The sequence below is a fragment of the Enterococcus devriesei genome, from assembly GCF_001885905.1.
Lineage (GTDB): Bacteria > Bacillota > Bacilli > Lactobacillales > Enterococcaceae > Enterococcus_A > Enterococcus_A devriesei.
The window spans coordinates 1-84,147 of record NZ_JXKM01000012.1; the positions used below are offsets into that span (position 1 = coordinate 1).

Here is an 84,147-nt window from a genome sequence, read left to right on the forward strand (position 1 = left end):
AAGAACTATGGCTGTGTACGGATGACCAACGAACTGAAAAAATATGAATTTCACGTAAATAAAAAGAAAGTTCAACATCTCATCAAAAAATTACAACAGATACTACTGAATTTAAGTATTTCGAAATAGACACCTAGGGTCTCGTTCGGCAGAAAAGGCCTTACTTAGACCCCTTTATGGACTTATTCAACAGTGAAATTCTCTCTTACAGAGTCTCTGAAGAACCTATTCCTATAGCTGTAATGAATGGATTGAAAAATGCCATCTGGCTAACGAGTGATTGGGCTTTTCAAATGAAAGTATATGGTCAAACATTGAAGCAACATAAGATTTTTCAAAGCATGTCTCGAAAGGGAATTTATTTAGATAATTCGCCTATGGAAAACTTTTTTAGCCTTCTAAAACAAGAAATCTATCGTAGCTAGAATGAACTTGAGACGGTAATTAATCAGTATATCCACTATTACAATAACGAATGGCTGAAAAAAATTGAACTGGCGAAGCTCCGTTCAATTTGGAAAGGTATATCAAACAGTGCTTAATGCTTATTTTATTGCATGAAAAAAGAAGTGGATTTCTCCACTCCATAAAAGTCTAACTTTTGAGGATCGCTACATGAATCGATTTCCCCCAGCCTTTTTCTTATTTTTAAATCATCACAGTAATCGCCGCAGCAGCTAAGATCAGTACTAAGCCGATAATCGTAATGGTCATTTCTTTTTTAGTTTTCTTTTGTCCTAAGAACCAGATACCCGTCAAGGTCGCTAGTACCACCGAGGTTTGCGATAAAATGAAGCCGGTCGCTAAGCCATTCATATCTGGTTGAGCAGAGATCAAATAGGTCAACGCCGCAAAGGCGAAGAAGAAGCCGGAAAATATATGTTTATATGAAACCACTTCAGTAAAGGCCGATTTTTCTTTATCTTTGAAGCCTAGAAATACCGAGTAAACGACAGCGACTAGTAGCATTCCAATCGCTTGTGGTAAGAAAGCCTGCATCCCGTTGATCGAAGTCGCTTGGGGAGCAGCTGAATAAGCCCAGTAACCAATTTCACCGACAGCTAACAATAGGACGGCCTTTTTCAAAATACTCGCTTTTTCCTGCGTCTTTTCCTCTGTCCAGACCGTCATCCACGCGCCTAAAATGATTAAGATCAACGCGAAGCCACCTAATAATTTAGCGCTCATTCCTGGCCAATTCCCTAGCGCGAACACGCCCCAAAGCGATGCGCCTAACAGTTGAAAAGCGGTAGTGATCGGCATCGCCCGTGATGAGCCGATCAAGGTAAACGATTGGAACGTAATGATCTGTGCCGTCGCCCAACCAACACCAGAGAGAATGGAGAAGACTAGATCCATGCCACCTGGCAGACCCATACCATTGATCATGGCAAAAATTAATGCGAAGATCAAGGTACCGATGGTGGAGCCTAGAATTTGATTGACTGGTCGCCCACCGATTTTTGAAGCGATGGTAGGATAGAGACCCCAACCAAGTAACGGTCCTAGACCGATCAAAATTGCTGTTGCATTCATGTTACTTCCTCCTTTTTAGCCTGCTTAAAAAACAACGCCGCTTTCCAATAGAATATTTGCGTAAGGCGTCATTTCTCCAGTTCGAATAAAAGCATGACTATCTTTTAGATTAGCTTTCATTTCGCTATGAGGAATAAACGTCACGGGTGTTTCTGGCAAACGGTCTTGGATTTTTTTCAACATAGCTGGATTCTCTGTTTTGATTTCTTCCGCTAAATAAATTCGTTGAACTTCTAATTCTTCCAAAACATTATTTAAAACATCCATAAAACTTGGAATACCATTATCGACGGCAAGATCGATTTTTTCTGTCGTCTTAGGAACTGGCATGCCAGCATCTCCAATACTTAATTGATCAAAGTGACCCATTTGGGCAATCACCCGTGAGATATCTGAGTTGATGACTTTCGTTTTTTTCATAGTAAAAAATCCTTTCTCTACACTAATTCGTTTTTATAAGGGATCGATGGTTGGGCACCAAAGCGTTGAACGGTTAAGGAAGATGCTTGATTTCCAAATTTAATAGCCTCAGCTAAGTTGCTGAAATCGTTTTTCAATACACTGCTCAAGGCACCAATAAAGGTATCGCCTGCAGCTGTCGTATCAACTGCGTGCACTTTGAAGGCCGGTACGATTCCGCTGTGACCTGCTACGTCATAAAAGGCTCCTTTACTGCCGATCGTGATAATTACGGCTTCGATTCCTAATTGATGCAGCTGATCTGCTGCCTCCTTTAGACTGGCTTCATCGGTTACTTTGATTCCCGTTAAAATTTCAGTTTCTGTTTCATTGGGAACGATCATATCGGTCACTTCCAATAATTCAGTCGGTACTTTTTCTAAGGCTGGAGCTGGGTTTAAAATCGTTTTTACATTAGCTTTACGGGCAATTTTGAAGGCTTTGATCGTACTTTCTAAGGTGCTTTCAAATTGCGCGATCACAAAATCACTGGCTTCGATCAGCTCTTTATATTCTTCTACATGCTCAGGGGTAAAGGTATTGTTCGCACCTGAATGAATCGTAATGCTGTTTTCCCCTTGATCATCAACAATGATATAGGCTTGGCCGGTCGCTTGCTTTTCTAACGTTTCTACACCAGCTAATCCGATACCTTCTTCTTTCAAAAGCTCTAGCATCATTTCACCTGCTTCATCGTTGCCAACTGCGCCGATGAAATTTGTTTTCGCTTCCGCCCGTTTCGCTGCTACGGCTTGATTGGCACCTTTTCCGCCACCTGCTGAAAAAATTTCTTTCGTATGCATCGTCTCTCCAGGCTTGGGCATTTGTTTCACTCGGATCGTCCGATCAAGGTTGATACTGCCAATTACTGTAATCGTATTCATTTTGTTCACTCCGTTTCGTAGTCTTAAAGTTCACTCAATTTACAAAAGATTAAAACGTTTTAATAAAACGTTTTAATTCGACACCAAAAATATAGCACAGCTTGAAAGCTATTTCAAGCGTGCTGCTGAAAAACGTTTTACTAGTTGAACCGAAAGCATTCTTTCTTCCCAGTCTTTTTCAGGTTCTTGGATTCTTTTTAACAATAATTCTGCGGTGGTCTGACCTAACTCATAGATTGGCTGAGCAATCGTCGTTAACTGTGGTGTGACGTATTCACACATGTCGATATTGTCGTAGCCGATCACGCTATAATCTTGCGGAATTTTCTTGCCCGCTTCTGCTAAACCTAAATAAAGCCCAAATGCCAGTTCATCATTAATAGCAAAAATCCCAGTTATATCTGTCTCAATAATTTTTTTAGCAGCTTGACGCCCGCCTTGCTTTGATAACTCACTGTGAATCAACGTTATCTCAGGAAAAATTTCACGAAACCCAATCAATCGAGTCGCAATGTTTTCAGTGGCACCTTCAGGTAAGACCACAGCAACTTTTTGATGTCCCAGCTCTTGTAAGTACTCGCCTGCGAGTCTCCCACCAGTATAATCATCTGTCAGAACCGCATCACTGAAGCCTTCTGCTTTTTTTTGGTCCAATACGATAAAAGGTAGATTTTTTGCTCGCAACGTTTCGTTAATGGCTTGATTCGAGATCGCCGAACTAGCAATAATATAACCATCTACGCCCCGACGACTCAACTCTTCTAAATAATCAATCTCTTTTTTTGAGTCCAGATCTGCATTACATAACAAAGTCACAAAATTTTCCCGATACAATACACCTTCAATCCCGCGAATCAATCGACTAAAAAACGGGTTCGTAATATCTGGGACTAGCACACCGATGGTCTTACTTTTTTTCATGATCATACGGCGCGCAAAATAATCCGGCTCATAATTCAATGCCTGCTTCGCGGCTAAAACTTTTTCTACCGTTTTAGGACTGAATTTGCTGTCATTTCCATTTAGAATCTGGGAAACCGTTGCGATTGAGACTCCCGATTGTTTCGCAACATCTTTAATCGTAATTTTTTTATTTGTCATTTAATTCTCTCCTGCTTTAAACTCTGCTACATTTTCTCACGAAAGAGTTTTCCTGTAAATACACTCGCTGTGAACTTGCCATTCCGAGATTATTTTTCTATACTGCTTATGATACGTTTATAGGAGTGAAGGAATGAATAAAAAAACAAAAATTATCTTAGGAATCATCTTACTATTAGTTATCGCCTTAATTGCTGCCGGAAATTATTTTTACTCTTACGCCGTCGTTCCAACAGAAAAGGATTTTTTATCTGACAGCTCGGAGAAAAAATCAGCCGAATTGGTCGCAGCCGAAGACTGGTTCAACGATAAAAATAACCGCAGTGAATGGCAGCTGCAGTCAAAAGACGGACTGAAATTATCCGCTTATTATTTACCTGCACAAAAAGATCAGCACAAAACCGCTATCATCGCTCACGGCTATATGGGGCAAGCTAGTGATATGCCGCAATACGCTAAAATTTATCATGACCTCGGCTATAATGTCCTGATGCCCGATGCTCGTGGTCATGGTAAGAGCGAAGGCGATTATATCGGCTTTGGCTGGCCCGAAAGAAAAGACTATCTTCAATGGATCGATCGCATCGTTAAGGGTGACAGCCAGTCAGAAATCGTCCTTCACGGAGTCAGCATGGGGGCAGCGACAGTCATGATGACTAGCGGCGAAAAGCTGCCAGAAAATGTCAAAGCCTTCGTCGAGGATTGCGGCTATAGCTCTGCTAAAGATGAACTGAGCTATCAGCTAAAGGATATGTTCAACTTGCCAGCCTTTCCATTGATTCCCGTAACCAGTCTAATTACAAAAATCCGTGCAGGCTACTTCTTTGGTGAAGCCAATGCCGTCAAGCAGCTCCACAATAATACGAAACCGATGCTCTTCATTCATGGAGACAAGGATGCCTTTGTGCCCTTTTCAATGCTGGATACAGTCTACGAAGCGAACAAAGGACCCAAAGAAAAATATGTCGTTCACGGCGCGAAACATGCCGAAGCCTTGAGTACTGATCCGGCTATGTATCAGGAAAAAGTCACTGAATTTTTGGAGACGTATGTGAAATAAAAACAGCGCAACGAGGATTTTCTCGTTGCGCTGTTTTTATTTCAATACCTCCAAGAAGTGAGCTTTTTAGTATGCAATGCCTCTTTTTGTTGAGTACTCAATGACTTGAGATTTTGATTTGATTCTCTTAACTACGGTTTTTCCAAATACTGATTAATCGTCCTTTGTAAAAGCTGCGGCGACCGTTCGATCGCATCAACGGTATCTCCTGCGATATGGGATGTGATTACGACGTTATCCAATGAAAGCAGCGGATCATCTGGATCGATTGGCTCCTGCCACATGACATCGATCCCCGCACCGGCAATTTTTCCAGTCTGGAGTACCTCAATAAAATCCTTTTGATTCAAGATTTCTGGTCGCGCCGTATTGATTAGATACGCACTTGGCTTCATTAGCTTTAATAAAGAAGCATCTATTAAATTTTCTGTCTCAGGAACGACTCGCAGATGCAAAGAGACGACATCAGAATTTTGGAAAAGTTCTTCCAGACTGCATAAATTTACTAGGCAGCCTTCCGCAGTTAGATCAGCTTGTTTAGCAAATGGGTCGAAAGCACTAACGGACATTCCTAAGGCGTTTAATCTTTTTGCCACGATTTTTCCGATATGACCCAAGCCGACCAGGCCTACCTTCATATTAGAGAAGGAGGATTTGTAGCTGTCATTCGCAAAACTCTGTGGCCACTTGCCTTGCTTGACTTGAATAGCCGCCGCCGCAATATTTCGAACCGTCGCATACATTAAACCAATCGTAAAATCAGCGACTGGTTCCGCGTTACGAATAACATTGATGATGGGAATATGCTTTTTTTCTCGAATCGCTGCTAGATCAAGATGTTCCAATCCGCCGCGACAAGTGCCGATCATTTTCAAACGCTCCGCTTTGGCAATCGTTGTTGCTGAGATTGGAGCCAAATGGACTAGCAAATACTCCACTTGTGGTAGCACCTCTAGTACGCCTGCTGGCAAATCGAAGCCTGACGGACCATTCCGCTCTAGTTTTTTAATGATTTCTCTAAATTCAGATCGGGACAACTCAGGGCACCAATCAAACTGATAAATATCAATCGGCGGGTCAATCGCTAACTTTGCAGCTGCTTTTGCTAAGTTTTCTGCTGAGACAAAAGGATCGCCGATCACTAATACCTTACTCATGACCTACCTCCCGCGGCGCTAGAATCCCTTCTCTAGGTGTAACCTGAAAGGCATCCGCTAGCTCCCACAACTGCTGATCGGTAATGCTTTGCCGAATTGCTTGCCTAGTAGAACAGATTTGCAAGTAAATCGCCGCCGCTTTTTCTGCGGTCTCCACTAGCCCAAAAGCATCGTCTATCGTTTGACCAGCGCCCATGATCCCATGATGCGCCCAGATAACGATCCGGGTATCTTTCATTTTTTCGGCCGATTTTTTTCCTAGCTGCTGGGTTCCCGCTACCATCCAAGGCAGCACTGCTACACCGTCAGGAAAGACTACCAAACATTCCGTGATCATTTGCCACAAGGTTTTAGTAAATTTTTTATCCTCCAATTCATGGATGAAGGTCATCGCCGAAATCGCGGTTGCGTGGGTGTGGAGAATCACGCGATGCTGAGGATCTTGTGCTAAACGAACCCTGTGACATTCCAAATGAGAAGCTAGTTCACTAGTAGGTAAATCGCCGCCCTCTAATCCCCACAACAGCTCATAATATTGACCATCTTCAGTGACCCGAATCAGCGCCAAATTAGCCGCCGGATTTCTATGCAGATGCTTAAAGTATTTTCCCGAACCGGTGACTAAAAAGATTTCTCCTGCCAGCGATTCGATCGTAAAATTTAAAGCCTCTTTTCGCTTTACGTGGGTTACGTCTAAGTACTGCTTTACTTCTTCTGACGGTAGCCGATAACTAATATTGCCGCCGTTACGTTCAGCCCAACCATAGGACCACAACTGACTAGCCGCCTCGCATATTTCTGTTATAAAAGGAGCCTGAGTGATATCATGCAATGCCATTTTATCTCTCCTTCATTCAGCTATTAAAGGAGGACCGTGAGCAAACGAGCAGCAATCATAAATGCGATGCCCAGCACGCCATGAATCATGAATGTTTTAGTTTTTACTACATCACCGTCAGCCCCGATAACCAATTTTTTGGCACCATCAAAAAAGACTTTGATAAAAAAAGCCAATCCAATCAAAATAAACAAATCGCTGATCATACGAATCCTCCTTTTTGAATTCTGTTTTAATTTAATACCTGCCAGAGCTGGAAAACGAATATAATCCCAGCCCCGCTTTACGGATAAACGGTAGTCTAGAAGTAGCTGCTTCGGAAATAAACCGAAATTTCTTGAAGCTGAACACTTCTGTCCCAACCTCAGCTCGCTTCACTTATTTTTGCCCATAATAGGCATTTGCACCGTGTTTTCGTAAATAATGCTTGTCCAGCACTCGTTGTGGCAGTTCTTCCGCGAAGCTATTTAATTGGCGAGTCAACAAGTTCATCTTGCAGACTTCCTCTAAAACTACAGCATTCATGACGGCACTATGGGCATCTTTTCCCCAAGTAAAGGGACCATGACCATGAAGCAGCACACCGGGTACCTCTAACGGCTTCAATTCTCTTTCCCGGAAAGTTTCAACAATCACGCTACCGGTCTCGTGCTCATAACCTTCGTCGATCTCGTATTGGGATAAAAAACGCGCACAGGGGACTGACCCGTAAAAGGTATCCGCATGAGTCGTTCCCATCGCTGGAACGTCTAGGCCTGATTGAGCCCAAGCCGCCGCCCACGTAGAATGGGTATGGACGATTCCGCCGATTTCTGGGAAAGCTTTGTATAAAACTGCATGGGTCGGTGTATCTGATGAGGGATTCATTTTCCCTTCGATCACTTTGTTGTCTAAATCAACCACTACCATATCAGCCGCTGTCATTTCTTCGTAGCTGACACCACTGGGCTTGATGACAAAATATTGGGTTTCAGGATCATAAGCACTGACATTGCCCCAAGTATATTTGATTAATCCATGTTTTGGTAAAGCGAGATTCGCTTGGAAAACTTCCTCTTTTAGTTGTTCTAACATAATTTCGGCTCCTTACTCGGGATTGACAGCTACGACAATTTTGTTGTAGGCAACTTCCCGCTTAAACATTTTAGGCAACACATCACTGAGCTCGGCTAATGAAATCTCATTACTCACCATCTCTTTGAATTTAATCCGGCTTTTAGACATTTCCTCTAGCGTCGCTTCCCAAGCACGGCCGGGATACGGCGCTGTGTAAGAATTCCATGAACCGGTGATGGTTAACTCCGCTCGCATAATTCGTTCCGCCTCTTGTTCAGATAAAGGTAAATCTTGGTGAGAAATCCCCACCAATACGACGGTCCCGTGTTTTCGAGTGATTAATAGCGCTTGTTTTTGAGTAAATTTACTGCCGGCCGTTTCGATCACTACATGGACACCAAGACCCGTTTCTTCCTTGATGGCTGCTTCCAAGTCTTGTGTTTGACTATTGATCGTTACATCCGCTCCTAGTTTTTGGGCCAAGGCCAATTTTTCATCAAAAATATCAACGGCGATCACTTTTTTCGCTCCAAATATTTTAGCGATCTGGATGGCGAACTGTCCGATTGGTCCACAGCCGAGAACGGCTACCGTATCGCCTACTTTCATGTTTGAACGCTGCAAGGCATGCCAACTGATCGTCGCTGGTTCTACCCCAGCCGCAGACAATAGATCTAAATCTTCAGGCATCACTACACAATGCTCTTCCGGAACTTTAACGTATTCCGCGAAGGCGCCGTTGCTGCCGGTACCAATTATGTTATAATTATCACTAAGCCCGTATGATCCTTCTTTTGTATATTCGGAATTAGGATCGGGGATCAATGGTGCGACTGCGATCTTGTCTCCGACTTGAACTTTAGTAATCTGTGATCCTACCCGATCAACGGTTCCACTAAATTCATGTCCTAAAATGAGCGGATACATTCTTGCACCATTTTCTAGGTTTGCGCGGGGCACATCTGAGCCACAGATCCCCGCGTAAGCTACTTTGACTAATACTTCATTTGCCTCAATTTCGGGAATATCCACTTCTTGCACTTCCAACACGCCAGGTTTTACTAACACACTTGCTTTCATCTTTTTTGTCATCGTTCCATCTCCATTTTATTAAGCTACCTTTGTCTTGGCTTCTGGTACTTCACCATTATTCTTAGCTGCTGAGCGTTCGATGTAGTCGTAAAAGGCTTCTTTATTTTTGCGGAACAAGAAGTAAACTACAAAGTAAGCAAGGATCGTCAAACCGATCCATAATGGATTTTGACTTAAAAAGGCCAAGAAAATCAGACCAAAGATTGGTTTTCCTAAAATATTGAAACTGGTGACCATCAACGCACCCGCTGGTAAGGTTACACCGACTGTTTGAGCAATTTCCGTAAACATTGGCGCCGTATAAGAGCACATATACAATCCTAAGCTGAACCAAATCACACCATTGATCAACGTCTTGGCGATATTACCGTTGGATAAGCAGACTAACGCTTGAACCATGTAAGGAATCGCTAGCAAATCCACTACCGGTAACGTTTGGTTGCCTGGCAAGATCATTGCGATAAAGACCATAATCGGAATCAATAAGATCCCCGAAATCAAGGTTGCTGGCTCACCATAACCAGTAGCATCATTCACGCCCAGATACCATTCCCGGCCTTCGTTATTGCCCCTTACATTTTTACTAGCCGCCTGTGAAATCGGATTGAAGGCTTGTGAGAAGATCCCCGCTACTTTCGGGAAGATCGCCATCACAGCGCTGGTTGCGATTGCTACTTCAGTAATTTGTCCCCAAGCAGATAATTCAGTCACATTGCTAAGATTTCCTAGAATTCCTAAAAACAACCCTAAGAACAAGCCCAGTGAAATCGGTTCGCCCAAGAAGCCTAATTTTTTCTGCAATCCCTGTGGGTTCAACCGAACTTTATGCAGACCAAGCATGTTCCAAATCGGGTCCATCAACATCGCAAAAATTCCGGGCTCGATATTGTGCATCGCAATAATCGTACAATTGGGATAATGATAATAACTGGACCATCTTCTAGCTAACATTTCAGATAACAACAAACTGTACATATTTAGCAAGCACATCAAGCCAACTGCTAAAATCATATTTCTAGTTGCCAGATACACCATTGACCCCCACACCATATAGGAATAATTGTTCCACAAGTCCGATGGTTGGAAAACATTGGTCCATTTCACTAAGAACAGTACTGTTTGTAATACCAAGGCGATCACTAGATAAATCATTCCGGCTTCGGTCGAGTAGGCCACTAAAGCTGTCGCCTGCCACCCTACATCGAAGGCTGGTAAATTAATTCCCGTTTGATCGACCATTTGCTGAACGACTTTAGAAATAATCGGGGTGTATGAGTTCAAGATCAATGTGAAGCCCATCAGCCCCACCCCTGCGTACAAGCCGGACAAGAAAGCTTTTTGCGTCTTAACCTTTAACACTTTTGCCACAACAAAAATCATTACCGGAACAAAGACTGCCGATCCAAACGTATCAAACACGCTTTTTAAGGTTTCTAACATCTCATTACTCCTTTTTCGTTTTAATGTCTTTATTTTTGAAAAATCGATTGAACCCTCTTCAACTTAGTAAATGCCTATTTTTCCAATGCCATTAGTACGCCATCTACTTCTTCCAAAAATTCATCTTCGCCGAAACCAGTCAAAAAGCCGATTGCATTCACAACTGGGATGCCATAATCACCGTCAGGTAAAGGGCTCGTATAGGTGATAAAATCAAACTTGCCGGTTTTCGCTAATGATAGTGCCTCATTAGGGTTTGCTTCTGTCGTCGCTACTGCATAGCCCTTCTCCTCCAACGTTTCTCTTAATTTCTCCGCCACCATGGATGACGTCACGGTTCCTGACCCACAAACTGATAAAACATGATAATTTCTCATTTCCATTTCCTCCTTTTAGACACTTTCTAATTCCATTTTTGCAACAATCTCGTACATCTCAGTAGCTGACTTCGCCTTCTCCAATCTCTTTAACGTCTCGACATCTTGAAATAAGCCCATTAATTTACTCAACATTTTCACTTGCCCATCTGGGTCTTCAACCGCCATCAAGATAACCAATGAAACAGGAACCACTTCCGTCGGGTCAATCATGGAATGAACAGCAATCGGTTCTTTTAAGGTGGCGATCGCTAAGACCGACTGATGAACATGAATGCGATCCGTATGGGGAATCGCGATTCCATAATCACCCATTTTTAATCCCGTGGGAAAGCCTTTTTCCCTTTCCAGTACCGCTGAAACATAGGTCTCTTTAACATAGCCCAGTTCCTCCATGCGGGTTCCTAGAAAAGTAATCATTTCTTGGTAATCTTGTGGTTTTAACTTGCTAAAAAGCAACTCGCGTTTGATCACTCTATCCCTCCTACTCTATCTCTTTATTGCTTCTTGCTAATCAAAAGATAGCACGGAACCGCTTTCTTTTAAATTTCTTTTGAACTCATTTTTTACTGAACCGATTCCGGAACACTTGGATGACTTGCTGAAAACATTGATTACACAAGCTTTTTAACTCCTGTTTTCTATGCAAAAAAAGAGCTGGGACATTAATATAGTCCCAACTCTTTTTACGGATAAACAGTGGTCCAGAAGTAGCTTCTTCGGAAATAAGCCGAACACTTCTGGCCCAACCGCCTAATGGATTCTATTTTTTCTTGCTCTCCTCAATGATTGCTAAAATAGCTTGCTTGTTTTTCGCTTGATCCAATCGTTCAATTATTTTAGGATCGCTGGCGATTTTCAGCAACTGCATCATTGGTTGGATATGCTGCTTGCGATCAGTCGCGGAAATAACCACCACATAGTAATATCGCTGGTTTTGACTGACAAAGCCTTGAGTAATCTTCGCAAAGCACATACCTAAACTCCGAGCGCCATGCTCTGGAACAGTGTGAGGGATGACGATTCGATTTCCTAATAAAATACTTGGCGTTACTTCAGGAAATTGCGCTTCAAGCTGGGCCAAATAGCCTGGTTCAACGATCCCTCGCTCAATTAGATTTTCTGTCGTTAGCCGCAATACCTGGGGCCAATCCAACGCCTCGTCTAAAATCAAGATACTCTCTGCGTTTACGACATCGGCTAAGTTCAATTTCATTTCATTAGTCAATACCTCTTGATCCTGAATCTGAAAAATTGAGTTGTAGGAGATCATCAATTCTTTACGAATCTTTTCTTCAATCTCTGTATCCATTGGTAAATGCTTTTTAACAATCGCCAAAATATGATCTGGCTGCAATTTATAGCTGTCGATTTTGTAAATCAACTGAATGACTTCATTTACAATCAACGTCTTATTCATACTGGAAAGATCATTCCCTACTACGATTACGGGAAGCTGGGTCTCTAAAGGATTCGTCGAAAAAATCAGTTGGACATCTAGTTCTCGTTCCTTTTCATAAAACTCTCTAATCGAAAAAGAGCTGACAAAATGAATCATCGGAAACCAATTATCTAGGGTGTTTTCCAATAATTTCGAGCTGATGATGCCATTGGGACAAACGACCGCCGCCTTGACCACCGTATTATCCAAATTAATGGGCTTCTCCTTTTGCATGTAGGCTCCGATAAACATCGTAATTAAATAAATCTCGTCATTCGGAATCCGTTCTTCAAAAAATTCTTCCAAGGGAGCAATGGATGATTTTACGATAAAGAACAGCGGGTCCAGTTGATGCTTCACCATATCCGTTATCGTATAATCCGAAGTCAAACCATAACGGATCCGATAATAGGCCGGAGTCAAATGCAGTGCTAGATTCTCAATCAACTGTGTCTTATCGTTTAATTGGATGATTGTATTCTTTTCTAAAACCGTAATAAAAGCTTCAATCTGCTTCCGTAAAGCATCTGTATTAAGAGAGAAAGTATTACTTAAGTCAGTGATCTTTAGAGAAAGCATATACAAACATAAGTAAAGATGCTCCGTATACGATTTAGGCAGTTTCTTTTGACCTGCCAGTACTTTAACGATCGCAGCATATTCGTTGGTATCCATGATTTCCTTAGCTAAAAGTCCAAAACGCTGCTCAATGTAATGTCGGTTTTGAACTCGCCGATTCAGTAAGACCAAAAAATAAGGAGCTGTTTGGATACGATTATCTGTGTATTGTACATGTAGCTCAGCCTCGACTTGTTGTAAGACATCCCGCTGATGATTCACCTCTACTGAAGCAACCGATAAGTACTTTTCAAAAATTACCCGATTATAGATAGACTCCATCACCTGATCCGTCACTCCTAAGATCAGTCCACGAATAATTTCTTCATTTCCACGGAAATAATAGCCTTCCTTTCGAGAATAATCAATCGTCAGTTTGTATTTTCTTAATTGCTGCTTCAACTTTTTGATGTCAGAAATAATCGTATTCTTACTCACTTCCAAACTCTCTGAAAAATGGTAAAGAGAAAGATAGTCCGCTGAAAAAATCAATAGTAAAATAACTAGTAAGCGATGCTCCTCATCCAAATAACTAGTCTCATCTGCCTTCAGCTGACTTTCATTATTCATGATTCCGGAAAAGGCATCCACAACCTTCGTATCGACAATAAAGCTGCCATTCCGTGATCGAATAATTGGCGGGTATTGATTCCCACGGAGGTATTCATTGATTTTCTTCACTGCATAATCCAATTGATTCCGGGTCAAAGCATACTTTTCTAAGAGTTCCTTTGAAGATATCTTTACTGTTGAGGCCACCGCTTGTAAAATTTGTACACTGCGATTATCTAACTCCATTGGCTATCCTCCTATCCAATTTTTCTTTTAGTCTAGCTTGAATGTTAAGAATAGTAAACGGTTTCTTTTTCGCGCAGATACTTAAAATAACGATGTTTCGTTATTTTTAACGATTTACGGAACGGTCCCATAATACCTTATTTCTCGATAAATTTTTTGAATGATTACTGTTTTCCAATTACGAAACACTAGCTGCTTGCTAAAAATGTGTAGCAGTAACAATGCCCATTCTGCCAAGGAAAAATACTCTCGGAAATAGTAAAAATAGCGTTTCATACTGCTTGTGGGTGCATCTATATAAAGTGTACGAATCAATTCGCGGCACGGGGTCTTAAGCGCTTCTTTCCCTAATTGGTCACGAATCTGCAATACACGAACCAGCTTGATCACGCAGTTTTTATTTTTGCTGACTTGGTAATACAACGTAATTCTTTTTTCCAACGTTTGGGGCTTTAAGCTAAATAACTGCTTCGCTGTAAATGGATGTTCCTGCATAGTCGTCACCGCCTTTTTTCTCTTCATTAGTATTAACGAAAGTTTTCAGGCAAATGCGTACCTTTTTTATTTTTTTAAACGTTCAAAAATAATTTTTGATTTATTTAGTCGATACTTGTACCGAAAAAAAATTGCAACAAAAAAGGAACTGGGACATTCATTTGTCTCAGTTCCTATTCACGTATAAACAGTGGAACAGAAGTAGCTTCTTCGGAAATAAGTTGAACACTTCTGTCCCAATCTCTTTCCTTACTTTTAAAATTCTCCCGGATTCGACTCAATCATGACTTTGATCTCGTTGCCTTCCATCACTTTATCAAAGGCTGTCCGCCATTCTTCCAACGGGTATTTTTTCGTAATCATCTCATCGATATTAATCGCACCTTTAGCCAATAAATGAATCGCGATCGGCCAATCATAAGGATTTTGTGAGCGGCTGCCAATGTATTGGATCTCACGTTGAATGATCGACTCCGTATCAAGATCCACCATTTTGTTGGCAAAAAGCCCGACTTGTACGAATTGACCTTGCTTCCGAATCAACGGCAGGCTAGCGTTAACTGCCGGCACGGCACCCGAAGCATCATAAACTTTATCGACGCCGTAGCCATCGGTCACTTCGTTGACCACCGCTGCTAAATCTTCCTTCATTGTATCCACAATGATATCCGCACCGAGTTTCTTTGCCAATTCCAAACGATGGGCATCTTTTGTTATCCCAGTCATAATAACGAAGGCACCGATTTCCTTAGCGATCTGCAGTAAAAACAAGCCGATTGGTCCAGGCCCCATGATAATGATCGTATCCCGTAATTCCAAGTGACTCTTCTGATACATCGCATGAACACAACAAGCCAAGGGTTCACTCATAGCCGCACCTTCAAAACTTAAATGATCCGGTAAAAGATGGATACTTTCTTCGCGAGCTAAGACATAATTTGCCATACTACCATTTTGCTGCGTACCAATTCCTTTACGATGAGGACATAAATTGTATTGTTTTTCTTTACAGTAATCACATTCGCCACAGACATAGAACGTTGTTTCGCTAGTTACTCGATCGCCTACTTTGACTTTTGTGACCTTTTCTCCGACTTCAACGACTTCACCAGAAAATTCATGACCTAAGACAACCGGTGTCGTTGGATTTTTATATTCACCTTTAAAGGTATGGATGTCTGACCCACAGATACCGGTATACGCAACTTTGATTAGTACTTTGTCGTCTGCTGCCTCTGGTACTGGTAAGTCGATAAATTCCATTTGGTCATAACCGGGCGCTTGTTTCGAGACGCCCTTCATCATTTTACTCATTTCAATAAGCCCCCTACATTACTTGTGCAACTAATTCTGAGAATTTCAAGAAGATCCATTTTAAGAAGTTTCCGCCGGTATCTAAGTTGGTGATTTCAGCAGCGCCTTCTGGGAATTTGACGATTCCTTGAGCCATTTCCGTAATAACTGGCGCAAAGTTCGTTGCCATCAATAACGCTGCTGCCATAACGACGGTCAATGAAATAACTGAGTGTAAAATATTTCCCTTACGACTTGGCACCACCAACGCTGCGAAGAATGGAATTGTTGCTAAGTCACCAAAAGGTAAGACACGGTTTCCTGGTAAAATGACCGCTAAGAATAAAGTGATCGGTACCATCAACAGACCTGTAGATAAGGCCGCCGGGGAACCTGTTGCTAAAGCGGCATCCATTCCTAGATAGATTTCGCGATCGCCGTAACGACTTTGTAGCAGTTTTTGCGCGCCTTCTTGGATCGGAATCAAACCTTCCATCAAGATTTTAACCATCCGTGGCATTAAGAACATCACACCACCCATGTTCATTCCGATTTGCAGAATGCCAATCAGATCGTAGCCCCCTAATAAACCTAAGAACATCCCGATAATAATCCCCATGATCATCGGTTCGCCGAAAATACCAAAGCGTTTTTGAATCGTTTCTGGTTTTACATCTAATTTATTGATACCAGGGATTTTATCTACTAACCAACCAACTGGTAATGCTAAAATGGCGTATCCTTGCGCTGACCCAGTCGTGATACTGATCCCTTCTAAACCATAATATTCTTGGACTTTTGGTGCGGTTTTGTCAGCGATGATTTGGATGATGATCGTAAACAAGATCCCGCACAGGATGCCAAAGAAAAAACTTTTTGTTACAATATAACCAGTTGCTGCCACAGAACTAACATGCCAGTAGTTCCAGATATCGATATTTAATGTTTTGGTCCGGTTCAACGCCAACATAATTAAATTCACGATTAAAATCACTGGAATCATCACAGCCGCGATTGGTTGCGCCCAAGTCCCGGCTGAGACTGCTGGCCAGCCAGCATCAATGATCGTTAGATTCAAACCGAATCGCTCAACCATCGCCTGCGCAGCGGGACCAACATTGGTGGTCAAGACGGTAATGACCAAGTTGATCCCGATCATTCCAATCCCTACTGTAATCCCCGAAATAATTGCTTTTTTGACTGACACTCTAAAAATGAGTCCAACGATAAAAATAATGATCGGCAACATCACACTGGGTCCGGCACCTAAAATACTCTGTACCACATCCATTAAACCATCCATACATTTTTCCTCCTATGCTATAAATTAATTTTTTTGAACCTGTTTTTAAGCCGCAATTTCCCACGTTAAACGTGAGAAATTACTCGTTTATTGAATAGCCTTTGCGGCTTCAATAATTTGTGCTTCCACTTTATCCGCACCGATTCCTGTCAAAAACGCCATCGCCTTGATTGCTGGAATCTTATACTCAGTCGGCAACATCGTCGTTGAGATCAACATGTCTGCTTCATCTTGTTTAGAGGCTGCTTCGGAAATTTTGATCTGCATAATTTCCACTGGCATTTGATTTCTAGCAAATAGATCCTCGACTTTTTTCATTACCACCGTTGATGTTGCAATTCCTGCTCCACAAGCTACTAATACGCGAATTTTTTTCATGATAAATATCTCCTTTTTCTTTTTTGTTATTTAGTTAACTGCGAAAAGTTGGACTGAAATCCTTTTTCTCTTTAGTGTATTTTTCTTTCAGTTAAAAAAGTGGTTCAACTATAACTGGTTTTTTTCGATGATCGTGATTAATTCAGTTTCTGTTGTTGCCAATAATAGCTCTGCTAAAACGGCTTCATTTTGTAAAAGTCCCATCAAAGATTGCAACATTTCCAGTTGCGCATGGGGTTGATTTAGTCCTAAGACAAAGATGATCTGTGCTTTGACTTGTTGATTATTGTCCTCCATGCTGTAAAAACTCACTGGGTCTTGCAAGGTAATCACCGCAACGAATTCTTCTAAGATGCACTCGGCATCTGTATGTGGAATCGCCGCACCAAAATTCACTAACTGAATTCCGGTTGGAAAAGTCGCTTCTCGTTTTCTAATTCGTTCTAAAAAGTCTTCCCGCACCCAACCAAGATCTGAAGCTTTGGCAGCAATCTGCTCAAATAGCTCATCTCGGGAAGAAAAATTTTCCTGTGTGAAAACCAATGGTGCCTTCACATACGAACTTAGTGTCGTTTCTCCCATCATTTCGCCCTCCAATAGTCATCGTTGAATTTCTTCAACGCTTTACGAATGTCTTCCTTTGTTTTTGCCTCTTCCATAGCTACCAACTGTTCTTCTCCTGCCAGGCTCATCATTTCAAAAATCAAATCTAAATGCTCCTCCTTGTCATTCGAAGCTAGCAAGATTACCGTATGAATTTTTCCGCCATCTTCAGTTGGTATGCCTTTTTTTACAATCCCTAAACTGATTCCCACACCGATTGCCCCCGCTTCTGATACCGTATGAGGCAAGGCGATTTTATTTCTTAAAACCGTATACGGCGGCAACGACGGCATTTCTTTTTTCAGTGCTTGAATATAATCTTCTGTAATGATTTGCTGGCGCTCCAGCGGTATAGCCAACGCATCTAAGACGTCGTTCCAGCTGATCGCCTCTTCAAAGATTTGGATCGTTTCTCCTTTTAACAAGTCAATCAAATGTGGCCGCTTCTTTTCTAAGATCTTCGACTCTTTCGGTGCGAATAAATCCAATAGCTCTTCGTAAAAACTTGCTTCGTCGATAATCTCAGCATGTTTCTTTACCACCGCTAAAATCTTTTCTGGCGTCACAATCTCGGATTGGACAATTGCTGTAGAACGTAAGACCCGTTCTCTTAGTTGGCGCTTTTCTTGTTCAGATAAAAAGTTACTAACTACAAAGACTTTTTTCTCTGTCTTTAGCGGTACTGCCGAAAAAATAAATTCCGTTTCATGCTCTGTACGATAAAATTCCCGTGCTGACATGGTTGCGACAAAATCAATTTCCGGCAATAGATTTTTCAACGTATTCTCCAACAAGACCGCGATTGAGATACCATTCGGACACACGATAATCGCTCGTTTACGATTTTCTGGATGAATGATCTCACTGCTTTCTACGATATGACTGCCGATAAACAAGGAAATAAAAAATAATTCGGTATCCGGAATCGGTTGCTCAAAAAATCGTTCCAACGGACCACTGGCTTCTTTCACTAGATAAAAGAGTGAAAAAAGATTGGCATCCTTGTTCTCCTGATAAAACTTCGTTTGCAGATTCAAATGATACTTGATTCGATAGTAGGCCGGCCGCATGTGGACCAGCAGACGATCTAACAGTTTTTCTTTGTCTTCCAAACTCACACCGGCGATTTTTTCAAAATTAGCGATGACGCCTTCCAGTGCTTCCTTCATTTTATTGATCTCTTTAACGGAAAGAATATCGCCTCGCGACAAGTTCGTCGTCAGCAGCAGCATTGTCAGGTAGACTCGCTCATTTTCACTTAAGCCATCGACATCCCAAATCACGCGATCCGCTGCTAAATATTCCTTCGTATCGGTCAGTTCGCGATAATTGATCTTAAAGCTGTAAGAAATCAACTTCCCTCGCTGTGCCCGCCGAATCATCAAAATAATCAATAATGGCAACGTCTTTAAGCGTTCATCCGTAAACTGAACTTCCAGTTCTTCCTCAACCAGTTCTACCCGTTTGTTAAAGGTCTGAATCTGCTGGGCATCTATGTTGGCAAACTGAATAATCAACTGGATTCCATTATAGGTCGTCGCTAAATTGTTCAATAAGTCCGACAGTAAATTGCGTTTGTTCCACTCATCACCATGAATGAAATAGCCTTTCTGACGGGTGTATTTCAAATCCAGCTCATAGCCCTGAATCGCTTGCGTCACTTCCTTTAAATCTCGTAGAACCGTATTACGGCTGACTTTCAATTCATCAATGAAATGATTCAAAGATAAATAATCCTCTTTACTCAGTAACATCAGCTGGATCAAAGCTGCGCGTTCTTTACTTGAAAAGACATAATCCTCTGTCGCCTCTCCTAACGCCTCATCACCACCCTTATAGATTGAAAGAATTTCATTAGCAATTAGAAAATGACCATTTTTCGTACGCTTAATCTCACTCAGCTTCTCATCCAACAACGAATCATTGATTTTCTTCAAGGCGTAATTCAATTGGCCTCGCGTCAAATCAAATTTTTTACATAACATCTTGCTAGTAATCTGGGGGTTGTTGATCAGCTCAACAAAAATTTGATTGGTTCGTTCTTCTAAATTCATTGTCATCCCTCTTTACATCCTCAATTTAAACTAAAAACGCTTACATTGATAGCTTCTTTGTTCCCAAATAATTCAGTGTTTTTTATGCAACTTGATACTGATTAATACAATTTTTCACAAAAAAAAAGAAGCAAGCTTCAAAAACACTTGAATACCAGTAAAAACCAAACATTGCATTCTGGTTTTTCACTACTTATTATGCAACTTGGTACTGTAATTCTTCACTCATTTTAACAGGAGTCCCATTATTTGTCTGTTCTTTATGTAAGTAAGACTTTACTGTTTTTTTTAGTAATCTTGGCTATTACATAAAAAAAGAGCACGAAAGAACCAATAAATCGTTCTTTCGTCCCCTTAGTTTTACATTCTTTAAAATGGATACTGACCTTTTCCTGATTTCGTCGTCACCCATTGAACCCGAGTAAATTCTTCTAAGACCCACTGCCCATTGAAGCGTCCGATCCCAGAATTTTTTTCTCCACCAAAAGGTGCGTTGGGTTGATCATCCACGGTCAAGCCGTTGATATGACACATCCCTGCCTCGATCCGATTAGCCACGGTTCTTCCTTTGTCTAAATCCTTCGTGAACAATGCACTAGATAAGCCGTATTCTGTATCATTAGCAGCTTTGATCGCAGCCTCCGTATCTTTGACTTTCAAAATTGGCAGAACTGGACCAAAAATTTCTTCGTGGAAAATTTCTAACGCCGCATCTTCTGATACTAATACAAAAGGTTCCACTAATTGCTCATTGATCTTTCCTTCGACTAAAAATTTAGCACCAGCTTGCTGTGCTGTTTGAATGATTTTTTGAATCTGATCTGTTTGCTTTTGATTAATAATTGGTCCAACGATTGTACTTTCCTCTGCAGGATTTCCCGTGACTAACGCCTTGACTCGCGCTACTACTTTTTGAACAAATTCATCAAAGACTGCATCAACCACAATTGCTCGATTGGCAGCCATGCAAATTTGGCCTGAATGCATGAATTTACTTACGACTAATGCATGAGCGGCCTCTTCAAGATCTGCGTCTTCCAATACAATAAACGGCGAGTTCCCGCCTAATTCCAAAGCAACCTGTTTGATTCTTTCACCACTCATGGCCTGACTGACAATGTTTTTACCGACTGGCGTTGAACCCGTGAAGGAAATAAAACCAGGAATCGGATGACCGACGAAATAGTCCCCGATTTCACTACCGCTGCCGACAGTTACATTGACCAAACCTTTCGGAACACCGGCTTCTTCAAAAATTCTAGCTGGCAGCAGTCCACCAGTTACCGGGCTGTCACTAGCTGGCTTGATCACCACACCATTTCCCGCAGCTAGCGCAGGCGCTAAGGAACGCATCGTCAAGTGAAAGGGAAAATTCCATGGACTAATGATCCCGATTACCCCAACGGGACGATGGGTCACAAAACTTTCCTCTCCTGGCGTATTGGTAGGTAAAAGCTGGCCTTCTAATCGCATCGGAAAGCTGGCAGCTTCCTCGGTGATCCCTTTTGCTAAACTGACCTCCAGCCCGGACTTAATCTTCGTGGCGCCACCTTCTTTGATCAGCCACTCAATGATTTCAGCCTGCTGCTCCTCGATTAGTGCCGCCGCTTTTTCCATGACCGTGCTACGCTCTTGCGGTGTTTTAGCCATCCATTCTTTTTGTGCTTTTTGAGCCGCTTGATAGGCTGCATCAACATCTTCCGAGCTCGCACCTTGGATCTTCAGAATCGTTTCTTGTGTATAGGGATTCTGATCTTCATTTACATGCTCTGAGTCATTTCCTCGCTGCCAAACTCCGCCAATAAACTGATTTTCGAATCGTTTTTCCATATTCTCCACCTCTCTATCCTTCCATCATAGAATGCGCTTTCAACAAAAGGCAAAAAATAGGCTCAAAAAAGGAGACACCCTCGCGTCTCCTCTTGTTTCTTAATGAAAATCCTAATGTTAACTAAGTCTTACACTGCTGATAGTTTTCTTTCATAGCACTCCACTTAAAAGCTAAGATAAAATCTGATTGAAAGGATCAAACGTTTCAAAGAAGGCTATCATTTATTGAATGCCAATCCTCGTTCCAATTTGGATTGTTGGCATTGTCTTTTCTTCTACATAGAGTGTCCCTGGCAGTTCTGCTAATGTCGAACCATCAAAGCGCAACGTAATATGCCCTAAATCATCAAGGTTTTTCTTAACGACATCTCCCACCGCCATAATCTCAAAAACTTGATCGTCAAAGAAAAAATTCATCCCTGGAAGGATTTCCCCAGTCGACGGAATCAAGTCGATATTGTAACAGTAATCTGCTAATGTATCCGGCGCTTCATCTCCAAAGAAAATCAACATTCCTTCTGCCTGAAACATCTCCGCTTCGGGTCCAATTTTAGTCACTTGTGTCTCATAAATCATTTTCATCTCTCCCAACGACTGCATTTCTTTCTATTTTAACTATACATCCCGAAACTTGCCAACCATGCTACAATCACGCGTGGAACACCATTCAAGAACCGTGAATACAATACAGACGGAACGCCAACCTCTACGGTTTCAGCTTCCGCTTCCTCTAGTCCTAATCCAACCGGGATAAAGTCCGCCGCATTTTGAGTATTGATAGCAAACAATGCCGGCAAGGCAAGTTGCGGAGGAATGTTTCCTTTACCGATTTCCACACCGATTAAGGTCCCTAAGATTTGACTGATAACCGCGCCAGGCCCCAACAATGGCGACAAGAATGGCAAGGAACAGATAAAGCCGATGATCACTAAACCAACAATATTACCAGCAAGAGGTTTCATCATGTTGGCGAAAACTGTTCCGATTCCAGAGCCTTGGATGATCCCAATCAGTAAGGATACAAAGGCCATAAATGGAATCACGGTATTGATCATGGTTTGGACACCTTCACGAGCTGACTGATTGAAGGTCGCTACAACTTTCCCTGCGCCCATACCGATCTTAGCGATAAAACTTTGCTGTTCGGCACGTTGCTCGGTAATTTTTTTATCTGTAGAATATTTGTACTTCTTTTCTTCCGTCGGTGCAGCCGTTGCACTGAAAGTAGTTTCATTCTCATCTGCTAAGGTGATTTGGTCCGCGCCAACAGCCGAAACATAGATTTCTTCGGTAATATATTGCGCCAAAGGACCACTTTTTCCGGTGGGAACAATATTAATTGTCGGAATATTTTTTTTCGGATAGATACCGCAACGTAATGTACCGCCACAATCAATGATCGCTAAAGCGATTTCATTATCAGGGATAGAGGTTTTGAAGCCATTGACCGGCTCCATACCTGTCAATTCAGCGATCTTATCAACGATTGCCGGCTTTTCTCCACCACCCGTCACATAAATAAATTTATGTTTTTCCTCGGTCGGTGTGATGATTAACGGTCCACCGAATCCACCATTCCCTTTTACAACTTTGATACTTTTATAGGTCATTTTTTCGCCCTCCAAATTTTCGAATTAGTCTACCATTTTGACTGTTTTGCTCAATTCTACCCCTTGCTGCTTGCAGACAAATGCGGTGGTAAAATCGGTGATCCAACCGCCAATAAAGTTCATCACTAATCCCACTAACATGTAACGAATTGCCAGCTCCATCGAGTTCAACCCCAATGCGGTAATTCCTTGAGCAATCCCCATCCAAACAAACAACTCCCCTGGATTGATATGAGGAAATACACCGTTACTTGTATGACAAAACTGAGCCAAAGAAGCATAATAGCTTGGTTTGTAGTATTCAGGAATAAAGCGGCCCATCGTAAATGACATCGGATTTCCTAACATGAAAGCTGAAATGAACGGCAAAACCAAATAACGAGTCAATGGATTTTTTGAAGACGCCTTCGCAACCTTCGTCACTCGATCTTCACCCAAGAAGGCAATTAACGTATTCATCGCCACCATTAAAAGTAATACGACAGGAACGATCCCCGTCATCCAGCTGATAAATGTTTCTGCACCTGTTTGGAAAAGCCCCATAAAGCCTTCCGCAAATTTAATAAGAAATTCCATTTTTAAACACTTCCTTTAGAAAATTTTGTTTGAATCGATTGTTTAAGCATTGAGAGGTGAAGCCCAACATTCATCACTGGCGATACAGGCTTCGTATCTTGATAATTGCCTTTTTCCACTTCTAAATAGATTTTTTTCGCATTCAAAGCAGCCTGTCTTGTCAATCTGTTCTCCTTCTCAAACACCGGATGCTGTTCATTTAACTCACGGATATTCAAACCGACAAATTGTTTTTTCGGCTTAAAACGAGCTAGGATCGTAATCCCCTGCATCATTTCCGCTTCATCGATTAGACCCATTTGATTAACTGAAAACATCAAAATTGTTCCTGACGTCAGCTTTCCAGGTCGACGGCCAATCGCCACCTTGCCTTTTTTTCGTAAGCGAGCATAGACCATACTGAAATTTTTAATTTGTTTTAATCCTAAACATGTTTGGATAATATAAGCGGCAATTGCAATGATTCCTAAAAATAGAATGTTCACCTTTAAACCTCTCCTTCCATCAACAATCGTGTATAGTCTTCTTTTGAAGCAATAACCTTTACTTGTTCTCTTAAACGAGGGTTTGAGGAAATAGTAAAAATCGTATCATAAAAACTTAATAATTCGTCTTCCGTTTCCAATGTTAATTCAGCAGGTATAGCCACTAAAAAGACTAGCTCAATCTCTTCGATGGAGGTCTGTTGCTGGTAGGAGCCGATTGTGGCGATGATTTGATCACTTTGCGTATTGATGCCATGAGGAAAAGCGATGCCGTTTTCAATCACGGCCGATTCCTCTTGAGCTTTTCTCAAAATATAATTTTTGAATGCATCATTGGCTAAGGACTTTTGTTGTAATTGCATCAACATTTGAGACAGATTCTCCTCATAAGACTTTTCCGCATCTAGTCGTTCAAAGGTAAGGTGGATCGTATCAAAAGATGCGGCTTTAGAGGCTATTATTCGCTTCCACTCACTCAACAGCCAATGATCATTGAACAGATCCGTCAGCTTGATAAGGGTCGTCGGTACCTCCGTCTCTTTTAAAGGGATCGTAGTAAAAATTGCAAAATACCGATCCAAGTCCTTCGTTCGGTATTCATCCTCTGAGTAGTGGGCTATTTGGACATTTGGCCCCAATACATTGGCAAGCTGTCGTTTAATCATTAAAGCAGTTCCTTTTCCGGTGTTGCAAACGACCGCAATTTCTTTTGTCGAATCACTTTTTTCGACCTTTAGTGCCAATTCAAAATAAATTGCCAAATAAGAAACCTCAGTAGCAGGTTTTGGTTTTCCTAAGAAATCTGCCAGCGCCTGGATACCAATATCCGCTAACTCATATGAAAAAGCATGTTTGTTTTTAAAATCCGAACCAAAAATATCATAAGTCTTCACATGAAACAGAATTCGATTAATCAGGAACATAAAATGCGCATGTAAATTATTAAATAATTCCGATTCATCGACTGTGATAATTACGGCTTCGTGGATCTTTCGCATCATCAGCTTAAACATTTTCTGAACGACTTCATGGTCACCTTTGTTTTCTGCCACCATATTGTTATTGAAAATATTTAAAGGAAAACAAAGGAAATCAAATTCCGCTTGACTAAGGGTCACACTGTAGTCTTCCTCTAAGGCAATTCGCAGCTCCTCTAATAGCGGATCCTCCGAAAAATAGTTGACATAAAAAGGAATTCGTTCAAGCAACAACGCTCCTTGACGTATCCGGTCCAATGTTAGAACAATCACTTTCTTTAGCAAGCCGGCAGTTCTAAAATCCAATTTTTTCGCTAAGCAAATTTTTTGAATCAGGGCAAGACTACTTTCAAATAACGGTTGATTCTCTAAATAGTCGTAGGCATGATAAAGGTATACAAGCCTTAGATTTTCCTCTTTTCCATGAATGATCAATCCCTTATTCGGCGTGCCAATCAACGCAATCTCAAAAGCTGCCAATACATGCTTTAAATTTCTTAGATCCTTGTTCACTGTAGAACGGCTGACATCCAACAGTTCAGAGAGATCATCGATCATGATATGCTCCGTCTGATTAATAAAGCAGTTGATGAGAACCGCCATCCGTTTAGAACTAGAATTAAAGTCCATCTGTTGCTTCAAACTTCCATCCATCACTTCATCAAACTGTGTGGGATCAATCACTTTTAATTGATAAAAACCTCCTATATCAACAATTTTCAATACATGTTCCAGTTGTTCATTCAATAATTGAATCGTCTTTTTCACCGTTTGGGTGCTAGTGTCGGTGACTTGTTTCAAGTCTTCTAAACTTAGGCGATCATGCGTAATAAAATGTTGCAATACTTGGTACCAACGATTGACTAATGCCATCTTATTACCACCCGCTTTCAATTAACCTCTTGTTTTACCACCTGCAACATTTGTCGTTACTCCTGTTATATAGCTTGCACGATCAGATAAATAATAGCATACCAAATCAGCGACTTCCTTTAGCTTTCCGCTCCTTCCCAATGGAATCGTAGTTGTTTTACTGTAGTTTTTACGTAATTCATCAATCGTAATGTTTCGAGTATACGCTAGGGCTGTTTCATATTCGATCGTCCGTAGACCTGTCTCTTCCATGATTCCAGGTGCGATACCTACAACACGAACCCCATGTTTGCCTAGCTCCTTCGCCCAAGAGCGTGTATAGCTATTCACTGCTGCCTTGGTCGCTGCGTATGGGCTTTGCCCTTCCGAACCCTCGACACCACTTTCAGAAGACATATTGATAATTACTCCGCGTTTGTTTTTCACCATTATTCTAGCAACCGCTTGGGTCATTAGAAAGAGTCCTTTTTGATTAATTTCAAAAATTTTGTCAAAAACCCCATCCGATAATTCAAACTTTCCATGTGGCATTTGCTCATCCACTAATAATCTTGGAACATTGATTCCCGCATTGTTAACTAAACCATCAACTGTTCCGAATAATTCATTGACCGCCGCAACATTTGCCTCTACCTGTTTTCGTGAAGAAATATCTGTTTGGAAAAAATATAGATTTTCATGGGTTCTCTCGCCGTCTTTGATATCAAAATTAGCGACTTGCGCACCTACCGCTAATAATTCGTCCACAATACTGGCACCTATTCCAGATGATCCCCCAGTAACAATTACTTTTTTGTCTTCTATACCTAACCAATCTGTCATATCTGTTTTCCTCCTCATTGATACAAGATGAGTATAAAGCGCTTTTTAAAAATAATTAATAGCATCTTTTTTTTAACTTCAAAAAAAAAAAATACACTAATTTCTAAATTTAAAAAACTACCCAAAAGCAAATGAATGCCTCAGGGTAGTCTGATAAGTTATTTTTTTAATCCAACCTTTTAACCGGACTCAGCTCCATTCGATATGGCGGATTGACTGTTGCATCCTCTAGCTGAAGACCCTCAGCCGAGCGTTTGACTGTAAGAGTATAGTCATTCATCACATTTGCTCTGAAATTTCCATTGATGTGGTATTTGACTGTCGTATCATCAATAACTTGATAGTTGGCAAAGTTTTCTGTATCCCAACGCTGCTCTTTTGAGCCACGAAACATAGTGGTTCTAATTTTTGAATCTGGTTTAAAGGTAAAAATGTAAGACTCATTATTCCAAGAATAACTCAACAATAAAGTGGCTAAATCCTGCTGAGGATCAAACTTGACCGGATTTTCTTCCATATAGGTGTGATTTAAGTAATCGTCTTTAGTCGATTCTGCTTGATCCTCTGCAATTATTTTGCGAACCTCCGCCGGATCATTGGAAGTCACGGTGATTACGTCTGGCTCTTTTACTCCGGAACAGCCTGTCAAAAAAAACATTCCCAGTCCGATCAATAGTCTTCGTTTCATTGTTTCTCCCCGTTCGTTTATTCCTTAATCATAACAAAGAAGTGACTCCTCAAAATGAAAATAAAATAAAAAAATCCTAGATTTTCTAGGATTTACTCTGCTGCTAGTTTAATTTCATAAGGTTCTATTTTAAAAAGCTGAACTAAAATCTGATTGACTTGGTCAAACAATTCTTCGTCATCTTCAAATCGCTGCTTTGTTTGAATTCGCTGAGTCTCCGCTTGATAAATCATTTGATCCCCTAAATATTGCGGTTTGACCACAGCGGTTCCTTTTTGCAAAACAAGCTCTTCTTCCCCGATCCCAACTGGAATAGCGGTCTCTCGCCAACCATTTTTCTGAGCCAATACTTGAACAAGCGAGGGAACATCAAAATGATCTAACATCGCAGACCGACGATCTTCGAAATGAATTGTCAAAGACTCCGTATTTTGCAATCCGCAGGCATTACAGCCCCCTTCAATTAAAAAGGCTTTACTCGTAATCGCTGCTTTAGGCATCTATTTCACGCACCTTCTGATAAATTTCGTTTAATTTTGGCTGATCCAAATCAACAAATGACGTTACAACAACATCCGCAAAAGCTAAATCTTGTTTAGGAAACGCTGGATTGGCGAAGCCCACACAGACCATTCCCGCATTGCGCACCGCGCCTGTACCGTTTTTTGTATCTTCGATTCCCAGACAGTTTTTAGGATCAACCCCGATTCGCTCCGCCGCTGCTAAATAAACATCAGGAGCTGGTTTTGAGTGTTTGACCTCCTCGGTACTGACCACTTCTGAAAAATAATCCGCTAAACCGATTTCTAGCAAATTCTCCTTAATCTCCGCTAATGAAGACGAAGAAGCTACTGCTAGCTTTAAGCCAGACTCATGCAGTCTTTTGACAAAACTTTGGACATGAGGAATCACCCGAACGCCATCACGCTCAATCATTGCCCTACGCCGAGCGGTCATTTCAGCCACATATTCTGGTACCGACAACGGCAAATCGAACGCCTGCTTCATTTGCGCCCACATATATTCGCTAGTAGTGCCCATAAATTGAAAATGGTAGCTCTCCTCTACTGGATGCCCCGCTTCAGCTAAAATCGCTGATTTACTTTGGAAATAAGTGTACTCTGAATCAACTAACACGCCGTCCATATCAAAAATGATTGCTTCTAACATAAATACCCTCCATCAAAAACCTTTGCTTAAACTCTATCACACAATTAAACGTTAATGTAGCTTTTTTAGTGGCAGGTCTAAAGGAAAACATAACGGACAGCAAATTCAGTTAAAGCCTAAAGAAAAACTCGCAGCCGACTCCGTTTAAAAAGAAGAATCAATTTTTGAGAAAATTGATTCCCATCTTCGTCGGCATACCATCATGCTAAACAGCCCTACTCTTAATAGTAAAATCATCAATTTTAGTTCTCAAACTACAAGTCCTGCAAAAAGCATAACTGACACTAATTCACTCCAGGGAGTCAATTTTTTCAAAACAAAAAATTGATTCCATTCTCATTTCGCATACGATTTTTCTAACCTGCTGGTCATCACTCGTTAAAAGTAGATAAATTACTTTCAGAATTTATCTTTCGTTTTCGATGACATACCATTTTTCTAATTATGCTAAAGCATAATTAGAAAAACTGGCAAAGCAGGAAGAAAAACTCGCAAAAAAAGTCTGCAACTTGTGCAGACTACAGGATTTTTTCGATAGCTTTTTCTGGGATGAACCACATTAATAGGATCAGTACATTCACGATCAAGACCATGATCGGCGCGATCAATTTTCCTAAAATTAACGCTAAGAGGGCTAATCCAATCGATAAATACGATTTAGGATAATGCTTGAACAACTGGCCGATCTTTGAATCTTCACCATTCGCTCGTACCAGCGCCCGCACTAATAAATAATAGGCGATATCCGTTCCCAAAGTAATCATTCCATACAACGCTTGAGGTGCCCAATCAAATGGATAATCCCCGACCCAAGCGGTCACATAAGGAAACAACGTCATCATTAAAATCAAAAAATTATTCGCCCACAGTACCCAACCATCGACCTTTCGCACCAACTGAAAAAGATGATGATGATTGTTCCAATAAATCGCCAGACTAACAAAACTAATCAAATAAACGATGAATTTATGCTCCATATTCAAGAAAGCGGACCAATTAGGTGAATTCGGTTCATGTAATTCTAACACTAGCAGCGTCATAATAATTGCAATGACTGCATCGGTAAAAGCTTCAATTCGTGATTTTGGCATTTTTTCTAACCCCTAACTCGCTGCATTTATTACTAACAAAAAATAAGTTTTTCGTTATCGTTTCTATTAAACAAAAAATCGACCAAAATATCAAGAATAACGCCATCATATCCAGCTAGTTATCAGCTAGCTCTCATTAATTGAAAGAATACAACCAGCAAAAGTTTAGCCATAAATACGTCTTAAGTTGGACGAAAGTCAAAATTTTTTTTGCTACACTAGGTTTATGATAAAACAAATGGAAAGAAGGAATTAAAAATGATGAAAGAATATCCTATGGTTGTGCGTATTTTAGCTGTTATCGGCTTTTTCCTAGTTGCTAGTTTGATTTTGAGTATTGTTGTTCCAGTTATTTCCAGCTTGATCGGTTTATTCTTTAGAATCGCGATTCCGTTGGCGATCGCGTATTTCCTAGTCAACTGGTTGACCAAACGTCGGGATCGCAGAACCTACTAATAAAATTTGATCCAAAAAAAGAGGACTTTTCCAGCAACGAAAAGCCCTCTTTTTATTTTTTCACTACCCTAGTGCCACGTCTAAAATCATCATAATAATAAAACCCAACATCGCGCCAAAAACGCCAAAATGATGCTTGCTGTCTGTCGTCGCCTGAGCCTCTGGAATTAATTCTTCCACGACGACATAGATCATCGCTCCTGCAGCAAACGACAGTGCATAAGGCAAGATCGGCTGAACACTTGTAACCAGCAAAGCTCCGATAACGGCCGCAATAGGCTCAACGATTCCCGATGCTTGACCATACACGAAGGATTTTGTCCGACTCAATCCCTCTTGTCTTAGGGGGATCGAAACGGCCGCACCTTCTGGAAAGTTTTGGATACCGATTCCCAGTGAGACAGAGATTGCTGCTAAGACTGCAACAGTGGGATTGGCAGCTTCACTAGCTGCACCGAAAGCGACCCCTACCGCTAACCCTTCAGGTATATTATGTAGTGTGATGGAAAAGACTAATAAAATTGTCCGTTTTAAATGACTGGGTAAGCCTTCCCGTTCTTTATTTGGGCCAAAGTGCATATGGGGAATCAGCTTGTCGGCGATATAAAGAAACACGCCGCCTAAGCCAAAACCGATACTGACAACTAGCCACGGAATCGAACCATTTTCTTCCGCCGCAGCGATCGCTGGATCTAATAAGGACCAAAAACTGGCGGCGATCATGACCCCCGAAGCAAAGCCTAACATGAGATTCAATACATTGCGATTGATATTTTTGAAGAAGAAAACCATTGCCGCACCTAAGGCAGTCATCCCCCAAGTAAATATTGTTCCAACTAAAGCTTGCTGCCAGGCAGCCAGGCTTAGTAGCCATTCCGTCATAGAAACCTCCCATAAAATTTTTATTTATGTAACTGACTTCGTAAAAGTAACGCAGATCCAAAGAATTGTGTCAGTAGTTATCGCTAATTTTAATATTTGTCATAATAATATCATGTTTTAGGCATGCCCGTATACTTTCAAAAGACACTTTCTTTGCCGGTTTTTTTTAGACGCGGTATACTTTCAAGGTAGGAAGCTTACAAAAAGAAAGTGAGTGAAGAAGATGTCAAAAATTAATGCAGGCGTTGCAATGGTGAATGTTTTTGAAGCTTGGGGAATCGATCATATTTATGGAATTCCCGGTGGCTCATTCAATTCAACAATGGATGCGCTATATCACGAACGCGAATCCGTAAAATATATTCAAGTACGCCACGAAGAAGCCGGTGCTTTAGCCGCAGCAGCAGATGCAAAACTAACTGGTAAAGTCGGTGCCGTCTTCGGTTCTGCTGGTCCTGGTGCCAGTCACTTAATCAACGGACTTTATGACGCGCAAATGGACAACGTTCCTGTTTTGGCGTTATTAGGTCAAGTTGCTACAACTGCCATGAACTACAACTCTTTCCAAGAATTAAACGAAAATCCAATGTTCGCGGATGTCAGTGTCTACAATCGGACCGTTATGACTCCCGAAAGTCTGCCTCATGTCATTGATGAAGCTATTAAAGCGGCGTATCAACAAAAAGGTGTTGCAGTCGTAACGATTCCCGTTGACCTCGGTTTTGAAGAGATTGAAGAAGTCGAGATCGCAACCGCGAAAAATCATAAAACCGGCGTTATTATGCCTGATGAAGAAGATCTTAAAGCCGCGCTTCCTTTAATTGAAGCAGCGAAAAAACCGGTGCTTTACGTTGGTCAAGGTGTCCGTGGTGGTTTTGATGCGGTGAAAGCGTTCGCTGAGCATTTCTCAATGCCCGTTGCAGCAGCCGTACTTGCCAAAGGGATCATTCCTGATCTCTATGAAAATTTCTTAGGATTTGCCGCCCGTGTCGCAACCAAGCCAGCCAATGAAGCGTTAGCTGACGCGGATTTGATTGTCTTTGTCGGCAGTGACTTCCCATTTGGTCGTTACTTCTTTAATCCGGAAGCAAAATTCATTCAAGTTGATATCGATGCGACAAAATTTGGTCGTCGCCACAATGTTGACCAATCTGTTTTAGGTGACGGAGCGACTGCATTACGTCGTTGGGTGGAACTTGGTGAAGCACGTCCAGCAGATGCTTGGTTGAAAGCCAACCAAGAAAACATTCGCAACTGGCACGCTTGGCGCAAGAGCTTCTATAACGATGACTCTACTCCGTTAAGAGCAGAACCAGTCTTTAAAGAAATCAATCGCATCGCCGAAAAAGATGCTGTCTACGTTAGTGATGTCGGTAATGTAACGGTCAATTCAATCCGTCATTTAGAAATGAATGGCGAACAACAATTTACCACTTCAGGTTGGTTCGCAACCATGGGTAATGGCGTACCAGGCGGGATTGCTGCGCAATTGACTTATCCAGACAAACAAGTCTTTACCTTCAGTGGTGACGGTGGCTTTGCTATGCAAATGCAAGATATCATCACCCAAGTAAAATACAATTTACCAATCATCAACGTGGTCTTTTCTAACAATGCTTTTGGTTTCATCGAAGCGGAACAAGAAGATACCGAACAACAAAAATTCGGCGTTTTCCTAGAAGGTGCGGACTTCGGTAAAGTTGGTGAAGCCCTGGGAGCTGATGGGTTTACCATCACTGAATACAGCCAACTTGAACCTGCGTTTACCGCAGCGAAGGAAAGCAAACGTCCAGTCGTGATCGATATCAAGATCAAAGACGAACGGCCTTTACCAGTCGAAGCGTTGGAATTAGAGCCTGAAAAATTCTCAGCCGAACAAATCAAGGCCTTCAAAGAAAAATATCAAGTCCACGATATGCCAACCTTGCGTGAACTCTTGAAATAATCAAAGAGCGTGACAAGCTACGCTGATTCATAAGAAAGGCTTTCGCGAAGCCGGACATGGCTAGACCTGCTGTAAATCGTTTTATTCCTGTGAAAAATTTATACTTTCTTTCAAGAGTTAAAAAAAAGTTGTGCCAATGGCACAACTTTTTTTACATTCTTCTGATAGTCATTTTGGTTTCTTTTTCCAACTGTTCCGTCAGCTCGTCAGCTGTTAACTCACGATTCACCAATGCTTGCAGCACCATCGGCAAATTCGCCCCTGTTACTAACGCTTGCCGATCATCGTTCATCACACAATAACTGGCATAGCGAAAAGGCGTTCCACCAAAAATGTCCACGAGCCAAACAAGCTCGTCTGTCTTCGTCAATACATCATTGGCCAAATCCGTTATTTTTTCTTGGAGTCCGGTAGCCCCCGGCTCGATATTTATTGTTTCGACACAGCTTTGCTCACCCAAAATGGCTTCCGCCGTCTTTAACAGACTATCCGCTAAATGGTCGTGGGTCGCGATAATTATCCCGATCATACTGACACATCCCTTCGAGACTTAAGTTTAGCTTATTTTAAATCGCAAGTAAATTCTTAACGGTTGACTTGAAACTTCAGATGTTCCCCGATATAATGCAAAGAGGCCTTGGGCCAATACTGATAAAGCGAGGAAATTCATTGATTACAGTAAGTGACGTTAGTTTACAATTCCCTGATCGTAAATTATTTGATGACGTAAATATTAAATTCACTCCCGGCAATTGTTACGGGTTGATCGGTGCTAACGGCGCCGGTAAATCGACCTTCCTTAAAATTTTAGCAGGTGATATCCAGCCTTCCACCGGTTCTATTACCTTAGGACCAAATGAGCGGATGGCTGTTTTAAAACAAAATCATTTTGACTTTGAAGAATATACCGTACTTGAAACGGTTATTATGGGGCACGAACGCTTGTACCAAGTGATGCAGGAAAAAGACGCTGTCTATATGAAGGAAGATTTTTCTGATGAAGACGGCATTCGCGCAGCTGAATTAGAAGGCGAATTCGCCGAACTAGATGGCTGGGAAGCGGAACCGGAAGCAGCCGTTTTACTGCAAGGATTAAACATCCCTGAAGATCTGCATCAACAAAAAATGAGTGAATTGACGGCCGGACAAAAAATCAAAGTGCTTTTAGCGCAATCACTTTTCGGCAAGCCTGATGTCCTATTACTAGACGAACCAACTAATGGATTAGACATCCAATCAATCAATTGGCTAGAAGAATTCTTAATCAATTTTGATAATACCGTCATCGTCGTTTCCCATGACCGCCACTTCTTAAACAAAGTGTGTACCCACATGGCTGACCTAGACTTCGGTAAAATCAAATTGTACGTTGGTAACTATGACTTTTGGTTAGAATCAAGCCAGTTAGCAACCAAATTACAATCACAACAAAACGCGAAAAAAGAAGAGCAAATCAAAGAACTGCAAGACTTTATCGCGCGTTTTAGTGCCAACGCGTCCAAATCCAAACAAGCGACTTCAAGAAAGAAAATGTTGGATAAAATCACCCTTGATGACATCCAGCCTTCTTCTCGCCGTTATCCCTTCGTTCAATTTAAACCGGAACGAGAAATCGGTAATGATTTACTGCAAGTTGACAATGTCAGCGTAACGATCGATGGCAAAAAAATCTTAGACAATATCTCCTTCACCTTGAACCGTGACGATAAAGTCGCCTTCGTTGCTGAAAATGACTTGATCACCACAACCTTGTTTAAAGTTATTATGGGCGATTTACAGCCAGACAGCGGTAGTATTCGTTGGGGCGTCACCACCACTCAAGCCTATTTGCCAAAAGATACGACGAAAGAATTTGACAGCTCCATGCCGATTCTTGATTGGCTGCGTCAATATGCTAGCAAAGAAGAAGACGACAACACCTTCTTGCGTAGCTTCTTAGGACGGATGCTATTCTCAGGTGACGAAGTCATGAAACCCGTCAATGTCTTATCTGGTGGCGAAAAAGTTCGTTGTATGCTATCGAAATTGATGCTGTCTAAATCAAACGTCTTAGTGCTGGATGATCCAACCAATCACTTAGACTTAGAATCGATCTCCGCATTAAATGATGGCTTGATCGCTTATAAAGGTTCGCTTTTATTTGCCTCTCATGACCATCAATTCATTCAAACCATCGCCAATCGCATCATCGCCGTTTCAGAAAATGGCGTGGTAGATCGTGCAGAAACAACTTATGATGAATTCTTGGAGAATCCAGAAGTTCAAAAACAAATGAAGCAATTAGCGTAAAGCAAAAACCCTTGCGAAAAATTTTTCGCAAGGGTTTTTAGTATTGCAACACTCAATAAAGAGTGGGGGAAGCGATTAAATAAATTGTACAAGCTGCATCAAGATTGGCACAACGACCACGAATAGAATCGTACTTGTCGTTACCAAGTTCGTTGCGTACTTAACATCACCATGAGCTTCGTTGGCTAAGATTGGTAAGACGGCCAACATTGGTGTTGCTGATTGAACAATTAAGGTTTGTTTCAATAAAGGAGCCAAGTCTGCGCCGAAGGTTTTACTACCGATTGTAATCAAGGCAATCAAAACAGCAGGTGCTAAGACGAACCGACCCAATAAAGCAACGACCGTATCGCGATCGAAACGAATACTCTTCAATCCGGCATCATGTAAGACGATCCCAATGTAAAGCAAGGACAGCGGCGTAACGATACTACCAACATAGCCTAAAGTCGCATTAATAAATCCTGGGACAGGAATCCCGATCAATAAGAAGAGGATCGCAACGATGAATCCTAATAATGGTGGTGGCAATAATTTTTTCCAGTTTAACTTCGCTTTATTTTCGCCTTTCACTTTCGTTGGGTCATCATTTGAGATCAAGAAGACCCCAAAAGCCCAAGTTGAAACGGTGTTAGTCACATAATAAACCAAGAAATAAGGCAGTGATTTTTCACCGAATAAGGCGATATTCAAAGGCAAACCGATGAAGATCGTATTGGCGTTCACGACTGCATTCATGAAAATCCCGCGACGTCCTGGTTGGATCTTCAAAATTTTGACTAAAGCATATGCCAAAATATAAGAAATAATCACCGCTCCAACCGGGTAGATCAAACTACCCGAAAGTTGGAACAAGCTTTCCTTCGTTAAATTCTTTAAAACTGAGACAAAGATGGAAGCTGGCAAAGCGACACGTGTAATTAATGACGAAATACTTTTACCAAAACTTTCATCAAACCAACCTTGACCTTTTAAGATGTAGCCTAAAGCAATCATAATGATGATACTTAGGACACTTTGGATCGATTGAAAGAAAATCATCTTTTTTTCCCCCTATTTATTCAATTATTCAGCATCAAGCACTTGGTATTCTGGATACCATTTCATCTCTTCTACCGCTTGCTTGATGTCTTTGATTTCTTCTTTATTTAATTTTTGATCCACAACGCTTTTTGCTACGACTTCAGCGATTGTTTGAGAGAATTCGGTTAGTTTTGATACAGGTGGCAAGACAGCGGCTCCTGGTTTGCTTGTATCAACGATTCCGCCTAGCGCATGACTGGCTTGTGACAAGGTTTCGCCTGTTACACGAGTAGCCGTTGAAGCAATGATCCCTAAACCTAGGCCTGGATACATCAAGGCATTATTGGCTTGACCAATTTGATAAGTCACACCTTTGTATTCTACGTCAGCCGCTGGAATCCCCGTTCCGATCAACGCTTTGCCGTCTGTCCATTTGATTAGGTCTTCCGCTGTTGCTTCAGCCAATTTTGTTGGGTTAGACAATGGGAAAATAATTGGACGTTCTGTATTTGCCGCTAACTCTTTCACAATTTCTTCAGTAAAGGCGCCTGGTTGAGTGGAAGTCCCAATAATGATCGTTGGGTGGATCGCTTTGACTGCGGCAGCTAGATTCGTTAATTCATCTGCATTTGAAAACTCACTGCGTTGACGGACAAAATCTTTTTGGCCAGGTGTCAATTCTTCTGTGTCTTCAAACAAGACCCCTTGTTTGTCCACCATGTAGAAATGTTTCCGCGCTTCTGCTTCTGATAAGCCTTGACGTTTCATTTCATCCAATAATTGATTAGCGATTCCGACACCGGCTGTTCCGGCACCAAAGGTCATGACTGTTTGTTTCGTCAAATCTTCTTGGGAAATATTCAATGCGCCTAGAACACCGGCTAAAACAACGATCCCAGTCCCTTGAATATCATCATTAAACGTTGTGATTCTATCTTGGTATTTTTCTAAAATATTTGCAGCATTTGAACGGCCGAAGTCTTCCCAGTGTAGTAACACTTCAGGAAATAAATCTTCTACTGCTTCGACGAATTGATCAATCATGGCATAATATTTGTCTCCGTAGACACGCTCATGTTGATTACCTAGATACAATGGATCATTCAATAATTCTTGATTGTTTGTTCCTGCGTCGATAGATACCGGTAATACTTGGGCGGGATTGATTCCGGCAGCAGCCGTGTAAACCATCAATTTACCGATGGCGATATCGACACCGTTCACGCCCCAATCGCCGATGCCTAAAATTCCTTCCGCATCAGTTACAACGATTAAGCGAATATCACGACCTGCGGCTGCATTTTTCAAGCTGTCTTTGATACTTTCAGGATCATCAACAGAAAGAAAAGCCGCATCTTGTGGTTCAACGAATAATTCATTGTATTGTTCGATTGAATCAGCCACTGTTGGATCATAAACGATCGGCATAAATTCAACGACGTGTTGGCCCATTAATTTGTAAAACAGTGTACGGTTGGTGTTAAAGATTTCCATCAAGAAGAGACGTTTTTCTAAATCCGTCGTCTTACTTAAATATTGACCGTAGGTTTGGACGGCTTGTTGTTCGAGTGTTTGAACTTTTGCTGGTAACATGCCGGTTAACCCGTATTGTTCCCGTTCTTCTTTCGTGAACGCAGTACCTTTATTTAAAAATGGATTGTTTAAAATTTCGATTCCTCTCATTTTGTCTTCCTCCTTATTGATTACACTTAGGAGAATACGCGCCTTTGCCGACTATAGTCAAAACAAATGATTGTAATAAATTTTATTTATATGATAATCTGATTTCACAAAAGGAGATTATTATGAATTTTAAAGACTTAGAATACTTCCAACGCTTAGTTCGCGAGAAAAATTTTACGAAAGTCGCGAAAGCCTTTCAAGTAAGTCAGCCCACGATTACCTACGCCGTGAAACGGCTGGAAGATGAGCTGGGAACTGAACTCGTTTATCGTGACCAATCTCATAAACAATTGATTATTACTCAATCTGGTTTAGTTCTTTCTCGCCATATTTCAAATATCTTGAAAGAATTGACGATCGCCGTTACCGAAATTGATCGCTTGAAGGAAGAAACCTTGGATTTTGGTCTGCCACCGATCATTGGTAATTTCTATTTTCCAAAATTGTCCTCCTACCTTTTTAAAAATAATTTGATGAGCCACATCCATTTAGTCGATGGCGGTTCACGTGATCTCTACGGTCTTTTACGCCGCGGTAAGATCGATTTGGCCCTTTTAGGCTCTACTCAGCCAATTCGTGATGATGAATTAACCAGTGAACTGCTAGTCGAGAAGAAATTTATGATTGTGGTCAGCCCGCAGCACCCTTTGGCAGCCCGCAAAGAAGTCGCCTTTGCTGAACTTAAAGATGAACCCTTTGTGTTGCTGAATGAACACTATGTCCACCCTACCGCCTTTAAAAAAATGGCCCAGCAGGCACATTTTGAACCACAAATTATTTATCAAAATAGTAATTTAAATATTTTAAAAGGCATGATCAGGGAACAAATCGGAATTGGCTTTTTAGCGGAGCTGGCAATCTCGCCTGAGGATAAGTTAGTGACGATCCCTATCACCGATAGCCCACAGCCTACTTTTATGATCTCACTGGTTCAACGAGAACAAATTTTAGATTCTACTATTCGTGCACAATTAATTGAATTGATCCGTGAATTCAGCACAAACGACATCAATAAAAAAAACGAAGAAATCCGCTAAATGGGATTTCTTCGTTTTTTTATTATTAGTTGCGTTTTTCACCACGAGTAAAGACGGCAATACAACCAAGTCCAGTGTGACTAGAAATCGTGGTCCCTAACGGAAAGATCCGAACCTCTTTTGGTTGGATACTCTCTTCTAGATGACGTTTAACCTCTTCTGCCCCAACTTGGTCGGCACTAGTCGTAATAAAAATCGTTTGGTTCGCTGGATCCGTCGTTGCTTCACTGATTTTATCAGCGACTAATTGCAACGCCTTTTTGCGGCCTCGGATTTTTTCGACATTTTGCAGCTTGCCTTCCACATCAACGGTGATGATCGGCTTAATATTCATTAAACCACCAATCGCAGCGCTGGTTTTAGAAATACGCCCGCCTCGTTGTAAATGATGCAAATCATCCACAGTCACCCAATGATGATACGTCAATTTATTCTCTTCCAGCCATTCATACAACTCTTGCAGCGACATGCCTGCTTGTTGTTTTTGAGCCGCTTCATAGACCATTAGTCCTTCGCCGCCGCTGGCTGCCAAAGAATCCACTACCAAGACTTCCGCCTCAGGTAAATCCTCTTTCAATATTTCGACTGCCTGCATCGCGCTTTGGTAAGAGCCGCTTAAACCAGACGAGAAGCAAATATATAAAACAGGAATATTCTTCTCCGCGTAGCTACGGAAAAATTCAACATAGCGCCCTACATTGACTTGTGAAGTCGTCGGCATCGCGCCATCTTTGATCTTTTGATAGAACTCGTCAATCTTAAAATTACGACCTAAATCATCGGCCATCTCTGTCCCATTAACTTCCACATACATCGAAATAAAATCAACCTTGATTTCTTCTAATAATGTATATGGCAGGTCACAACATGAATCCGTCAGAATCTGATACATTTTTAAAATCCTCCAAATACCCGCTTATAATAGTAAATCTATTTTACTAGATATTCGGTTGCTTGTCTCACAATATGTTAGATTTGTGCCCAGACACTCTCAAGAATATTCGTTTGTGTCCGATCTGGCCCTACTGAGAAGGTTGAGATCCGAACACCAACCAGTTCAGAAACCCGACGCACATAGTTCCGAGCGTTTTCCGGCAAGTCCGCTAACGTACGACAACCAGTGATATCTTCACTCCAGCCAGGTAATTCTTCATAAACTGGTTTGCAGCGATTCAATTCCTTCAAGCTCGCTGGGTAATGATAGATCAATTCACCATCTAATTCATAAGCGGTACAAATTTTAACAGTTTCAAGTCCGCTTAAGACATCAATCGAATTCAACGATAGGTTCGTGATCCCTGAAACGCGTTTAGAGTGACGCATCACGACCGTATCAAACCAGCCAACCCGACGTGGACGCCCAGTCGTCGTTCCATATTCACGACCAACTTCACGAATTTGATTTCCAACTTCGTCATTTAATTCTGTTGGGAACGGTCCATCACCGACTCGTGAGGTATAGGCTTTACATACGCCTACCACTTTATTGATCTTCGCTGGTCCAACGCCGCTACCGATCGTTACTCCACCGGCTACCGGGTTAGAAGATGTCACGAAAGGATACGTTCCTTGATCGATATCCAGCATAACTCCCTGCGCCCCTTCAAAAAGGACACGTTTGCCTTGGTCCAGTGCATCATTCAAGATGACGGAAGTATCCGTCACATATTGCTTGATCTGTTGACCGTAGTCATAATATTCTTCAAAGATATCATCGAAGTTCATCGCTTCATCATCAAACATCTTGACGAATTGACGATTCTTTTCCTCTAAGTTGATCTTCAAACGCTCTTCAAAAATTTCTCTGTCTAGCAAGTCCGCGATCCGAATACCGACGCGGGCCGCTTTATCCATATAAGCCGGTCCGATCCCTTTGATGGTCGTACCGATCTTGTTCTCGCCTTTGGCATCTTCTTGTAATTGATCCAATTTAATATGATAAGGCAAAATAACATGGGCACGGTCAGAAATGCGTAAATTATCTGTTTTGATCCCGCGTTCATGTAAATAAGCTAATTCTGTCACTAATGATTTTGGATTGACGACTACACCGTTTCCAATGACACTGGTTTTATCCGCATAGAAAATCCCAGACGGAATCAAGTGTAATTTATATGTTTCATTGTCAAATTTGATTGTATGACCTGCATTGTCTCCACCTTGGTAACGAGCAATGACTTCCGCATTCTCACTTAAAAAATCCGTGATCTTTCCTTTTCCTTCATCGCCCCACTGCGTCCCTACAACTACTACAGATGACATCTGAACACCTCATTTTATTTTATTTAATCCTGAACCATTGTAACAAGAATAGCGCAATCTTTCAATGAAAATTCGAATATTAGAATTGAATGATTCTAAAAAACGGCTAAATCACGAACATTATTTTTAAAAGCAAGAAAAATTCCCGCTAACTCAAGACAAGAGAAAGCCTACACGAGCTCGCTCAGCTTTTTGCCAGTTTTTCTGCTCGCTTTATTGAGATTAGAAAAAAGGTAGGCGTAACGACAATCAGAATCATTTTTTGTTTTTGGAAAAATGATTCCCTAATTAGGAGTCAGCTGAGCAATCAGGCTAACCCCTTATACTCCTGTAAAGATAAAAAAACTCCGCCAGTTTTTACTAGCGGAGAATGCTTTTCATTTATAACAAAAGACTAACATTAAAATTCTGCTCTTGGTGACAGTGACGAGAATTTATTGTATTCCTTAATAAAGAGTAATTCTACCGTTCCTCGTGCACCGCTCCGGTTTTTCTCAATGATCACTTCGATGACATTCCGATTAGCAACTGAATCTTCCTCTTCTTCACCTTCCCGCTCGTAATAATCATCACGATATAAAAAGGCTACGATGTCAGCATCTTGTTCAATTGACCCTGATTCCCGGATGTCACTTAGAACCGGACGTTTGTCCTGACGTTGCTCTACGCCACGAGAAAGCTGTGACAATGCAATGATCGGTACTTTTAATTCTTTTGCTAATTTTTTTAACTGTCGTGAAATCTCCGAAACCTCTTGTTGTCGATTTTCGCGACCAGTTCCTTCAATTAGTTGCAGATAGTCGATCAGGATCAATCCTAGATTGCCCTTTTCTTTCGCTAGTTTATGACATTTTGCCCGAATCTCAGAAATCTTGATCCCCGGTGTGTCATCAATAAAAATATTGGCTCGCGACAAGCTCCCCATCGCAACGATCAAGTTTTGCCATTCTTCTTCTGAAAGTTGACCGGTTCGCAAATGACTCGCCTCAATCGATCCTTCCGCGCAAAGCATCCGGTTAACAAGGGATTCCGCTCCCATTTCCAAACTGAAGATCGCCACGGATTTATCGGTTTTAGTCCCAACATTTTGCGCAATATTTAACGCAAACGCCGTCTTACCTACGGCTGGACGAGCTGCTAGGATGATCAATTCTTCCGATTGCAGTCCTGCGGTCATTTTATCAAGTGCCGCATAACCGGTCGGCAACCCGGTGATTTCCTCATCGTTGCGGGCTAATTGATCGATATTTTCGATCGCCGTATTCAAGACCTCACTGATGGTCAAAAAACCGCTCTTATTGCGTCTTTCGGAGACTTCCATAATATTACGCTCAGCAGTGTCTAAGATCGTCTGAACGTCGTCTCCTTGCTCGAAACCTTCTGTTACGATGTTGGTAGCTGTTTGAATCAGATTTCGTAACAGTGACTTCTCTTCCACGATCTTCGCGTAGTAACCGACATTAGCCGCGGTGGGAACACTTAAAGCCAATTCGGATAGGTAACTTAATCCGCCGGCATCTTCTAATTGATTCTGTTGTTCCAATAATTCTTTGACCGTGATCACATCAATGGCTTCATTGCGGTCATTTAACTGAATCATTCCGCGAAAAATCAGCTGATGGCCGCGGCGATAAAAATCTTCTGGAACTATGTACTCCATGGCCGTAATCAAAGCATCAGTCTCCAAAAAAATAGAGCCTAAAGTCGCTTGTTCGGCTTCAATGCTTTGGGGTGGCACACGATCTTGTAACATTTCGCTCATGTTTGTTTACGCTCCTCTACGTCCATCTATTTTACAGAATCTAACGCCTAAATACAACAAAGAGTATGAGGGATTCTCTGAAATTCAGGAATACTCATACTCTTTAGTATTTACTCAGCTAATGGATTATTCTTCCACCACGTGGACCTTAATGATTCCTTCAACTTCTGGATGAAGTTTGACAGGGACTTTCGTATAGCCTAACGTGCGGATTGGATTTTCCAATTCGATTTTGCGTTTATCTAGTTTCAAATCAAATTGTTTCTTCAAGCCTTCAGCAATTTGTTTTGACGGGATCGAACCGAATAAACGGCCGTCTTCGCCACCTTTGGCTTTGATTTCAACGACGGTTGTTTCTTTTGCTAAAAAGTCAGCTAGCTCTTTGGCTTCGGCTAAGACTTCAGCTGCTTTTTTATCTTGAGCTTTCTTCTGTCCACTTAACTCAGAAATACTGCTTTTATTTGCTTCCTTCGCCAAGTTATTTTTCAATAAATAATTTTGTGCATAGCCTGTTGGGACTTCTTTGATATCGCCCTTTTTCCCTTTACCTTTAACGTCTTGCAAAAAAATTACTTTCATTCTTCTGTCCCCTCCGTTAATTGCTTATTAATAGCCTCTAGCAGTTGCTCTTTTGCCTGAGCGATCGTACTATCGGATAACTGTGTCGCCGCATTGGTAAAATGACCGCCGCCGCCTAACATTTCCATCACTACTTGGACATTAATCGTCCCAGAGCTCCGTGCACTGATAGCGATGACTCCATCCGTTCGCTTAATGATAACAAACGCTGCGTTGATGTCCGCCATCGATAAAAGGGTATCCGCCGTTTTCGCTGCGGTGACACTGTCATATTCTTGGCTATCTGTACCTGTAGCGACCACGATATCGTCTCTTACATATTCACTTTCACCCACTAGCTTACTAATTTCTAAATAGGATTGAATATCGGTACTCAATAAATATTGTACTAAAGAAGCATCCGCTCCACAAGTCTTTAAATAACTAGCGACATCAAATGTTCGAGCAGTCGTTCGGACGGCGAAATTCTTCGTATCGACGGTGATCCCAGCAAGTAGCAAAGTGGCCTCCATCTTACTCATCCGCTGTCCTTCATTACTTTCAAACTGAATCAGTTCCGTCACTAGTTCAGAAGCTGAAGAAGCCGATGATTCAATATAGGTCAGCAAAGAATTTCCAGGAAACTCTTCTCCTCTACGATGATGATCAATAATCACGATATTCTCAAACTGTTCATACAAATCTTGGTCAATCGATAAAGACGGTCGATGATAGTCCACCATTACTAACAGATCACCTGGTTTTCGCGATCTTTTAGCAGCATCCGGAGCGATCAATAGTTCTTCTAGTTCACCATTTCCATGAATCTCTTCTAAACAGCGTTCCACATCCGGAATGGTTTCCTCTTCGTTAATCACGATACGTACTTTTTTATCATGGTAACGAGCGAGACAAGCCACCCCAAACGCTGAACCAATCGCGTCCATATCCGGAAAACGATGTCCCATCACAAAAACATTGCCCGTTTGATTAAATACGTTTTTCAAGGCCGTTGACATCGCTCGTGAGCGTACTCTTGTCCGTTTTGCGGCACTGGCTGAATTGCCTCCATAAAAGACTGGCTTTTGGTCTTCCGCAGCATTTTTTACCACCACTTGATCGCCGCCGCGAACCAAAGCGATATCTAAATTATTCTGAGCCTCGTCACCGATTACTTCCAGCGACTCTGTTCCATAGCTGATTCCCATGCTGACAGTAATCAACATATCTTGCTTTTCGGCAGACACTCGAATATGTTCCAATAAATCAAAATTATTTTCGATCATTTTTTCTAAATCATCATACCGTGCAAAAATGAAAAAGCGCTCGGCATTTACGCGTTTGTAGAAAATTCGATAGGAATCCATCCAATCAGAAATGATCGTTGTAATAAATGAATTCAAATTTGAAATTTCTTTATCATCTCGACGATCAATCACATCATCATAATTATCGACTGACAGGATTCCAACAACCGCTTGTTGCTGCTTCTCTTTGTTTTCTAGTGCATATTCCTTCGTAATATCAATTAAATAGACGACCCGTTTTTCCTTATCTAACTCAAAATGATAGAGAATATCATCTATTTTATAAATACTTTTACCTTTTTCCGCTCGCTGCAATAATTCATTTACCATATCTTGTTGATCTGCTTGTGACAAATGCTGCACCTTTTCCGTGATTGCAGGATTCATCCAAGTAAAGTTTTGCGACTCATCCCAAGCAATGATTCCTACGGGCATATCAACAGAAACATAATCCATTGCTTCTTGTGCTTTGCTTGAAGCGTACTGGATTTTTTGTTGATTGGTTAATTCAATCCGATTACGTAAGGCAATGGTATAAATCCATAGTAACAGATCGATTATTATAACAATTGCCGCTGTCAAAACAGTAAAGGGCAGTAAAAAAATGGCCGTTAATTGAATTAACAGTAAACAGAATAATAAAAAGGACCACTTTAAACGAGGATTCTTTTTCATCTTCGGCCTCCTAACAGTGTAATTTTATCACAAACTCTTTTAGCAGGCGACTTTATTGAATGTTTCACGTGAAACAAAAAAAGAGACTCCAAAAATTTGAAGTCTCTTGTGATAATTTGATTATGCTTCTTCTGATACGAAGGCTAATAACCCCATGATACGAGCGCGTTTAATAGCAATCGTTAATTTACGTTGGTTTTTAGCACTTGTTCCAGTTACACGACGAGGTAAAATTTTACCACGTTCGCTAATGAAACGTTTTAATAATTCGATATTTTTGTAATCGATGTATTCGATATGATTAGCAGCAATATAGTCTACTTTACGACGTTTGCGACCTCTTCTTTGTTGTGCCATTCCGTTTCCCTCCTATTCAATTGTTAGAATGGTAAATCATCATCTGAAATGTCGATTGAGGACCCACTAAATGGATCTGAATCTCGATCGAAGTCAGGCATAGTGTTCTTAGCTGACTGAGAGGATTGATTACTATTGTTGTTAAAATTATTCCCTCCGCCTTGGAAACTATCATTAGAACTTGGGTTCTGTTGACGTTGTTCATTAGCAGAACGAGATTCCAATAATTGGAAGTTCTCAGCAACAACTTCTGTCACATAGACACGTTGCCCTTGCTGATTTTCATAATTTCTGGTTTGGATACGGCCAGTCACACCTAAAAGAGTTCCTTTGCGCGCATAATTAGCTAAAGTTTCAGCCGATTTCCGCCAAATCACACAATTGATAAAGTCTGCTTCGCGATTTCCGCTTTGATTCGTAAAATTACGATTCACAGCCAAAGTAAACGTTGCAACACCTGTCCCATTTGCAGTATAACGTAAATCAGGATCCTTTGTTAAACGACCAACTAGTACAACATTATTAATCAAAGTAAAGCCAGCTCCCTTCTCGTCAATTGTTTCACGTGAAACAATTATTCTTCAATCTTAACGATCATGTGACGAATAATATCGTCATTGATTTTTGCAAGACGATCGAATTCGTTAACTGCAGCAGCTGTTGTTGGTGCAGTTGCATTGACGATATGGTAGATACCTTCACGGAATCCGTTCATTTCGTACGCGAAACGGCGTTTTTCCCAATCTTTTGAATCGATAATTTCAGCGCCATTATCTTTCAAGATTGTATCGAAACGTTCTACTAAAGCAGTTTTTGCTTCTTCATCAATGTTCGGACGAATGATGTATGTGATTTCATACTTCGTGTTTTGACTCATTGATTTTCACCTCCCTATGGACTATAAGGCTCTTAAATTTTTTAAGAGCAAGGAGAGCGATCTAAAAATATATAGACTACTCACAAATATTCATTATACATAATCGTCTTACAAAAATCAAATGTTTCTTTTCTATAAGTTACGAAAAAAGGCTGGGATTTCTCCCAGCCTTTCAAATATTCTTATTCTTCCGTATCATTCGGTGTTTCTTCAAGTACTTCTTGGCTCTCAGGAGCTTCGACTTCCTCTTCTTTTTCAACAATTGCCATCGTCGCAACTTTCGTATTGTCTTCCATCTTCATCAGACGGACACCTAAGGTTGCACGACCGGTTTGTGAAACACTATCTACGTTGAAACGAATAATGACACCACGATTGGTCACTAAAAGAATATCTTCATCGCCATTGACTGTTGTTAAACCAGCTAACGGACCATTCTTTTCTTTAACGTTCGCTGTCTTGATTCCTTTACCGCCACGACCTTTAATTGGATATTCAGCAGCTTTTGTCCGCTTTCCGTAGCCTTTTTCGGTAATTACTAAGACTTCTTGGTCTTCTTTCAGAACGGCTGAACCAATCACATAGTCTTCATCGCGTAGACGAATTCCCCGTACACCGCTGGCCGTGCGGCCCATATCACGAACCGCTTGTTCTTTAAACGTTGCAGAATAACCATCGTGCGTACCGATAATGATCGTTTCATCGCCTTCTGTCGACATGACGTTGACTAATTCATCGCCTTCACGTAAACCGATAGCGATCAAACCATTGGCCCGAATGTTTGAAAAGGCCGTCACAGTCGTCCGTTTTACCGTTCCATTTTTCGTTACGAAGAATAGGAAATGACCATCTTCGGCTTGCCCATTGACTGAGATCACCGCTTGAATTGTTTCGTTAGAATCGATTCCTAGCAAGTTAATGATCGGAATCCCTTTAGCTGTCCGTCCATATTCTGGAACTTCATAGCCCTTCGCCCGGTATACGCGACCACTGTTAGTAAAGAACAGGAGTGTGTCATGGGTAGAACAGGAGATCAGCGTTTTCACAAAATCATCATCATGAATGCCCATTCCTTGAACACCGCGGCCTCCACGACGTTGTGCACGGAACTCGCTTGAAGCAAGACGTTTGATGTAGCCATTGTTAGTCAACGTGATAACAACGTCTTCCTCTTCGATCAAGTCTTCATCTTCCAAGCTCAAGACTTCGCCGACGAGTAATTCTGTGCGGCGATTATCGCCAAACTTAGTAGCCACTTCCGCTAATTCTGTGCGGATGATTTCCACCACACGCTCAGGACGCGCTAGAATGTCGTCTAAGTCGTTAATCGTCTTTAATAGCTCTTGGTATTCATTTTCGATTTTCTCGCGTTCTAAGCCTGTTAAACGGCGTAAACGCATATCCAAGATTGCTTGGGCTTGTCGATCCGATAATTCAAACCGTTCAATCAAAGTAGCCTTAGCAATATCGTCTGAAGCTGAACTACGAATCGTCGCAATAATTTCATCAATATGGTCTAACGCAATTCGTAACCCTTCTAGAATATGTGCCCGTGCTTCCGCTTTTTTCTTATCAAAGATCGTCCGACGAGTAATGACGATTTTTTGATGTTCGATGTAGTTTTCCAAGATTTGTTTTAAATTTAAAATCCGTGGAACGCCTTTTTCAATTGCTAGCATGTTGAAACTGAAAGAGGTTTGCAGTGAAGTCAGCTTGTATAAATTGTTCAAGATGACCGACGCACTCATATCTCGACGAACTTCAATCACAATCCGCATACCTTCACGTGACGTTTCATCCCGTAAATCTGTGATTCCTTCAATCCGTTTGTCTCGGTGTAATTCCGAAATACGTTCGATCAATTTCGCTTTATTGACCATATATGGCAATTCCGAAACGAGGATCCGTTCCTTGCCATTTTTTTGTTCCTCAATCTCAACTTTCGCCCGTACAGTGATCGAGCCCTTACCTGTTTCATAAGCCCGGCGAATACCGGATTTCCCCATCACTAAGCCGCCTGTTGGAAAATCTGGTCCAGGAATGACTTCCATCAACTCCTGAGTTGTTGCGTCAGGATTTTCCATCAACAATTCGATTCCGGCTGATACTTCTCGCAAGTTATGAGGTGGGATATTGGTTGCCATTCCGACTGCGATCCCCGTTGCCCCATTCACTAATAAGTTAGGAAAACGAGCTGGTAAAACTTCCGGTTCTTGCTCACTATCATCATAGTTGCCTTGGAAATCAACGGTATCTTTATTGATATCTCGTAGCATTTCCATAGCAATCTTGCTTAGACGTGCTTCGGTATAACGCATCGCCGCTGCTCCGTCACCATCGACAGAACCAAAGTTTCCGTGTCCATCCACTAACATATTACGGTAGCTGAAGCTTTGGGCCATCCGGACCATTGATTCATAAATCGCACTGTCACCGTGGGGATGGTATTTACCCATAACATCCCCGACGATCCGCGCTGATTTCTTATGTGCTTTATCTGGTGTTACACCTAATTCATTCATCCCATACAGTATCCGACGGTGAACAGGTTTCAGCCCGTCCCGGACATCGGGAAGCGCCCGTGCTACGATAACGCTCATTGCATAATCAATGAAAGATTCACGCATTTCACTGGTTAGATTGACGTCATGTATGTTCTCTCTTCGATCTTCCAAATTGATCCTCCTAGCTCGTATTAAGGTACTCATTTTTCTTAAATCGAAAAATGAAGCTTGTTCTCACCACGTATATCATTCCGCTAAAGTGGGATTTCCTAGTTAGTTTTAAATCCCTGCTTACTTCTCCTCGGTATACACTGGAAAAAGCGGAACTGACATCCTAGCTCGTATTAAGGTATTCATTTTTCTTAAATCGAAAAATGAAGCTTGTTCTCATCACTTATCTCGTTTCTCTAAACACGTAAACGTGTAGGAGAAGCCGATAGCCTCACTAAATATCTAAGTTTTTAACGTAATGGGCATTTTCTTCGATAAATGCTCGGCGTGGTTCTACACGATCCCCCATCAACATTTCAAATACTTGATCGGCTTCGATCGCATCTTCCACACTGACCCGTAGCATCAAGCGATTTTCTGGGTCCATCGTTGTTTCCCACAACTGATGATCATCCATTTCCCCTAGCCCTTTGTAACGTTGGACATTGGGTTTTGGTGACGCTGGAAGTTCGGACATTTTTTGAGCTAGTTCTTCTTCCGCTTTTTTCCCAGGTTGAACGTAAGTGATGTTTTTCCCTTGCTTGATCCCATACAATGGTGGTTGTGCAATATAAACATAGCCAGCTTCCACAATTGGACGCATGTAACGATAGAATAGCGTTAATAATAATGTCCGAATATGAGCACCATCGACATCGGCATCGGTCATAATAACTAATTTATGGTAGCGTGCTTTTGAGACATCAAAATCAGCCCCAAAACCAGTCCCCATCGCAGTAAACAATGAACGGATTTCTTCATTGGCTAAGATTTTATCCATTGAAGCTTTTTCCACATTCAAGATTTTCCCACGTATCGGTAAAATCGCTTGGAATTCCCGGTTACGTCCTTGTTTAGCAGAACCACCGGCAGAGTCTCCTTCGACGATAAACAATTCGCATCGTTCAGGATCATTGCTTGAACAATCGGCTAATTTACCAGGTAGATTGCTGATTTCTAGCGCGCCTTTACGACGAGTCACTTCACGAGCTCTTTTAGCGGCTAAACGAGCTTTCGCTGCTAGCATCCCTTTTTCAACAATTCGACGTCCCACAGAAGGATTTTCCATCAAAAATTTGTTGAAATTTTCTGAGAATAGACGATCTGTAACAGTACGAACTTCGGAATTTCCTAATTTCGTTTTTGTTTGTCCTTCAAATTGCGGTTCCGGATGCTTGATGGAGATAACAGCTGTCAAGCCTTCACGAACATCCTCACCTGAAAGATTTTCATCGTTGTCTTTCATGATTTTTTGCTTACGGGCATAATCATTGATTACCCGAGTTAATGCGGTTTTAAATCCGAATTCATGGGTTCCGCCTTCATACGTATGAATATTATTGGCGAAACTCAAGATATTGGTATGATATCCATCCGTATATTGCATCGCTACTTCTACGGTAATGTCTTGCTGTTCACCCTCCACATAAACGGGATCATCAAAAATGACCGCTTTATTGTGGTTCAAATGTTCAACATAACTTTTAATCCCGCCTTCATAGTGATACTCACGCAGAACCGTTTTTTCCTCACGTTTGTCTTCAATCGAAATTTTTAAGCCACGATTCAAGAAAGCTAATTCCCGGACACGAGTAGCCAATTTATCAAAGTTAAACACCGTTGATTCGGTGAAAATCTCAGGGTCTGGAATAAAATGAACGGTCGTCCCATGTTGCTCAGTTTCGCCGATCACTTTCAGATCATCGACAACCGCGCCGCGACGATATTCTTGGAAATAGACTTTACCATTTTTGAAAACCCGAACATCTAAACTTAGTGACAACGCATTTACTACGGAAGCCCCTACACCGTGAAGTCCGCCGGATACCTTATAGCCGCCGCCGCCAAATTTTCCTCCCGCATGTAGAATCGTATAAACGGTTTCCAAAGCCGGACGACCTGTTTTTGCTTGGATATCGACAGGAATTCCACGACCGTCATCGCTGACTGTGATGCTGTTATCTTCTTCGATCACCACATGGATATGTTTCGCGAATCCTGCTAAAGCCTCATCGATCGAATTATCCACGATTTCCCACACTAAGTGGTGTAATCCTTCTGTACTGGTGGAGCCGATATACATCCCAGGACGTTTCCGAACGGCTTCTAGCCCTTCTAGTACCTGAATCTGACTAGCATCGTACTCTTGAGCCCGTTCTAGTAAACTCTTTTCCTCTTCTGTCATCTATGTCTCTTTCCTTTCTATCTGCCCTTGTTGGACGTAAAAAATATCCGGATGGACCGTCATTTTGCCCTTGACGTGATTTAAAGTGGTCGTAGTTAAAAAAGTCTGCACTTTATTTTCAATCGTCTCTAATAAATGGATCTGACGACTATCATCTAGTTCGCTCATGACATCATCTAAAAGTAAGATCGGATATTCTCCTGTTTCTTCTTTCATTAAATCAATCTCTGCTAATTTGACACTTAAAGCAGTCGTTCGTTGCTGGCCTTGCGACCCATAGGTCTGAACATTCTGTTGATTGACCATAAAGATCAAATCATCTCGATGAGGCCCTAAAAAGGTATTACCCTTGAAGATTTCCCGTTTACGGTTTTTTATTAATTCATTCATAAATACGGTTCGAATCGCTTCAACAGCTTCACTCTCTAAAGGAATGCTGGCGTCATATTGAATCGCCAGCGTCTCTTTTTGATTCGTAATCTTACTATGGAGATCGTTCGACCAATATTCTAGTTTTTTAATGAACTGCAAACGATTAGCCAATACCTTGCTGCCAAAATCAACTAGCTGTTCCGTCAAAATATCCAGATAAATTTCATCGGTTTGTTTCTTTTCAGACAGCTGCTTCAAATAAAGGTTACGCTGCTTCAAGGTCTGCTGATATTGTGCCAAATCGTAAAGATAAACGGGATTGATCTGACCTAACTCCATATCAATAAAGCGGCGGCGCATTTGTGGGCTACCCTTGACTAAGGAAAGATCTTCTGGCGCAAATAAAATGACGTTCAGCTGGCCAATGTAGCTGCTTAACTTCTTTTGTTCGATGTGATTGACTTTCGATTTTCGACCTTTTTTAGTCAACAGCAGCTCCAGCTCTAATTCGCTAGTTCCCCGTTCGATCCGCCCTTTGATCTGAGCAAAATCTTCGTGCCAGCCGATCAATTCTTGTTCACTGCTGGTTCGATGACTGCGGGTCAAAGCCAAAACGTAGATGCTTTCTAAGAGATTGGTCTTGCCTTGTGCATTCTCCCCTAGAAAAATATTCAATCGGTTTGGAAAAGCTAGTGAAAGCTCGGAATAGTTGCGATAATTTCTCAACTCAAGCTTATTCAGCCGCATCTTGTTCTTCCTTATTTTTGACCATAAAAAAAGTTCCTACCTCAGGAATCTCAATCATCATTCCCGGATAGAGCTTTCGGCCGCGGCGATTTTCCAGCTCGCCATCTACAAATACAGTTTCCTCCGCCAAGAACCATTTGGCCTGTCCTCCGCTAGAGATCAAATTGATCTCTTTTAATAACTGGCCTAGCGTCATAAACTCTGTTTCCAAAAAAATTTTTTGTTTCACATTCATCCCTCATTTTCATTCCAGAAACACCTCTTCATTATACCCTTTTTAAAGGAAGAAAACAAATGAACTCGTTGTATTTTTCGATTTAAGAAGTTCTGAGGCATTTTAATTAATTTACTCAAAAAAAAGTAAAAGGTCTTAAAATCGATTTTAAGACCTTTTACTTGAATTCTGTTTGTTTACACAATTGTTTCATATTTTTCAAAAAATCTGTGAAACTCTTGAAAAAACACTTAGTTTGTCCGAACTGGAGTGATTAATTGAATAAAGGATACGTCCCCTTCGCTAGGCTCCAACGTAAATGGACGGATCGCTGAAATAAATTGGATCTTGATGCTCATATCTCCAAAAGCCCGCAATGCGTCTTTCATATAATCAGGATTAAAGGAAATCTCTAATGGGTCCCCGCTAACTTGTTCGTAAACCAATTCTTCTTCCACTTTCCCGATTTCAGGCGAGTTGCCGTAAAGGATGACCGAGTTATCCGCAATTGCTAGTCGAACGATATTGTTTCTTCCTTCATGAGAAAGTAAAGAAGCCCGTTCGATCGCTGCTAAGAAAGTTGGCACAGAAAAGGTCAGTTCTGTATTGAAGCTTGATGGGATCAAGCGATTGGTATCCGGATAGTTGCCTTCTAGTAAACGAGAATAGAAATACATCGTTGGTGTTTTAAACAATACTTGGTTTTCCATGATGCTGATTTCAACTTCCGCTTCTTCATCTGATAACGAACGCGACAATTCAACTAAGCTTTTACCTGGAATTACAATATCAAAATCATTATTCGAATTTTCAATTGGAACGACCCGTTGGCTCAGACGATGAGAGTCTGTTGCCACTGCTAATAGCTGACCGTTAGACATCGTAAAATGAACACCAGTCAAAATGGGGCGACTTTCATGTTGAGAAACTGAAAAGACCGTTTCGCCAATTAATTTTGTCAACATGTGGACAGGTAATTTTAATTGGTTTTGTTCTTCGACAACCGGTAGATGTGGATAATTATCGGCGTCTAATCCATTAACCGTAAAATGAGCAGCGCCTGAAGTAATCAAGACTTGATGATTTTCCTGAACTTCTAACGTAAAGGTATTTTCCGGTAAACGGCGAATGATTTCGCTAAAGAAACGTGCTTGTAAAACAATCGTTCCTGTCTGATTGATTTGTAACTCAGCTTTTTCATCATCTGCAGCTAAAAAAGTTTCAATTGAGATATCCGCATTACTACCGGTCAAGTTTAATCCTTCTTGATTTAATTCGATTTTTACCCCAGTTAAGATTGGGATTGTCGTTTTCGTTGAAATAGCTCGTTGAACAGTTTGTAATTCTTGAATGAAGCGGGAACGATTAATCGTAAATTTCATAATGAAACTCCTTTTTATTTATTTAAGTTATATAAGTAATAAAAGTAGTAGGGCCTGTTGATCATGTGGAAAAAAAGAATAAAAGCTTGCTGCAAAAGGTTTTCCACTTGTGGATAAGGTGTGGATAAAACGACTCTTTTAGTTTAGGATTTCCACATGCTAACCTAACAGCAGATTTTTGATCTCAGCAATTTCTTGTTGTGTGCTGCTATCATTTTTCATTAATTGCCTGATTTTTTCGTGTGCGTGGATGACGGTTGTATGGTCTTTACCACCAAATTCAGCACCAATCTTAGGTAAAGAGCTTTCAGTCATTTCACGAGCTAAATACATGGCGATTTGACGTGGGACAACGATTGCTTTGACTCGTTTCTTCCCTTTTAGATCCTTGACTTGAATGTGATAAAACTTAGCGACTTCATCTTGGATCTTGCTGATAGATAATTGTGTATTGCTAGTGCCTTTTAGACTTTTCAAGGCATCTGCTGCGATACTGGTTGTAATATCAGCGTTATTCATCGTAGCGAAAGCTTGCACTCTGACTAGTGCACCTTCTAATTCGCGGATATTTGAATCAATCTGGCCGGCAATATAACTTAAGGTGTCGTCTGGGATCTCCAGTTTTTCAGCTTGCGCTTTTTTCCGTAAAATCGCCGTTCTAGTCTCAAGATCGGGTGGTGTAATATCGACAGATAAGCCCCAAGCAAAGCGAGAAACCAACCGTTCCTGCAGTTTAGGAATTTCATTTGGCAGACGGTCACTAGTTAAGACAATTTGTTTATTCTCATTATATAAGTTTTCAAAAGTATGGAAAAATTCTTCCTGAGTTGCTTCTTTGTCAGCAAAAAATTGAATATCGTCGACTAATAAAAGATCAACCTTACGGTATTCTTGGCGAAATTCTTCCGAGGTTTTATTTTTAATGGAATTAATAAAATCATTTGCAAAGGTCTCGCTAGAAACGTATTTGACTTTTGCTTGCGGATTGATTGCCAACATTTGATGGCCGATCGCGTGCATCAAATGGGTCTTCCCTAAACCAACGCCTCCATAAAAGAAGAGTGGATTATAAATGGAACCGGGTTCTTCAGCAACAACTAGCGCGGCAGCATGAGCCATCTGGTTTCCCTTCCCAATAACGAAGGTATCAAATGTATATTTGGGATTCAGTAAGGCCCGCTTGGTTAACTCTATTTTTGGTGGTTCTTCTTTTTCCACAATACTAACTGGTGGAGCCTCATCAGGTGTAACGAAGAGCGGCATGATTTCGTCGCCGGTTAATTTGAAGCCGATCTCGACGATTTTGGCAGCTAGATGTTTTTCCCAATAGTTTTTATGCAAATCACTGGTAACTTCGATGGTTAGTTGATTATTTGTCAATGTTAAGGGCTTAGCACTGCCTACCCAAGCATCATAACTGGCAGGATTGAGGTCATGCTTGTAGCTGTCCTTCAATTCCTGCCAGAAAGTGTCCAATGAGGTCAAATAATTCGCCTCCTATATTAATAAAATTCAGATAGACATACTTTATCATTTTTTCGGAGAGTTTTCCACAGCCGAGGATCAAATAAGAAAAATTTTATCGTTTTCCACAATATGTATAAAAATACAAAAAGGTTCTCCACTAACAGGAAAAAAATTATGCACAGCGAGGTGACAGATTGTGGAATTTTTGTTTTTTCCACGACTACATGCACAAGTACTGTAAAAAATGAAGGCAGATAGGTGTAGGGAGAAAGTGCTTTTTCCACATAACTTATCCACCATGTGGAAAACTTTTCCAAAAGGAATATTTTTGGGGAAAAACGACAGAAAAGAGAATGAATAAGTTTTTTGCCGAAAAAAGGTTATGCACATCTTGAAGAAGTTTATCCCCAAAAATTGTGGATAAGCTTTTTTCTTTTTTTCATTTCATGATTGACAAACTAGGGGTGGAGTCGTTATAATATTCGGGTATGTCTATGTAATGTAAGTAATGGAGGTGTATTTAAATGAAAAGAACTTATCAACCAAATAAACGTAAACGTCAAAAAGTTCATGGATTCCGTAAACGCATGAGCACTAAAAACGGCCGTCGCGTATTAGCAAGCCGTCGTCGTAAAGGAAGAAAAGTACTTGCTGCTTAAGCCACTGCCGGTCAGTGGTTTTTTTTGTGTCCGAAAATAGCCGATGCAGGAATTTTTCTTCTAATAAGGATGATTCCTTAATTTGAAATATGGTATTATTGTCAAGTATAGATTTAAAAGAAACGAAGGAAGCTAGATGCAGAAAAAATATCGGGTCAAAAAAGAACGAGAATTTCAAAAAGTGTTTCAAGAAGGTGCTTCTTTTGCGAATCGAAAATTCGTAGTCTACCGTCTAGAGCCTTCTGGTCAAAAACATTTTCGAGTAGGCATATCGGTTGGGAAAAAAGTCGGGAACGCCGTCGAGCGAAATCAAGTAAAACGCCACATTCGCGCAGTTTTGCAAGAATTAAAAACGGAGTTGCCACCCATCGATTTTATCGTGATCGCACGGCCTACTACGAAAGCTTTACCTCATGCTGAAATGCGTTCGAATCTTATACACGTTCTGAAGTTAGCAAAAATAATAAGTTAGGAAGGAAACAGATGTAAGTGAAGAAATATAAAAAAATAGTATTGATGACAGGACTACTAAGTCTGGTCTTCTTGTTGTCGGCTTGTGGAACAGGTCAAATTGATGCTCATAGTACAGGTTTTTGGGATCGCTACATTGTTTTTTACTTTGGTGAAGCGATTAAAGGATTATCCTTTGGGAATGTCGGAATCGGGATCATCTTATTTACCATCATTATTCGGGTCATCCTAATGCCGTTGATGCACTTCCAAACGAAAAGTATGCGGAAGACGCAAGAGTTGCAGCCGCAAATAAAGGCATTGCAACAAAAATACGCGACTCGTGACCAAGAAACGCAACAAAAGCTGCAAGCGGAAACGAAAAAATTGTATGCCGCAAATAATGTGAACCCTTACGCCGGCTGTCTGCCGCTGTTGGTTCAAATGCCCGTCATGATGGCCTTGTACCAAGCGATCTTACGAATTCCAGAATTACGCCAAGGTCATTTTATGTGGTTGAACTTGAGTCAATCCGATCCTTACTTTATTTTACCGATCTTAGCGGCGTTCTTTACTTTTGCAAGTACGTATTTATCAAGTATGAGCCAATTAGAATCGAATGCTTCAATGAAGATTATGAACTTTGCGATGCCTGTGATGATTTTCGTCATGGCCTTGAATCTGGCTAGTGGATTATCTTTATACTGGGTAGTCTCAAATGCCTTCCAAGTCGTTCAAACATTGTTAATCAATAATCCTTTCAAGATTCGCCGTGAGCGGGAAGATGCCGCACGACAAATTCGAGATCGTGAACGAGCACTTGAAAAAGCGAAAAGTCCGAAGAAAAAACGTAAAAAATAAGGAGGTTTAAAAAATGCCTGTTTATGAAGGTCCAACGATTGACGAAGCGATCGCACAAGGCTTGCAAGCCTTAGGATTAAAAAAGGAAGAAGTTGAGATCGAGATTTTGACCGATGCCAAAAAAGGTTTTCTTGGCATGGGGAAAAAGGATGCCCGCGTCTCCATTGAACCGACTGTCGCTGAAGAAATCACCGAAGCGGTAGTAGACACAGTCGATGAGCTAGTGGAAGAACCGGTTGAAGTAGCGCCGGAACCGGTTAGTAAACCAACCGAAGCTGCGAGTCAGCTAGTCGAACTAGACGAAGACGCAGCAGTCAAGGAATTGGCGCTCTATCTAACAAATATCACGAATGAGATGGGTGTACCGGCCTTAGTGAAGATTCAACATGAAGCGAACGGCTTGATCGTGATGAACTTAGAAACGAGCAAGCAAGGAATGTTGATCGGCAAGCACGGTAAGATTTTAAACGCGTTGCAATATTTGGCGCAAGTTTTTCTTCATCGCGTGGCGAAGGAAAAATTATCCGTCGTCGTAAATGTTGGCAATTATCGTCAAAAACGTGAAGAAGTTTTGGTTCGCTTAGCTCAGCGTACGGCTGAAAAAGTGAAAGAAACCGGTCGTCCGGTTTTCTTAGAACCAATGCCGGCCTTTGAACGAAAAATGATCCATTCAGCATTGAGTAAAGATGATTACATCAAAACGCATTCTGAAGGAGAAGATCCATATCGCTATTTAGTCGTTGAACCGGCTAAAAAATATTTCTAAAAAGAAGACGAGAGGCCGTGACAGAAGTGGCTTCTGGAACATCGTTTATTCATGAAAAGGAGGTGTGACTGCGTGCAGTCACACCTCCTTTTTTCTTGTTTATAAAGAAAGTATAAAATTTTCAAACGAATAAATCGCTTTACAGCAGGTATATCTATATCGGGCTTCACGAACTAGCTTTATCGGCAATAAGCCAAACGATTTCGCGAAAACCTTTCTTAATCAAAACTTGATAAAGGAGACAATTTCAGCAGGAAAACTTGAATTGTCCCGAAAAATATGCTAATCTAGCAACAGAATTTTGTAGAAAAGCAGTCAAAGTGCTCATCTACTCCTTTTACTAAGGGGTGGAGTAGGCACTTTTTTTATGTTCTAAATTAGGAGGAAACAAAGTGGCAGAGATCACCTTAGAATTTGATACGATCGCAGCGATTTCCACACCGCCGGGAGAAGGTGCGATCAGCATTGTCCGTTTAAGCGGCGATCAAGCGGTGGCCATCGCAGACAGCGTCTATCGCAGCGGGAAAAAATGTTTACTAGATGTGCCAACGCATACGATCCATTACGGACACATCGTCGATCCTGCTGATCAGCAGGTCGTTGATGAAGTGATGGTTAGTGTGATGCGGGCTCCCAAGACCTTTACGCGAGAAGATATCGTTGAAATCAATTGTCATGGCGGCATCGTCGTCGTCAATCAACTACTACAATTAATTTTACGTTCGGGTGCACGTCTGGCTGAACCTGGGGAATTTACTAAGCGGGCCTTTTTAAATGGTCGGGTAGATTTGTCCCAAGCGGAAGCAGTGATGGACTTGATCCGCGCGAAAACTGACCGGGCGATGAATGTCGCAATCAACCAATTAGATGGGAATCTATCCCACTTGATCCGTCAATTACGGCAAGAAATTTTAGAGACATTGGCTCAAGTGGAAGTAAATATCGACTACCCAGAATACGATGATGTAGAAGAACTGACAACGCAATTATTACTAGAAAAAGCACAGCAAGTCGGTCAACAAATCGATGCGCTATTATTGAATGCCAAGCAAGGGAAAATTTTACGAGAAGGTCTGAGCACGGCAATTATTGGTCGTCCTAACGTAGGTAAGTCCAGCTTGTTGAATTATCTGCTACATGAAGAAAAAGCGATCGTCACAGAGATTGCCGGAACAACTCGTGATGTGATTGAAGAATATGTGAATGTCCGAGGCGTGCCGTTGAAATTAATCGATACGGCAGGCATCCGTGAGACAGACGATGTCGTTGAACGGATCGGGGTTGAACGCAGCCGCAAAGCACTAGGTGAAGCAGATTTGATCTTGTTAGTCTTGAATCAAAGTGAAGCTCTGACCGCCGAAGATAAAGGGTTGTTAGAAGCAACGAAAGGGTTGAAGCGGATCATTCTGCTAAATAAGACGGATCTTCCGCAACAATTATCTTTAGCCGAATTAGGCGAGTATATGGAAAATGAAACGGTCTTTTCGATTTCTGTTTTAGAAAAAAATGGCTTAGATCAATTAGAAGAAGCGATTGCGACCCTGTTTTTCGGTGGTCAAACCGGTGAAAAAGACGCGACCTATGTGTCGAATACGCGTCATATCGCTTTGTTGGAAAAAGCTGGTCAATCCTTAGGTGAGGTTCGCAATGGGATCATGGCAGGCATGCCAGTTGATTTGGTTCAGATCGACATGAATCGCTGCTGGGATTATTTAGGCGAAATCGTCGGTGACAGTGTGCAGGATGAGCTGATCACACAATTGTTCAGTCAGTTTTGTTTAGGAAAATAAGGATGCAGACTATTAATAAATAAAGGAGCAATTCCATGGAATATCAAGCAGGAAATTATGATGTGATCGTTGTCGGCGCCGGCCATGCTGGTTCAGAAGCCGCTTTAGCCGCTGCACGAATGGGGCAGAAGACCCTATTGATCACGATCAATTTAGATATGGTGGCATTCATGCCATGTAACCCATCGATCGGTGGTCCCGCCAAAGGAGTAGTCGTGCGTGAAATCGATGCACTGGGCGGCGAGATGGGTCGCAATATCGATAAGACCTATATTCAAATGCGGATGCTGAATACCGGTAAAGGTCCCGCGGTTCGAGCATTGCGGGCCCAAGCTGATAAACACGCTTATGCGGAAGAAATGAAGCACACGATTGAAAAAGAAGAAAATCTAACCTTGAAGCAAGGAGTCGTGGATCGTTTAATTGTTGAAGAAGGCATCTGTAAAGGGGTCGTTACGTCAACCGGAGCGGCTTATTCAGCCCAAGCGGTGATTATTACAGCTGGAACGGCTTTGCGTGGGGAAATTATCATTGGTGAATTAAAATATTCCTCAGGTCCTAATAACTCGCAGCCATCCATTAAGCTGGCGGATCATTTGCAAAAGCTAGGCCTAGAGATCCATCGTTTTAAAACCGGAACACCGCCGCGAGTAAAATCAGGCTCGATTGATTACAGCAAGACGGAAATCCAACCTGGCGATGAAAAGCCGAACCATTTTAGCTATCAAACCCCTGACAGCAGCTATTTGCAAGAGCAAATCCCTTGCTGGTTAACCTATACAAACTTGAAGAGTCATCAAATTATTCAGAACAATTTGCATCGTGCGCCGATGTTTACTGGGATCGTTGATGGGGTAGGGGCTCGTTATTGCCCATCGATTGAAGATAAGATCGTTCGTTTTGCCGATAAGGAACGTCATCAATTATTCCTAGAACCAGAAGGTCGTCACACAGAAGAAGTCTATGTCCAAGGCTTATCGACTTCATTGCCGGAAGATGTTCAAAATGAGGTTTTACATTCTATTGAAGGGTTAGAAAACGCTGAAATGATGCGGACTGGCTATGCAATCGAGTATGATATGGTAGCGCCACATCAATTACGCCCAACACTGGAAACAAAGGTGATTGAAAATCTTTATACCGCTGGACAAACTAACGGCACGAGCGGCTATGAAGAAGCAGCTGGACAAGGGTTGATGGCCGGGATCAATGCCGCCTTAAAAATTCAAGGCAAAGAACCCTTTATCATGAAGCGCAGCGATGGCTATATTGGTGTCATGATCGATGACTTAGTAACGAAAGGAACCAACGAACCCTATCGTTTATTAACTTCACGAGCAGAATACCGGTTGATTTTACGTCACGATAATGCCGATCTGCGCTTAACAGAGATTGGGCATGCGATTGGTTTAGTCGCAGAGGAAGACTATCAAGCTTACTTAGTCAAAAAGGCCCATATCGAGGCGGAGATGGCTCGTTTGCAATCGATCCGGATAAAACCTCATGAAGAAGTTCAAAGCTTCCTACGAGCTAAAAACAGCGCAGAATTGAAGGACGGTGTTTTAGCCAATGATTTCTTGAAGCGTCCAGAAATTTCATACCAAGAATTATTGCAATTCATTCCGGTCAATGATGAATTAACGGAAAAAGAAATCGAGCAGGTAGAAATCCAAATCAAGTATGAAGGCTATATCAAAAAAGCGATGGAAAAAGTAGAAAAATTGAAACGGATGGAAGCCAAACGTATTCCAGAACGGATCAATTACGAGGCGATCAATGGACTAGCCACTGAAGCCAAGCAAAAACTACAAAAAATCCAACCCGAAACGATCGCCCAAGCGAGCCGGATCAGCGGCGTGAATCCCGCAGACATCAGTATCTTGATGGTTTATGTGGAACAAGGGAAGATCGCGAAGGTAGCAGCAGAATAAATTGATACTATCAAGAGGTTGTGCCAGCAGTGTTCAACTTCAAGAACACCGTTTATTTATAGAAAGAACCTGTGACAAGATTTTTGTCACAGGTTCTTTGTGCATTTTAGCTTAAAGAAATAGGTTGGATGTAATCAGCTTTCCAGCACTGATCTGAATCATCATAATCAAAATACCACGTTTGTAAAAAAGCTTGTTTCTGACTAGTACTGCCAGCAAGAATTCTACCAGTAGCTAATTCTTCTTCGTAATCTAAGCAAGTAAAGTAAATCTGGACTGAAAAACTATTTGGATTGATCAAGCGATAGTTTGAAAGTTCTTGAAGCTGTGTTTTTTCAGTTCGGTTAGCAAAACCCTTTTCCCGTTGTTCATTCAAAATTGCCAAATGCGTTTGGTAGAGTTTTTCAGTATAAAACTTTTTCGCAGCCTCTAAAGACGACTGATTCCAAGCATTTTGGATCGTTAAAAAGGCCATTTCGACTTCTTGCAGTAAATGCTGTTTCTTTTGGTTGTTACCGGGAATGGCAGCCAAAAAATCTTGACGGGCGGCGACATTCGATTGATGGACACGAATTTTTTTTCGTAAGATTGAAAATCCGGCGACACCAACAAAAAATAAACCAGAAACTAAGGAGCCAAGAGGTGAACGTGTCCCTCCATAGTAGTGAGGGGTATAAGTCCCCAATGTTCCACCACGGCTTCCAGAGTAACTACGCAAACCACCACCGCTGCGACTACTTGAGTGTACAGATCGGCCGCCAGAATGACCGCCGGCGGTAGCTTGGGAAACGCTTGGAGAAACAGTTAAAAATAAGAAAAAAGCTAAAATAAAAATAACTATTATTTTCATAAATCGCTCCTAAATTAAAGTTTGTTTGATTATAACGATAAATCTTAGTAGAAGCGATGATTACTATTAAAAATGATAGTTTTTTAAGCAGATAAAAGAGTGTTTTTAATTTATATCATCTTGCTTACGTGAAAGGAAGAAAATCTTTGTTTCATGTGAAACAATTTATTGAGGATAGTGTTTTGTGTATCAAAGCGAGTCTATAGAAGCTTTTTGAGTGAATTTAAATAACTAAATCATATTTTTTTAGATAACGAAAAAACAAGCGCTTAGCAAGCACTTGTTTTTAGAAAAAATAGTTTTAATTAATCAGATCGCCAACGTCTTCAGGATTTTTCTTAGTTCATTAACAGGGACCTGACCCGGCGCCGAAGCGGTTCCGGCAGAGCCAAAGGTTGCGGCAGAACCAAAGACTTGACCAGAGACGCGACTGACCATCCCTAGCGCCCCCATCGACATGGTAATTAGTGGCCGATCGGCATAAGTTTCAGACATCTCGCGGGTCGCATCCAGTAACGTTAGAACATCTGCGGAGGATTGAGGCATCACGGCGATTTTACAAATATCCGCGCCTTTTTCCTGCATCGCTCTTAGGCGTGTAATGATTTCTTCTTTCGCGGGTGTTTTGTCAAAATCATGGTTGCACATGACGACTTTGATCCCTTTTTGCTGAGCCGCCTCCATTGTTTGAGCGACCAGTACTTCCGGCATAAATAATTCTAAATCCAGTAAATCGGCTTTTCCTTCTGCAATCACCGTCTGATAAAGTTCGAAATACTTTTCATCGCTTAACGGCAGTACGCCACCTTCTTGGTGTGTTCGGAAGGTGATAAGTAAAGGTTTATTCAACGCGATTTTCAGCTGATGAGATAGTTCGGCAACGATTTCAGGTTTTTCTACCTTTTCAAAGAAATCAATCCGCCATTCCACGATGTCGCAGTCTAATTGGCTGATTTGAGCGGCTGTTGCCAGTAACGCTTCTTCTGTCCGATCAACCATTGGTACGATGATCTTCGGATCTCCTTCACCAATCACAAGCTGATCGATTGTCACTTTTTTCATGTTCTTTCCTCCTGCTTCACACAAATAAATTCAGTTTAGCTTTTTGCTTGCGTTTCTGTTAACTGTAAAGAACTTTTTTCTTCTTTATCTCCTGATAAATCGACTGTGCTGCGATAGCGAATAAAGATAATCACCGCTAACACAAAACCGATTCCAGCGATAATCGTATCAAAGAACATGATACCACGAACATTCGTCTTGGCAATTGCAGCTGCAGCGATCGGGATCAAGAAAGAGGCGATACTACCAAAGGTATAGAAAATACCTGTGATCGTTCCTTTACCAGCAGGGAACATCTCGCCCATAACGGTCAAACCCAGCTGCATCACTCCGCCAGCCGCGAAGAACCCGACTAAGCCTGCGCCGATCATCATGACGGTCGGTGATGGGAACAGCCACATGATTGTGATCGTTACAAATGAAATGAAGGTATAAAGGGTGACCAAGTAAATTGGGCGAACTCTCGTCGCTAACGCTGCCGTTACAGCGACACAAATCAAAGAACCGGTGGAGTAGTAGGAGATCAATAAATTGGCGTTGTCGGCGGACATATTGGCAACTTGCTCGCCATAGACTCCGATAAATTGAGAGATCAAATAGAACGTTGCTTGCGAAATAAATCCGTAGATGATAAAGCAAACCCCTTCAATGGCGATTTTTGGCTGACGCTTGAATTTGACCGCTTGGATCTCAGGTTGTTGATTTTCTTTGGCATCTTGGTCTGGGAAAGGTCGTCTCAATAAGAAGAGCCCATTTAAAATAAAGACGATCACCGGAATAACAAAAGACCAACCAAACCACATGTTGCTCGTATTGATAACTTTTAACATAATCGGTAAAGCAAATTGGCCGATTTGGACAAAGGCTTTGATCAAGACATTCGCGGTACCGGCTTTTTTAGGAAAAGATTCCATCAATGCCGGATAGGTTCCTGAATCTAAGAATGAATTAGAGATTCCGGCAATCACCGCGAAAACCATGGCCATATTGACACTTTGACTATATAAGATCCCGAAGAAGTACAAAGAATACGTAACGATACCTAAATAGATAAAGGGTTTTCGACCAAATTTATCGGATAAACGGCCAGAGATCATGATTGCAATCAAACGCCCGATCCCTAACATCGAGATTACTTTCGCAACCCCCATCAAATCGGTATTCCATTGTCCCATTAAGGCCTTTTGATTTTGCGAGATGATGATAACGCCCATCCCGTGAATAATATAGTTGATATAGAGCCCGATCGCTGTCGGCAAGTATTTATTTTTCATTTTATCCTCCGCCTATTCGTCAAATAGCAATTCTTTGATATAAGTGACCGGCATCTCTTCATCTGTAAAGCATTTGAAAGCTGCGGCTCCTTGATAAAGCATCATACCTAGGCCGTTAATTGCTTTTTTTGCACCGTGTTCTTTCGCAAAGCGCAACAGTTTCGTTTCCCGAGGAGCATAAACAACATCAAAAACGACTAGATCTGAACGAATCATTTCTGGATCATTGATCAAGCTGACATCTTCTAACGGTTTCATCCCCACACCGGTTGCATCGATGTAGATACTGCTTTCTTTAATAGAGGTTTTAAAGGCTGCTTGGTCGGCTAGATCGGTTAAGGTTGCGGTACAATCCGTATGGGCATTGATTTTTTTGACGGTTTCTGCGGCATTTTCAAAAACGTCATCATTCACATTGAAGATACGTACTTCCTTTGCGCCATCAAAGGCCGCCTGGATCGCAATGGCTGTCCCTGCGCCACCCGCTCCGGTCATGGTGATGATTTGATCTTTTACGGACACGCCTTCATCGGTTAAGGCAGCCATTGCTCCGATGCCATCGGTATTGTAACCGACTAGATGGCCTTTGCCATCTTTATTGGTTACGGTATTCACGGCACCAATCAATTCAGCCTCAGGGGAGATCTCATCTAGGTAAGGGATGATCGCTTGCTTATTTGGCATAGAGACATTAGAACCGCGAATACCTAGCGCGCGGATGCCTTCCACCGCTTCTTTCAAGGTGGAGTTATCCACCTCGAAGGCTAAGTAAGCGTAATCCAGCCCTAGTTTGGCAAAGGCCTCGTTATGCATGGTTGGGGACATACTGTGGCGAATCGGTTTTGCAATCAAGCTGATTAATAAGGTGTGTCCAGTCAATCTTTCTGTCATTGTTCAATTCCTCGCTTATTTTATAGTTTATTTTGTGAAATATAGATCAATATGCAGTGGCAAAAGATGAAACGCGTTGTGCCTCTAGATTTTTAATAACTTTGACAATATCACGAGCCTCTCTCGTTCCTTCCATGATACGGCGAGCGACTTTGCTATCACCGATGTTAAGTAATGTAACATCGTTTTGCTGGGCATAGGTTGCAAGTTCAGGCATCAATGGCGCGTTAGCTCTCATCCCTAAGCAGATAAAGCCTAGATCAAATGGCAGCTCTATGATTTTTCCAGTAGGATCTTCCACGATAAAACGATCTTTTTGGACTTCCATCAATTTTGTTGAGGTGTGAACACCTACATGATAATCATTGACGATTTCCATCATGCCTAGTTTTGTGATGATATCCAAATCTTTACCTAATTGATCCACCATCTCGACGATATCGACTTTTTCGGCACCATTTTCGGCGTAGTATTCAACAACGTCTAAGCCGACAGCACCGCCACCGATAACCACTACTTTTTTATTGAAGAATTCTTGGAAGTTTTCCATATTTTCTAAAAGATCGAAAATCGAAAAGACCTGGCGATCGGTCCTTACTAGTTCCTCATGCAAGCCTTTGATTGGCGGCAGAAGTGGGGTTGCGCCGGTCGTATTCACGATCAAATCAGGTCTTTGTTTAATATCTGCTAATGAAAAACGATGATTCAAATGAATCGTCAAATTCGGTAACTGTGCGGCCCGATTGGTTAGATAAGTAACGAAATCATCGATTCGGCGTTTGTCTGGAAAACGAGCGATCTCGTGAGCCAAACCGCCTAAATAGCTTTTTTCTTCATAAAGGGTAACGTTAACGCCCATCTCAGCAGCACTTGCTGCGGCTTCAAGACCAGCTGTTCCGCCGCCGATGACGACCATATTCAGTGGAGTGGTGATCGGCTCTTTTTTATGGGCATCTTCATAATAAATATCAGGATTGACGGTACAACGGATCGGCCGTGATTTAGCGATGCGATGATCTGCACAACCGATGTTACAAGAGATACATTTACGAAGCAATGCTTCTTGCCCCTGGGCGACTTTGTTGACCCAATTCGGTTCTGCGATCAAACCGCGTCCCATTGCCAGTAGATCGGCATCGCCGTTTTGTAGGATTTCTTCGGCACGCTGTGGGCTACGGATATTTCCTGAAGTCACGATGGCCTTTTCTGGGAAACGAGTCTTGACTGCTTTAGCCATATAACTCCGCCAGCCATCTTTTAAGTTCATTTTATCAATTTGATATTGTAGATTGTCATTCAGCGCAGCCGAAACATTGAGAATATCAACATCTTCTGCAATGTAAGTAAGTAAATTCAGTGTGTCGTCTAAGGTATTGCCTTCAGGTAAAAGTTCATCAGCGCTGATGCGTAAAGAAATGGGGAAAAAAGGACCGACCGCTTTTCGTACGGCTTGAATGGTCATTCGAGCAAAGCGAGCGCGATTTTCAGGCGAACCGCCAAATTCATCGGTGCGCTTGTTGTAGACTGGCGATAAGAATTGGCTGATCAGATAGGAATGACCCGCATGGATCTCCACGCAATCAAAGCCTGCTTGCTGTGCTCGTGCCGCACCTTCCGCATATTTTTGAATGATTGCTTCGATTTCTGTTTTTTCAAGCGAGCGTGGTTTTAAACCGCCAGTTTTACTAGGAACATCAGAAGCAGAGACGGCCTGCTTTCCTTGAAGGCGTAAAGGATAGGCAGAAGCTCCAGCATGATTGATTTGGATGGAGGTTGCCGCTCCATAGGCGTGCATTCGCTCGTTGAATTGCCACAAGCCAGGGATAAATTGATCGTTGTCCATTCTTAACTGAGTGGTTCCGTTGGTTCCTAGGGGATAGTCAATGCAAACGTTTTCCAGCGTAATCAGACCAGTACCGCCTTTTGCCCGTTGTTCGTAATAGGAATAGTGCTGCTCATTGAAGGTTCCATCTTGGTTGGCAAAATTTGTTCCCATAGGCGGCATGATCACGCGATTTTTTAACGTTAGTCGTTTGATTGTGAGAGGTTTAAAAAGGGTTTGGTACTTTTCCATAGGATTCATCCTTTCATAGGCAAATGAACGTATTCACAATATCATTTGTCTTCATTGTACGAAAGGAAATCTATAAAATCTAATGCTTTATATTGATTGGAATTATAAATAATTTTTATTATTCTAGTGGTTCAGTTATTTCAGTAGGAAAAAACTTTTTGTACCGCTGTTGAATCACAAGAGAAGCGATAAAGCCTAATAAAACCAAAAATACATCAAACCAAAAGACATATTCCATTCCATGTTCACTAAGGATGCCTGTAATGTAGGGCGTGATCATGACTGAAGTGGAGGTTGCTAAGGAGTAGTAGCTAGTATATTTACCTTTTCTACTGGGAAATAATTCCAACATTAACGCTAGTCCTAGCTGCCAAATCCCTCCGGCGGCAAAAATACCGATGGCTAAAGAAGCGACGATCGTCGAGACAAAGCTAGGAGCAAGCAACATCCAAAGCAAGGTAAAACCGGAAATTCCCACACAGAAGCTAATCAGTTTAGGAATGTTTACGCCTTTTTTGACGATGCCAGAGGTAAAGAAAACGGAGACAAAGGAGCCTACGCTATACAGACTAACGAAGATCAAACTATTCTCGTGAGAAACGACCCGCATGGATTCAGCATATTGAGGAATCCAAAGAATAAAAATATTAAAGATCGAGACAGAGACAAAGGAAAAGACGAGTAAAGCAGCTCCATCGATTTTGAAATCGCCAATATTATTATTTTTTTCACAATCATTTGCGTTAATTTGTGTTTTATTAGGCAAAGAGCTTAAAGGTGGGAATTTGGCAAAAAGTAGATAACCTAAATTAGCCAATAGACAAACGGCACAAAGAATGAAGGGCCAGCCGAAGAAAAGCTCTTTTTGCAAAAGATAACGAGTGATAAAAGGCAGAATGAATTGACCTAATGAAATGAAGGCTTTATTTAAAACACTTAAGGAGCTGTTTATTTTTTCATCAGGATAAGCTTCTACTAAGGTTGGGTAGGTGCTGGTATCTAAAAAAGCATTACTGACGCCACCAAATAAGGCGAAGAAAAAGGCGAGTTGATAATTCGGACTAAAAAGCACGCCGAAAAAGAAGAAGGCATAAGAAAGAATCGCAACAATCACTGTTTTTCTGCGGCCAAAGGTATCTGAAAAATAGCCAGAGAAATACAAGCTGACAATTCGGCCTAAACCGATCGCACTCATGACTAAAGTCACTTGTGACGTTGAGACTTGCCATTGGGTTTTTAACTTATCCATATTTTGTGATAGGATAATCGCTGCCATCCCTTGAAAGATGTAGTTGAAATAAAGACTGCCGATCAGCAGTTGGTACTTTGATGTTTTCATAAATTGATCCTTTTCATATCATGTGACTTTATTCACTTGATTATACCCTAATCCTAGCGCATTTGTTTTATTAAAACTAATGCTTTATTTTAATAAGATTGATAAAATTAATTTATTAAACGAGGTGAGATAAATGAACTTACGACAATTGGAGTATTTCGTTTTGTTGGCCCAAAGTGAACATATGACGAAAGCAGCTGAGCTGGCGAATACATCACAGCCTAATGTGAGTCATGCAATGACGGTTTTGGAGCAAGAGCTTGGAGTTGCTCTGTTTGAGAAAAAAGGACGAAATATATTTTTGACGCGCCATGGTCGGGTCTTTTACGAATATGTACAGCCGGCATTGCAAGAACTCGAAAAAGGACAGCAAAGATTGCAGGAAATGATCAATCCAAACTCAGGAGAGATCGAATTTGGTTTCATTTATACAATGGGTTCGACGTTGGCGCCGCAACTAGTCCAAGCCTTTCAGCAGGAAGATGAAAATAGTGAGATTCGTTTTGTTTTTCATCAAGGAAACTCAAACCAAATTATTCGGATGCTGTTGGATGACACGATCGACATTGGTATTTGTTCCATTATAAGTGAGGACCCAAGTTTGGTGTTTCAAGTGCTGGCGCATGAAGAACTAGTATTGGTCGTGCCAGAATCCCATCCATTAGCCACACGCGAAAGTCTTAAATTGCAAGAGACTTTGTCTTATCCTTACGTCTATTATGGAAAACAAAGTGGTTTACGGCCGTATTTGGATCGTCAGCTTAAACAGCTAGGGATTGAGTTGTCTGTCCAATGTGAATTAGAAGAGGATCACAGTGTCTTAGGCTTTGTTGGAGAAAAATATGGGATTGCTTTGATGCCTAATATCCCTTCGATCAATTCATATCCCGTCAAAAAAATAAAAATTGAGGACCCATTGGAAGATCGGAATATTTATTTAGCGGCGAAAAAAAATAATTTAGAAATTCCCGTCTTAAAAAAATTCTATGATTTCTGTTTGGAAACGGTCCATCTAGGAGGGCGTTAAAGCTTTCTTAATCTGCTTGTGAAACATACGTAAACCATTGCATGTAAAGCGATAATGCGTTAAAGTAGAGGATAGTCTGTGAAACATTTTGCTGTTTCACGAAATGAAAGGATTTCTTATGACACCAGAAGAATTTCAAGCGGAATTAGCCGCGCAAGGGATCGAACTTTCAGCCAAACAGCTGGATCAATTTGCGATCTATTTTGATTTGTTGGTTGAGTGGAATCAAAAGATGAATCTCACCGCTATCACGGACCATCAAGAGGTGTATTTGAAACATTTTTATGATTCGATTACACTGGCTTTTTCGGATACTTTTGAGCCTAAAGGGAAATTATGCGATGTTGGTTCTGGCGCGGGGTTTCCTAGCTTGCCATTAAAAATCGTTTTCCCCGAATTAGAGATTACGATCGTTGATTCTTTGAATAAACGAATTACTTTTTTGAGCACCTTAGTTGAGGCGTTAGAGTTAGATCATGTGTCTCTTTATCATGATCGAGCGGAGACGTTTGGTCAGAAAAAAGAATTTCGCGAGACCTTTGATTTCGTCACTGCCCGTGCAGTTGCCCGTTTGAATGTTTTGACGGAGCTTTGCTTGCCATTAGTCAAAAAGAACGGCTACTTCTTTGCCTTAAAAGCAGCAAAAAGTGAAGAAGAATTAGTAGAAGCCAAACCAGCGATTGCTTTATTAGGCGGAAAGCTGATTCAAGCGGAGGATGTTTCATTGCCAAATGGCGATACTCGTCATATCATCACGGTGCAAAAGAAAAAGGAAACGCCGAAAAAGTATCCACGTAAACCAGGGTTGCCGAATAAGCAGCCGTTAAAATAATTTAAATGAAATTTTGTTTTAGGAGGAAATTAGATGGCACGGATCATATCTGTTGCAAACCAAAAGGGCGGTGTCGGTAAAACGACAACAACGGTCAATTTGGGTGCCTGTTTAGCCTTTGTTGGTAAAAAAGTCCTGTTAATCGACAGCGACGCGCAAGGGAATGCCACTAGCGGCCTAGGTGTGCGCAAGCCGGACGTCAAACAAGATATCTATGACGTTTTAGTCAACGAGGTCCCAATTAAAGAGACGATCATCGAAACATCACGGGAGAATCTTTCCATCGTTCCTGCGACGTTGCAATTGGCTGGAGCCGAAATTGAATTGACTTCCATGATGGCCCGAGAATCACGTTTGAAAAGTGCGTTAGCAGAGGTCAGTGATGACTATGATTTTATTTTGGTGGATTGTCCACCATCATTAGGTCATTTGACAATCAATGCCTTCACTGCCAGCGATGCGATCTTGATCCCGGTTCAATGTGAATATTATGCACTGGAAGGCTTGAGTCAACTGTTAAACACGGTACGACTTGTTCAAAAGCACTTCAATCCAGGCTTAGAAATCGAAGGGGTCTTGCTTACGATGTATGATGCCCGCACCAATCTAGGGGCTGAAGTAGTGGAAGAAGTACGCCGTTATTTCCAAGAAAAAGTTTATGACACGATTATTCCGCGAAATGTCCGCTTATCTGAAGCACCGAGTCACGGTAAACCGATCATTGATTATGATCCCCGTTCAAAAGGTGCCGAAGTGTATCAAGCTCTAGCAAAGGAAGTGTTAGTTCGTGAGCAAAAGTAAAGGATTAGGTCGTGGAATCGATGCGTTATTTCAAGATTTGTCTGAAATCGAAGAAGTCGATATAAAAAACGATCAAGTAGTGGAGCTACCATTAAGTGACCTACGTCCCAACCCATATCAACCACGAAAGTCTTTTGACGAGACAACCTTGCAAGAATTAGCCAATTCGATTGAGCAATCCGGTGTGTTCCAACCGATCATCGTTCGAAAATCCGCTGTTAAAGGCTATGAGCTAATCGCTGGTGAACGTCGTTTCCGGGCGTCGAAATTAGCCGGAAAAGAAACGATCCCAGCAATCATTCGTGAGTTTGATGAAGAAGCGATGATGCAGATTGCTGTTTTAGAAAACTTGCAGCGGGAAGATTTGAATCCGTTGGAAGAGGCGGAAGCCTACGAAATGCTGATGAAAAATTTGAAATTGACGCAAGCAGACGTGGCCGCTCGTTTAGGGAAGAGCCGTCCATACATCGCCAATTATCTAAGACTGTTGACGTTGCCTAAACTAGTTAAAGAAATGGTTCAGGACGAACGTTTATCAATGGGACAAGCCCGCACGTTGCTAGGCTTAAAGAAAAAAGATCAAATTTTGAAATTAGCCAATCGTGCAGTCAAAGAAAATTTGACGGTCCGTCAATTAGAGCAGATCGTTAATGAATACAATGAAGGTAAAGCCAAAGATAAGAAAAAAGGTCCACGGTTAACGAAAGAAAAACCCTATTATCTGCGTGAAAGCGAAGATCGTTTAATGGATAAATTCGGAACAGGCGTCGAAATCGTCGAAAAAGACGGTAAAGGCAAGATCGCGATTGAATATTTATCGCCATCAGATCTGACCCGCATCCTAGACATCTTGAACATTCATTTTGATGAGTAACCGCTAGGATGTCAGTCCAACTTTAGTACGAACTAGGAGGTTTGCCAGATGTATGATTTAGGTGATATCGTTGAGATGAAAAAGCCCCATGCCTGCCAGACAAATCGCTGGGAGATCATTCGAATGGGTGCCGATATCAAAATTAAATGTGTGAATTGCGGTCACATCGTAATGATGACCCGCCGTGATTTTGAAAAGAAAATGAAAAAAATCCTTGAGAAGAAAGCTGATTCGACTCAAGCTTAATTCCATCCTTAGTAGAGAAAGAGTGAAGTAAACTATGGCCTTAACAGCCGGAATCGTAGGTTTGCCAAACGTTGGTAAATCTACCTTATTTAATGCAATCACAAAAGCCGGGGCAGAAGCTGCCAACTATCCCTTCGCGACGATCGATCCAAACGTCGGAATGGTGGAAGTACCTGATTGGCGTTTAGAGCGCCTAACGGAATTGGTTCATCCGAAGAAAACTGTTCCAACTACCTTTGAATTTACCGATATTGCCGGAATCGTCAAAGGTGCCAGCAAAGGGGAAGGCTTAGGAAACCAATTTTTAAGCCACATTCGCCAAGTAGATGCGATTTGTCATGTCGTGCGTTGTTTTGATAATGAAAACATAACCCACGTGGAAGGCCGCGTAGATCCGTTAGAAGATATCGAAACGATCAATTTAGAATTAGTTTTAGCTGATTTGGATTCGGTTAATAAACGCTATACGCGGGTCGCAAAAGTAGCTAAAACGAAAGAAAAAAATGCCGTGGCAGAGCTGGCTGTCTTAGACAAACTGGTTCCCGTCTTAGAAGAAGGGCAATCGGCTCGTACAATTGAATTTACTGAAGAGGAACAAAAAATCGTTAAAGGCTTGTTTTTATTAACGAGTAAGCCCGTGCTTTATGTCGCCAATGTTGATGAAGATACTGTTGCTGATCCAGATAGCAATGCTTATGTACAAACTGTCCGTAATTTTGCGGCTAGTGAGCACTCAGAAGTGATCGTGGTTTGTGCGGAAGCGGAAGAAGAAATCGCGGAGTTGGAAGATGAAGATAAAGCGGAATTCTTAGAAGCGATGGGAATTGAGGAATCTGGTTTGGATCAATTAATCCGGACAGCCTATGACTTATTAGGCTTAGCGACTTATTTTACTGCAGGTGAACAAGAAGTTCGTGCGTGGACCTTCCGTAAAGGCATGAAGGCTCCTCAAGCAGCCGGTATCATTCATACCGACTTCGAACGCGGCTTCATTCGAGCTGAAACAGTCTCTTTTGAAGATTTAGATCAATACGGCAGTATGCACGCAGCTAAAGAAGCTGGACGTGTCAGACTGGAAGGAAAAGATTATGTTGTGCAAGATGGCGATGTAATGTTGTTCCGTTTTAACGTCTAGGAGGAAAGAACAATGGAGTTAGAAGAGTTGCGAACTTTGAATGCAGAAAACAGCGAACTTGAAACAAAGTTGACGAAGCGGAATGAACAGTATATTTTTGACTTGAAGAAGGCATTGAAAGCCGCCAATTTAACGGATGAACAAACCATTATCGCGTTAAATGAGATGCTGCCGACACTAGTTGAAGAACAAAAAACTGGGAAAACCGCCCGTCAATTATTCGGAACCGTCTCAGAACGTTTGGAAGCCATCGTCAATAAGCCTATCGAACAAAAAAAATCGACCGTTGCTTCATTGATGTGGTTAGATAATTTCCTATTATTATTTGGTTTATTAGGGATTTTGTCCGGTATCATGGGATTGTTTGTTCCACGTGGAACACAGGCACAAACAACAACTTATGGATTGACCGCATTAATCGTTGCTTCGGCAGTCGGCGGTTTGATCTTTTATATGATGTATCTGTTTATCTATCAGTATGAACAGCCGGGAGCAGATAAATCGAAAAAGCCAAAGACTTGGAAGACGATTTTGATGTTAGGATCCGTAACGCTTGTGTGGTTCTTAGTCTTTAATGGTGCAGCCTTGTTGCCAGCATCCTTAAATCCGATTTTAGATCCCGTGATCTTGATCGCATTAGCGGCGATCGGTTTAGCCCTACGTTTCTATTTGAAAAAACGTTTTGGCATTATCAGCAGTTTGGCTTCAGCGCCACGACGTTAGAAAAAATAAGGACTTCGCTTCTAAAAAGAAGCGAAGTCCTTATTTTTTATTTAGTTACTTCTGCAATAATCTTTGCCATCGCTTGTTGCTGATATTCTGCGGTGGCCTGTTGGATTATTTTTTGTTGAGTGGCTTGATCCATTGTTGGATTTTGCATCATGGCGGCTCTCACTTTTTCTTGAACGAAAGCTTTACCAGCCGTTTGCATAGAAGCTTTATTTGTTTGAACTAGTTTTGCTAATTTTTTGGCCTGATCCGTACTTAAAACTAACCAGTCCTTTTTGACATTAAAGGTATTTTTTTCTTTGACTAATTGATGATTTTTACTAGAAAGGCCAAACCACAACTTAGCTGTGTCATTTTTATAGATCCAATAGGTTTTGGCTGTTTGGAGTTGCGCGTTGGCTTGATCCTTTTTCACTACATTCGTAACATGATCCGTTCCAGTTGGCTTTGGTTTTTTCTGAGATTCATTGGTTTTATATAGATAAACTTTTTCAGTTCCATTGCCAAGTGGTTGATAAAGCAGCAGATTCATATTTTTACTATCCGCACTAGAGGTTAAGGTTTGAGTCGTTGTTTCGGTGACTTTCTTCATTCCGTAGTGATAATGATCGTTGGCGGTAATGAATCCTAGGCTGATTAGGAAGATCGCAGCAAAGATCACAGATAGAATAGTCTGCCAGGCTTTTTTTGCGAAAATATTGGTTAAGGCAAAGGCCAAGACGCTGATAATTGTTATAGCGAAAATCATTTTGCAACGCCTCCTTCAACTTTTTTATTAGCTTTCAAGAAGAAAGTGATGGCGAAACCGACAACTCCGAAGATCACTGCCACAAAGAAAGCAGCATGGTAACCAGATAAGGTTGCGCTGATTGCTTGATTCTTATAAGTCAAAGGCAATGTTTTCAATAAGCCCGCTTTAGGCAAGTTATCTTTGGTTACATTCGTCAATACACTGATCAAAATAGCTGTTCCGATTGAACTAGCAACTTGACGGAACGTATTGTTCACGGCGGTACCGTGACTGATTAGATTCATTGGCAAGGCGTTCATACCTGAAGTTGTGACTGGCATCATAACCATTGAGATACCAAACATCCGCATTGCATATAAAATGACGATCATAGCAATGGGGGTTTCTTTTGTTAGAAAAGCAAATGGTAAGGTTGCTGCTGTCAGAATCAACATCCCGCTGATCGCCAACCGTTTCGCACCGTGTTTATCAAAGATTGCTCCAGTAATCGGCATCATTGCACCCATGATCACTGCCCCTGGCAAAAGCATCAAGCCAGAATGAAAGGCTGATTCGCCACGAATGTTTTGGATATATAAAGGAAGAACCATTTCAGCACCAACCATCGCCATATTGACAACTCCGCTTAGGATTGCGGCAATGGTAAAAATTGGTGATTTGAAGACGCGCAGTTCTAGGAAAGGATGTTCTAAATGTAATTGGCGCCATACGAAAAGTCCGATGACGACGACACCAACAACTAAGAAGCTAATCACTTTTAAACTGCCCCAACCGTCGTTACCGACAGAAGAGAACCCGTATAATAAGCTACCGAAGCCGACTGTTGATAGCAATGCTGAGAACACGTCAATGCTTGGATTGGATAATTGAATAACGCTCTTCATTAAAAAGATGGCTAAAACTAAAACTAAAACAACAATTGGAATGACCATACCGAAAAGATCACGCCATGTGTAATGATCGATGATCCAACCAGAAAGGGTCGGGCCTAACGCTGGTGCAAGTCCAATAACGATTCCGGCCATTCCCATGGCTGAACCACGTTTTTCGGGCGGGAAGATGGATAGCATAATGTTTTGCAGTAATGGCATAGAAATACCGACGCCAGCTGCTTGAACTAAACGTCCGATTAATAAGGTAGAAAAGTTTGGTGCGACAAAACAAGTAATCGTACCAATCAAAAAGATGGACATAGCTGTTAAGTATAATCTTTTTGAACTGAATTTATTGATCAGCCATGCACTGATCGGGATCATGATCCCATTTACTAGCAAGAAGCCAGTCGTTAGCCATTGAACACTAGAAGCAGAGATGTCGAATGCTTTCATTAGTGCTGGAAAAGCTGTTGTTAACAATGTTTGGTTTAACACCGTACAGAAGGTTCCAATTAATAGTACAACGACTAGTAAGGAACGATTGTAGGGTTTCCCGTAAATATCGACCGTTTGATTATTACTCACGATCTAACGCCTTCTCTCTTTTGGAAATTTTCAGAAACAATAAATGTTCGATTGTTACTGTACTGCTGTTTTATTTTTTTGTCAACTTACTTGACACAATTGTCAGCGAAAGTATAATCAGAAGATGAAGAGAGGGATGCGTTGTGAAGAAAAATACGGTCAAGCAGCTCCTAGAAAGTGACGACTTATTAGTAGGCATCAGTGAATTAAGTAAAGTAACGGGCGTTTCACCAAGACAAATTCGTTATTGGGAACAAAAAGGCTACATTCATTCGACTGGGGAAAAAAGCGGCAATCGCAAGTTTAAATTGCCGATGGTTGTCAAAGTAGAGATGATTAAGCATTTTTTAGATGAAGGCTACACGTTGACAGCGGCGGTTGAAAAGGCAAAAGAACGACAAGAGAACGTCCATCACGCGAAGTTGTTATTACGAGATATCTTTAAGGGAATTCAAAATATCGATAATCGTTATACCGTAATCCGGTTAGATGATTTTATTAATCAGGAAGGTTTTTATTTGATTCGTGACAACGAAACCAATCAAGCGACCTATCAGCTGATTGAAGAAGTTGAAATAACCGATGATTTGCTAAAAAAATGGTTTGAGCCGAAAGAAAAATAAAGGTTAGATGAGTATTTCAAGTTAAGATATTGACTTGGCTCTATCATTCTGTTAGTTTCATTATTAAAAATAATTCTGGGGAGTGGTAACGAACAATGTCTAATTGGGAAACGAAATTTGCGAAAAAAGGTCTGACATTTGATGATGTTTTGTTGATTCCGGCGGAGAGCCATGTATTGCCAAACGATGTGGATATGAGCGTGCAATTAGCGAAAAATATCAAATTGAACATTCCGTTAATGAGTGCCAGTATGGATACAGTGACTGACAGTAAAATGGCAATCGCGATGGCCCGTCAAGGTGGTCTTGGAGTTATCCATAAAAATATGAGTGTTGCTGCCCAAGCAGATGAGGTTCGTAAAGTAAAACGTTCAGAAAGCGGCGTAATCATCGATCCGTTTTTCTTAACACCAGAACATAAGGTCCAAGATGCCGAAGATTTGATGAGCCGTTATCGGATTAGTGGTGTTCCAATTGTAGAAACAATGGAAAATCGGAAACTAGTCGGCATTATTACGAATCGTGATATGCGTTTTGTAACCGATTATGCGATTCCGATCCATGAAGTTATGACCAAAGAGGGACTTGTAACAGCACCGGTTGGAACGAAATTACAAGATGCCGAAAAAACGCTACAGAAGCATAAAATTGAAAAATTACCGATCGTTGATGCTGAAGGTCGTTTAAGCGGCTTGATTACCATCAAAGATATTGAAAAAGTGATCGAATTTCCAAATGCTGCAAAAGATGAGCATGGTCGTTTACTAGTTGCTGCGGCAGTTGGTGTCACCAGTGATACTTTTGAACGCGCAGAGGCATTGTTAAAAGCTGGAGCAGATGCAATCGTGATTGATACTGCTCATGGTCATAGTGCCGGTGTATTACGCAAAATTCGCGAGATTCGCGAAACCTTCCCAGAAGCGACGTTGATTGCAGGAAACATCGCAACGGCAGAAGGGGCAAAAGCCTTGTACGACTCAGGTGTTGATGTTGTGAAGGTGGGAATTGGTCCCGGTTCAATCTGTACAACACGGGTAGTTGCCGGTGTAGGTGTCCCACAATTGACGGCTATCTATGATGCGGCTTCAGTTGCGCGTCAATATGGCAAAGCAATCATTGCTGATGGCGGAATCAAATATTCTGGTGATATCGTGAAGGCTTTGGCAGCAGGTGGTTTTGCTGTGATGCTTGGTTCAATGTTAGCTGGAACGGACGAATCACCAGGTGAATTTGAAATTTATCAAGGTCGCCGATTCAAAACGTATCGTGGTATGGGCTCATTAGGCGCAATGGAAAAAGGTTCAAGTGATCGTTATTTCCAAAGTGGTGTTAATGAAGCAAATAAACTAGTCCCAGAAGGGATTGAAGGCCGGGTAGCTTATAAAGGATCTGCCGCAGACATCATTTTCCAAATGATTGGCGGATTGAAAGCTGGTATGGGTTATGTCGGTGCAGGCGACTTGCAAAGCCTACGGGAAAACGCACAATTTGTTCAAATGAGTGGCAACGGCTTAAAAGAGTCGCATCCTCATGATGTTCAAATTACGAAAGAAGCACCAAACTATTCAGTAGAACAATAAAAAAAGCGACCTCGGAAATTTTCCGAGGTCTTTTTTTGACTATAAAGGAACTATTTTTCTTTTTTGATCACTTTTACATTTCCCATATAAGGTATTAATACTTCAGGAATGGTAACAGAGCCATCTTCGTTTTGATAGTTTTCTAAAATAGCAGTGACTGTTCGGCCAACAGCTAAACCAGAGCCATTCAGAGTATGAGCATATTGAACTTTGCCTTCTTCGTCACGGTAGCGAATCATAGCGCGACGAGCTTGGAAGTCTTCACAGTTTGAACAAGAGCTGATTTCACGGTACGTATCTTGTGCAGGGACCCAAACTTCTAAATCATAAGTTTTCGCTGCTGAGAAGCCCATATCACCGGTACTCAAGGTAATCACTCGATAAGGTAAGTTAAGTTTTTGCAAAAGCACTTCCGCATTTTGCGTCATTTTTTCTAATTCATCGTAAGAAGATTCTTTATCGCTGAATTTTACCATTTCCACTTTATGGAACTGATGTAAACGAATCAAGCCGCGAGTATCACGACCTGCACTGCCTGCTTCAGAACGGAAAGAAGGAGATAACGCAGTGAAATAAATCGGCAAGTCTTTGCCATCTAAGATTTCATCGGCATAATAGTTAGTCAAAGGAACTTCTGCAGTTGGGATCAACGTCAAATCACGATCTTCCACTTGGAAGACGTCTTCTTTGAATTTTGGAAATTGCCCAGTCCCAAACATTGATTTGCTGTTTACCAAGTAAGGGGTAATCATTTCAGTATAGCCTTGTTCGTAAACATGTTCATCAAGCATGAAGTTGTAAACAGCCCGTTCTAAACGCGCGCCTAAGCCCTTGTAGTAAACAAAACGGCTGCCGGAAACTTTTGCTCCCCGTTCGAAATCTAAAATATCAAGATTTTCAGCAACTTCCCAGTGGGGTTTTGGCTCAAAAGCGAATTGGCGAGGCGTGCTCCAACGACGCATTTCAACGTTGTCGTCTTCATCTTCACCGATTGGTACAGAATCGTGAGGCAGATTCGGTAAAGTCGTCGTGATTTCAGTTAATTGGGCATCGATCTCAGCGACTTGTGTATCGAAGTCTTTGATTTTAACACCGACTTCCTTCATTTCAGCGATTTTATCAGTAGCATCATTTTTTTCGCGTTTTAGTTTGGCGATTTCACCAGAGACATCATTCCGGTATTTTTTTAACTCTTCTGTTTTAACCAATAATTGGCGGCGTTGTTCGTCTAGGTCTAAGAAACGTTTTAAGACTTCTTCCTTCACGCCACGAGTAGCTAATTTTTCGCTTACTTCGGCAAAATTATTGCGGATCATTTTTACGTCTAGCATTGTTTTTCCTCCTTTAAAATAAAAAAAACACCGTCTCATCCCATTAACAGGGACGAAACGGTGTATAATTTCGCGGTACCACCCAAATTCAGCAAATGCTGCACTTGAACGACGGTTATCGGCGTCACCCGGTTTCTCTTTCGAAAAACGCAGATCGTGAAACTGGATTTCCCTAAGCTGTTCTGTTGATTTTCACCAGCCATCAACTCTCTAAAAAAACAAACTCAAGTACTTGGTTTCCTGCATCTCTTATTGAGACCAGTATAAGCAATCGAAAAATTAAAGTCAACGATTATCTGAAAGGGCCTTCGCTTGATTTTTGTGTAGCGGCAAATGAATGATAAAAGAAGTCCAATCTTCATTTGATTGAGCATAAATATAACCACCGTGTAGATTGACGATATTTTGGGTAATGGCTAAGCCTAGGCCAGTCCCGCTGATTTCTTGCGAGCGTGATTCGTCCACTCGATAGAAGCGGTCAAACAATTGATCCAGTGCCTCTCTAGGGATTGGCTGGCCATTGTTTTGAACCGTAATGACGGCTTCATTTTTGGCCTTTTCAATCTTAATGATGATTTTGTCTGCATGGGTTCCGTATTTTAAACCATTGGTGATCAAGTTATTAAAAACCCGGACAAGTTTTTCGGTATCGCCATCCATGACTAACTGACTTTCTGTTGTATCCACTAGAATTTGGATATCTTTTTTCTTAGCTTCAAGCTCGAAATCGGCTGCCAATTGTTCTAATAGCTGGACCATATCGAAGGAGACATTAATAACCGGTACAGAGGGTTGGCGGACCTTCGAATACTCAAACAAATCTTCAACTAAGGATTTCATTTGTTTGGCCTTTTTGTAGGCGATGCTAGTGTATTTAAGGATTTCATCCGTATTCTGATATTGCCGATCTTCGATTAGACCCAAGTAACCAATAATAGAAGTCAAAGGGGTGCGAATGTCATGACTGACATTTGTAATCAACTCGTCTTTCGATTTTTCGATCGCTCGTTCATCCTCGATGGCCGCAACCGTGCTGTCAACTAATCCATTGATACTGTCAACGACCTTGCTGAGATCTCCCCGTAGTTCGAAAGGAATGCGGTAATCGTAATTTCCATTAGCGATGTAGTGCAACTCATTAATGATGTGACGCAGCTGCATTTGACGATAACGACGAATCAAACGCCAAAAAACAATTAAAATATCAATGATCACGAAAAAGGGAATAACAAAGTTTCGCCCGCTCCAAAAAATATCACTGTCTAAGCTATTGGCAAAGATGTTTTTGGAACGATAGATCGCATCGGACAAATCAGGCGAGTTGTTTAGCATCTGAGTGAATAGAACCATTATTGCCACATTTAATAGAAGCAATAGAATAACGGTGACGATTCCCTCAGCAATTAATTCGCTGACTTCTTTTGATGTGAGGGTGATTCTTTTTTTCTTTTCTACATTATTTTGCATCAATCTTATAACCCACACCCCAAACGGTTTGGATCACTTTTTCACCATCAGTCGCTTCTTCGATCTTATCACGTAGGTGACTGACATGAACCATGACCGTTTTCGCTGAGACGATACTTTCTTGTTTCCACACGCGTTCGAAGATTTCGTCCGCTGAGAAAACACGATTTGGATGACTTGCCAGTAAATACAGAATTCCAAATTCTAACGCAGTCAATTGAATTTCTTTTCCGTCCACGGTTTTTACTTCGTGAGAGTCCTTATTAATGATCAATGACTGGATTTCTAAAATATCTGGTTGATCCTCGGCGACATGCATCTGTGTTCGACGCAACAAAGATTTTACCCGGGCCATGACTTCCAATGGATTAAATGGTTTTGTCACGTAGTCATCCGCCCCTGCGACTAAACCTTTGATTTTATCCATATCGGTTGTTTTAGCCGTTAACATGATGATGGGGATTTGAGATTCTTTGCGTAACTCTTTAACCACCTGCATGCCATCCATGACCGGCATCATGATATCTAATAGAAGCAAATCGATATCGTTCGTCGTCCGTAGCTTGCTCAAAGCTTCTTTCCCATCATAAGCTTTAACGACTTCATATCCTTCGTTATGCAAATAAATGCTTAGTAATTCTACAATTTCTTTATCATCATCAGCAACTAGTACTTTCATTAAATGATTCCTCCGTCCATTTGTATATCCTTGCCTCTCTATTTTACCAAAGAAATGATAGGAAGGCGAAAGACAGACCCGGGAGTTAAGGAAAAATAAAAAATAAAATAGCGAAAATTAAATTGGAATTTGTTTACTTAGCCGGTTACAAAATCTGAAAAAGCGAACAAAAATACGTTATCTATATTTATTCATCGTGTTTGAAAAAAGTGGATAAAATTCTCTTTTTTTTGTTGACCAAATCCATTAAAACTGCTATATTATTTTATGTTCTGAAACAGCGCAAAAACATTTCGGAACACCTAAAATAATTGTTGACAGATAGCTGTCTATCAGTTATTCTAACAAAGTCGCATAAAGCGATGA

79 protein-coding genes, 1 pseudogene and 1 other annotated feature are annotated in these 84,147 nt (G+C 41.4%); of the genes and pseudogenes, 21 read left to right on the forward strand and 59 right to left on the reverse strand.

Annotation, left to right across the window (positions count from 1 at the left end):
* Nucleotides 1–561, forward strand: a pseudogene (locus tag RV00_RS16715) (transposase); the annotation flags it as partial.
* A gap of 87 nt (nt 562–648) precedes the next feature.
* Here the strand turns inward: RV00_RS16715 and rbsU are convergent.
* The 4 genes from rbsU to rbsR form a co-directional block, all read right to left on the reverse strand.
* Nucleotides 649–1,536, reverse strand: a complete 888-nt coding sequence (gene rbsU / locus RV00_RS13205) for a ribose/proton symporter RbsU (RefSeq protein WP_071863029.1) — start codon at nt 1,534–1,536, stop codon at nt 649–651.
* Nucleotides 1,537–1,560: 24 nt separating this feature from the next.
* Nucleotides 1,561–1,956 (reverse strand): D-ribose pyranase, encoded by a 396-nt coding sequence (gene rbsD / locus RV00_RS13210; RefSeq protein WP_071863030.1) that lies wholly within the window; start codon nt 1,954–1,956, stop codon nt 1,561–1,563.
* A gap of 17 nt (nt 1,957–1,973) precedes the next feature.
* Nucleotides 1,974–2,879, reverse strand: a complete 906-nt coding sequence (gene rbsK, locus RV00_RS13215; RefSeq protein ID WP_071863031.1) for a ribokinase — start codon at nt 2,877–2,879, stop codon at nt 1,974–1,976.
* A gap of 108 nt (nt 2,880–2,987) precedes the next feature.
* Nucleotides 2,988–3,980 (reverse strand): ribose utilization transcriptional repressor RbsR, encoded by a 993-nt coding sequence (gene rbsR / locus RV00_RS13220; RefSeq protein ID WP_071863032.1) that lies wholly within the window; start codon nt 3,978–3,980, stop codon nt 2,988–2,990.
* Between the two features lie 133 nt (nt 3,981–4,113).
* Between rbsR and RV00_RS13225 the strand changes: the two genes are divergently transcribed.
* Nucleotides 4,114–5,040: an alpha/beta hydrolase gene (locus RV00_RS13225; protein ID WP_071863033.1), complete on the forward strand. Its 927-nt coding sequence runs from the start codon at nt 4,114–4,116 to the stop codon at nt 5,038–5,040.
* A gap of 131 nt (nt 5,041–5,171) precedes the next feature.
* Here the strand turns inward: RV00_RS13225 and RV00_RS13230 are convergent, their stop codons facing one another.
* The 26 genes from RV00_RS13230 to RV00_RS13355 form a co-directional block, all read right to left on the reverse strand.
* Entirely contained in the window at nt 5,172–6,197 is a 1,026-nt protein-coding gene (locus RV00_RS13230; RefSeq protein WP_071863034.1) for a 2-hydroxyacid dehydrogenase, read from the reverse strand.
* A complete protein-coding gene (gene rhaD / locus RV00_RS13235; protein WP_071863035.1) occupies nt 6,190–7,035 on the reverse strand; it encodes a rhamnulose-1-phosphate aldolase in 846 nt (281 codons plus the stop codon). Before rhaD ends, RV00_RS13230 begins: the two co-directional genes overlap by 8 nt.
* 23 nt (nt 7,036–7,058) lie before the next feature.
* Nucleotides 7,059–7,241 carry a hypothetical protein gene (locus RV00_RS13240; RefSeq protein WP_071863036.1) on the reverse strand — a complete coding sequence of 61 codons (183 nt, stop codon included), beginning with the start codon at nt 7,239–7,241 and terminating at the stop codon, nt 7,059–7,061.
* Nucleotides 7,242–7,413: 172 nt separating this feature from the next.
* Nucleotides 7,414–8,109, reverse strand: a complete 696-nt coding sequence (locus tag RV00_RS13245) for an L-ribulose-5-phosphate 4-epimerase (RefSeq protein ID WP_071863037.1) — start codon at nt 8,107–8,109, stop codon at nt 7,414–7,416.
* A gap of 12 nt (nt 8,110–8,121) precedes the next feature.
* Nucleotides 8,122–9,183 carry a galactitol-1-phosphate 5-dehydrogenase gene (locus tag RV00_RS13250; protein WP_071863038.1) on the reverse strand — a complete coding sequence of 354 codons (1,062 nt, stop codon included), beginning with the start codon at nt 9,181–9,183 and terminating at the stop codon, nt 8,122–8,124.
* Between the two features lie 18 nt (nt 9,184–9,201).
* Nucleotides 9,202–10,623, reverse strand: a complete 1,422-nt coding sequence (locus tag RV00_RS13255; protein ID WP_071863039.1) for a PTS galactitol transporter subunit IIC — start codon at nt 10,621–10,623, stop codon at nt 9,202–9,204.
* Between the two features lie 74 nt (nt 10,624–10,697).
* The gene (locus RV00_RS13260) at nt 10,698–11,000 is read right to left on the reverse strand and encodes a PTS sugar transporter subunit IIB (RefSeq protein ID WP_071863040.1); all 303 of its coding nucleotides are present in this window, start codon (nt 10,998–11,000) and stop codon (nt 10,698–10,700) included.
* Between the two features lie 15 nt (nt 11,001–11,015).
* Complete coding sequence (locus tag RV00_RS13265; RefSeq protein ID WP_071863041.1) at nt 11,016–11,474, reverse strand: PTS sugar transporter subunit IIA; 459 nt, start codon at nt 11,472–11,474, stop codon at nt 11,016–11,018.
* Between the two features lie 289 nt (nt 11,475–11,763).
* Nucleotides 11,764–13,857, reverse strand: a complete 2,094-nt coding sequence (locus RV00_RS13270; protein ID WP_071863042.1) for a BglG family transcription antiterminator — start codon at nt 13,855–13,857, stop codon at nt 11,764–11,766.
* Between the two features lie 114 nt (nt 13,858–13,971).
* Nucleotides 13,972–14,352: a hypothetical protein gene (locus tag RV00_RS13275; protein WP_071863043.1), complete on the reverse strand. Its 381-nt coding sequence runs from the start codon at nt 14,350–14,352 to the stop codon at nt 13,972–13,974.
* Between the two features lie 255 nt (nt 14,353–14,607).
* Nucleotides 14,608–15,666 carry a zinc-binding dehydrogenase gene (locus RV00_RS13280; RefSeq protein WP_071863044.1) on the reverse strand — a complete coding sequence of 353 codons (1,059 nt, stop codon included), beginning with the start codon at nt 15,664–15,666 and terminating at the stop codon, nt 14,608–14,610.
* Nucleotides 15,667–15,679: 13 nt separating this feature from the next.
* Complete coding sequence (locus tag RV00_RS13285) at nt 15,680–16,948, reverse strand: PTS galactitol transporter subunit IIC (protein WP_071863045.1); 1,269 nt, start codon at nt 16,946–16,948, stop codon at nt 15,680–15,682.
* A gap of 87 nt (nt 16,949–17,035) precedes the next feature.
* Nucleotides 17,036–17,326, reverse strand: a complete 291-nt coding sequence (locus tag RV00_RS13290) for a PTS sugar transporter subunit IIB (RefSeq protein WP_071863046.1) — start codon at nt 17,324–17,326, stop codon at nt 17,036–17,038.
* Nucleotides 17,327–17,434: 108 nt separating this feature from the next.
* Entirely contained in the window at nt 17,435–17,908 is a 474-nt protein-coding gene (locus tag RV00_RS13295) for a PTS sugar transporter subunit IIA (RefSeq protein WP_071863047.1), read from the reverse strand.
* Nucleotides 17,908–19,983, reverse strand: a complete 2,076-nt coding sequence (locus tag RV00_RS13300; RefSeq protein ID WP_071863048.1) for a BglG family transcription antiterminator — start codon at nt 19,981–19,983, stop codon at nt 17,908–17,910. Before RV00_RS13300 ends, RV00_RS13295 begins: the two co-directional genes overlap by 1 nt.
* A gap of 369 nt (nt 19,984–20,352) precedes the next feature.
* Nucleotides 20,353–21,813, reverse strand: coding sequence for an aldehyde dehydrogenase family protein (locus RV00_RS13305; RefSeq protein ID WP_071863049.1), 1,461 nt, complete (start codon nt 21,811–21,813; stop codon nt 20,353–20,355).
* A gap of 222 nt (nt 21,814–22,035) precedes the next feature.
* Nucleotides 22,036–22,389, reverse strand: coding sequence for a PTS glucitol/sorbitol transporter subunit IIA (locus RV00_RS13310; protein WP_071863050.1), 354 nt, complete (start codon nt 22,387–22,389; stop codon nt 22,036–22,038).
* A 35-nt stretch (nt 22,390–22,424) separates the two neighbouring features.
* A complete protein-coding gene (gene srlE / locus RV00_RS13315) occupies nt 22,425–23,423 on the reverse strand; it encodes a PTS glucitol/sorbitol transporter subunit IIB (RefSeq protein ID WP_071863051.1) in 999 nt (332 codons plus the stop codon).
* 24 nt (nt 23,424–23,447) lie between these two features.
* Nucleotides 23,448–23,999 (reverse strand): PTS glucitol/sorbitol transporter subunit IIC, encoded by a 552-nt coding sequence (srlA, locus tag RV00_RS13320; protein ID WP_071863052.1) that lies wholly within the window; start codon nt 23,997–23,999, stop codon nt 23,448–23,450.
* 2 nt (nt 24,000–24,001) lie between these two features.
* Nucleotides 24,002–24,484 (reverse strand): transcriptional regulator GutM, encoded by a 483-nt coding sequence (locus RV00_RS13325; protein ID WP_071863053.1) that lies wholly within the window; start codon nt 24,482–24,484, stop codon nt 24,002–24,004.
* A 2-nt stretch (nt 24,485–24,486) separates the two neighbouring features.
* The gene (locus RV00_RS13330; protein ID WP_071863102.1) at nt 24,487–26,334 is read right to left on the reverse strand and encodes an HTH domain-containing protein; all 1,848 of its coding nucleotides are present in this window, start codon (nt 26,332–26,334) and stop codon (nt 24,487–24,489) included.
* A gap of 21 nt (nt 26,335–26,355) precedes the next feature.
* Nucleotides 26,356–27,156, reverse strand: coding sequence for an SDR family oxidoreductase (locus tag RV00_RS13335; RefSeq protein ID WP_071863054.1), 801 nt, complete (start codon nt 27,154–27,156; stop codon nt 26,356–26,358).
* A gap of 166 nt (nt 27,157–27,322) precedes the next feature.
* Complete coding sequence (locus RV00_RS13340; RefSeq protein ID WP_071863055.1) at nt 27,323–27,844, reverse strand: putative periplasmic lipoprotein; 522 nt, start codon at nt 27,842–27,844, stop codon at nt 27,323–27,325.
* Between the two features lie 92 nt (nt 27,845–27,936).
* Nucleotides 27,937–28,344 carry a DUF4809 family protein gene (locus RV00_RS13345; protein WP_071863056.1) on the reverse strand — a complete coding sequence of 136 codons (408 nt, stop codon included), beginning with the start codon at nt 28,342–28,344 and terminating at the stop codon, nt 27,937–27,939.
* Nucleotides 28,337–29,014 (reverse strand): HAD family hydrolase, encoded by a 678-nt coding sequence (locus RV00_RS13350; protein WP_071863057.1) that lies wholly within the window; start codon nt 29,012–29,014, stop codon nt 28,337–28,339. The genes RV00_RS13345 and RV00_RS13350 overlap by 8 nt, the downstream gene beginning before the upstream one ends.
* Before the next feature lie 518 nt (nt 29,015–29,532).
* Nucleotides 29,533–30,105 (reverse strand): TMEM175 family protein, encoded by a 573-nt coding sequence (locus RV00_RS13355; protein WP_071863058.1) that lies wholly within the window; start codon nt 30,103–30,105, stop codon nt 29,533–29,535.
* Between the two features lie 258 nt (nt 30,106–30,363).
* Here RV00_RS13355 and RV00_RS13360 point away from each other — a divergent pair, with 258 nt between their 5' ends.
* Entirely contained in the window at nt 30,364–30,561 is a 198-nt protein-coding gene (locus tag RV00_RS13360; RefSeq protein ID WP_084133307.1) for a hypothetical protein, read from the forward strand.
* A gap of 63 nt (nt 30,562–30,624) precedes the next feature.
* Here the strand turns inward: RV00_RS13360 and RV00_RS13365 are convergent, their stop codons facing one another.
* Nucleotides 30,625–31,443 (reverse strand): ZIP family metal transporter, encoded by an 819-nt coding sequence (locus RV00_RS13365; protein WP_071863059.1) that lies wholly within the window; start codon nt 31,441–31,443, stop codon nt 30,625–30,627.
* A gap of 223 nt (nt 31,444–31,666) precedes the next feature.
* On the opposite strand from RV00_RS13365, the gene spxB reads away from it, so the two are divergent.
* The gene (spxB, locus tag RV00_RS13370; RefSeq protein ID WP_071863060.1) at nt 31,667–33,388 is read left to right on the forward strand and encodes a pyruvate oxidase; all 1,722 of its coding nucleotides are present in this window, start codon (nt 31,667–31,669) and stop codon (nt 33,386–33,388) included.
* A 151-nt stretch (nt 33,389–33,539) separates the two neighbouring features.
* Here the strand turns inward: spxB and RV00_RS13375 are convergent, their stop codons facing one another.
* Entirely contained in the window at nt 33,540–33,917 is a 378-nt protein-coding gene (locus RV00_RS13375) for a PTS sugar transporter subunit IIA (RefSeq protein WP_071863061.1), read from the reverse strand.
* Nucleotides 33,918–34,057: 140 nt separating this feature from the next.
* Here RV00_RS13375 and RV00_RS13380 point away from each other — a divergent pair, with 140 nt between their 5' ends.
* A complete protein-coding gene (locus tag RV00_RS13380) occupies nt 34,058–35,677 on the forward strand; it encodes an ABC-F family ATP-binding cassette domain-containing protein (protein ID WP_071863062.1) in 1,620 nt (539 codons plus the stop codon).
* Nucleotides 35,678–35,752: 75 nt separating this feature from the next.
* Here RV00_RS13380 and RV00_RS13385 read toward each other — a convergent pair whose 3' ends face one another.
* Both RV00_RS13385 and RV00_RS13390 read right to left on the reverse strand, forming a co-directional pair.
* Complete coding sequence (locus tag RV00_RS13385) at nt 35,753–36,718, reverse strand: AEC family transporter (RefSeq protein WP_071863063.1); 966 nt, start codon at nt 36,716–36,718, stop codon at nt 35,753–35,755.
* Nucleotides 36,719–36,742: 24 nt separating this feature from the next.
* The gene (locus RV00_RS13390; protein ID WP_071863064.1) at nt 36,743–38,383 is read right to left on the reverse strand and encodes a malolactic enzyme; all 1,641 of its coding nucleotides are present in this window, start codon (nt 38,381–38,383) and stop codon (nt 36,743–36,745) included.
* 122 nt (nt 38,384–38,505) lie between these two features.
* Between RV00_RS13390 and RV00_RS13395 the strand changes: the two genes are divergently transcribed.
* Nucleotides 38,506–39,420, forward strand: coding sequence for a LysR family transcriptional regulator (locus RV00_RS13395; RefSeq protein WP_071863065.1), 915 nt, complete (start codon nt 38,506–38,508; stop codon nt 39,418–39,420).
* A gap of 25 nt (nt 39,421–39,445) precedes the next feature.
* Here RV00_RS13395 and RV00_RS13400 read toward each other — a convergent pair whose 3' ends face one another.
* The 14 genes from RV00_RS13400 to dnaA form a co-directional block, all read right to left on the reverse strand.
* Complete coding sequence (locus RV00_RS13400) at nt 39,446–40,312, reverse strand: DegV family protein (RefSeq protein WP_071863066.1); 867 nt, start codon at nt 40,310–40,312, stop codon at nt 39,446–39,448.
* A 77-nt stretch (nt 40,313–40,389) separates the two neighbouring features.
* Nucleotides 40,390–41,682 (reverse strand): adenylosuccinate synthase, encoded by a 1,293-nt coding sequence (locus RV00_RS13405; RefSeq protein ID WP_071863067.1) that lies wholly within the window; start codon nt 41,680–41,682, stop codon nt 40,390–40,392.
* Between the two features lie 400 nt (nt 41,683–42,082).
* Nucleotides 42,083–43,444, reverse strand: coding sequence for a replicative DNA helicase (gene dnaB, locus RV00_RS13410; RefSeq protein ID WP_071863068.1), 1,362 nt, complete (start codon nt 43,442–43,444; stop codon nt 42,083–42,085).
* 126 nt (nt 43,445–43,570) lie between these two features.
* On the reverse strand, nt 43,571–44,023 hold the full coding sequence (gene rplI / locus RV00_RS13415) for a 50S ribosomal protein L9 (RefSeq protein ID WP_071863069.1): 453 nt from the start codon (nt 44,021–44,023) through the stop codon (nt 43,571–43,573).
* Nucleotides 44,020–45,984 carry a DHH family phosphoesterase gene (locus RV00_RS13420; protein ID WP_071863070.1) on the reverse strand — a complete coding sequence of 655 codons (1,965 nt, stop codon included), beginning with the start codon at nt 45,982–45,984 and terminating at the stop codon, nt 44,020–44,022. Before RV00_RS13420 ends, rplI begins: the two co-directional genes overlap by 4 nt.
* 120 nt (nt 45,985–46,104) lie before the next feature.
* Nucleotides 46,105–46,341: a 30S ribosomal protein S18 gene (rpsR, locus tag RV00_RS13425; RefSeq protein WP_071863071.1), complete on the reverse strand. Its 237-nt coding sequence runs from the start codon at nt 46,339–46,341 to the stop codon at nt 46,105–46,107.
* 23 nt (nt 46,342–46,364) lie between these two features.
* Entirely contained in the window at nt 46,365–46,871 is a 507-nt protein-coding gene (gene ssb / locus RV00_RS13430) for a single-stranded DNA-binding protein (protein ID WP_071863072.1), read from the reverse strand.
* A 44-nt stretch (nt 46,872–46,915) separates the two neighbouring features.
* Nucleotides 46,916–47,218: a 30S ribosomal protein S6 gene (gene rpsF / locus RV00_RS13435; RefSeq protein WP_067626613.1), complete on the reverse strand. Its 303-nt coding sequence runs from the start codon at nt 47,216–47,218 to the stop codon at nt 46,916–46,918.
* A gap of 182 nt (nt 47,219–47,400) precedes the next feature.
* Nucleotides 47,401–49,926 carry a DNA gyrase subunit A gene (gene gyrA / locus RV00_RS13440; RefSeq protein WP_071863073.1) on the reverse strand — a complete coding sequence of 842 codons (2,526 nt, stop codon included), beginning with the start codon at nt 49,924–49,926 and terminating at the stop codon, nt 47,401–47,403.
* Nucleotides 49,927–50,167: 241 nt separating this feature from the next.
* A complete protein-coding gene (gyrB, locus tag RV00_RS13445; RefSeq protein ID WP_071863074.1) occupies nt 50,168–52,117 on the reverse strand; it encodes a DNA topoisomerase (ATP-hydrolyzing) subunit B in 1,950 nt (649 codons plus the stop codon).
* Nucleotides 52,118–53,236, reverse strand: coding sequence for a DNA replication/repair protein RecF (recF, locus tag RV00_RS13450; protein ID WP_071863075.1), 1,119 nt, complete (start codon nt 53,234–53,236; stop codon nt 52,118–52,120). It lies immediately after the preceding gene.
* Complete coding sequence (gene yaaA, locus RV00_RS13455) at nt 53,223–53,465, reverse strand: S4 domain-containing protein YaaA (RefSeq protein ID WP_010747417.1); 243 nt, start codon at nt 53,463–53,465, stop codon at nt 53,223–53,225. Before yaaA ends, recF begins: the two co-directional genes overlap by 14 nt.
* 236 nt (nt 53,466–53,701) lie before the next feature.
* Complete coding sequence (dnaN, locus tag RV00_RS13460; protein ID WP_071863076.1) at nt 53,702–54,832, reverse strand: DNA polymerase III subunit beta; 1,131 nt, start codon at nt 54,830–54,832, stop codon at nt 53,702–53,704.
* Nucleotides 54,833–54,991: 159 nt separating this feature from the next.
* The gene (gene dnaA, locus RV00_RS13465) at nt 54,992–56,317 is read right to left on the reverse strand and encodes a chromosomal replication initiator protein DnaA (RefSeq protein ID WP_071863077.1); all 1,326 of its coding nucleotides are present in this window, start codon (nt 56,315–56,317) and stop codon (nt 54,992–54,994) included.
* 506 nt (nt 56,318–56,823) lie between these two features.
* Here dnaA and rpmH point away from each other — a divergent pair.
* The 6 genes from rpmH (at nt 56,824) to mnmG (ending at nt 62,756) form a co-directional block, all read left to right on the forward strand.
* Complete coding sequence (rpmH, locus tag RV00_RS13470; RefSeq protein WP_006703104.1) at nt 56,824–56,958, forward strand: 50S ribosomal protein L34; 135 nt, start codon at nt 56,824–56,826, stop codon at nt 56,956–56,958.
* Nucleotides 56,959–57,094: 136 nt separating this feature from the next.
* On the forward strand, nt 57,095–57,430 hold the full coding sequence (gene rnpA / locus RV00_RS13475) for a ribonuclease P protein component (RefSeq protein ID WP_071863078.1): 336 nt from the start codon (nt 57,095–57,097) through the stop codon (nt 57,428–57,430).
* A gap of 17 nt (nt 57,431–57,447) precedes the next feature.
* Nucleotides 57,448–58,269 carry a YidC/Oxa1 family membrane protein insertase gene (locus tag RV00_RS13480; RefSeq protein WP_071863079.1) on the forward strand — a complete coding sequence of 274 codons (822 nt, stop codon included), beginning with the start codon at nt 57,448–57,450 and terminating at the stop codon, nt 58,267–58,269.
* A 13-nt stretch (nt 58,270–58,282) separates the two neighbouring features.
* Nucleotides 58,283–59,035: an RNA-binding cell elongation regulator Jag/EloR gene (gene jag / locus RV00_RS13485; RefSeq protein WP_071863080.1), complete on the forward strand. Its 753-nt coding sequence runs from the start codon at nt 58,283–58,285 to the stop codon at nt 59,033–59,035.
* Between the two features lie 392 nt (nt 59,036–59,427).
* Nucleotides 59,428–60,825: a tRNA uridine-5-carboxymethylaminomethyl(34) synthesis GTPase MnmE gene (mnmE, locus tag RV00_RS13490; RefSeq protein ID WP_071863081.1), complete on the forward strand. Its 1,398-nt coding sequence runs from the start codon at nt 59,428–59,430 to the stop codon at nt 60,823–60,825.
* A gap of 35 nt (nt 60,826–60,860) precedes the next feature.
* Nucleotides 60,861–62,756, forward strand: coding sequence for a tRNA uridine-5-carboxymethylaminomethyl(34) synthesis enzyme MnmG (mnmG, locus tag RV00_RS13495; RefSeq protein WP_071863082.1), 1,896 nt, complete (start codon nt 60,861–60,863; stop codon nt 62,754–62,756).
* A gap of 106 nt (nt 62,757–62,862) precedes the next feature.
* Here the strand turns inward: mnmG and RV00_RS13500 are convergent, their stop codons facing one another.
* The 6 genes from RV00_RS13500 to RV00_RS13525 all read right to left on the reverse strand — a co-directional run bounded on the left by RV00_RS13500 (nt 62,863) and on the right by RV00_RS13525 (nt 70,246).
* Nucleotides 62,863–63,606, reverse strand: a complete 744-nt coding sequence (locus RV00_RS13500; protein WP_071863083.1) for a TIM44-like domain-containing protein — start codon at nt 63,604–63,606, stop codon at nt 62,863–62,865.
* 309 nt (nt 63,607–63,915) lie between these two features.
* Nucleotides 63,916–64,668 carry a type I 3-dehydroquinate dehydratase gene (gene aroD / locus RV00_RS13505; protein ID WP_071863084.1) on the reverse strand — a complete coding sequence of 251 codons (753 nt, stop codon included), beginning with the start codon at nt 64,666–64,668 and terminating at the stop codon, nt 63,916–63,918.
* A 35-nt stretch (nt 64,669–64,703) separates the two neighbouring features.
* A complete protein-coding gene (locus RV00_RS13510; RefSeq protein ID WP_071863085.1) occupies nt 64,704–65,942 on the reverse strand; it encodes an MFS transporter in 1,239 nt (412 codons plus the stop codon).
* A 12-nt stretch (nt 65,943–65,954) separates the two neighbouring features.
* Complete coding sequence (locus RV00_RS13515) at nt 65,955–66,833, reverse strand: shikimate dehydrogenase (RefSeq protein WP_071863086.1); 879 nt, start codon at nt 66,831–66,833, stop codon at nt 65,955–65,957.
* A gap of 46 nt (nt 66,834–66,879) precedes the next feature.
* Nucleotides 66,880–68,907, reverse strand: coding sequence for an oxidoreductase (locus tag RV00_RS13520; RefSeq protein WP_071863087.1), 2,028 nt, complete (start codon nt 68,905–68,907; stop codon nt 66,880–66,882).
* A 118-nt stretch (nt 68,908–69,025) separates the two neighbouring features.
* Nucleotides 69,026–70,246, reverse strand: a complete 1,221-nt coding sequence (locus RV00_RS13525) for an MFS transporter (protein WP_071863088.1) — start codon at nt 70,244–70,246, stop codon at nt 69,026–69,028.
* 133 nt (nt 70,247–70,379) lie between these two features.
* Between RV00_RS13525 and RV00_RS13530 the strand changes: the two genes are divergently transcribed.
* The 7 genes from RV00_RS13530 (at nt 70,380) to RV00_RS13560 (ending at nt 75,884) form a co-directional block, all read left to right on the forward strand.
* Nucleotides 70,380–71,273, forward strand: coding sequence for a LysR family transcriptional regulator (locus tag RV00_RS13530; RefSeq protein ID WP_071863089.1), 894 nt, complete (start codon nt 70,380–70,382; stop codon nt 71,271–71,273).
* Between the two features lie 118 nt (nt 71,274–71,391).
* Nucleotides 71,392–72,105: a 16S rRNA (guanine(527)-N(7))-methyltransferase RsmG gene (gene rsmG / locus RV00_RS13535; protein ID WP_071863090.1), complete on the forward strand. Its 714-nt coding sequence runs from the start codon at nt 71,392–71,394 to the stop codon at nt 72,103–72,105.
* A 33-nt stretch (nt 72,106–72,138) separates the two neighbouring features.
* Nucleotides 72,139–72,906, forward strand: a complete 768-nt coding sequence (locus RV00_RS13540; RefSeq protein ID WP_071863091.1) for a ParA family protein — start codon at nt 72,139–72,141, stop codon at nt 72,904–72,906.
* Nucleotides 72,893–73,780, forward strand: coding sequence for a ParB/RepB/Spo0J family partition protein (locus tag RV00_RS13545; RefSeq protein ID WP_071863092.1), 888 nt, complete (start codon nt 72,893–72,895; stop codon nt 73,778–73,780). The genes RV00_RS13540 and RV00_RS13545 overlap by 14 nt, the downstream gene beginning before the upstream one ends.
* 48 nt (nt 73,781–73,828) lie before the next feature.
* Nucleotides 73,829–74,026, forward strand: coding sequence for a DUF951 domain-containing protein (locus RV00_RS13550; protein WP_071863093.1), 198 nt, complete (start codon nt 73,829–73,831; stop codon nt 74,024–74,026).
* Nucleotides 74,027–74,060: 34 nt separating this feature from the next.
* On the forward strand, nt 74,061–75,161 hold the full coding sequence (gene ychF / locus RV00_RS13555; protein ID WP_071863094.1) for a redox-regulated ATPase YchF: 1,101 nt from the start codon (nt 74,061–74,063) through the stop codon (nt 75,159–75,161).
* A gap of 12 nt (nt 75,162–75,173) precedes the next feature.
* A complete protein-coding gene (locus RV00_RS13560) occupies nt 75,174–75,884 on the forward strand; it encodes a DUF1129 domain-containing protein (RefSeq protein ID WP_071863095.1) in 711 nt (236 codons plus the stop codon).
* Nucleotides 75,885–75,930: 46 nt separating this feature from the next.
* Here the strand turns inward: RV00_RS13560 and RV00_RS13565 are convergent, their stop codons facing one another.
* Entirely contained in the window at nt 75,931–76,638 is a 708-nt protein-coding gene (locus tag RV00_RS13565) for a DUF4811 domain-containing protein (protein ID WP_071863096.1), read from the reverse strand.
* Entirely contained in the window at nt 76,635–78,101 is a 1,467-nt protein-coding gene (locus RV00_RS13570; protein ID WP_071863097.1) for an MDR family MFS transporter, read from the reverse strand. The genes RV00_RS13565 and RV00_RS13570 overlap by 4 nt, the downstream gene beginning before the upstream one ends.
* A 143-nt stretch (nt 78,102–78,244) precedes the next feature.
* On the opposite strand from RV00_RS13570, the gene RV00_RS13575 reads away from it, so the two are divergent.
* Nucleotides 78,245–78,724, forward strand: coding sequence for a MerR family transcriptional regulator (locus tag RV00_RS13575; RefSeq protein ID WP_071863098.1), 480 nt, complete (start codon nt 78,245–78,247; stop codon nt 78,722–78,724).
* A gap of 95 nt (nt 78,725–78,819) precedes the next feature.
* Nucleotides 78,820–80,304 carry an IMP dehydrogenase gene (gene guaB, locus RV00_RS13580; RefSeq protein ID WP_071863099.1) on the forward strand — a complete coding sequence of 495 codons (1,485 nt, stop codon included), beginning with the start codon at nt 78,820–78,822 and terminating at the stop codon, nt 80,302–80,304.
* A gap of 50 nt (nt 80,305–80,354) precedes the next feature.
* On the opposite strand, the gene serS is transcribed toward guaB, so the two are convergent.
* The 3 genes from serS to croR all read right to left on the reverse strand — a co-directional run bounded on the left by serS (nt 80,355) and on the right by croR (nt 83,781).
* A complete protein-coding gene (serS, locus tag RV00_RS13585; RefSeq protein ID WP_071863100.1) occupies nt 80,355–81,635 on the reverse strand; it encodes a serine--tRNA ligase in 1,281 nt (426 codons plus the stop codon).
* Between the two features lie 45 nt (nt 81,636–81,680).
* Nucleotides 81,681–81,890: a binding site (T-box leader), on the reverse strand.
* A 30-nt stretch (nt 81,891–81,920) separates the two neighbouring features.
* Nucleotides 81,921–83,102: a sensor histidine kinase gene (locus RV00_RS13590; RefSeq protein WP_071863101.1), complete on the reverse strand. Its 1,182-nt coding sequence runs from the start codon at nt 83,100–83,102 to the stop codon at nt 81,921–81,923.
* The gene (gene croR / locus RV00_RS13595) at nt 83,092–83,781 is read right to left on the reverse strand and encodes a response regulator transcription factor CroR (protein WP_016179267.1); all 690 of its coding nucleotides are present in this window, start codon (nt 83,779–83,781) and stop codon (nt 83,092–83,094) included. The genes RV00_RS13590 and croR overlap by 11 nt, the downstream gene beginning before the upstream one ends.
* Nucleotides 83,782–84,147 lie beyond the last annotated feature (366 nt).

What these genes read in the sequence shown, in the direction of transcription:
- rbsU (WP_071863029.1), bottom strand. Translation starts at nt 1,536, where the DNA reads ATGAATGCAACAGCAATTTTGATCGGTCTAGGACCGTTACTTGGTTGG.
- rbsD (WP_071863030.1), bottom strand. Translation starts at nt 1,956, where the DNA reads ATGAAAAAAACGAAAGTCATCAACTCAGATATCTCACGGGTGATTGCC.
- rbsK (WP_071863031.1), bottom strand. Translation starts at nt 2,879, where the DNA reads ATGAATACGATTACAGTAATTGGCAGTATCAACCTTGATCGGACGATC.
- rbsR (WP_071863032.1), bottom strand. Translation starts at nt 3,980, where the DNA reads ATGACAAATAAAAAAATTACGATTAAAGATGTTGCGAAACAATCGGGA.
- RV00_RS13225 (WP_071863033.1), top strand. Translation starts at nt 4,114, where the DNA reads ATGAATAAAAAAACAAAAATTATCTTAGGAATCATCTTACTATTAGTT.
- RV00_RS13230 (WP_071863034.1), bottom strand. Translation starts at nt 6,197, where the DNA reads ATGAGTAAGGTATTAGTGATCGGCGATCCTTTTGTCTCAGCAGAAAAC.
- rhaD (WP_071863035.1), bottom strand. Translation starts at nt 7,035, where the DNA reads ATGGCATTGCATGATATCACTCAGGCTCCTTTTATAACAGAAATATGC.
- RV00_RS13240 (WP_071863036.1), bottom strand. Translation starts at nt 7,241, where the DNA reads ATGATCAGCGATTTGTTTATTTTGATTGGATTGGCTTTTTTTATCAAA.
- RV00_RS13245 (WP_071863037.1), bottom strand. Translation starts at nt 8,109, where the DNA reads ATGTTAGAACAACTAAAAGAGGAAGTTTTCCAAGCGAATCTCGCTTTA.
- RV00_RS13250 (WP_071863038.1), bottom strand. Translation starts at nt 9,183, where the DNA reads ATGACAAAAAAGATGAAAGCAAGTGTGTTAGTAAAACCTGGCGTGTTG.
- RV00_RS13255 (WP_071863039.1), bottom strand. Translation starts at nt 10,623, where the DNA reads ATGTTAGAAACCTTAAAAAGCGTGTTTGATACGTTTGGATCGGCAGTC.
- RV00_RS13260 (WP_071863040.1), bottom strand. Translation starts at nt 11,000, where the DNA reads ATGAGAAATTATCATGTTTTATCAGTTTGTGGGTCAGGAACCGTGACG.
- RV00_RS13270 (WP_071863042.1), bottom strand. Translation starts at nt 13,857, where the DNA reads ATGGAGTTAGATAATCGCAGTGTACAAATTTTACAAGCGGTGGCCTCA.
- RV00_RS13275 (WP_071863043.1), bottom strand. Translation starts at nt 14,352, where the DNA reads ATGCAGGAACATCCATTTACAGCGAAGCAGTTATTTAGCTTAAAGCCC.
- RV00_RS13280 (WP_071863044.1), bottom strand. Translation starts at nt 15,666, where the DNA reads ATGAGTAAAATGATGAAGGGCGTCTCGAAACAAGCGCCCGGTTATGAC.
- RV00_RS13285 (WP_071863045.1), bottom strand. Translation starts at nt 16,948, where the DNA reads ATGGATGGTTTAATGGATGTGGTACAGAGTATTTTAGGTGCCGGACCC.
- RV00_RS13290 (WP_071863046.1), bottom strand. Translation starts at nt 17,326, where the DNA reads ATGAAAAAAATTCGCGTATTAGTAGCTTGTGGAGCAGGAATTGCAACA.
- RV00_RS13295 (WP_071863047.1), bottom strand. Translation starts at nt 17,908, where the DNA reads ATGGGAGAAACGACACTAAGTTCGTATGTGAAGGCACCATTGGTTTTC.
- RV00_RS13300 (WP_071863048.1), bottom strand. Translation starts at nt 19,983, where the DNA reads ATGAATTTAGAAGAACGAACCAATCAAATTTTTGTTGAGCTGATCAAC.
- RV00_RS13305 (WP_071863049.1), bottom strand. Translation starts at nt 21,813, where the DNA reads ATGGAAAAACGATTCGAAAATCAGTTTATTGGCGGAGTTTGGCAGCGA.
- RV00_RS13310 (WP_071863050.1), bottom strand. Translation starts at nt 22,389, where the DNA reads ATGATTTATGAGACACAAGTGACTAAAATTGGACCCGAAGCGGAGATG.
- srlE (WP_071863051.1), bottom strand. Translation starts at nt 23,423, where the DNA reads ATGACCTATAAAAGTATCAAAGTTGTAAAAGGGAATGGTGGATTCGGT.
- srlA (WP_071863052.1), bottom strand. Translation starts at nt 23,999, where the DNA reads ATGGAATTTCTTATTAAATTTGCGGAAGGCTTTATGGGGCTTTTCCAA.
- RV00_RS13330 (WP_071863102.1), bottom strand. Translation starts at nt 26,334, where the DNA reads ATGGCATTAGTCAATCGTTGGTACCAAGTATTGCAACATTTTATTACG.
- RV00_RS13335 (WP_071863054.1), bottom strand. Translation starts at nt 27,156, where the DNA reads ATGACAGATTGGTTAGGTATAGAAGACAAAAAAGTAATTGTTACTGGG.
- RV00_RS13340 (WP_071863055.1), bottom strand. Translation starts at nt 27,844, where the DNA reads ATGAAACGAAGACTATTGATCGGACTGGGAATGTTTTTTTTGACAGGC.
- RV00_RS13345 (WP_071863056.1), bottom strand. Translation starts at nt 28,344, where the DNA reads ATGCCTAAAGCAGCGATTACGAGTAAAGCCTTTTTAATTGAAGGGGGC.
- RV00_RS13350 (WP_071863057.1), bottom strand. Translation starts at nt 29,014, where the DNA reads ATGTTAGAAGCAATCATTTTTGATATGGACGGCGTGTTAGTTGATTCA.
- RV00_RS13355 (WP_071863058.1), bottom strand. Translation starts at nt 30,105, where the DNA reads ATGCCAAAATCACGAATTGAAGCTTTTACCGATGCAGTCATTGCAATT.
- RV00_RS13360 (WP_084133307.1), top strand. Translation starts at nt 30,364, where the DNA reads ATGATGAAAGAATATCCTATGGTTGTGCGTATTTTAGCTGTTATCGGC.
- RV00_RS13365 (WP_071863059.1), bottom strand. Translation starts at nt 31,443, where the DNA reads ATGACGGAATGGCTACTAAGCCTGGCTGCCTGGCAGCAAGCTTTAGTT.
- spxB (WP_071863060.1), top strand. Translation starts at nt 31,667, where the DNA reads ATGTCAAAAATTAATGCAGGCGTTGCAATGGTGAATGTTTTTGAAGCT.
- RV00_RS13375 (WP_071863061.1), bottom strand. Translation starts at nt 33,917, where the DNA reads ATGATCGGGATAATTATCGCGACCCACGACCATTTAGCGGATAGTCTG.
- RV00_RS13385 (WP_071863063.1), bottom strand. Translation starts at nt 36,718, where the DNA reads ATGATTTTCTTTCAATCGATCCAAAGTGTCCTAAGTATCATCATTATG.
- RV00_RS13390 (WP_071863064.1), bottom strand. Translation starts at nt 38,383, where the DNA reads ATGAGAGGAATCGAAATTTTAAACAATCCATTTTTAAATAAAGGTACT.
- RV00_RS13395 (WP_071863065.1), top strand. Translation starts at nt 38,506, where the DNA reads ATGAATTTTAAAGACTTAGAATACTTCCAACGCTTAGTTCGCGAGAAA.
- RV00_RS13400 (WP_071863066.1), bottom strand. Translation starts at nt 40,312, where the DNA reads ATGTATCAGATTCTGACGGATTCATGTTGTGACCTGCCATATACATTA.
- RV00_RS13405 (WP_071863067.1), bottom strand. Translation starts at nt 41,682, where the DNA reads ATGTCATCTGTAGTAGTTGTAGGGACGCAGTGGGGCGATGAAGGAAAA.
- dnaB (WP_071863068.1), bottom strand. Translation starts at nt 43,444, where the DNA reads ATGAGCGAAATGTTACAAGATCGTGTGCCACCCCAAAGCATTGAAGCC.
- rplI (WP_071863069.1), bottom strand. Translation starts at nt 44,023, where the DNA reads ATGAAAGTAATTTTTTTGCAAGACGTTAAAGGTAAAGGGAAAAAGGGC.
- RV00_RS13420 (WP_071863070.1), bottom strand. Translation starts at nt 45,984, where the DNA reads ATGAAAAAGAATCCTCGTTTAAAGTGGTCCTTTTTATTATTCTGTTTA.
- rpsR (WP_071863071.1), bottom strand. Translation starts at nt 46,341, where the DNA reads ATGGCACAACAAAGAAGAGGTCGCAAACGTCGTAAAGTAGACTATATT.
- rpsF (WP_067626613.1), bottom strand. Translation starts at nt 47,218, where the DNA reads ATGAGTCAAAACACGAAGTATGAAATCACATACATCATTCGTCCGAAC.
- gyrA (WP_071863073.1), bottom strand. Translation starts at nt 49,926, where the DNA reads ATGAGTACCTTAATACGAGCTAGGAGGATCAATTTGGAAGATCGAAGA.
- gyrB (WP_071863074.1), bottom strand. Translation starts at nt 52,117, where the DNA reads ATGACAGAAGAGGAAAAGAGTTTACTAGAACGGGCTCAAGAGTACGAT.
- recF (WP_071863075.1), bottom strand. Translation starts at nt 53,236, where the DNA reads ATGCGGCTGAATAAGCTTGAGTTGAGAAATTATCGCAACTATTCCGAG.
- dnaN (WP_071863076.1), bottom strand. Translation starts at nt 54,832, where the DNA reads ATGAAATTTACGATTAATCGTTCCCGCTTCATTCAAGAATTACAAACT.
- rpmH (WP_006703104.1), top strand. Translation starts at nt 56,824, where the DNA reads ATGAAAAGAACTTATCAACCAAATAAACGTAAACGTCAAAAAGTTCAT.
- rnpA (WP_071863078.1), top strand. Translation starts at nt 57,095, where the DNA reads ATGCAGAAAAAATATCGGGTCAAAAAAGAACGAGAATTTCAAAAAGTG.
- jag (WP_071863080.1), top strand. Translation starts at nt 58,283, where the DNA reads ATGCCTGTTTATGAAGGTCCAACGATTGACGAAGCGATCGCACAAGGC.
- mnmG (WP_071863082.1), top strand. Translation starts at nt 60,861, where the DNA reads ATGGAATATCAAGCAGGAAATTATGATGTGATCGTTGTCGGCGCCGGC.
- RV00_RS13500 (WP_071863083.1), bottom strand. Translation starts at nt 63,606, where the DNA reads ATGAAAATAATAGTTATTTTTATTTTAGCTTTTTTCTTATTTTTAACT.
- aroD (WP_071863084.1), bottom strand. Translation starts at nt 64,668, where the DNA reads ATGAAAAAAGTGACAATCGATCAGCTTGTGATTGGTGAAGGAGATCCG.
- RV00_RS13510 (WP_071863085.1), bottom strand. Translation starts at nt 65,942, where the DNA reads ATGAAAAATAAATACTTGCCGACAGCGATCGGGCTCTATATCAACTAT.
- RV00_RS13515 (WP_071863086.1), bottom strand. Translation starts at nt 66,833, where the DNA reads ATGACAGAAAGATTGACTGGACACACCTTATTAATCAGCTTGATTGCA.
- RV00_RS13520 (WP_071863087.1), bottom strand. Translation starts at nt 68,907, where the DNA reads ATGGAAAAGTACCAAACCCTTTTTAAACCTCTCACAATCAAACGACTA.
- RV00_RS13525 (WP_071863088.1), bottom strand. Translation starts at nt 70,246, where the DNA reads ATGAAAACATCAAAGTACCAACTGCTGATCGGCAGTCTTTATTTCAAC.
- RV00_RS13530 (WP_071863089.1), top strand. Translation starts at nt 70,380, where the DNA reads ATGAACTTACGACAATTGGAGTATTTCGTTTTGTTGGCCCAAAGTGAA.
- rsmG (WP_071863090.1), top strand. Translation starts at nt 71,392, where the DNA reads ATGACACCAGAAGAATTTCAAGCGGAATTAGCCGCGCAAGGGATCGAA.
- RV00_RS13540 (WP_071863091.1), top strand. Translation starts at nt 72,139, where the DNA reads ATGGCACGGATCATATCTGTTGCAAACCAAAAGGGCGGTGTCGGTAAA.
- RV00_RS13550 (WP_071863093.1), top strand. Translation starts at nt 73,829, where the DNA reads ATGTATGATTTAGGTGATATCGTTGAGATGAAAAAGCCCCATGCCTGC.
- ychF (WP_071863094.1), top strand. Translation starts at nt 74,061, where the DNA reads ATGGCCTTAACAGCCGGAATCGTAGGTTTGCCAAACGTTGGTAAATCT.
- RV00_RS13560 (WP_071863095.1), top strand. Translation starts at nt 75,174, where the DNA reads ATGGAGTTAGAAGAGTTGCGAACTTTGAATGCAGAAAACAGCGAACTT.
- RV00_RS13565 (WP_071863096.1), bottom strand. Translation starts at nt 76,638, where the DNA reads ATGATTTTCGCTATAACAATTATCAGCGTCTTGGCCTTTGCCTTAACC.
- guaB (WP_071863099.1), top strand. Translation starts at nt 78,820, where the DNA reads ATGTCTAATTGGGAAACGAAATTTGCGAAAAAAGGTCTGACATTTGAT.
- serS (WP_071863100.1), bottom strand. Translation starts at nt 81,635, where the DNA reads ATGCTAGACGTAAAAATGATCCGCAATAATTTTGCCGAAGTAAGCGAA.
- RV00_RS13590 (WP_071863101.1), bottom strand. Translation starts at nt 83,102, where the DNA reads ATGCAAAATAATGTAGAAAAGAAAAAAAGAATCACCCTCACATCAAAA.
- croR (WP_016179267.1), bottom strand. Translation starts at nt 83,781, where the DNA reads ATGAAAGTACTAGTTGCTGATGATGATAAAGAAATTGTAGAATTACTA.